This is a genomic window from Fulvivirga sp. M361, from assembly GCF_007097395.1.
In the GTDB taxonomy this organism is placed as follows: Bacteria; Bacteroidota; Bacteroidia; order Cytophagales; family Cyclobacteriaceae; genus Fulvivirga.
This window is the reverse complement of record NZ_VKDC01000006.1, coordinates 498,429-599,669: the sequence shown is the minus strand read 5'-3', so window position 1 is coordinate 599,669 and position 101,241 is coordinate 498,429. Positions and strand designations below refer to the sequence as shown.

Here is a 101,241-nt window from a genome sequence, read left to right as displayed (position 1 = left end):
CCACTTGACTCCCACTCCTTCATCAACTCAAACATCTTAGATTCCTTGCTCATCGCTCTTTTTGTGAACAAAAATCACTATTCAGAAAGCATACAGCAATACGCCCAACACCGAAGGGATACGTTGGAGTAGTGTCGCATCTGCACATGAACAGGAGTAAACACGTGATAGACAATGTAATTAGTGTTCGTATCATACTGCTATAATTAACAATCGATGAAAAGTAACCATACCGCTGAAGTAAAAGGTTGAAGGGTTCAAATTAGGCTGTTTAAATTTTTTAGCGATATGGAACGAGGAATGGGACATTTAAACCACCTTTTCAAAAAACCAACCATCATTCCTCCCCTACTCTTTGCATTTCACAAAATAAATCTTTAACGTTACACTGTATTAGTTAAGTAGTACAGTAAATCAGTAACAATGATCAACATCCAAAATCTCAATTTCAACTACTCGAAAAAGCAGCCACCGCTGTTCCGGGGTTTGAACTGCGACCTGGAAGCAGGTCGTATTGTGGGGTTGCTTGGCAAGAATGGCGCCGGAAAAACTACCCTGTTGAAAATTATGATCGGATTGCTATTTCCTACCAACGGTCAGGTAAAGGTAAACGATCATCAGCCCGCGAAAAGGCAGCCTTCCTTTCTTCAGGAGCTTTATTTTGTTTCAGAAGAATTCAGTATCCCCGGGATCTCCATCCATAATTACGTTAAAGCAAATGCCGGATTCTATCCGAGGTTTGACCGGATACTATTGCAACGTCTTTTATCTGATTTTGAATTACCGGAGACTACCAGCCTGCAACGCTTGTCTTACGGACAAAAAAAGAAATTCCTCATCTCTTTTGCACTATCCACCAAATGCAAATTATTAGTGCTGGACGAACCCACTAACGGACTGGACATTCCTTCAAAATCCATCTTTCGCAAGGTGTTAGCCGGGTCGCTGGATAATGACCAGCTGGTCATTATCTCTACGCACCAGGTGAAAGACGTAGAAAACCTGATTGACCGTATCCTTATGTTGGAAAATGGCCGGTTTATCATGCAAAAGGACCTGTTTGATATTTCCTCTAAACTTCATTTCTCTACCGCTTCTTCGGCAGAAGGCGATGAGGTTTTGTATAGTGAAATGGTCCCTGGCGGGTATAAAGTGATTACGCCACAACTCAACGGCGATTCATCCGTCGATATCGAATTATTATTTAATGCCATTACCAATGGTAGCCAAAAACTGAAAGATTATGTCCGGTAACACATTCAACGCGGAGCGCTTTTCCCTGCTGTTCAAACAGCATTTCATCCATAACAACAAACTATTACTGTATTCTACTGTGGCCTATTGTGGTGTAGTATTCCTTATTCTTTCACTGACGCAAATGGGAAATAATTTGCAACCTCACGATACGGAGAATTTCATAGGTTTCCTTTTCGGTTTTGTGGGAGTTTTTGGAATACTATATGTAGGCCATTCATTTCCGGCATTTCGCTCAAAGGAAAACAGTATCAACTATCTCATGGTGCCCGGGTCAGCATTTGAGAAATTCCTGTTTGAACTGGTTATCCGAATTGTGATCATGTTGATACTATTGCCCCTACTTTACTGGGTTACATTTCATTTGCAAGGATATTTCTTTGCATTGTTCACGGATCATACTTTTATTTCTTTGGATATTTTCAACTGGGTCAGGGCTGAAACACATGAAATAAACAACACGTTCTGGCTACCTGCATTGATCATTTCAGCCATTATCCTGGGGTTTGTATTGCCGTTTACCGGGGCCGCTATGTTTTCCAAACAACCGCTGGTTAAGACATTGTTTTCAGTGGCGGTGATCGTTCTTCTATACACATCTGTGATTTATATCGTAGTGGAGCATCTTGGATTGTCGAATTACCGACCCGGTGATGCTATGTGGCTCATACCCAATAGCGACCATTCCGCCATACGATTTTTTGCTTGTGTTTTGATGTTAGCCAACCTGGTGATGCTATTTGTTGCCTATCGAAAATTAAAAGAAAAGGAGGTATAGGGATGGAGTTTCAAAATGGCAAAAGCATCTTTTTGCAGATTGCTGATACGATTACGGATAGAGTAGTGAGCGGTGAATTTCAGGCAGGTGAAAAAATACCATCTGTCCGGGAACTGGCTTCTGAAATGGGAGTCAATCCAAATACAATTATGAGAACCTATAGTGAACTACAAGCTATGAACATTATTGAAAACCAAAGAGGTATAGGGTACTTTGTCAATACCGATGCTTCTAAGATCATTCTGAAAAACAAAAGGGAAGAATTCTTTGCAAAAGTATTGCCTGACTTTTTGCGCCAGGCATCCATGCTCGGCATCACTTCAAGTGACCTGAAAGAGCACATTGAAACACTGAACGGAAAGCTGTAAATGATCGCAAACCTGATCCATTGAGAAATACGGTTAGCAAAAGTTTATAAGTGATCATAAAAAGAAAAATGTTATACAAATGAAACTAAGTAATAAAATACTCATAGGGTTCTTTGGGTTCGTGCTCCTTTACATGTTACTGGCGTTCACCGAAGTAAGGTTCAGAGGTGACTATAAAGGGTGGAACAAATCCAATAGCAAAGTCGAGTCTACGCCTATTGATACTGTAAAATACCTCGTACTCAAGGGCCTTGATCAACAGGTCAAACTAAGTACCTCAGACCAACCTCGCATAGAGTTAAAGAGCCGCTCTGGTGCGGTACTTTCGAAACTTGAGTATGAAACCCATGGAGACACGTTGGTCCTTGAACGATTTGCCTTGGAGGAACATGAGCGCGTTCACCTGTTCGTTTATGTCACTCCGAATGATCTTGCTGAGATTAAAGTAAATAAGTCATCCGTAGTCATCAGTAATTTGGACCAGTTATCCCTGTCCATTACGCAGTCCGGCGGATCGGTGAATATGGAAGGCAATAACAAATTGGGGAATATGCGTATTGACGCTTCGGAAAAAGCTAATTTTAGGGCTGCGGGTTTTAGCCTTGACACATTGTCAGTACAACTGGACCATGCTGATATAAAATTTTGGTCAAAAGTAGAACGCCTTGAGGGGGGCATGATCAATCAATCCCATTTGCTAGTTAAGGACCCCGGAGATATTCAGTTTAAAAAAGATGAAAGCAGCAGGTTGAGGGTGGTAAATTAAGGCACATCAAAGCAGCTTCACCTATGGTTCAATATTTGCTAGGGTTGTGTAACATAGTATCGTTCAGGATCTTCTTATCTGTAAACCGGAAAATCTTAATGTTATATCCTCTTATTCAACCTCGTAACTACTTACCCGTAAGTGCCCCGTCATGAATATTGAGATCAAAGGGCTTTCCAAAATCTATCCCAACGGGCATGCTGCCATTAACAACGTTAACCTTGAGATCGGCAGCGGTATGTTCGGTCTGTTAGGGCCCAATGGGGCGGGCAAGTCAAGCTTAATGCGCATATTGGTGACCTTGCAAAAAGCAACAGAAGGCAGCGTGCTAATGGATGGAATGGATATTAACGAGCATAGGAAAAAGATCCGTCCATTCATCGGATACCTTCCGCAGGATTTTACCTACTTCTCAAAATTGAAGACCTGGGAATTCCTTGATTATACGGCCCGGTTATCCACCTCACTTAAAAGGAAAAAGCGTATGACAGAAGTGGATCGCATGCTGGATCAGGTGGGCCTCCTGGAGGTAAGAGAACGTATGGCCAACAAACTCTCCGGGGGAATGAAGCGGCGTCTGGGCATAGCCCAGGCACTTATCGGTAACCCCCGGTTATTAGTGATTGATGAACCTACTACCGGACTTGACCCGGAAGAGCGCATTCGATTCAGAAACATATTATCAGACCTGAGTCAGAAGGATGTCACCATCATCCTTTCCACGCACATTGTTGGAGACATCAGCAGCACCTGCCATAATATGGCCATGCTCAATAAAGGTGAAGTTGCATTCCATGGCTCGCCGGAAGGTATGATTGATCAAGTACGAGGCCATGTCTGGCAGGTCACTTTGGGAGATGATGAATTTAATGTGTTAAAGACAAAATTCCCTGTCGTTTCTACCATTCCTACAATTGGTCAATGGGAAGCGCAGTTCATTGCTACCGACAAACCGCATCCTGAGGCCAAAACCATTACCCCTAACCTGGAGCATGCCTACGTGTACTTTATGGAAAATCAACTTGGGATATCACTGGTATGATCTCTTTAAGCAATATACGGACCGTTGCAAAATATGAATCAAAGATTTTATGGCGTAATTGGTTCTTTCGGATTGTGTCGCTTATTGGTGTGGGTTTCCTTCTGATCTTTAACATAGCCGTATTTTCCGAAGCAAATACCCCTCGATGGTCCGTAATTTCAAGTAGTTGGGGAATGCCCTATGCCAATATGATCTTAATAAGTATCGCCCAGGCGGCATCGGTCATATTTCTGGCTACCGGATTGATAAAAAAGGACAAAAAGATCGATACGAACGAAGTGTTTTTTGTTCGTCCTGTATCTAACCTGGATTACGTAATGGGAAAAGCATTGGCCCTCTTCAAGCTTTTCTTTTGGTTGAATGTAGTTTTACTCTGTATCCCTTTGATCGTCAATATTACGAGCCCAAACACGGCATTCAATCCCTGGGCATTTATCTTATACCCTCTGTTGACAAGCTTTCCAAGTATTGTTTTCACTACAGGCCTGGCTTTTCTGTGTGTGACCCTTTTACGGAACCAACCTGTCACGATCATTTTCCTGTTGGGGCTGGCTGCGGTACAATTAATTTACTTCATGGGTGAATATTCCGATATCCTGGATTTTATGGCCTTCCGCTTTTCCATGCTGGCCTCTGATATAGCAGGCTTCATTGATGTGAAATTCATGCTATGGCAAAGGGCTTTTTATCTTGTTTCAGGAATTACATTTCTGTTTGCCACAGCTTTCTTCCTGGACCGGCTGACTAACCACAAAAGTATTCGTATAACGACAGGCCTGATCTCATTGCTATTGCTTGGAGTCTCGTCCTACATCATGTTTAGTCTGTGGAATATGAGGCAAGCCCCTTTGATCCTTCGTGAAAATATGATCACTGTTAATGGCCAGTGGGCAGATAAGCCCAACGTGGACATTGTATCAAATCATATAAGCCTTGAACACACAGGCAAAGGGATCTCGTGTACATCTGTCATACAGGTAAAAAACAATACTGTAAAACCACTTTCTACCGTGTATTTCACTTTAAACCCCGGACTGACCATTGATGCGGTGACCATGGATGACAGGCCTGTTGAGTTTGACAGGAATTTACAGATTGTGTCTATTCAACCAGTAACAGGAATCCAACCTGATCAAACGGTAAACATCATTATAAAATACCATGGGAGTATCCTGGAAGCGGTAGCGCATCTTGAGGTGGACCAGGAACGATACGAAGCGGTCAATGAGTATTTCGTCTTTGCGCCACATAAAAAATATGCCTTTGTACAGCCCGATTATTTGTTACTCACCAAAGATGTGCTCTGGTATCCTGATACTCAAATTGGTTATAGCAGGGCGTCCCCAACAAGAGAACGCACCTCATTTATAGATTTTAAACTGGATGTAAAAAAGAATGAGGTCCTGGTTCCCATATCACAAGGCGAGCTCAACGTCAAAGGCAATTTGTATCAGTTCAGGCCCGAGTATGCACTGCCGCAGATCTCACTTGCTATGGGTAATTATACAAAAAAAGAGATCACGGTGGACAGTATCACCTACTCGGTTTACCACTATCCTGAAAATGACTATTTCATGCCCTATGTAGACCAACTGTCGGATACGCTGAGTTTCCTCATTACGGATATTGTCAATGAATATGAGGATGGTCAAAAGCTTAACTACCCGTTCCGCAGGCTGCGGTTTGTGGAAACACCCCTACAGTTTAGCGCTTATAATAAGATCTATGAAAGTCAGCAGGCTTTTTTACAGCCTGAGATAGTACTTTGGCCTGAAAAAGGGGGGGATATATGGCCTTTCGACCTCAGAAGACGGCTTCGTGACATGAACCGGCAGGCACGCAAACAAAACGAGGTATTGAGTGAAAAGCAGAAGCAGGCTAATGTATTCAGTAACCTTATCAAAAAGGTATTTACGAAACAGGCGGGTGACCAATGGTTTTTTGACGGAAGGAATTCAGATGAACCGGATTATTCACTATTTGCTAATCTTTATGCTTACAATTCAGGGATATTAAGCGAAAACTGGCCCTTATTGAACAGCAGTATATCCCACTATCTTCAAAACGATAAACAACCTCAAAATGATTATTCCAGGAATATTAATGGGATCTCTTTTGCAGAAGAATGCAATAGTTTAATGCGTGAATCTTCCATAGCAGAAATACTTACCGGAAACACTGGTTTTAATAAAATCCATAAATCAGTTTCATTAAAAGCCGAATACCTGTTTTCATATTTAGGCCAGTTACTGGGTGAAGAAGAATTGAAACAATTTTTGTATGCATGGATCAGTCAGCACCCACATCAACTCACCACATATATAGACTTCAGACAGGCATTTTCAGAAAACTTCGGTCTGGACATAGACCCGATCATTCAACAGGTTTACCAAAACAAAGAACAGCCGTCATTTGAAATTGAAGATATTCAAAAATATGAGGTATTGGATGGGGACCGTAAGCGCTACCAGGTATTATTCAATGTGAAAAACAGTGGAGAAAATGACGGGGTGATCAAGGTAAGCTTTAACGCTGGAAATAACAGCGGGCAAAGGGCATTTTTCAACCTCAGAGCCGATGATGAGAATAAGACCAAAATACCCGGGTCCTTATCTTTAATTAAAAAAGGCGAAACAAAGCAAATCGGATTCGTACTTGATCAGCGGCCGGTGAAAATTACTATAAATACCCTTATATCAAGAAATATACCATCCATCATCACCATCCCGTCGGGTAAATTCGGGTTACGTGAAAATACCGGGTTGTTTGAAGGGGAAAGAGTGATTGAACAACGACCTGACTCCAGGCAATATATCGTTATTGTGGATAATGAAGATCCCGGATTCACCACCTTCAGTCCTGTTAAGGCTACTTATCTCAGGGCATTTCTCGACAGCCGAAATCCCTCCGATAAAAAATACTATGGTCATTGGCACCGCTCCTACTCCAAATGGCTTCCGACCACCGGTTCTGACTTTTATGGCAAATCTATACGATCAGCTCATTTTACCCGATCTGGCAGTGGGGATAAAATAGCTACCTGGTCACCTGCGCTACAAGAAGAAGGATTTTATGACCTCTATGTGTATATGATGGGTAAAAACCAAAACGAGCGCAGAGGTCATGGACAAGTCAGTTATCATTATACCATTCATCACGGAGATGGAAAGGATGATATCAGTTACAATATTTCAAATGCAGAACCAGGCTGGAATTACCTGGGCTCCTATTACTTCCTCCAAAGTGGCGGAAGCATTACACTAACCGATGAGTGTGAGCTCAGAACGGTCTATGCAGATGCTATTAAATGGGTCAAGCAATAATAATTATGAACAACAAAAACAACATCAAGGCAGATCGTAAGATCATTGCGTATCTCTACAAACCGATAGTCCTGCTATTGCTTATTGTTTCACAACTCTTGATCATTCCTGATGTGTCCGGGCAACGTGTATTAACACTGGACCAGTCCATTGAAATCGCCCAAACCAGCAGCCCGGATATCAAGAAATCCGTTTTAAATCTACTGAGCAACAGAAAGAGCCTGGATGCGCAAAGAGCGAGCTTGAAATCGAGGTTTACGTTAGATGTAACACCCTTTGACTATAGCCGGACCCGGATCTTTAACGACTTGTTTTCTCAATGGAATACGAACGAGGATTATAACTCCTTTGCCAACTTTTCCATCACCCAGCCCATTGCAAAGACAGATGGCACAATATCTCTCGTCAATCGCCTGGGGTATCGTGATAACTTTTCCGAGTTTCAGGATGGCAGGACCAAAACGTATAGTAATAATCTATACCTGCAGGTGGACCAGCCCATTTTCACTTATAATAGAAACAAGCTACAGTTGCAGGAACTGGAACTGAACCTTGAAAATGCACAACTCAGTAATGCTATGCAATTGCTGAGCCTGGAAAGGAATGTAACCCAGTCGTTCTATGCATTTTACCAAAGTCAGAATAGCCTGGAGATAGCTATTGACGAATACGAGAACCAGAAGGTCAGCTATGAAATCACTCAAAACAAAGTGGATGCTGATCTATTAGCCAGAGAAGAGCTTTACCAGGCTGAACTCAACCTGGCCACATCCAAATCAACGCTGGAAAACAACCAGGTGAGTGTGGACAATGCAGCGGACGATTTTAAATTACTCCTGGGCATTGATCTCAGCGAGGAAATTGCTGTGGAAGTAGATGTCAAGTTCATCACGAGCCAGGTAGATCTGAATCAAGCTATTCAATTCGGCCTTGAACATCGTATGGAACTAAGGCAAAGGGCCATCGCTATTGAACGGTCTCAATTTGAGCTGATACGAACCAATGCGTTAAATGAATTCAAAGGTTCCGTATCGCTCTCACTGGGTATATTCGGCGATAATCCCAGGGCCACGGAAGTCTATCAATCACCTACGGTAAACCCCAGATTGGCAGTTTCTTTCAGTATACCTTTATGGGACTGGGGTGAAAATAAGGCCAGGATGCAAGCCTCTAATGCTAATCTCGAAATGGACAAGGTAGACCTTGAAAACCAGAAGAATGATATCGTCATCAACATCAGGAAGACCTACAGGAACTTGCAAAACCTGGAAAACCAAATAGAGATCGCCCGGCAAAACGTAAAGAACGCAGAACTTACCTACGACATTAACCTGGAACGCTACCGAAATGGCGACCTCACCAGCATAGACCTTAACCTGTTTCAGAGCCAGCTTTCAGATAAAAAAAGCGCTTTGGCCACGGCTTTGATCAATTACAAAATTGAATTACTCAACCTGAAGATCCTGTCCCTCTATGATTTTGAGAATCAACAGCCAGTGATCCCACAACAATCTTTAGATAACGACTACTGATCCTATCCATGATGAAAAAGTTTAGAAATTGTACTGCTTTTGCCTTAATACTGGTTGTATTAATAGCTTGTGACAATAAGGAATCCAATATACAGACTGAGATAAAGATCCCTGTCTCAGTACTGAGTATTAAGCCAAAGTCGATCTCACGGTTTATTGAGACCACCGGCACGGTGTATTCTTCAAAAGAAGGAATGATGAAATCGGAGTTGTCCGGGGTATATTTCTTACAGACCAATCCTGCTACAGGAAAACCCTTTGCTTTAGGAGATGCCGTAAAAAAGGGACAGGTAGTGATCAGAATAGAAGACAAAGAGTTTGAAAATAATTTACAGCTCGAAGGCAAGAAACTAAACCTGGAGGTATCCCGGAGTAAATTCAAAAAACAACAATCCTTATACGACAAAGGCGGTGTAACGCAGACCGAGTTAAAGAATGCCTCCATTGAATATGTAAATGCCAAATATTCCTATGAAAACGCAGAGATACAACAGGCTAAAATGTCCGTTAGAGCTCCATTTAACGGTGTAATTGTGGAAATACCCTATCATACGGATGGGGTGAGGATAGACCAGGGACAGGAGTTATTCAAGATCATGAAATACAACCGTTTATTGATGGACATGAAACTACCGGAAAAACACCTCGAAGAGTTGGCCATTGATCAACCGGTACATATTACCAATTATAACGCGGCCAATGACACTGTCAGAGGTAAAGTAAGCCAAATCTCACCGGTGATCAATACGGAGACCAGGACATTTCAGAGCGTATTGGAAATCAACAATGACCAAAAGGTACTTCGTCCGGGTATGTTTATCAAAGCTGCAATTCTGTCTGAAAAAAGAGACAGTACCATAGTCATTCCCAAGGAAACCATCATTGCCCGACAGGACGGGAAGGTAGTGTTTACAGTAGAAAATGGTATTGCGACGGAAAAAAAGATCATAACAGGCCTGGAAAACCAGGATGTGATCGAAGTGCTTACAGGACTTAAAATGAATGATCGCCTTGTGATCACGGGATTTGAAACTTTAAGGAACAAATCAAAGGTCAGCGTACTACAATAATTCATTTAACTAACCCAAATCAATGTGAAAAAGATAGTTTCGCTGGCGGTTTCCTACCCCATTTCGATATTGATGATGGTTCTGGCCGTCTTACTGTTAGGCTCAATTTCTTTTGACAAATTGGGGATAGAACTATTCCCTGACCTGAAGAACCCTACCCTGTTCGTAGAATTGAAAGCAGGCATCAGGCCTCCGTCTGAGGTGGAAAAACAATTCGTTGAATCAATCGAATCAGTTGCTATCCGGCAAAACGGTGCTGTAGAAGTAAGCTCCATCAGTCAGACCGGTTACGGTAGAGTTACTGTACGTTATGACTGGGGTAAGGATATGGATGAAGCATTCCTGGATTTGCAGAAGGCTTTGTCCGGGTTTTCTTTGAATGATGAGGTGGATGAGTTTGTCATTTCACAGTTCGACCCCAACGCCACTCCTATTATGATATTGGGCATCTATCACCCGGTCTCAGGTGATTTTGACGCCTTGAGAAAAGTGGCTGAGACCAATTTCAGAAATGAGCTCATTCGTTTGCCCGGAATCGCAGAAGTACGACTGTCCGGAGAACAAGAGAAAGAGGTAGTACTGGAAACCGACCCAAATGTACTGGCTTCTTATGGTCTTACAGTAAATGACCTTGTCATCAAGATTGAAAATTATAATCGAAACGTTTCCGGTGGGTTTATAGAAGAGTTGGGAAAAAAATACGTTATCAAAGGCCTGGGGATCATTGAAAACCCGGAAGACCTCGAAAACCTCGTCGTAGGCTATACTTCGCAACAAAATACTTCAACCGGCACCGATGCAAAAGGGACACCACAAGACCAGGGTCAGGCATCCGGACAGGTACCTGTATTGCTACGCGAGGTGGCCCGTGTAAAAATAACGGATAAAGAAGCCGGTAGTATTGTAAGAGTCAACCAACGAAGAAGTCTGGGATTATCCATTTATAAAGAGACTAAGTACAATACGGTCAATGCGGTCAATGAACTTACTGAAGTGCTGGAAGGACTGAAGACCTCCGTGCCCGGTTATGAATTTGTGGTCATTCAGAACCAGGGGAGGTTCATCCAGGGGGCTATAGATGAAGTGAAAGAATCAGGATTTTATGGTGCACTATTCGCCATGATGGTACTGTTCCTGTTTCTGCGAAGAATGGGATCAACACTTATCATAAGTATTGCCATACCGGTATCTATCATAGCCACCTTCAATCTTATGTACTTCAACGGCCTTACACTCAATGTCATGACGCTTGGAGGGCTGGCATTAGGGGCCGGTATGCTGGTAGACAATGCCATTGTAGTGGTAGAGAGCATTTTCAGAAAGCGGGAAGAAGGCCTTAGCGTAGTCGATGCAGCCATAAAAGGGACGAGTGAGGTAAGCGGAGCCATTACAGCTTCAACCCTAACCACGATCATCGTTTTCCTTCCTATCGTTTACCTACAAGGCCCTTCAGGGGAGCTCTTCCGTGACCAGGCCTGGACGGTGGCCTTTTCATTGATATCGTCACTTGTCGTAGCCATATTGGTCATTCCCATGCTATTTGTACGGTTCTTTAAGAAAGACACCACCCAACGAGAGGTGAAGTCACTCAAATTCAAAGGATACAGGAACTGGCTGGATCGTGCATTGAAGTATCGAATCGTCTTCATCGTCGCTTCTCTGATCATGGTCATCGGTGCATTCAGGTTGGTAGGGATCATTGGAAGTGAATATATGCCTCAGTCAGGTACCCGGGCGATTTCGGTAGACCTCAGCCTGACCAATGGTACACCACTGTCCAGGACCTCTTCCACCGTAGGTCAGATAGAAGGCCAGTTATTGGAAATGTTTTCAGAACAGCTTGAAAAAGTTTACTCACATATTGGTCCGGAGCAAAGTCAGTCAGGTATTGAAAATGAAAACATATATGAAGAAAATAAAGCCAGTCTCAAACTCATCTTCAAAGAAGGCGCAGAACTTGAGATTGCGATGATCACGGCAAAGCTCTCTGAGTATTTTGAGGATATTCCTGGCATTGAAGCAACTTTTTCCAATGATGAAAGCGCTTTGAACACAGTGTTGGGTGATGATCAAATGCCGCTGATCATTGAGGTCACCGGTTCTGAATTTAAAACATTAAGACCCATTACTGATTCCGTTATGTCCATCATGTTGGAAAACAACGATGTTTACGAACCTGTGTCAAGTTTGGAGCAAGGCGTGCCTCAGGTACAGGTGGATGTAGACAAATACAGGGCCGGGTTGTTCAACCTGTCCATTGAAAATGTCATCACCCAGATCAAAGACCAACTGGAAGGTAAGTCAGCGGGCTCGATAGAACGTGGTGGCGAGATGCAGGATATCCGGATCAGGATCCCTGAAATATCTCTTACGGGATTAGAGAATATGAAGATCAAAAGTGCGCAACAGGAACTACGACTGGGAGAAATCGCCAGCATCAGTACTCAGTACGCAGCAAATTCAATCCATCGAAAAAACCAGTCGAGAATTGTGTCCGTAGGCGCCCGGGTAAACCAGGACCGGCCCTATGACAAAATTGTAAGATCTATCCAGAGCGAATTCTCTCACTTGTCTCTGCCACCGCAATATAAAATAGCGGTAGCCGGACAAGAGTTGAAAAGAAAGGAATCAATGAAGAATCTCACCTTCTCTCTCATCCTTTCTGTTTTGCTTGTCTACATGGTATTGGCCTCCCAGTTTGAATCGTTGCTGCACCCGTTCACCATACTGTTAACCATCCCATTGGCAGGTGTAGGGGCGCTCCTCTCCTTCTTTATCCTGGGTATGCCTTTAAACATGATGGCCTTTATAGGTATCATTATGCTCACTGGAATAGCAGTCAACGACTCCATCATACTGGTGGACAGCATCAATAAAAACAAGCAGGCAGGTCTGGCATTAAGAGAAGCCATACTAGATGCAGGTCAGAGGAGATTCAGACCTATCATTATGACAAGCCTTACCACCATACTGGCACTGTTGCCTCTGACCTTTGGGTTTGGAGAAAGCGCTTCGTTACGCGCTCCTATGGCCATTGCCGTGATTGGAGGATTGATGACTTCAACCCTTTTAACCTTAATCGTTATTCCATGCTTTTATGAAACCATAGAGCACCTGTTAGAGAAGATAGTCAGCCTGAAACGTAGAATTATGAGAACCTCCCATGCATAAGAAAGGGTTGCTACATACTATCCTCCGGAGAAAAGTCCTCGTATCGATGCTCTTTATAGGTTTTTCGGTGATGGGATATATTTCCTATACCAAACTACCTGTGGAGTTATTTCCGAATGTTGAACTTCCCATCCTGATCGTACAGGTCAATGCTTCTTCAGAAGTAGATCCCAGGCATATGGAAAATCAGGCGATCATACCGCTTGAGGGTGTGATCAGTACACTGGAAGGTGTTGAGGAGATCAATGCCAATGCCAACAGCCGCCAGGGAATGATATTCATTTCTTTTGAACAAGGGACCAACATCAAATATGCTTATCTCAAGTTAGAACAAAAGGTAGGCAGCATCAAAGCGGACCTCATGCCCGAATTCATGGTAAATATTATCAAAATAGATACGGAGCAGTTCACCAATACCTTCATGGACCTGCAGGTACTGGGGGGTGGTGGTATAGACCGCGTGCGGAATGCCACCGATCAATACATTACAGACCGGTTGAGTAATTTGGATGGCATTGGTGGGGTCGAAGTTTTTGGAGGGAGGCAAAAAACCGTGGAGATCATCATGGATGAGGCCGTATGTGAAGCTCACAATATTACGCCTAACACCATCCGTAACGTGCTTTCCCAAAACTCGAATAAAAGTGCATTTGTAGGTCAGGTCAAACACAATAGTCAAAATGTATTTGTAAATGTCACCGCGGAGTTAAAAGACATTAAGAATATCCAAAGCCTGGTGGTTTCAGAAAAAGGCCCCCTCCTGCTTAGCGATGTGGCCGATGTGTTCTTTGGCGTAAAAGAACAAACCTCTTTGAGCAGAGTAAACGGAAAAGACGCTGTCTCCATCCGGTTGTCAAAAGATAATCAGGCTAATTTGATCGACTTATCAGACCGAACGTTGAAGGCCGTAAATGATATTAACAGCGACCTGGAACCTCTCGATGTACAAATAGTGGTACAAAGTAACCAGGCCGATATGATGACGAAGAATATCGATCAGATCAAAAACCTGGCTTTAACAGGTGGCCTGCTGGCCATATTTGTTTTGTGGATCTTCCTCAGGAGATTGAAATTTATACTGAGCATTGCCCTGGCTATTCCTATTTCTATCTATACGGCTTTCAATTTTTTCTATGCCTATGACATTTCGGTGAATAGCCTCACACTGATAGGCATGGCCCTTGCCCTTGGCATGTTGTTGGATAATAGTGTTGTGGTGATCGAAAACATCTATCGCCATGTAGTGAATAGAAGGCCGGCGGAAGATGCCGTGGTAGAGGGTACCCGGGAAGTAATTCGATCGGTGGTAGCCGCTACCCTTACTACGGTTACGGTATTTCTCCCGTTTATCTTTTCGTCTAATTTCCTGATTACCATGATCGGCACACATATTGGCGTGTCCATCATTTCCACACTGTTAGTTTCCCTGGTGGTAGCACTGGTATTGATCCCTATGCTGGCACACACGGCCATTGGTAAAGATGACCGGAAAAAAGGGCCATTGATCAAGAATGCTTCCATAAGACAACGCATCATCCAGGTTTATATGGTCGTACTCAAATCATGTTTTAGAAAACCTGCTTTTACCATTATCGGAGGATTGGTGTTTTTCTTTCTTACCATCGGACTGAGTTTCCTGGTGAGTGTGGCCAGTCTCAACGAAGTAGAAACTAAAGAAATAAACCTATTCGTCACAATGCCACAGGGAGCGACTTTAGCCTCCACTGACTTAAAAATGAAGAAGATCGAAGAGGAGGTAATGACCATGCCTGTTGTCGACAAAGTGATCAGTCAGGTTTCCGAAGGTGATGGAGTGATCACAGTGCAATTGATTGAAGACTTTGATGATCTTGATACCCTTTCAATAATAGAGGTAAAAAACAGTCTCAGCCGTATTGCCCGTGGTTATGAGGGCCTTGACATTTCACTTGACCCACGACAACAATCCGCCGGTAGTAGCCGGGGTAGCGGCGGTCCCTCACCATCTGATGATTTTGAACGCCTGTTGGGTATCGGAACTGCCTCTGAACGTATCGTCATCAAGGGACGTGATTTTGAACTGATGCAAACCATTGCCAATGATATCAATACCTTTGTTAACAGCCTTCAATCTATTCGTCACAGTTCCGTCAATATAAGCCCTGAAAGACCGGAAGCCCATATTTTATTCGATCAGATGCGTATGAGTGAAAACGGCATTACCCAGCAAAATGTAATGACCGGCCTCAATGATTTTCAACCTTCCTTCGCCTCCGGCGCTAATTTTCTGAGTGGTGATGAAGAATATGAAATAACCATAAGAACACAAAACCAGGAAGACCTGGTAGCCAAAGGCATGAAAGACCTGAGGGCCATGACAATTACCAGTAGCACCGGCGCCATACATGAACTTTCAGACATCGGCGCTGTAATCTATTCGACTGGTGAAAGCGCTATTACCCGGTTAAACCAGGAAAAGCGGATAGAAATTACCTACCATTTTATAGAAGAAGTAATCAATTCCGAATCCTTGCTGGAAGCTTCAAGAGTAGAGATCGATCAACTGGTAAGCAGTGTGAATATACCCTCGGGCGTCCTGGTGGATGTCATTCATGACGAAGGCCTGTTTGACGAATTCTACTTCCTGATCTTTGCTGCTGTGGTGATCATCTTTATGATTCTCGCAGCTGTATTCGAATCGCTCTATCTTCCCATTGTTATCATGTTCTCTATTCCCCTGGCCGGCATCGGTGCATTCCTCGGGCTTACGTTTACCGGTAACTCACTTATGAATGCCAATACGTTGATTGGCTTCCTGATCTTACTCGGAGTGGTGGTGAACAATGGTATTATCCTTATCGACTATTCCCGTATACTCAGAAGAAGAGGCTATGACAAATACCGTGCGTTGATCATGAGTGGTATCTCCAGGATCAGACCCATACTGATCACCTCTATTACTACGATGGTGGCCATGCTCCCTTTGGCACTGGGAGAAGCAGAATATGTTACCAGCATCGGGCAGCCTTTTGCCGTGACCGTAATGGGTGGACTGGCATTTGCCACCATACTCACCCTGGTCTATATCCCGACCATGAGTGCAGGACTGGAAAGTGTGCTGGATTGGTTCAGAAAATTAAAACCAGTCATTAAGATCATACAGATCTTACTCATGGTATCTACCGGCCTGTTTATCTATCTCGAAGTCGAAGGTATGCTTTGGCAATTGATCTGGTTCCTTGCAGCTATCATTCTCATTCCGGGCGGAACACATTTTATTATGACCTCGCTGAAACAAGCCAATGCAAAAATAATAGGTCAGGATGAAAAAATGAGCATCCGTATACAGCACCTGACCAAAGTATACGGCCGGGACCGAAGGTGGATCAGGGAGTGGAAAGGTAACAAGCACCTGTTTGAAACCCGTGGTGAGGTTACGGTATCTGTGCGATCAATACTTCAAAACCTTATCTGGCAAGGAGCGTTAATTGGCTTTCTCATTTACTTCGTTTACTTCTTTTTGGACAAAGCATTCTGGCAGTTGCTCTTTATGACCGGACTGCATGCTCTACTACTGTCCATGTATCATGAGGTAATGCATTTGGCTAATAATAGAAGATATAAACTTTTACAATTTGCCTACTCGCTCCTGTTTTGGGGATTTCCATTGATCAGCGCCACCTACCTTTACGCCGATGTCAACGCTAAAGGAATAGGCTTATTCCTGATAGTGTTATGGTTCATAGGGTTATTCCTTGTCCATGTTGCACGAAGATTGGCTGAAAAACCTGTTGATATACAACAGATACAAGGAAGGTTTAAGAAGATCAGACGGTTATACTATAAACTCTTGCTGGCCATTCCGTTTTTAAACCCTAAAAAGGGACAGTTCAAAGCGCTCAAAGGTGTGAATTTAACGATTGAACAGGGCATGTTCGGATTACTCGGACCTAACGGTGCCGGTAAAACTACGTTGATGCGAATATTGTGCGGTATTATGGACCAGAGTTATGGCAAGATATGGATCAATGGATATGACACCACATCGCATAGAGAGGAATTACAGGGATTAATCGGTTATTTGCCGCAAGCTTTTGGCACGTACGAAAACATGACCCCATATCAATTCCTGGATTACCAGGCCATTTTAAGAAAGATCACGAACAAAGAGAAAAGAGAAGCCCGGGTGCAGTATGTATTAGAGGCGGTCCATATGGATGAGCACCAGCACAAGAAGATAGGTTCGTTTTCCGGCGGTATGAAACAGCGTATTGGTATCGCACAGATCCTTCTTCACTTACCTAAAATACTCGTGGTGGATGAACCTACTGCAGGGCTTGACCCCCTGGAACGCATCAGGTTCAGAAACCTGCTGGTAGAGCTGAGCCGTGAACGTATCGTGGTATTCTCCACACATATCATAGAGGACATTGCCAGTAGTTGTAATAACCTGGCGGTATTGATCTCCGGTAGTATAGAATATATGGGAAGCCCCACCTCTATGGCTGAGCTGGCCAGGGATAAGGTGTGGGAATTTAATGTATTACAGGATGAATTTGAACACGTGAAAGACGACTATGTCATTGTTCATCATATGCGTGAAGGCCAGGAGATCAGAGTGAAGTGTTTGTCTGCCTCGAAACCGAGAGAAGATGCCGTACAGGTAAGAGCAAATCTGGAAGATGCTTATCTATGGCTGATGAAAAGTAAAAGTAAAAAAGGACATGAAAAGTTATCTGCTGCTACTGTATAGACTTATCACATACAATGTAAAGGTGATATTTGCGAATAAGTTCGTTTACTTCGTATTAGCGGCATTTCTATTCTTCGCGGTCATCATTACCATTACTATTTTCGAAGATCCCAATTTCAATGAGGCTGTGATCTATGGGTTCCTGGTCTTTCCCGGTCTCTTGTTGATTTTCTACCCAATGGCCTATGGTATTCAGAATGATGATGACTCTAAGATGCTGGAAACTATTTTTGGGATCCCTAATTACCGCTATAAAGTATGGCTCGTCCGGTTTGTATTGACCATAGGGGTAGCTTTTGTTATTCTTTATGTGTTAGGGCATGTGGCTAATCTTACCCTCTATCGCTTTAGCATCTTACCCATACTCGGTCAGGTACTCTTTCCCATCACCTTTCTTTCTGCTCTGGCCTTTATGGTCTCTACGCTGATCAGGAATGGCAATGGCACGGCTATCGTTGTCGTCATTGTAGCATTTCTCTTTTTTGTATTTGCAGAGCCTTTAGAATACAGCCAATACAATGTTTTCCTCAATCCTTTTAGCGAACCGCGGGGCATGAGTGAATTCATCTGGCTAACGGTTATCTTCAAAAATCGGGTATACCTCGTTGTAGCTACGCTGCTTTGCCTGCTGTATGGTATGTTTAATTTGCAGTTTAGGGAGAGGTTCGTTTAAACAAGGCCTTGTCATTCACCTTTCCTTCCCCTTCTTTGCGCTAGTACTACCTTGTCAGATTTAAGTGACTGATAACCAGATAATAGTATGAAGTCGTGAGTCTTAAGTCGTGAGTAGGTTACTGGCTAGCGGTGAAATTTGTTTTCTTTCCGAAGGGTATTGGGTGCTTCGCACCTACAGACAGTGTTTCCCCGCCAAACAATACGCACGACTCAATATTACCGAAAGCTGACTTTCATAGTTAAATAATTGATTAATAAAAAAATAAATGTGACAAGGTAGGACTAGTAGGTCCCAGCATCTATGTTTATTTCTTCACACGACTTCAACTTATTTCATAAACCTTTTAGCAACTCATCGATAGGGTTTTTATTTTTTTCCTCCAGTAACATTTGACCCCTTGCATAGAAATAGTTAATCTCTTGTTTAAAATCGTTCGAATTCAACAAGTCACTGGCCTGACCGTGTGAATAATGACTATGAAGGATATTCCCGATCAATTGGGACATGCGGGATGAAAAGGGCTGGGAGTTTCCGAATAACATATCAAAATGCTCTTTATTGCATGTATTTCGTCCGTGACATACGTAAATGTACAGGTTGCTGGCAATGGTGGGGTAGACTCTGCTGGTGATCAGTAACCGGTTCATAAATTCATGGTCTTCGGATATATTGAGTGACTCGTAACGCACCTGTTGATAGAGAGACCGCAGCCCGAAGACACTGTTTTCCCAAAGTCTGAAATTAGAAAAATAAGCCTGCTCTTCAGGGATATCATATATGATCAAATTGGTGAGCATGGAAGAAGGGTGGAGATTGCCTTCCGTAGCTTCAAACTGGGTCTTTAAACGATCGCGGTGATACCAGTCATCGTCGTCCCATTGGCAAAAATATTTGCCTCTGGCATTTTCAATGGATATATTCCTAAGCTCTCCCAGTGTAAAAGAATGAGTGGCTGACACTTTGACAAGCCTCAGTGTCGGGTCGTTGAAAGTCTCTATGTAGTGTATCGTGGCCTGATCATTTTCTTTGCAAATGATCACCATTTCACGATTGAGGTAGCTCTGACCGTGAAAGCAGGTCACAGCTCTTTGAAGGTAATGAACACGATGGTCCGTAACGCATAAACAAGAAATCAGGGGGTCTTTTTTATCGAACATGGTCTTACTATTTAAACGGGTGATATATTGGTTTGGGGGTTTTTAATGGCCTGTGACTCATACCCGGAGAGTTGGAACTTCAGGCTGAAAAAATTGATCAGGGCTTCAGTGTTATGGAAAATAAAGAAGTGTTTGCCTGGCATGTATTGAATGTCGAATGTGGCATTGGTTTCTATGTCCCATAACATGCCATCGGTAAAAGATACGACATCCGAACGTCCTAAAAATACTGATATCGGCAGATCCAGAGGCACTGACTCAGAGTGATGATAAGTCTCTACCGCTTTGAAATCTGCCCGGATATACGGCTCAAAAAGTGCCAGCAGCTTTGGATTGCCAATAACGGATGACGGTAACCCGCCATAATGCATCAACTGCTTTCTGAACTCATTACCGGGTAGCCTGTGTAACGTTGAATTATGGTGGGGCACAGAGGGTGCCTGCCTTCCTGAGACGAATAAATGTTGCGGAGGGGGCCATTTTTCGTCATAAATCTTTCTTGCCAGCAGATAACTCAAAAGCGCGCCCATACTATGCCCGTAGAGTGCATAGGTGGATGGAAGTACTTTTGCCATCTGGAGAAACAAGTCTTCAACCATGTCCTCCAGACAGGATAAGGGTGACTCATCGAACCGGGACTCGCGTCCTGGTAAGGTCAATGAGTGAAGTACCAGGTCAGTATGAGTTGAATATTTTTCAAAGCAATGGTATGACCGGCTACCCCCACCGGCATATGGCAGTAAAAACAAAGTGGTCTTAGACATAGTAATTTTAAGAGGTCGTCAAGTTCATTTCCTGCTCTTTAACCTCACCGATCTGTTGACGCCACATGGCAAAGTATAACCCTTTTTGACGGATCAGTTCGTGGTGATTACCAGCTTCGATTACCTCTCCTTTTTCAAGCACATAGATACGGTCGGCAAACATGACGGTGGAAAGCCGGTGCGCGATAAGCAGTGTAATGAATTCTTTACTGGCTGTAACACGACGAATAGTATGCGTTATACCCTCTTCGGTTATGGAATCAAGCGAAGAAGTCGCCTCGTCAAATATCAATAAACTGGTTTTTCGCAGTAGTGATCTGGCAATGGAAAGCCGTTGCCTTTCTCCACCTGATAATTTGAGTCCTCCCTCTCCTATTCGGGTGTCCAAACCACACTTTGCCCGCTTTAGCAATTCGTTGCAGGCTGCTTTTTCCAAAGCCTCCAGTAACATTTCGTCAGTGGCTTCCGGGCTTACAAATAACAGGTTTTCTTTGATCGTACCGGAAAAAAGTTGTGTATCCTGGGTAACCAAACCTATCTGACAACGAAGTTCATTGGTATTTATATCCACGCTATCATAGCCATTTATTAAGACCTTGCCATGGCTTGGTGTATAAAGCCCGATCAGTAGCTTTACCAGAGTGGTCTTTCCTGATCCTGAAGGCCCTACGAATGCAATCGTTTCTCCGGTGGATGCTTCAAAATCTATATTTTTGAGCGTTAGCTGTCTGGCAGACCTGTGTTGGAAATTGACGTGTTCAAACCGCAGGCCCGAAATGGAGTCTATTCTCTCAGGCTTTTCAGGCTGGATCTCTACAGGCTTATCCATCAGCTGGCTTAAATTTGAAAGGGAGGCTTGTGCTTCACGAAAGGATATAATTACCTCTCCTAACCCTTCCATGGCACCCAGGATAAAATAAAAGTACAGTTGCATCATCAGAAGCTGACCAACCGTCATCCTACCGTAAAATACGAACAGTAAGAGCAGGAAAATGATGGTTTGTTGCAGTGTATGTACAAAAGCATGATAGCCAAAGCCGATCAGTCGTATGCTTTTAAGCTTTTTGATCTCCTCTCCTAAGATATTGAATGTAATCCCTTTAAATCGATTGACTTCCTGTTGGATAAGCCCAAGCCCTTTTACCAATTCTATATTCCGGATGGACTCTGTGGCCGCCCCGGCCAGTGCCGTGGTCTTGTCTACAATGGTTTTCTGAATACCTTTTATTTTGCTGCTCACAAACCTGGTAAACAGGTACATTAACACAATCCCAAACAGGTATACAACCACCAGAAGAGGGCTGAGTTGAAAAGCAATGATACTTACAATGGTAATGCCTATCAGTATTTCAATACCAGCCGTAACGAACTTGGTGATGAACTTTTCACAGTCTACCCTCACCCGTTGTAATACAGCCAGGATCTCTCCACTTTGGTGGTCTTCAAAATCCTGGTAAGGCAATGACATGGTATGTTGCTGCACATCAACGTAAAGATTAGCGCCGAACTTCTGAACGATCACATTCAGGTAAAAATGTTGATAGCCTTTGGCAATCCAGGAAACCGTACTAACGATGGCGATCATCAACATACCTGTCAAAACACCTTTGTAAAACTCATTTTCCAGTCCATTGTCTTTAAAATAGGCTACGTTACTGGCAAACGGGTCAATCAGCTTGTTGCCCAGGATGTAGGGGTTGAGAAAATTGAAGGCATTATTCACCACAGCAAAAAAGAGGGCCAGGAAGATCAACCCGGTGTAAGGCTTAAGGTACTGAAATAGCAACTTCATGACGCCTACCCAAAGTAATATTCATGATCCGAGGGTGACCAGTTGACTTCCACACCCCAATTCATTTCTTCTTCCAATCTTATTAATCCGTCGTTGATGATCTGCCAGTCGCTATCGGGAATTTGCATGTCCAAAGCTCCCATATCGTGTTTGACCTGCTCCGGCGTAATAGCTCCCAGCAAGGCAACGGTAATGCCAGGTTGGTCTATGGCCCATTTTATACTGAGCTGAGATAATGTTGCTTTCCGGTCGTGGGCAATCGGTTTAATTGTGTCAAAAAAGTGTTTTATTCTTTCTTCATTTTCAGGTTCGTACAGCGCAGCTTCTCTCGGGTTCTCCCCGATTCTCCACAACCACTTACGGACCTTTTCACCTGACAGTATCCCTCTTTGCAGAATACAATAGGCCAGGATGCCCTTATTTTCTTTGAGTGCATAAGGGATGAAGGTTTTCTCAATTTCCCGGTTCAGCATGCTATACCGTATTTTATTGGATATCACCGATATTATTCCGGTGTCTGCTTTGGCTTGCATTTCTTCATAGGTATGATTACATACTCCGGCATTTAATATTTTACCTTGCTCTTTGAGCAACCCAAAGGCTTCCATGGTTTCTTCCAAAGGGGTGGTACTATCAGGCCAGTGCAGAGAATAATGGTCAATGTAATCGGTCTTTAGCCTCTTTAAACTGTTCTCACACTCACGAATGATGCTTTCCTTACCTGCATACTTGAAAAAATTATAGCATTTCCCTTCAATTTCTTCGTTTTGTAGATAAGGTACACCCTGGTTCCCTTCCCATACCATTCCACATTTGGTTAACAGTTTAATTTGGTCACGTGGCATGTCCTGAATAGCTTTAGCCACTACTTCTTCGCTAAATCCCAACCCATATTGGGCTGCTGTATCAACGGCCGTACTTCCCAGATCAAAAGCTGTTTTCAAAGCTAATATGGCCGTATCAGGATCGCAGCCCCCCATCATTCTGGGCCCTATGGACCAGGCCCCGAATGTAATGGCAGGCAATTTCAACGGGCTATCACCCACTTGTCTGTATTCCATAATAAAGTATTTCTATGGTAAATAATTGATTTAGAATGTGTCAGGTATCTATTGAGACTGATAACTGACAATGTTTTCAGCAAGAGATTCGGAATGAGGCGGAAGTACCATAGACTCATGGTCCCCAAGGCTGACAGTACTTGATACTTTGCGATGACAGAATAGCTCCCAGCCCAGGCATTCACCATAAACCGGCCTGTTCTTTTGATTTGCTGCTTTTATTACTAACAAATCACTATTGATCTTACCTGAAGGTTTACCGACCATTTGGATTTGATAGAGATAAGCATGTAGCACATTTAACAAATAAGTTTGTTTTGTCCCTGCAATCACATGATCAATAAAAAAACGGCAAAGGTTGTCAATATCATCTTTTAATGGAACGCTGCCAAAATGACCTTTAAGTGTATTTTTCCAGTCTTTTTCAATGAACCCGGACAATTGGTAACGCTCTGTAAAAAACGAGATTGCATCTATAACCTTTTCATCACTGATGGTCCCGAAGTTTTGCATATTGACAGCTGCGTCCAATACGATCAATTGTTCCACCTGTTTTCCCCGGCCTTCCAACGCCCGGACCGTTTCAAATGCCACCAAAGCCCCGAAACTATGCCCGATAAATACTACCTGACCATCTTTCCATATTTTGGATACTTCATCTAACGCTTGAGCTACAATTTCACCCAGGTTCTTGTGAGGCTGCACCGGACTATCTCCCGCAATATATGAAATGCCATAAGGCTGATATTTTGTACTTAGTGCATGGCCCAGTGGTTCATAATGATGGACTAACCCCGGCATTCCCGGGAAAAGGAAGCAAGGTATCCCGTGCTCGTTATGTCCTAATTTTATCAGGCCCGGCTGCCGTTTGTCCGAGTCTGATTGTTCTCTTTCCCTTATGAGGTCAGAGATCTCTTTTTTGTACGCTTTGATCTCGCCGATTAACTCACCGGGAAGTGACGCCCCATTATATACCCTTACTGATAGGTTATCTCCCTCCAAAACAAATGAGGCATCATGTTTTTCAACTTCCCGAATGATGTTTAGCGCCTTCTGTACAGGGGCATTGGATGTTAATGGTTTACGCATTCGCTTTTCAAAACCGGATCACTTCATAATCCGGTGTGTCATTCACACGTACTTCATGGGAACGTATCACCTGAATATATTCTGATAATGCTGCGATGTTGGCCATTTGAAATAACACTTTTAAAGGAATGGCCACCTCAAAAGCATCTTTTAGCCGGGTTACCAGTTGAACAGAGAGTATTGAATTACCTCCCAGCAGAAAGAAGTCATCGTATATCCCTATTTTTTCAACTTCAAGCAGCTCCTTCCAAATGGTCGTCATCCTTTCTTGTGTCCTATTCATGGCAGGGACGTAATCATAGGTTGTACTATGGACCTTTTCACGAGACAGTAACCGTTTATCAATTTTACCATTCGGTGTGACAGGCATTTCCTGTAAAAATACCCATTGTTTCGGCACCATGTATTCGGGAAGGCATGATCTTAAGTACCGAACCAGTTTTCGCTGATCCTGATCATTATCTTCAGATACCACATAGCCCGTAAGCCTTTTTGGGGTGTCACTCGTTGCTAATACAATGGCTTTCTTCACCCAGCCACTTTGAAGTAATTTTGATTCAATTTCTCCTGGCTCGATCCTGTACCCTCCTATTTTCAATTGATCATCAAGTCGCCCTATATACTCCAGGTTCCCGTCCTCCTTCCAGCGTGCCAGATCGCCTGTTTTGTACATTAATGAACGTGTTTGGTCAAAAGGACAGGCTTTAAACTTTTGACGTGTCATGACGGGGTTATTCCAATATCCCCGACTCACGCCATCTCCTGTGATACAGAGTTCGCCGTAAGCGCCAAAAGGTACAAGCTGATCGTTTGAGTCCAGTAAAAAAATGCGGTTGTTTCCCACAGCTTTTCCGATCGGCGTAGCGCTCTCCAATTCAGTGGCGGCTGTAAATGGATAAAAAGTAGCACATATGGTAGATTCGGTCGGTCCGTAGCCATTAATGATATGCAGTTCAGGGTGAAGGTCTTTATACGCCTGAAGTGTTTTTTGTGGTATGGACATTACTCCTACCAGCAGGCGTGTAAGCATCGAAGGTTTTTCTCGGGAAGTCATATGGTCAATGATGTCCTGAAGCAGGGTGGGTGGTAAATAAGCTGTAGTAATGCCATGGTCCAGTACATATTCCGAAATGGCCACCGGATCAACTGTTTCGGCCCCTTCCGGTAAATGTAGCGTGTGACCAAAACACAAATTGATGAAGAACTCCCAGACGGAAACATCAAAAACATAGGGGCACAATGACAACCCTACACCTCTCTCAGGTTCACCAGCCACATGTTGAAAGCCAAAAAGCAGTAAAACCACATTTCTGTGTTCTACCATTACTCCCTTGGGATCGCCAGTGGAACCGGAAGTATATAACACATAAGCAAGTTGAGAGGGCTTTATCTCAGGGTCATGTACTGGTTCCATTTCTTTGATCCGCTCTAATAATACCAGCTTACCACGATCAGGTTCCTGGATAGATGCCTGGGTATGTTGATTGACCAGCACCATTTTGGCCCCTGTATCAGCCAGGATGAATGAGATCCTTTGTATCGGATATTCAGGATCAATGGGGACATATGCTGCTCCGGACCTTAAGATACCCAATATTCCAATTAACATATCCAATGATCGGTCAACGCATAAAGCTACCAGGTCGGGCTCACCTGTTCCCTCATGGATGAGATGAGCACTGACCTGACCTGATCTGGCCCATAGCTGCTTATACGTCATCTTATCACTTCCACATACCAAGGCGATTTGATCAGGTGTTCTGAGTACGTGTTGATAGATCAGGTCTACAATGGTTTTATCTTTCGGGTAGTCAAAAGGACCTGATGCGGCAGCATGTAGAAGAACATCTTTCTCTTTCCCGGAGATCATATTTAATCGACCGATCGTCTGTACGGCGGCAGAATGGGTAGTGATCGATGCCAGTAACCGGATATAGGCATTGGCCATTCGATTTACCGTAGATTCAAAAAACAGGTCTTTACAATACTCTATATTGATCCCAATGGAACGTCCATCATCTATCATTGAAATATTGAGATCAAATTTGGACGTGGAGACATCTGTGTCAATTTTGGTCAGCGCGGCATCGCCTAGTTTTAGTTCATCGGATAATGCAGTATGCTGCAGGTTTAGCATCACCTGAAACAGAGGGTTATGACTTATGTCCCGTTGATCACTCACTGCCTCTACTACTTTCTCAAAAGGCGCATCTTGATGTGCGTAAGCCTCCGTTAACTCATTTTTGATGTAATGAAGGAACTTTGAAAAGGTAAGTGTTTCATCTACGACGATCCGTGTAACAATGGTATTCGAGAAAAACCCAATGAGTTGTTCGAGGTTTTGATCATGGTGTCTGCCTGTTACGGGCATTCCAATACAGAAATCTTCCTGTCCGGAATACCTGTAGAGTAAAACGGAAAGGCTGGCGAGAAAAGTGGTGTACAACGTCACTCCGTGGTGGTGGGTAAAATGACGTATGTCATCTGATAATGCCTTATCCAGATCAAAATACACTGTGGCACCACGAGTGCTTTGAACGGAAGGACGTGAATGGTCTGTCGGCAAATTCAAGGGTTGTGAACCAGCCAGTTTTCTCTTCCAATACACCAGTTTGTCCTTCAAGACTGTTTTTAGCTGCTCTCTTTGCCAGAGCACATAATCCGTGTACTTAATGGGTAATGCTGCCAATTCATAGCTAATTGGAGGAGACAGTTGTTGCTCATAAAGCACCTGAAGCTCTTCCGTAAATATTTTCCAGGACCACCCATCAAATGCAATGTGATGAATTGATATGACCAAAAACTGTTCCGTAGAGCATTGTAAAACGCTTACTTTCAATAGTGGATCTTCCTCCAACTTGAATGGGGCCACACAGAGCTCGGATATGAACTCACGTATCTCATTATCGGAAAGGTCATGACAAGAGTGCAGTGTTACAGACCAGTCATCCATATCTCTGACCTCTTGATAACAGACCCCTTCTTTTTCCCGGCAAACTGTTCTTAAAGGCTCATGCCGCTGCATCAATGCTTTACATGCCCTGGAAAGAGCATCTGTATTCAAATGCCCATTTACCTTATACATACCGGGAATATGATAATGAGCACTTCCTCCCAATTGATCTAAAAACCACAGCGCTTCCTGCTGGTATGATAAGGGCACAGGTACATCCATAGTGGAACGTTTGACCACATCCGTTTTTGAAACCTTTTCCCTCGCATCGATCAAATCTGACAATGTTTGGATGGATGAATGGTTAAATATTTCTTCTATCGAAACTTCACAATGCCATGTATTCCGGATAGCAGACATCATTTTCATTACAAGCAGTGAATGCCCCCCTATTTTAAAGAAATCATCCGTAATACTGATTTGTGAAAGACCGGTAAGCTCTTTCCACAAAGCCGCCAAAAAATGGTCGGTCCTGTTTCTGGGAGGCATATATTCTTCAGAGTTGACGACCTTTGTTTCCAGGGTCAGGAGCTTTTTCTTATCTATTTTTCCACTGGTTGTCAGTGGGAATACATCTAGCACAACCCATGCTGAAGGCATCAGATGCCGCGGCAGTTCATTATTTAAGTAATAGATTAAATTATTTAATTTAAAATCCTCATTATCAATAGTAATACATCCTAAAATATGTTTTTCTTCTTGATGTGTATTTTTTAACAAGGCCGTGAAATCATTCACCAATCCCGAGTTTCTGACAGCATTTTCAATTTCGCCAAGATCTATCCTGAATCCACGAAGTTTCACCTGATCATCTTTTCGGTGAAGATAATCTATGGTTCCGTCCGGCAGCCATCTTCCTATGTCACCTGTTTTATAGACTTTGACTCCCGGATCATTCTTTGTTCTCACAAACCGCTCCACTGTGAGCGCCGGATCTTTCCAATAACCTCTGGCAACGCCTTTCCCTCCGATGACGATCTCTCCGATAGCGCCGATCGGTAACTGGTTATCATACTGATCCAATATCCTGATAAATGTATTTCGAATAGGTTTTCCTATGGGTAATCTTTTTCCGTTTATATCCTGTGGGCTTATGGCATGCATACTTGCACAAACGGAGCATTCTGTTGGTCCATAGCCGTTATAGCAAGTCAACCTTTCACTCAGACGTGCCAGTTGTTCCACGTTGGCCACTTCCCCCGCTGTGGTAAGTACACGCAGTTTTTCAACAGATTCACGCGTTAGCATTTTAAGGTATGCAGGAGTCAATATGGCTAGTGTAACGCTCTGTTTATGAATCTCATCGATGAATTTTTCCCGATCTAGAATGGTTGACTTATCCATTAATACCAATGGAATGCCACTACATAGCGCGATGAATATTTCATTGACAGAGGCATCAAAAGAAAGTGATGCAAACTGCAGCATACGGTCAGTATTTTTAACCTGCCATTCTTCAATATGCGACAAAATGGTGTTTGTAACACTTCGATGCTCGACCATCACTCCCTTAGGTTTGCCTGTTGAACCGGAGGTATAAATAACATATGCCAGATGATAGGGTGTTATGCCACGCACGGAACATATTACTGACTCCTTATTTATGACAGGCCAGTCATTGTCCAGACAAATAGTGGTAATGTTAAGGTCTAAACCTGTTTTGGACCAGGTACGGCTATGGGTGATGACCATTTTTGTCCCGGTGTCCGTTAACATATGTCTGATTCTTGAGCCTGGATAATCAGGATCTATTGGCACATAAGCTGCTCCAGCCTTTAGAATCCCGAGAATGCTTATAATCAAGTCTATCGAACGGTCCATGCATAGGGCTACAAGCCGTTCTTTACCAACATCCTGATTTTTAAGATAATTAGCCAACCGGCTTGAGCGTAGATGTAACTCCTGGTAAGTGATGGTTTGCCCATTAAATAGTAAGGCTTTTTTCGAAGAATTGATCAATGCCTTTTGTACAAAAAGGTGCGCAAGTGTAGTCTCTTCAAAAGGTATTCCTGTTGATTCATTGAAAGTGTCTATGATACTACTTTCTTTAGCACCTAATGCATGAATAGCGCTAACGTTTTTGTCTGGATGAAATACACATTGTTCTAAAATAATGAGGTAATTATCTAATATTAGTGAAACCATCGGTCGAAAGAACGTATCACATTTCAGATCCAGCCTGATACGGGTCACCCCCAGCCCCTCTAATATGGTCAGGCCAACATCCATACCTATGTCACCCACATTATTGTTTTTATGGGTTTTTGGTAATACGGTCATTCCTTCCAATGAATCCAGGGAAGCACCGGACTTGATCATGTTGAAAACAGCCAAAGATAAGGGATGAGTGATGGTACGTTTCTTCTGTTTATTGACTTCACGGGTCACTTCTTCCAGTGCCATATCAGCGTGTTGAAAATCAGACACTAATTCCTGATGTACCTTTTGGACCAGGTTGGAAATGCTGTCTGTGGGAAGTAAATGCAAAGTGTTGATCACGCGGTTTGCGAATAGTCCCAGGGTGTTGTTGTGTTTCTGTTTTCCGAAACCACGGCCACTCAGGCTATTGGCAATGGCCATCTCATTCAGTCCGGTATATTTGTGAAGGAGAATGAAGTAAGCCAATTGAAATATGGAAGAATACACCACTCTTTTTCTTAGAGATAATGTCCTGATAGCGCTCACCAATGACGGAGGCACTTCTACTTCAGCATGGTGTATAGAGATTTCCGAGCGATTGCGGTAGAAAGAAAGCCTTAGGTCAAGGGGATGGTTTGATAGTTTTTGGAGCCAATAATCTTTTTGTATCCCGAATGCCTTTGAGTCTCTGAATTCAGCTTGCGAACAGGCATAAGAACTATATTGATCTACGGGTAAGACGTTGAATTTTTGATACTTTTTGTGGTATGTGTTGTAAAACCCAATTACTTCTTTCCAAAAGATCTGCATAGAAACAGAATCAGTAATAATGTGATTTACATTAAGAATAAAGCAGTAACGACGATCAAAATCGAGTATACGAAACCGAAACAATCTATCTTTTTCCAGGTTGAACTCATAGCTCTCTTCTTCCTGAATGATCCGTTCAACACTTAGATCTGCCTCCCTGGCTTCTGACTTTTCGTACCGGTTGAAAATAACAGATCCTGATATGTCTACCTGCCCATGTACAAGCTGATGTAACTGATCATTTTTGATCATGAAGTTGGTTCTTAAAGCGGAATGCCGCTTCACGACCTGCTCAATAGCTCGTATCAGTAAGGGTGAGTCCAATTCCCCTTCATAAAATTGTATTTCAATAAAGTTCCAATAGGCAGTTCCGGCTTTAAAGGCATGATACCATACCCCCTCCTGCTGAGAAGAAGCCGGATATAATTTTTGACCTTTAATGGATATCGGTTCCATATGCTATCAGTAATTTATGGGTAACAGATGATTCTAAAGCGCTTAATAGGTGTAACCTATTTTGTCTTTTGCGAATACATTTTTGACGCTGTCAGCAATGACTTTGGAAACAAAATCGCCAAAGAGTATGCCCTGCTTTGTAAGTACCAATTCATCAGTCCTGTCTTCAATGTATCCTTTCAGCGTCAGTTGAGAGATGGCTTCCGGAATAAGATCGAAGTAGTCAAATCCGAACTTATGGATAAACTCCTGCTTTGTATAGGAGAAAAGCCTGGCAGCGCACAAAAGCAGTTCTTTAACGATCAAGTCTTTAAAGGATAAATCAAAAGACCTGAAAATGGGAAGTTGATCGTTTTTGATCCTTTCATAGTACAGGTGTGTGGTATTGAGATTCTGGTAGTTGATATTGCCTAATTTACCAAATGAAGATACTCCATAGGCCACCATGTCCTGGCCACGCCATGTGTGCTCGATGTACCCGCTTTTTGAATGGTCTTTACTGAAAGCAAATGTGCTCCACATCTGGTAATCCTCTGCCAGCAACTTGTCCAATGCAAAGGTCATGAACTCCACTTCCCTGGACTCTGAAGGCAACTCTATTTCTTTCGTATGAACACCTTTCATAAAGAAATTAGTGTTGGCATAGGTCTTCATTTTATAAATGGTAAGTAGGTTTATACTTTGACCCAATGCAGTATCAAGGGATTTTTCCCAGGTTTCCATGGTTTCTCCAGCCAGTCCGCTTAGCAGATCAATATTGATGTTGAACCCTCCTATCTCATGAACACTCTGTATGGACTGGATCGCTTTAGCTGCTGTATGTTTTCTGCTACTTAGCTTAATGATCTCATCATCAAAGGATTGAACCCCCATACTTATCCTGTTCACGCCATTGGCCTTGTACTGTTCTAATTTGGACTTGCTAAAGGTACCCGGTTCTGCCTCAACGGTAAATTCCAGGTTGTCCGGATCCACATTGTGGTGCTCATACAATGTAGCTGTGAGTTGTTCAAATTGTTTTTCTGTCAGAACGGAAGGTGTTCCTCCCCCCATGTATATGGCATTGACCTTGCGGGTTTTTAACCCGTATTTTTCACTCACCATTTTTATTTCACGGCACAGGAAATCAACATACTCGTTTACCTGTTCCTTAGATTTGATAAGCTCTTTATTATAAAAACAATAATCACATATTTGAATGCAGAATGGAATATGGATATAGATGCTTAACCCTTCGGGGTTCAGTAATTTTTCATTGCTGTCACTGTTCCAGTATTTGTAAAACGGGTAATTCGTATAGAACTCTTCCCTTGTGGGTTGTTCACTGGAATCATTAATGAATAACGTCAGGTCTTCAAGACTTTTAACAGATGGTTGTACTACATTATTTATTGCTTTGTCCATGGTCTTATATTTCGGGTGTTCAAATGGGTAATTTTGAAAGGGGGTTGACATCCATTGAAAGAGGTCATTTTTCGCTGATCATGATCATTGATTTGGCTGTATCGTCATAAGGAGCTCCGGCAAAGTTTCCATATACCTTTATATTCCTGAATCCGATACCTTCAAGATAACCTTTCAATTCTGAGGCAGAGTACAATCGGTGGTAGGCCACGATCTCTTCTTCCATACCATCTTTTGTAATGTGCCTTTTACATTCCAGACGGCTCCAGTCTTCCAATATTCTACTGGTAGCTACTACTTTATACCCCTCATACTCTAATTCTTCTACCTTTTTGAGTGTTGAAGCGATCACTTCTTTTCCTAATAACTCAATCACAAATTTGCCATTAGGGGCTAATGAGGAATAGATATTCCTCAACACTTGTATATCATCATTAATATCATCAAAGTATCCAAACGAAGTACATAAATTGGCAATAAGGTCGAACGACCCGGGTTCGCAGAACTCTTTCATGTCACTATGAATGAACTGAATATCCAACCCTTCTTTATCTGCTTTTTCTTTGGCAATGTCCAGATAAGGTTGTGTGATATCAACTCCGGTAACCTCAAACCCATGACGTGCAAACTCAATAGAGTGCCTGCCTATTCCACAACACAGGTCCAATACCATTTTCGTAGATGACAGATCTCCCATTAGTTTCAACAAACGATCAATTTCTATGAACGTAAGCCGTACCAGGTTTTTATTAAAAATGATCGAACGTTTCAATAGCCAGTCCTCTTCTCTTTCGTACCATGATGTGGTTTCCATAATGTGCTTGTTTTTAAATTTTAATAAGTATTTAGGTGAATGCAGTTCTCAACTCCGGCACAACTAATGTCTCAAGGTTCTTTTGATGGTCATTGTCCTGTAATTGATGTAAAATTGCCGTGTATACCGTTGACCACTCTCTCAATTCCTCATAAGTGTAATAACATTTATTAGAAGAGAGCCTCAGGACCAGGTTCGAATCAGTTTCAGTGATGGCCATAGATAATGGCAAGTCTTCATGGGACCTTAAAGGGTGAACAAGTCTCAATAACGTACTACACAGACGATACGCTTCCCGCTGACGATGATACCCGAAGAAAAAACCCTGAAGCTCTTTAATACTCCTGTTATGGTGCATCCAGATTTCCAGGTTATTTTCAAATGGAAATTGCTGATGCTTTAAAGCCTGCGTAATGCTGCTTATACATTGTGCTTTCCATGCATCAAGGGACGTGGCAGTGTCAATCGTGAATCTTACAGGCAATACGTTAGAAATGAGCCCGACGATCTTTTCGGTATGCCGGTCAAGTCTGTTGTGGACCGGTAACAGGATAATGATATCTTCCGCACCAGTGAGTCTATGGATCAGCAAGCTAAAAGCCATAAGGCAATACTGAAATAATGTAATCCCCTTTCCATCAGCCACTTCAGACACTTTCAAACGAATAGCATCAGAAAGCTCCATAACAAAATGAGCGCCTTCAAACCTGGAGTGACTACTCACTGAATCATTTTTCCGTAACGGAGCAACCAGACTTTCAGCAAGAACTTTTTCCCAGTACTTTTTATCCAGCATATACTGGGGTGAATTAAAATAATACTGTCTGGCTTTTTTAAAGTCGGCAAACTGGTAATCAGCAAATGGAAGTGAGCCATTATTGAAGTGCAATTCAAGCTGTTCCATGATAACTTTCATAGATTCTCCATCAGAGTTGATATGAGGCATTTCAAAATGGAGATAACTGCGCCCATTCGAAAGTGAGAGTATGGTAACCCTCAGAAGTGGAGGTTCGTCCAGCCGGAAAGCCTTTGAGATCTTTGAAAGCTCATGATCCGGATCATCTGTTTCCGCCTCAATGGTTTGAACCTGTATCAAAACATCCGTATGCAGTTTCCGACACACCTCTTTCTTCTCCAGGTAATAGGAAGACCGTAAACTTTCATGATGATGTATGATTTTATTCAAACTTCGGGTCAATATCATCAAGTCCAGGTCACCTATAATCTCATAGGTCAGAAATGCGTGGGGAAAAGGGACCGAGGGATTTAATTTGCTTTGTATAAACAGATTCTTTTGAGCGTTAGTAACCCTTCTTTCATCCAATTTAAACTGGTCTTTTTTTTGACAGGTCTCCTCCCCTTTATTCAACCGTTCTGTTATAGTGCCTTTAAGTTTTGTGAATGTCAAACCTTCAAAAAGATCAGCCGGTGACAGTTCTACATTGAGCGCTTCATGCACACGATACTTCAACTTCATTAATGCGATGGAATCGCCTCCTAATGCAAAAAAACTCCTCTCCATGTCATCAGAAGGTGCTGGTAAGGCATGACACCAGATTTCAAAAAGTTCTTTATCCTGTTCGGTTACCGGCAAAGGGATCTTTTCATTGCTTGCGGCTGGTAATGGAAGGGACTTCTTGTCTATTTTATTGTTAAATGTCAATGGCCAGTCCTCTATCTCTACCCATTGTGTTGGAACCATATAGTTGGGGAACAGGCCTTTTAATTGACTTAAGAGCCTTTCTTTGTCAAACCCTTTTTGGGGTTGAACATATCCTACCAGATGTTTAACCCCTTTCTTCACTTCTTTAAGCATGACAATGCTCTGACAGACGAACGGGTCCCGGTTAATTTCATGTTCTATTTCCTTAAGTTCTATCCTTCTTCCGTTGATCTTAACCTGGTCATCTGTACGCCCGAGATACTCTATGGTATCATCTGCCCAACGTCTCACGATGTCGCCTGTTCGGTAGAGTCGCCTGCTTTTACCTTTCAGGGTGAGATTAACAAATTTTTCATGTGTTAAGGCTTTTTTATTCCAATAACCCAGGGCCACCAGCGCTCCTTCAATGTATAGCTCTCCCTCCTGATCACTCTCACAAACATTAAGGTCCTGATCAAGTATCCAACAGGAAACACAGGATAAAGGTCTTCCCAGGGGAACAACCTCTGGGTATTGTGAAACGGTTGGAGGGAATTCATATACAATTACCCCTACCGTTGTTTCTGTAGGGCCATAATGATTATAGAATTTACAACTTTGGGGAAGTAAACCCCTCACCTGTCTGGCCAGGGCCATCGGACATGCTTCACCTCCAACGATCAGCCTGAGCCTGGGCAGTATAGCACGATGACCATTATTTTGAATGAAAAAATGTAACAAAGAAGGTGTGATCTTGTAGCAGTCGATGGTATGGCAGTTGAAATAATCTATCAGTACCTGGAAAGACCGGATATTTTTGACGCCTAAGACATGTAGCGCCTTACCAAAACATAAGGCACAAAACACGGCGGTGTACGCAGCATCGGCAGAAAATGAACCTAATAATGCATAACTGTTACAGTGCTCCAGCGCCATACGTTCATACACTGCGAAGGTATAAGCACATATTTGGGCATGACCGACCATTACTCCTTTGGGTTGGCCGGTTGAACCGGAGGTATAGATCACATAGGCTAAAGAGCCGTGGTCAGAACAGTTGATCGAAATCAATGCTTCTTCATCTGTTTCTGTTTTCAGTGAATTAATATTCACTATCAGGTAATGACCCGGCATTTTTACAGCAAGATCACTTTCAGATGCTATGATCCATCGGGGTGAGCAGTCTTCAATGATGTGTTTTATTCTGCCAGGAGGGTATTCCATATCTACCGGTGCAAAAGCAGCTCCTGATTTCAGTATCCCAATTATAGCGATCAATATGTTTATGCCTGAGCTTTCCAAAACGGGCACCACTTCGCCAGGCAAAACACCTTGACTTAAAAGTATATACGCCAGATTGTTAGATAATTTATTTAATTCCCCATAGGTCATTTGATCGCCATCATCATGAATGGCTATTGCATGAGGCGCATGCCTGGCTTGCTCAACAAACAGGTCTACAAGTGTTTGGTTCTTTTTCACTTTGTTTCATGTGGCTTGTTAAAAAATTTGCATGAACGTATCTTTTCAAGCAAGGTATACCCATGGGTCACTGAAGTACCTCTGGTGCCCGGGTCTTATTTTTTTCAAGGTAATGGGTGATCTCCTGGCAAGCCTTCACAGTAGCCTGGGTTTCAGGAATTGTGCTAAAAAGCTGTGAAAGATTATCCGTAAACCGCTCGTAGTTATTGAGAATATGATCAACAGCCCTTTGCAGTTCGGAAGTAGTTGCTTTTCGTTCTTCTATACACACTCCTATACCCAATTCACCTATGTTCCTGGCAGTCATTTTCTGTTCCGGGATGACCGGGATCACGACCATAGGCGTCAACGTATAAACAGCTTCATGAACACTAGCCATTCCTCCCCGGGTAATAAACAGTTTAGCTTCTTTCAGGACCTTTTGCTGTTCAACAAATGGTACAAGTTGAATATGATCCGGAACATCACCAAAGTATGACAGTAATGCCCGGGACCCAACGGAGATAATTACTCTGACATCCTTGTTGCTAAAAAGATCAATACAACTTCGAAAAAACTGTAACTCTTGGCTGACGATAGTACCCATTGAAATATAGACCAACTCTTTTTTGCCAATGGATTTCATTTTTTGAGTCGGATAACCCAGGAAGTGGAATTCCGGGCCGAAAAGTGTTCTTTCCGGTTGGAAAGCTTCCAGGATAAACGACAGGTTCAATTCCCCTTTGTTAATATAAACGTCCCACATGTCAGGCCTTAGTCTTAGTCCCAATGCTTTATATAATGACTTACTCTTTTTCAAAAATCCAATGGCCTCTTTGACATGTTTACCTTCCTGCAGGTTACCGTCGTAGATCTCCCTGAAAAAAGGCAGCATAATGCGCTGGTCCAGGATGAATGTGGTGTATAACGTAATGTTTGGGACCTGGCAGTGCCTGGCAAGTAGTTTACCCCAAACCGCTAAATGTGAATGAATGATTACATCAGGTTCTTCTTGTTCAACCTCGTGTACCAAATAAGGCATTATACTGGCTGCCGCATTGATCAATATCTCTCCGAAGTCAAAATACGATGTTTGTTCATTGATCTTATCAGAATAATGACCGGTAAAAACGGTAGGATAAGATTTAAACTTAAAATAATGACTTGTATTCGGGGCAAAGTCTTCCGTATTATAATGTACGACATCATACCCTTTTAAGGCCAATTGGTCTATAACAGGCGTCAGGGTTTTGTCTACACTAACAGAAGGTAAACTAAAAAATAGAATTTTTTTTGGCATCATCAGGGGGGCTGGTGACCATTAAATCGGGTTTATTTAAGTACGTCTGAATTGGTTTTAGTCTGGATGAATTCCGCTAATGTGTTAATGTTGCTGAACAACTTCGCGTTGATCTCCGCTTCGTCAAAGCTTATTCCAAACTGGTTTTCAAGTTCTACGATCAGGTTAATGATGGCAATTGAATCAAGGCCTATACCACCATCATACAGTGACACTTCATCATTAATATCAGATTCCCTGATGCTTAGCTCCAAATCCTTTACAATGATGTCTTTGATCTTCTTTTTAGTCTCTTCCATAACGTAATAATTTATAAGGTTTAATTTTGTAATTGGTCAACTCACGCAGGTATGCCGTTATCCGGCAAGCTCAGTTATGTGCTGTTTCATGTAGTTGCGGTCAGGTTTACCGCTTGACAGTTTTTTTATCTCCGGCACCAGGTATACTGCATCGGGCACCAGGTGCTTATTCAGGTTTTTTCCTGAACGCAACTTTATTTCTTCTTCCGACGGACCACCGGCATCGCTCTTTTCGTAAACAGCTATTATTTCGGCGCCTGAATTTTGATCACCGGGTCTCTCGAATACAATCAGACCGGAGATCTCGGGAAAAAGCCCTTTTAATTTCGATTCGATCTCATCAAGCGATATCAAAAATCCCGATCGATTGACGCAATGATCGATCCGGCCTGAAACTTTGAAGGCATTGGCTTCACAGTCTTTGCCAACGTCTTTGGTAAGATGCCATTCTGACCTTTCCATCCGGCAACCCTCTTCATCGAGGTAAGCAGTGAAGGATGCCGGATGATGGCAAAGTATTTCTCCATAACGTTTATCCAATTGGATATCAATACCTTGCAATGGTGTTAAGGCACCCTCCCATCGTTCTTTTTTATTGTTATCTCCTTCCGGCGAAGTAGCTATCGCTCCTAGCTCACTGCTGCCGTATAAATTGACCAATTCCCCAAACTGGTCTTCAAAGGCTTCATAAGATCTTGTATCCAATCGTTCACCTGCGCTGATGTAAAGGCTTCGGGAATGAACCTTCTTTTTAAGTGTTATGGCCATACGACACAAGGCCGGGGAGACCAGGGTGAAATGAGGAGTAAAAACACTGTGGCCTTCCAGAAATTTGATAATGTTGGCTTTGCCTGTTAAAAATATATTGGCACTGGCCAGAACAGCCGGAAGTACTCCTACCCCAAGTCCAAACATGTGAGTAACAGGCACTGTAATAAATAGTCGCTGACCTCGACTGAATCCGAACCTGTCCACCACATTCAACGCATTTCTGAGAAGGTCTTCATGTTTGAAGTAAATATATTTAGCTTTTCCGGTAGTGCCTGACGATGATAAGATCATTCCTGAAAACTCTTTTATCGCCCTTCCTGGTTTCAAAGTTTTCCAACCCGGATTGTCATGCAACTGAAGCTGTAACTGATCCGGGCGCCATTCTTTGAGGTGATCAGGTAGGGTTAAGATCTGGTCACAGAAAGCAGGAAACTTATCTGCCAGTATCTCAGAAGAGATATAACCATTGATCTTTTTATATATGAAATAAATCAGGACCACAACGGAAAGAGGATCATTCCCCAGCGATAATCCAATACACCGTTTGGTATTAAATACATATGTATTGTCCCAATACCTGAAAATAGCAGGAAGGTCTTCGTAACGGACCATAAAATGTCCATTCCCGATGATTCCATCCGATTTAACCAACCTGGCAAACCAATCTTTCACAGGCTTCATATTCTTCCCAGAGATTCCTCGTTAAAATATTCGTGGATCACCCCTATCTTTCTGTTATCCACCCAATAGTCATATTGCTTATCATATATCTTATTACTACTGACATTCAACTCTTTCGCAATACTATTGCTACTATATTTTTCAGTGCGAAAATGTTGTTTCATTATGGATTCCGTAGGGTTATAAGCATGGAATATCCTCCCTATGGGTAATTCATCGAAAGCAATCGCATTGTATTCCTGCGGGGTCATTTTTTCTTTCACCAGGAAGCTTTTGCAAAACAAAATAGGCATTGCCGGAGAGTTAAAATAAAGTTTTACGGCCCGGTTGATCAAAGTACTTCCTGATTGCTGTGTTTCATACTGCAACTGTATGGATGAATGTATCTTCCCTCCGCACGTTTCTTCTAAAAAGAAAGTGGTAGAACTTTGCAGTTCCAGAAATTTGTCAATCAGAACCGTGAGGTCATTATTCAGCATAGCCTTATATTTTCAAAGTGGTGTATAATATCTTTTGTCTTTAACCGGATCGAACGAGACGTCATTTTAACCGTCCTGGACCAGCATGGAATACTGGCCGGATCCAATCCATTGATCTTAAATAAGCGCTGACAGGTCCTCGGCGTTTACTCAGCTGACAACCTGTATACTTGGGCAGTATTGAAATTAAACTTTCAGGAAAACCATTTAGGAGAAATAATCTCCTGAAATGTATGGCTCAAGATTTAGTGTTTTGATCTATTCAGACCTCAAGGACTTTATCGGGTTTAGTAATGCAGCCTTTGTACAATGATAGCTGATGGTCAGCAACGTAATGGTCATAGCCCCTATTGCCGCAACCAGGAAAACCCAAAAGGGCAAGCCAGATCTGTAATGATAGTTTTGAAGCCACGAGCTCATTAAAAAATAAGCCAGTGGCAATGCGATGATAAGCGCCATAATAACCAGCAAAGCAAAATCTTTTGATAGCAGCATCCAAAGATTGAAAACGGAGGACCCTAGTACTTTCCTGATACCTATTTCTTTCACCCGCTGTTCTGCCATAAATGCCGCCAGTCCGAAGATCCCCAGTGACGATATCAAAATAGCCAGGACAGCAAAAAATGAAGCTAGTTTTCCTACACGTTCTTCGTATTTGAATTTTTCATTGAATTCCTGGTTGACAAACTGAAAATCGAAAGGGACAGCAGGGTCATACTTTTGAAAAACCGATTTTATCCTTGCCAACGCCTCTGTATTACCGTATTCAGGATTGATCCTCGCTGTGATCAGATACGACCTGTCGCCAGTCATTTGAAAGATAGAAGGCCTGACCGGCTGATAAGGAGATTCAAAAACGATGTCCTCAATCACTCCTATCACATGAAAAGGCCTGCCCCTCCATTCGACAATTGAACCGATGGGTTCTTTCAATCCCATGAATTTAACGGCAGTCTCATTGAGAATAAATGCCATTTTATCTGACGGAAATTCTCGCGAAAAATCTCGCCCTTCTATGATTTTCCAACCTATGGTTTTACCGTATTCGGGAGTGACATTATTGATGGGAAATTCCAAGGCCATATCAGGGTCTTTGCCTTCCCAGTCGATCGCACCATCAGAGACATAATAATCGGTGGTGGAATTAGCGGATTCGGTTACTTCTTCTACCACCTGTGTCCGGATCAATTCATTTCTGAAAGCGTCAAACGTTTGGTGTATTTGATTCGTGGTATTAAAGGTGATCAGATAATCCATGGTATACCCCACAGGTTTACTCTTTGCAAAGTGTATTTGCCTGAATACTACAATCGTTCCTATGATCAACACCAATGATATGGTGAATTGGAGTACTACAAGTACTTTCCTGGGTAAAGACGTTCGTTTGCCTGCCTTAAAAGCCCCCTTTAGCACACTGGCCGGTTGAAAAGATGATAAATAGAACGCAGGATAACTTCCTGCCACAATCCCGGTGGCTAAACTGAATACAACTCCAATTACCCAAAAATAAAGGTCAGACCATGGTAATTCCATGCTCTTCTCGGATATCTCATTAAAGAAAGGCAGAATAAAATATACAATGGGTAAAGCAAGTAAAAAAGCTATAAAAGAAATGAAAAAGGCTTCAAGGAAAAACTGAAATACCAATTGGAACTTTACTGACCCCATGGCTTTTCGTATCCCCACTTCTTTTGCTCGTTTTTCTGATCGGGCTGTACTTAAATTCATGAAATTGATGCATGCCATCAAAAGAACGAATAAACCAATTGTACTAAACAACTTTATATATTGGATCCTACCTCCTGTATTCAAACCATTTTTAAACTCTGAGTAAAGGTGCCATTTGCTCATCGGGTGGATAAATACTTGTTTTTGATATAAGTCAGCTTCGTCGGGTGAAAGTTTTTCATTGATCAACCCTCCGATCTTCTCTGATACTATTCCAAAGTCTGAATTCTCCGACACCTGGATAAAGGTTTGGAAATTGTTGTACTGCCAGGGATTGGAATGGCTTTTTGTTGTAGCATCATTGTTAAGAAAAAGCTGCCAGGGCGCGATGAATTTCAATCGTTCAAAATCAGAATTATCATCAAAGTCCTTATATACACCGGTAACCTGCACTTTCAATTGACTGTTTATCTGTAGAAATTTACCCATCGGGTCAGTGTCACCAAAAATAGAATGAGCTACAGATCCGGCCAGAAAGACAGATGAAATATCCTGTAAACCTTCTTTGCTTCCCTTGATCATTTTAAGACTAAGTAAGTCGGGTGCATCTGCGTCCATGAAACTTCCCACTATCTTGAATTTTCGGTCGTCTGTATGGGTAAGTACATGTTCAGACTCCAGGGTGGACATCACAATACGGTCGAAATCCTTACCATATTTGTTTTCGAGCTCCTCCCCGATCTGATAAGGCATATAGATCAGTGATACTCTTTCCCCATTAAAATTGACATGATGCATTAATCTGCCTACCCGATCATAATGGGTATGCACCTTGTTAAAAGACAGTTCATTCAATATCCAAATACCCATCAAGATCGTTACCGACATACCTATTGCAAACCCTCCGATATTAATGAAGGTATAAGCCTTGTTTTTATTCAGGTTTCTTAATGTGATCTTTAAATAGTTACTTAACATATACTGATACTCGAATCATAATTTGCCACAATCAACGGTCTAAAACAAATCGTTGGTTTATATACCTTTCAAAGCGAAGACAACGTTTAGAGTTACGGGATTTTTGCAAGCATGTTAGCTGAGACATCCACTAAAAGCGTTTTGTCAACCACATCAATCCTTACTACCAGTCTGCATTGGCCTCTTTTTTCCAGCAGCACTCCACTGAGTCCCTTTAGATGGCCACTTACCACAGTTACATTTTCCTTAAGATTAAAGTACTTATTACTGACTTCCGGGTTTCCTAATAAAGTCAATCGCAGGTCATTAATTTGCTGCTCCGGAATGACGGCCATCTCATTATTGTATTCCAGAAATTTCACCACACCCTGTGTATTGAGTATATCGTACTTAAAGTGCTTCGTCGTTTTTACGAAAAGGTAATTTGGAAACAATGGGACCTCTATTTTCTTCTTACGGTCACTCCACTGGCGAACGATTTTTCTTGTCGGAAGAAAAGCAGTGATGTTCTTTTTGCTGAAATCACTTACCAGCCGTTTTTCGAAATTGGTACGCGTATATATAGCGTACCAAGATCTCTGGGGGATTTGATCCATGATACTCGGGTTTCACGTTGGTTATTAAAAAGTTATACTAAGTTTATCCTTATCTCAATCTAACGAAGGAATCAAATCCTGACCGCAAAATGTCGAGATATGTCAAACACCGGGGCAACTTATATATTAGGAGGTTTGGGGGTTTTCTTTAATTGAATCAGTTGACTTAAAATGCCTTGGTTTATAGTCTCTTACAAAAAGAATTGTATCAAGAAAGTTACAGCTTCGCTCTTCAAATCACACTTTATACCGTGCGATATGTTTCATTAAGTCAAAATGAAATAAGTATAATTATAGATGTTTCATTTTTAAAAGTCAAATCAACATTTAAGTTTTCTTAAGTTATTCGTCGAATTGACATAATGGTCATAGTTTCTACAGCCTATCTACGATGAGACATGAAATTTATCGGAAAATTATCAACCCAATATTATTGACGAACCGTTCTCAGGTTATACGAGTGTCGTGTCAATGCTCAAATGGAGGTTAAACTATCTTTTCGGTCTCGTTCCCAAAGTCGGCAGTCGACAATAAACCATCGGCAACCTGTACTTCCCTAAATAGCATTGACCGTTTTGGAGATGAAAAAGCCAACTCAAGACTAATGACTCACGACTCAAGACTATGGACTAAATAAGTACCACAAGCTTACTTTATAGCTAAAAAAACTGATTACTAAAACATTGAGTCTAACAAAGTAGTACTAGTCTAAGAGAAATTATCTGTCTATCACATGGTTTCATTGAATCCGTGTTTAACCTATCACCCTCCCTGTTTCAAGGCATCTATCGGGTTAGACCTGGCAGCTTTTAAGCTTTGCCCAATAACGGTTGCCATAGAAATAACCGTTAACACTACAATGGAAAGACCATAAATGTACCATTCAATTTTAGTCCGGAATGGATAATCATTTAACCAATTATCCATGGTAAACAGTGAAACAGGAACGGCAATAATAATTGCTATAACGATCAGGTAAACTGTTTCCTTAGAAAATATCATGATAATACTACCTATACTGGCTCCCAGCACCTTTCTTATTCCAATTTCTTTGACTCTCCTGTCTGCGGCATGAGAAGTCAATGCAAACAAACCCAGGCATGAGACAAACAAGGCCAGTATAGTAAAAAGTGTTAATATGGCGCCATGGCTTTCCTCACTTTTGTATTGACGATCAAAAAAATCATCCGCATAAAAATAATCGAAGCTGGAGTTTTCGAAATACTTTCCCCAATCCTGTTCCAGGCCTGAGACCAACTCTTTAAAAGAGTTTCCTTTAAAATCAACTGTAATATAGGCGGGCCTTATCCATGAGATAGCACTATTCATAATAAACATAATAGGTGTATAATCATTGCTCAGGCTTTTCTGATGCCAGTTCTTAGTCACACCAATAATTTTAAAAGGTTCCGGTTGGCCTTCGAGCATCACCTCTTTACCGATGGCCTCTTCAGGATCGGCTATTTCAAGTAATTCTAATGATGACTCATTGACGATGAGTTTATCCGATTCATTCCCAAATTTTTTATCAAATTTCCTCCCTGCAATCATGGGTATTTGATAGGTATTTAAATAATCAAAATCTACTGTTAACATCTCATACAACCGATTTTGATCTGAAGAACGACCTGATCTCAGCTTATTTGACAAAAATTTGGCTACTTCCATGCCAGGCACTGAACCTGACAATGTTACATTTTTTACCTCGTGCCTGCTTTTGAGGTCTTCTGAAAAACTCCTGACCCTTTCCTCAAAGTTTTCGGTAGCAGCGGGGAATTTCAGCACAACCTTTTCATTCACATTTACGCCTAAAGACTGGTTTTGCATAAATTGTATTTGCCGGTATACTATTACTGTCCCTGTAATCAGGAATAATGACATAGCAAACTGGATGACCATTAAAACTTTCGCCGGTGAAAATGTATGCTTATGGCTTGTAACATGACCTTTGATCGAATTGATCGGCTTGAAAGAAGAGAGCACCACGGCGGGATAAAAACCGGACGTGAAAGCGCCAAAGATGAAAACGGATAGACAAGTCACCCAAAATAGTTTTTCGTCCAGCAGAGATAAGGTCAATTGTGAATCTGTAAACAAACGAAAATAAGGCAATGCTACTATAACTAACCCGAATGACAGGATTAGCGCCAATACATTGACAACTGCCGACTCCAGGATAAATTGCTGAAAAAGCATTTTTCGACCTGCGCCATTGAACTTCCTGATGGCAATTTCCTTTGTTCGTTCATAAGACCTTGCTATCGATATATTGATATAATTACCCCATGCAATAATCAGAATAATAGCGGCAACTGCCAACAATGAATACAGAGACGTCTTGTTGCCTTTAACTTCTCTTTCATATTGCTTCCATGGACTAAGGTGAATATCCGTTAATGGAACCAATGAAATACCCCAGGTCTTGGATTTTAAAGCTTCATGTGTTTTGAATTTTTCTGCCAATGCAGGGAAGGCGGTCTCTATTCCTTTGGGAGACTGATTTTTTTCAAGCAGCACATAGGTATAGACTTCATGTAAATACCAAAAGTTATTTTTCCATTCCGGCAGGCTGTTGAAAGATATGAAATAATCAAACTTAATATGAGAATTTTCAGGCAGATCCTCGATAACCGCAGTTATTTCACACTCCCTTTTGGCACGGGATGTACTAAATGATATTACCTCCCCTATGGCAGACCTGTCATGAAAGAGTTTTTCTGCTGCGCTTTTAGTGACTACCACGGTATTAGGTGATTTGAGCATAGAAGACCTGTCGCCTTCAATGAGATTAAAATCAAACATTGTAAAGTACTCGGGGTCAGCGTATGTGATGGTATTTTCCCGGAAGAATTCATCTTTATAACCAACAACCTGTTCGGTTTGGTCTAATGCTACTCTTGCGAAATTTTTGATACCCGGTATATTGTCTTTCATGGCTTTGCCATATCCAAAGGAGCTGGTTGCCCATTGGTCGGTGAGTACGTCTCCTTCATAGAAATTACTTTCCACCCGGTATATTTGATCAATATTACTATGGAATTTGTCAAAGCTGAGTTCAAAACTCACATACATTGCAATTAAAATGGATGCTGCAAGACCCAAAGCCAGGCCGGTAAGGTTAATGGTGGAAACGAGCTTGTTCCTGGATAATACTCGGAACGTTGTAAGGAAGTATTGTTTTAACATAACTGACAGAAAAAGAATAGTGAACGTTGGACAAACCAGGTCTGCCCAGGCAATTTCTAAGAAATCATTAGAAAAATAGGGCTAAATTTTCATCCAAAACAGGTTATAGATCATATTTAAATTTTCCTGTATTATTTGACAAGGTGATCACTCAAATCAGGGCTATCGCACTTTGAGTGTTCTAAGCCCTGTGAATAAACTGATGGATACTATTACAGTCAGCGGCAGAATCTTTACCCATTCCAATAAGCAGCGTGTACTAACGTAACGTCAGGTAAATGGCAATCGTAGCAGGGTCAGGTACCTCAGAACATTGTATTGAACCAAAAACTGAACATATGGGAGTCTATGATGAGATTGTAGAAGCTAAAGCGAGTATTTACCTGGATCAAAAATGGCCTCTATTGCATGTGTGCATCGTTATTTCATGATCCGCAAAATCCGGTCATATTGATCACTTTTGATGGTGTCGAGGTACTGTAATCCAAAAGATCAGGACAATTCCAGATAATAGTGATCTACATATCCGTCAGGATAAACTCCCTGCAGCATAACACCGGATTTATTTTCAATGGCTTCGGCAAAGTCCTCCAGGGTATATATTTCTATATGATCTACCACCGTAATAACAAAACCCGGACACATATTAGTACGTTCCGCCAGTTTTCCGGACAGGCGAGCAGTCACTTTCACTCCCCCAACTATACCCAACCTTCTCTTATCAAACTCTGTTACCTCTCTCAAGCGTGAATGCATCAACTCAAACAGGTTGATGTTAGCGGTTTCTCTTATTTTTCTTCGTTGTACTGAATTCTCCTCGTCCAACATAGTAACTTACTTTAGATAATGACCACAGAATTGTTATCCCCGGAATATCCGTTGGAGACGTACTTATCTGCCTCCAATTCATTTTCCCACCGGTTGCTATCCAATAAATACCTGAACTGATATTCGTTACCTTTGGTCAGGCTCAGGTTAGTTTTAAAGGACCCGTTTTTCAACTTTTGCATGGGAGTAGCTTCGACATCCCAACCGTTAAAATCTCCTACTAACATCACCTTTTTCGCAGTTTTTGCCTGCTCTTTAGGCAAGGTCAGTGTCACTTTACATATATCACGACTTTTTAAGTATTGTTTTTTTATTCCCATAATTTCTTTGGCTTTGCGAATTATCAATGTTTGATAGAAAAAGCTATCCTACAGAGTTCAATGGGAAAACCCGGGCATAGTCTCAATGATGCTCTTATCAAAGTAGGTTAATGGTAGAGATCAATAGACCAAACAAACTTAACATGAAGGTATTCATGTTAATTATGCACTGATTCATTTTCGTACACACAATATACAAAAAATATCGCTGGAAGAAAAAGCGAAAAGTATTTTAATGGCATTCTAACCGGATAAATGCTATGGGTAGTCTTGCCCTATGGTCCTGTGTCATTCGGGAGGCCAGTCAATGACTTCTCAAATATTCTTCCACCCTAAGTCTAAAATCTGATAGTACATTCATATAATTGATACAAGCTTCATAAGGTAAAGCGTATGGGCTAAACTGAGTATGCTGATCATCAGCATTAGTACCCATATAATAAAAGTGATCACTTGACTGAAGATAATACCAGTCCCTTAGAATAGCCTGATCAGTTACCATTGCTATTTTTGGATAAAGGGAATATAATGTTTCAAAGGCTTCTTTCTGCATGTCATTCTCCCGCCATGAAGACATCGTAAGGTCACCCGTACAGGACAAAGGAGCATCAATAGACAAGGGTTTGGGCCGTTTCCTTAAAGCAAGCAGCTCAGTAGCTTTACTTAAGTTAATTTTTTTGTCTGCAGCCATGTTGGAGAAGAGTTTTTCCATAAACCCGAATATCCCGGTATCCTCTTTTTGATGCTCCCCGATGGCCCCATAATCCATCCAGAGATTTAGTACTCTATCGGTTTTATTTAGTTTTTTTATCCAATCCATGTACTTTTCCGCCGAAAGTGGCCATTGGTCCCAGGATTGATTTGAAAAACGCAGGCTTATGTCATCACTTAAATGGCGATGTCTGAATAAAAGCTTTACTGCCGGTGACCGGGCCGAGCGATAGACCTGGTTGATCGTGGCACCATTCAGGACGGCATCTGCACTATCGGTCAATACACCGAGATAACCTACTGCATCGAGAATACCTGCTATGTTATCGGAATAGGTGAGGCAACCATTGGAAAACACTTTTGGTTTTATTCCAAAAAGTTCTTTTACCTTTATTTCATAGCTTTCAAGTTCAGTCAGGAAGACTTCCTCGTTCTGCAAAAAGGACAGTGAATGGGAATAGGTAGTGCCAAGCAGCTCTACTTGTCCGGTTTTAATCAGACGTTGAAAGGAATCGATGGTCTTCGGGGCATGGACCTCCAACTGGTCCAGAAGTGTACCTGATAAGATGAGGTTTATTTTGACCTTATCTCCATACTGTTTTATCAGCTTTTGGAACATCCTGTTGGCAGGCATGTAACTATTAGTCACTACCCGCTGAATTATGTCGCGATTGAGGGACTTGTCATAATAGTTGTGTTTTTTACCTATATCAAAGAAGAGGTAATTCCTAAGCCTGAATGGCTGATGGGCCTGAAAATAAAAAGCTATATTCAGCATATGTTATAGGGTTTGGTTGCAGTCTGATATGCCGAATTCACCACAGCCGCTGTTTTTGACCAGGTCAGATCTGACAAGTCGCTCTCTCCATTCCTTTTTATTTCATCTGATAACGAGGCATATTCCAGTACCCCGTTAATCGCATTGGCCAGTGCATCGGTGTCCCAAAAATTGACCTTAATGGCTGAAGGCAGCACTTCCGATACACCCGACTGACGTGATATGATAACAGGAACACCCGACTTCATGGCCTCTAACGGTGCAATACCAAAGGGCTCTGACACCGAGGGCATAACATATACATCAGACATACTTAGCATCTGATCCACCTGACTGCCCTTGAGAAATCCGGTAAAATGAAACTTTGATAACATCTTGTAGCCCGCCACTTTTAGAATCATTTTGCCTAATAAGTCACCGTTACCTGCTATCACAAAGCGTACATTCTGATTTACATTCAACACTTTTCTGGCAGCTTCAATGAAATATTCAGGTCCCTTTTGGTAGGTGACACGTCCGAGAAAGGTAACTATCTTTTCTTTCAGGTACCTGGGTGACGGAGATTTGATTTTTCTTTTGGCTGTGGCCACACCGTTATAAGATACCAGTACTTTATTGGCGGGTATTCCGTATCTGCCAAGTATGGTTTTGCGTGTAAGTTCACTTACTGCCAGCACCATATTAGCGGCTTGCATCCCCCTCTTCTCCAGGTGATACACCGTAGGATTAATTTTGGGCGATCGATCATACTCTGTTGCATGGACATGAACAAACAAAGGCTTTCCACTTATCATCTTTGCAGCTATCCCAGCTGGATAAGTGAGCCAGTCATGTGCGTGGACTACATCAAAGTCATTAGTCCTGGCTATGGCCTCCAGAGCAAGTGCATACCAATATACTTCTTCATAAAGACCGTCTCCATATCCACCTGAAAATGGATAAAGTGAGCGGCCTGACAAATTGTGTCTTTGTAAAAAATCTTTTTGAAGTCTGTCCAGGCCGGTTATGGTGTTATTGACTTGACGCTTACCAATAGATACTGAACTGGCGCTGATAATCCTGAACGATTTCCTCGACTTTCTCATCTGTGCATGCGGGAGCACAAAATCGATCTCTACACCTTTTTTTAGTAGTGCTTGCGTCAGGCCATGGCATGCTGTGCCAAGGCCTCCTGATATGTAGGGCGGAAATTCCCACCCGAGCATCAAAACGCGCATTTAAGTACCTGTTTGGTTGGTTTATTATAAAAGTATGACCTTGAGACTAAGTTTGAAATGATAAATGTTCAGGAGTGCGCTGATCTATGTCAAGAATCAGACAGAACGCTGAATTATCATAAAACCAGAACGGCTTCGGGTAGGCAAGTTGTTTTAATCTCCACTCAAACATTCCGTTTTTATTAGACAAAAAACTCTTGTCCCGGTTAGTCTAGTCTGTACATGATATTACCTTAAATCAGGCTGTATCATGTCTTGTTGTTTTTATGCTGATATTTTAAAGTTTCAAACATTTCTGAAATTTCAGTGTTCATAAAAAGAAACAAACAATAACATTCATGAAAACTATACTTCTAGCAGATCTAGTTGCTATCCCAAAAGATGATCCGGTTGCCTTCACTTTCTTCACAGGTTATATGGCAATGCTTGCAGCTTCCGTTTTCTTCTTTTTTGAACGTGGACAGGTGTCAGGCAAATGGAAAACCTCTTTGCTGGTATCCGGTCTTATTACTGGCATCGCAGCCGTGCACTATTACTACATGCGAGACTACTATGCTGCCACTGGAACAAACCCTACCGCATTACGGTATATTGACTGGACGTTGACCGTACCATTAATGTGCGTTGAGTTCTATTTGTTAACCAAGCCTGCTGGTGCAAAAATTGGTTTGATGTGGAAATTGATCATTGCCTCTGCTTTTATGCTGGTGATGGGCTATATAGGCGAAGCTTTTGTACCCATGAATACGGATGGTACAGCTGCCGCTGGAGCGACAAGTCACAGTGTAATGTATGGCATACTTTCGACCCTTGGATACATATACATTTTGTATACTGCATGGGTGGGTGAAGTCAAGAAATTAGGAGATGCTTCAGGTAATCCCATCGTTGTAAAGGGAATCAGAACACTTGCATGGTTTGTACTTGTTGGATGGGCAATATATCCAATCGGTTACATGTGTATGCCTGGAGGGTGGTTAAATACCGGCTTAGGCTGGACATCTCAAAACGTAGACCTCTTCTACAATATCGCAGACGCCATAAATAAAATTGGATTCGGTTTGGTAGTATATGCTATCGCCAAGTCGGACACTAAGGAGGCAGCAGTTGCCTGATTCAGTTTTAAGTTCAAGTTTAGTAAGGGGTGGTTGAAAAGCCATTCCTTAAATTTCTTTGCAATGACACAGTTTCTGGTTCTTCTTTTGGCGATAATAATCCTATCCCTGTCTGTTTTGGGAGTCTGGCTCGAAAGCGTTCAAGGGTATATTTTCATATTAATACTTGTAACGGTAGGTATACCTCATGGCTCCTTAGATCACAAGATATTATTCTCAAATAGATCACCCACCAAAAGTCAAAAACTAAAATTCTATATTACCTACGTCAGCTTGATGCTTATCACAGGTGTATGCTGGTACCTGGAGCCTAAATGGTCTTTTATATGCTTTTTGATCTTATCGGCATATCATTTCGGCCAGTCTCAGTTATATTATGTAGCCTATGGGAAAACCTTTTCATTGCTTTTATATTTGTCCTGGGGTGTATTCTTACTATCATCTATTGTTTACTTTAATCTGGCCGAGTGCCTCGATTTCTTTCTAAGTGTAAAACAGCTCGAAGCAGCATCCTATGTAACCTCAGGAACAATCAGAGGGATAATGACATTGTCCGGGGGCCTTTTAGCAGTACTTTTGACCAACGCCTGTGTTTCGGGTAGAATTTCTTCCAGGGCCCTGGCTTACGAAGTAATATCTCTGGTGATTATCATTGCACTCGCTGTGAAATCCACTGCAGTAATGGCTTTTGTTGTTTATTTTGGTTTATGGCATTCTCTGGTGTCGTTGAGCCTGGAATACCAACATTTGAAAGGTGGACCAGGAAAGATCAATTTGCCCCTATTCATCAATGAATTGTTGCCACACAGTATTGTAGCTGTCTTTTTCATGGCGTTCTTTTACTGGTATAGTTTTACTTATGACTGGAGTATATCTCCATACATGCTGTTTATTGTTTTGATTTCCATTATTACCGTCCCTCATTTGTTTGTAATGAGTAGGTTATACAATCTTTTTAACCGTAGATTCGTATAACTTTCAGAACTCCTTAAAACATCTGAAATATATGGAATATCAAGACGCTAAAGCTGATCTTATTAACTTCTGGGGTGCTATAGGTACAAGTTGGGGAGTTAACAAAACCATGGCGCAGATATATGCTGTTTTACTGATTAGTGACAGGTCATTATCCATAGAGGAAATAATGTCAGAGCTAAATATTTCCAGAGGTAATGCCAGTATGAATGTGAGGAGTTTGATCAGTTGGGGGCTTATTCAAAAAGAAGTCCGGCCGGGAGAAAGAAAGGAATATTTTTACGGTGAAAAAGATGTTTGGCAAATGTCCCGTAAAATAGCCGGCGAACGTAAAAAACGTGAGATTGAACCCCTATTGCTTAAATTGAAACAAGTGAAGGACATTGATGACAGTAGTCCTGAAGCTAAAGAGTTCAAAAAAGTAGCCACAGAGCTTCATGACCTTATTACCACCTTTGATTTAGTATTAAAGAAATTTATTAATACCGATAATAAGTTGGCCATAAAATCACTCCGGACCCTTCTATCAATTTCCTGATCATTACCCTTTATAAGCTTAAAAGAGTTTGCTTCGGGTTGACCTTAAGTTATTCAGGTGATGTGGCATACATTTCCCTGTAACATTCACCTTTTCCTCTTGATCGTCTTATAGAATACCCCTCTTTTAAAGCCTTCAAGCACTTTTCTGTACGATTGCACCCCCATTTTTGAATTTGGGCAAATCATAATCTCCTTAAAATTGAAAGACAAGTTTAATTCAAAAATAAACGTTAAATATTCCAGTATTATGAACAAAAATTTTATTAAACGATTAAGACTTAATCCATTGATCCTCCTGGGCTCGTTAGCCGTCATTTCAATGATGGTTTCTTGTGGGGATGATGATGGCGACGACCCCGGTGCAGCCATCCCTGCGGTGATCTCAATTAGCCCTGAAAGCGGTGAAGCCGGCGATAATGTGACCATCACCGGTACAGATCTTGGCAATGCCACGCTCGTCTCTTTCGGTACGGTACCAGCAACAATTGTGTCCAATACCGCCACTGAAATTGTTGCTACAGTACCTGAAAGTGCCACCACAGGAAAAGTATCCGTAACCACGGCAGGAGGTGTGGGTATAAGTCCGGGTGATTTTACAGTGGTGATCATAGGAGCGGTCACCATAACCGAAGTAAGCCCGGTGTCCGCTGAAATTGGCGGAACTGTAATGATCACAGGAACAGATATGGCAACGGTAAGTTCTGTCAAAATTGGCACAACTGATGCCACTATAGTAGGTACAACCGATACTTCTGTGGAGATTATGGTAGGAACAGGTACACCACTAGGGTTAAGTACTATTACGGTAGTAAATGATGGAGGAACAAACACTACATCAACCGAGTCATTAAAATTCTATGTGATCAAATTAGTGGATCAAAACATGATAGGTGATTTTGAAGATTCAGCAGATCCTGACAAAAAAACCTTCACCGGATCTGCAGATGCCGAAGAATCAACGATCCATGGCAAGAGCAATGATCCTGTGGTATTAGAAAACGCCACAGCACTTCCGCCTGCAATCGACGGAGTGTTCTTTCAGATGGAGGGGTTCAGTAGCACAGATTTCTCGGGAAGTTATGCAGCAGGTTTGAATCTATCCACACAGGCGGCAGGTACATTTACCGATTTTTTCGGAGATGCCACAGCGGAAGAGATCTATTTTAATATATTGATAAACTTTGGAACATTGCCTGACGGATATGCTGAATCTGAAAACGAAGAAGATTATGTAGCGGGTTTCAGGTTCAGGTTCGACGGTGACGATTATGAATACAGAGTCACCATTAAAGAGCTAACGGACATGGGTTTTATGCCTGATGAGAATGGCTGGTATGATCTCTCGGTGCCTGCCACACTTTTCACCGACGATGCCGCACTGGGAACTTTTGCTTTTGGAGATTTACTCAGGTTTGGTCTTGCCTCACGCAGGAATTATGGAAGTGGTACTACGCTGCCATTGTCCGCGGATAACGGAGGTGTATTCTGGTCCATGAGTTTTGATAATGTAAGTATCTCTGTCGGAGGGCCACATTCTTCCTTGTAAATTTTGGTCAAATAGTCTGACAAAAAGGCCGTTGCATGTGAATTGTAACGGCCTTTTTAAAAGAAAGTGTTTTGGCTTAATTCTTTTTGATCAATGACAGCAACCTTTGCTCTAATTGATACTGGAAAAGAGACTTGATATCAGGTGACTTTCCTGTGGCAATGATAAAAGCTTCAGGGCCATATTCTACGCCAACGGGACTATTGGCATGTACACCGACCAATGTTGCCTCAGGGCCATCTTTCATACCCTTTAATATTATCTTTTCTGACCGGTCAAACCCATCTTGAAACCTTGCCTCAATATTCCAGAACGTATTGTAAGCTCCATGGCTGGGTTTCCAATAACCGGCTCCCCCACCGGCAAACAGCGGATAACTTCTTTCCCCGTTGAGTGTGACCTCTACTTTAATATTATCAAAAAGATTTTGATGGTTACAGCCGGAGTGCTGGTCTAAAACAGGGTCCGTGAGTACCTCACAATTGGTATACACACTTTTGGTTGCGTAAGTGTTAAAGGATAACGGATGACGAACACTGTTTTTTACTTTAAGCTGTTTTACCAATACGTTGTGTACTCCGCTCATTGCTACACTGTAATGCGCTTTTTTAGCGCCCAGGGTTTCTATGTTTGATACGGTAATGTTGGCTGCTTCTTCCGTAAGTACGCCTGCATCGGCATTCTTTATTTTAACGTCCTGTATCCAGCTGTTAAAGACCCGGGTAAGAAAAAATGCATTAAATCCCGCTTCCACATGATGCGGGTAGTCGATGGACAGTGGGAATTCTACACGAAAATGGGCAAACCCTACTTCCTTCAAATGCTTCCATTCCACCAACTGCGGTGTCCATTCCGGCCGAATGTCCATCATCAACTCATCTGCCAAAGTCACTTTATTCCCTTTAATATTCCGTATGCTGCTTTGCTGACGGACCAGTGCGGTTTCAGGGTTTCTCCAATGATGAGAACCTATCCTGATGTCTGTGCTACCGTAAAGTTCTTTTAAAATAGACCCCAACTCCCCTTCTTTGTTAAACCATTGTAACTCTACTACGTCACCCTCTTTGAGTTGACTTGCATCAGAAACCTCTATTAGTGTGGTTCCACGCCTTCCATTGGTAAGCTTTGAAAGGACGTTAGAAGGCTGATCATACTCTTTAAGATAAGATTTGACCCGCACGCCGGGTACTTTCGTCCAGAAAAAGCCTCCGGACCAGGCATACTGTGAAAAAGGAGCGTAAACATTATTTTCCGGCTCTTTTTGAATTTTTTCATACTTTACCAGATATTCCCTTAGTTCTTTAAGTGATTCAGGGTCAGCCAACATACTTAGTGGGAAGGGGAAATAAAGAACAGTCCCCAGGGCACCGCTGCCGGCCCCTCTCAATAAAATATTACTTCGTTCTATATAAAAAATCTCACTTAGTATTAATCGACCGGCAGGAAACCGGATCGTTACCGGTTGGACCATTTCATGTGCCGCTTTCAGCGCTGCCTGCAATGCTTTACTATCATCAATTTCGTCATTCGCCATAGCGCCATAGTCCGTTAAAAGTAATGTAACCCCTAATTGCCCGGGCAACGCTTTTTCACTATTGTGATACCCTGCATAGGAAAAATCAGGGACATATATTCCTTTTTTTTGTAGTAGAGCAAGTTCAGGATTGGCTTGAGCATAAAGTAGGTTGACGTTCATCCACAGGCCAATCGATAAATAGAATAATCGTCTGGTTTTGTTTTTTAATGGATTGGTAAATGCCATGAATTATCCGGTGGGTTAAGGTGAAATTGATTTCATTGGTTCAAAATATGTTCTGCTCCATCCAAACTTTGCATAAGTCTTTCCACAACGCCCAAGGCTGTCCTTTCTTACCGAGCCCGGACCCATGACGACCATTTTGAAAGATGTGCATCTCTACAGCCACATTATGTTTAAGCAGTGCTTCATAGTATCGAATACTGTTTAAAACAGATACCGAAGCATCATCTGTACCATGTATTATAAAAGTTGCAGGTGTATCCGAAGTCACATTTAATTCACTGGAATTGGTTTTAACCAGCTGCGAGACGGGATTTTCCCCCAATAGATTTCTCCTGCTCCCCATATGGGTTATAGAAGTATCCATAGAAATAACGGGATAAATTAATATGGAAAAATCCGGTCGACTACTTAATTTATCAATCTCATTATCAGTATTTTCAATTCCATCATTATAATTATTACTTAAAGCACTTGCCAAATGTCCACCGGCAGACCCGCCCATTATCCCTACTTTTCCCGGATCAATATCAAGGTCATCAGCCATATGCCTAACAAGTCGAATGGCTTGAAGGGCGTCAGTAAGAGGTACTTCATGAGGTTCAGTGATGTTCTCCGATATAGGAAGCCTGTATTTTAGAATAATAGCCGTAACACCCATTTCGTTGAAATAGTCCCCATACCCCTTTCCATAACCTGGCATTGCCAACCTTCCGTAGCCTCCTCCCGGGCAATATATCACAGCCACTCCCCTGTTATTCTCTTTTTCCGGCTTATAGATATAAAGCTGTGGGATTTGCACATTGGAAACCCTTCCGTTCTCCCAGGATTCTTCCCCGATTATCCCGGTGGAGTAAGGCGGGATTCCTTCATACAAATCAATAATTCGCTCCTGCCCGAATACGAATATCGGGACCAGGAAAATAGTGAGGATAGTAAGAAATCTCAACATCATTTATTCTTTCATTAGTTTAAGCAGATGTGTTTTGCCATCTAGTTCAAAGCTCAGGAAATACAGGCCTTCACCTAATGAGGGGAAAAAGAGGACTGTTGAGTCATCATGTAACTCCATTGTAAAAGGTAACTTCAGATTTCTACCTTCTATGGTCAGTAGCTGTATATTCGACAGGAGTGAAAGTGGTCTGTTGATACTGAAGCCATTTTCGAAAGGATTTGGATATCCTGTGACCTTCTCATTCCCATTGATGTCGTCGTTAATGCTGAGGATAACTTCTTCGGGCGCCACTGTAATGCGAATCGTTTCCTCCTGACTACTTTGCCGGTTGTCATAGGCTACAGCTTTCAATTCATAAGTACCTTCCGGCATGTCGAATAAAACAGCATCTGCATCACTTCTTACCCCCCACTCATAGGGCGGGTTTAACTCTTCCCTGTGAAATTTATCATTGACATACAAGTCTACCCTCGCAATGCTTCCATCGGTATCTGAGGCGGCCACTTTCACCAGTACATTAGCCTCAAAATCAAAGCCTTGCTCATTGGCAGGAGTCAAAAAAGACACCTCGGGAAATTGATTAGCCAGAATGTCCCGGGTATCGTATGCTTTGAGACCGTCATTATCGATTGCCTCCAGTCTCAAGGTGTGCATACCACTCTCCAAATTAAATAAATGTGGGTCCTGATTCGGGTCAGTGCCCCAAATGTATGGGGGAGCCGCGATCATTCTTACCAGTTCATCATCTAAATAAAGTGATACGGCACTCACTGTGCCATCATTATCTGTGGCATCGGCCTCCACCTTAAATTTTTTTCCTCTTTCAATGATTTCATTTCGTCCTGGACTAACAAAAGAGACACCTGGAACACTCCCTATGATCACTTTTATGCTATCCGAGACCTGATTGGCATCATCGTCGGTAGCCAACACTTTCAGTAAGTACACCCCGGCAGACATATTGAACAGTAAGGGGTCCGCCATAGCATCTTCCCCCCAGAGATAAGGGGCTTCTGTGTCTTCCCGCACTAATTCATCATTGATATATAGTTTTACACCAGTGATCATTCCGTCCGGGTCTGAGGCCGATGCCGCTACCTGAAGATCACTTCCTATTTCAAACTCATTTCCACTGCCAGGAGTAGAAAATAAAATGGACGGAAGGGTATTTGCTTCTGATAAACGCAGTTCCAGTTGTGCTTCAAACAACGACCTTGGCTCTACTATCTGCCCTTCCATTTCATTCATCCCTTCGTTGATAAAGTTCACTTCCGTATCGGGTTGAAAACCAATGAAGAGAGGGTTAGCATATGTATTTCCGTTCCTGTTATCAACGGACCAAAAGTTATAGGTTTTGGATGAGGTGGAGCTATGTCTGAAGTTCCAAAAGGTAAAGTGCTGACCATGATGCGGATAACTTTCATGAGGCCCTCCATTCTGATCAAAATCACCGCCTTGTACATCATCAATGAGCGTAACATAGGGCTGACCGCTGTGGCTGTCTACAGACTGGTCTTTTTGCATTAAATGTCTTAGATAAACCGTATTTACCCCCTGGTACCCGGTTCCCGGACCATGATGTTGACCCGCCAGATCTTCACAATCTTTTACCAACAGGCCAAACCCCCTCCTTGTGGTAACAGAAGCATGTCCTTTCTTACCTGTAAGCATTACGTTTTGAATAGTAATACCTATGCACTGAACTACATTTATGGATTGGCTCCAACTGCGGAACTCACAGTTTTGAATCCATCCATTCCTGATATTCTCAAATTCCAGGGCATTCCAGCCATAGTCATGGATAGCGTCCTTATGATGCACAAAGTCTTCCGGGTAAGTTTCCCAGTTACTGGTAAATAAGATATTTTCCACTCCTACTTCTCGTATAGTGGTGAGCTCACGGATGACATATGTACCGGACAGTTCCGGTAAATCGGTTTGTACCGGGTTTTTGAATGTCACCCTGTTACCACTTATCGCAGTAATAATATGAGGCTCATATACAGTCATTCCTCCACCGGACCCAAATAATCGTGACCAATTATCAGAGAGCTGCAAGGCGCCAAAGTGGGCTCTGGCAAACTCTTCGCTTTTATGATAAATGTGTATGGTTTGACCTGCTTCCAGTTGATCACTGGCATCTACGGTTACTGAAAAATCGCCCCGTACAACAGGGGCAGTAATCCGGGCCCTGGTTACGATACTGGTAGTAGAGGGTGAAAACCTAAACTGCCAATGACCGTTTTGCACCCTCCTTTGATCCATGAAGATCTCAGTACCCCCTGCCCCACTACCACTGCCTTTCAGCACTATACTGTCTCTTGATATTTGTATCCATTTAGACACATTGTTGTCGGCACTTACCATAAACCTGCCTGGCGGAAAAAAAACAACTGCCGGCCCGGCATTTGCCTCAGCTGCATCTATAGCAGCTTGAATACCTACATCATCATATAAACCATCATCCGTTACGGCGCCATAGTCGGTGACGTTAAATAAAGTCCATGCCGAAATATCAGGTATGGGTTTTTCCGAAAAGTGATACCCGGCGTATGAATAATCAGGAAGAACAGAAGCTTTTCCCTGTGCACGGTCTTCCTGAAACCGGACCCATGACGGCGCCACCTGTGCCAGTACCTTTTGCTGGAACAGCACTATCGAAATGATCATCACTAGCAGTCTCATACTTTTATTTGTTGATTTTCAATATTTCACCTCTCATCTATTTGGTTTAAGCTGAGTATGTTCATTCCAGCCGTTTTCCTACCTGGTTTTCAATAACCAGAAAAGACCCTTTAAAATCCTGGTTCAACACACTCATTTTCAGTCCACCCGAATAATCATTGGGTATTACTTCTATGGAAGCTTTACCATTCGACATGCGTATGGCCTCAGTACCCGTAGGTGTTCCCTGGTTTCGGTGTAATTCACCTCCGCTCATACATTGGAAATAGACACGCTCTTCATAGTCCAAACATCTTCTTCCGACGTTATCGACCATAGTCGCTGTTACCAGGTAGTTGCCATTCTTCTGCAACTCGTAGGATAAAAGGATCTCTTCGGGTGCTGTTGATTTTTCATAGGAATAGGTTACCAAGATAGTGTCTTCGATCTTTTCTCCTTCCTGATCATATCCAACAGCACGAAATTCATTTTCTCCCTTTTCAAAATCGATATCCCAATTGAGTCCGCATGCGGGAAATTTAGTGATGTCCTTTGTTTTTTTTCCCAGGCTAACACTGTTATGGAATAACTCCACCTGTTTTAAATTACTGAATACGCTAAGGTTACGTGACTTACCTTTTGGCCCCGAACGATCCGTCCAGGTGTGTGACTCAATGTAAATAAACGGGTCATCCGACCAGTAGCTTTTGAAGACGTAATAAGCATCTTTTGGATTACCGGCCCTGTCTGTCAATCCTTTCTGATTCATATAAGGGATATCATTTTCAGGGCGGAGTGGTGTACCAAAGTCCTTAAAGGCCCATTGGGCGTTTCCAATGAATTGATCTTGTGTTTCAGATACCATAAGATGCCAATCGAACAGATCAACAATATAGTTTTCACTCCAATCTCCATTTTTGGCAATATTTTGTACGGCCACCTGGTTGATTGGCTCTTCCCACTCATCGGCATTGATAATACCGTCCCCGGTGATCGGTTGCTCGGTGTGCCTGCCTACCATACTGGACCCACCGTATTCCATGTGTATAAAGTGAGGATATTTCGCATGGGATTTTCTGATCGCATTTTCATAGTTTTTGTAAGACCCCGAATACCAGCCAGACCATATGGAAGGGCTAAAAACATCCACAATATCTGCTCCTTCGTAATATTTTCGTATTGCTGTTTTGCGGCCGGCATCCAGCTCATGGGCCAGGTCATTCAGTTCTCTTAAAAAAGTGTTCATGTTTTCCCGGTTATCACCGTTTTCAAAATCCGGCAACCAATATATTTCATTGCCTAATGACCAGATAATTACACTGGGATGGTTGTAATTTTGGAGGATCATTTCTTTCAACATGTGCTTCGTATTGGTTTTCCAGGTATCATCGCCAACACCTCCCCTGCACCAAGGCAGCTCATCCCAAACCAGGATACCCAGTTCATCACATGCTTTGTACACTTCGGGGTCCTGCGGGTAATGCCCTAACCTGACGAAGTTGGCCCCCATCTCTTTGATCATCTCTATATCCTTTCTGTGAAGCTGGTTAGACATAGCCGCTCCCACACCGGCATGTTCTTCATGCCGGTGAGTTCCCCTTAGTAAGAGGCGTTCTCCGTTGAGGTAAAAAGGACCATGGTCTTTAAATTCAAACCACCTGTAGCCATAAGTCTCCGTTATGAAGTCCATTGCCTTTCCCTTTTTGAGCAGTTCAATCTCTACTTTATACAGGTTGGGATCATCAATTTCCCATAGTTCGGGATTGGCCAATTCAAAAGATAACTCCATACTATTCCCTACCTTTGAAGATTGGCGAAAGACGACCTTTCCTGAAGGATCTTTAATGCTTACCTGAACACTTTTATCGGCGTCTATATTTCCTTTAATAGTCAGTTTCAGGTCAACTTTAGCTTTTGTCTGACTGACCTGAGGCGTAGAAATTTTCAGGTCAGATAGATATGTTTCGGACACTTCTCTCAACCAAACATCTCTTGTAATTCCTCCATAAATGAAAAAGTCTGATTTTTGCGAGGGAATCACCTGTCTGTTGTAGCCATTGTCCACGCGAACCATAAGGGTATTCATACCGTCCACAAGGTGATCAGAAATGTCCGCTTCAAATCCAAGGTATCCTCCAATATGCTTTGTAACCAGTTGGTTATTTACATATACCTCGGAGGTAATGTTGACTCCTTCAAAATAGATGAGGTATCTTTTATTTTTTTTAACTTCCTTAAATTTCAGCATTTTTTTGTACCAACTGGCATCTCGTCGATAACCTGGTATCATGTCCACAACATCTTCATTATTCCAACTATGAGGTAAGCTGACCATGGTCCACATCGGGTCAAGATTGGCTTCATGACAACTTAAATAAGCCTTTTCCAAATATTGCCAGTTGTCATTTAAGTTGGTCTGCTCTCTTTCCAGCGCCATGGAAACGGCGCCGTGTAAGATCAGTATGAAAATTAAGAGTTGTCTATACATGAAGTAAGTTGCTTTGGGTTAGATCTGTTCTTTTTTTTTTCGGGTTATTGCCTCCAGGAAGTAGTAATCTGCATAGCTTATAGGCAGATCGATCTCGTCGTTCCTGGGCATATTCCCGGTACTATGGTCCAGCAAAAAGGGAGCTTCAGTGGCTTTTGGCAACACGTATTTAGAAGTAGATAAAGTGGTTAATATCGCATTGGCCCACTTATGGTGCTGCTTATCCCCCGTGTACTGACCAAGTTCTATTAAAGCTGATGCAATAATGGCTGAAGCGGAAGCATCCCTAACGGCATTAGGTATGGCCGGGTCTTTCATGTCCCAATAGACTATGTTATCCGACGGCATATCCGGATGCTCCATAATGAACGCTGCGATCTTGCCGGCCTGGTCCAGGAATACTGTGTTGGAAGTATACCTGTAAGCCATAGTAAATCCATACAATCCCCAGGCCTGCCCTCTTGACCACACCGATTCACTGTCATATCCCTGATGGGTAAGTCGCTGCACTACTTCTCCCGTTTGCGTATTATAATCAATGACATGATAGCTGCTATTGTCAGACCGGTAATGATTTTCCAGTGTTTTATTTGCATGAGCAACAGCTGTATGATAAAAACTGCTGTCACCTGATAGCCTGGTCGCCTCAAATAACAATTCGAGGTTCATCATATTATCTATAATAACAGGAAACTGCCATTTATCTTTGCCAAAATCCCAGGATTTGATGCACCCTACCCTTGCGTTAAAACGTGTAGTGAGTGTTTGTGCACTTTGTATAATTATTTTTTTATACGCCTCTTTTTGTGCTGTCTTGAGGGCATTTCCAAAGCTACAATTGATCTTAAACCCCATATCATGCGTTCTATCATTGTACTTTTCCTTTTCAAGGTAGCCCAGCCATTGTTCTGCACGCTTTAACCACCGCTCGTCTTCGGTGAGGTGGTACAGGTACAATAAGCTTCCCGGGAAAAAACCACTTGTCCAGTCCCCGGAAGCTACTCCCCTTGTTTTTCCATCACTTTCCATACTCCGCGGAAAACCCGTGGAATCTACAGGGTAGTTTAACAGGAAATCCATTCGGTAACGAATGTCCGGATTGAAAAACGTCTCTATTGAAACCGATTCATTTCCTTTTTCCTGTAATACAGTGGGTTTACTATCTCTACATGAAATGACGAGCTGAACACCTATGAACAGAAGGGTAATCCTAAGCATTCTATCTAATAATTAGCGTTTTGATCAAGGTTCGGGTTTCTATCCACATCTTCCTGAAGCTTTGGGAATAAATAGTCCCTGGCCGGATTGAACGCATGTTGTTCAAGCCCCCCGGCACCAAATGCTTCCTGCCCCATCCTTTTCCTTTGTATATCGTACCACCGTCCACATTCAAACGCTAGTTCCAGTCTCCTTTCTTCCAGTACTAATTCTCTGAACCCATTGACATCCAGTCCTGAGGGAACATTTTCAGGGAAAGTTCTATCATTTCCGACATCTGAGTCAAGTTCTCTTCTGGCCCTGCTCCGTACCTGGTTGACATAGTCTTCCGCCTCCGCATTCGGACCTTGTTCCATTTCATTCATTGCCTCGGCAGCAATAAGTAAAATTTCAGCATACCGCATCAGGATATAGTCATTTTCCGAATCACGACCGTTGGAACCTGCTATGGTACCCGCCTGCCCCTGGGCCCTGAAATACTTGGCAATGTGCGGGCGTGGTATGGCAGATGGTATGGACCCCCAATCCGTATACAGCACTTCTGCACCACCATTCACCATAACCGTATCAAAGCTCACCGCCTTGCGATAATCCCTCGCATCCCAATCGTTAAAAACGGCTATACTCGGTACTGCTACACTCCACCCTGCGCCAAAATCAAATCTTTCGTCTCCAATGATCCCAGTAACAGGCGCCATGTAATCAATAGCAGCATTCGTTCCGCCCAACGCTCCCGGGTTGGTAGAGGCATCTCCTCCTATAAAATTTATTTCCCAGATCACTTCATTGGACGAAGCGGGGAGAGATGCGTCAAATAAGTCTGCAAATTCACCCTCCAGGTTATATTGAAAAGCGCCACTATTATCGATGACATATTTAGCCTCCTGGTACGCCAGATCCCAATTTTCCCGTGTTAAGTGTACAGAGGCTAAAAAACTTGCAGCAGTACCCTTACCAGGCCTGTCACGCGAAACGGGAACGTCTGGCAGCCATTGTTTCGCATACTGCAGGTCTTCAATAATACCTGCATAAACATCCTCTACGGAAGATTGCGGTAATGTGTAGGCAAGGTCCGGATCTGAAAAGGCAAAATCAATGTATGGAATTTCACCAAACAAACGAACAAAGTGATAGTGAATAAAGGCCCTTAAAAATCGTCCTTCTGCTATAATGGGATTAATCTCTTCCTCAGCGATGTCTAATGTCTCACCCCCCTCTATAGCATAATTCAGTGCCGCAATGGCTTCGTAGCCTTTGGGCCAGAAGGCACGAACCATTCCATTACTGACGCCCATGTTCATTTCATCTACTTCAATGCGTCTGGACGGTGTTCCCATATCTCCAATAGTAGCCATATCGCCTCTCAGTAATATGGACAGGGGTAGTTTTCTTCCCCATAGGGCTTCATGCCCCATGATGGAATAGCCCCCATTGATCCCAACCTGTACATCCCCTGGAGTCTCATAAAAACCTTCCGGTGCCAGCAGACCTATTGGATTTTCATCCAGATCTTCGCATGAAAGCACTAAAAACATGCTTATTAAGAGTAGTATCGATTTGATATAAGTTAATTTCATCGTTCCAGTTGTTTTAAAATCCAAGGTTAATTCCGAACGTATATGACTTCACATTGGGATAACTTGCATAATCAAGTCCGAGGTTTCTGTTGCCGTCCTGGGAATTTCCGGCGTTTTCATACCCTACTTCCGGGTCAAGTCCCGGATAATCTGTGAGCGTATAAATGTTTTGCGCACTGGCATAAACGCGTAATTTTCTGATATTGATCTTATCCAGTATAGCCTTAGGCAAAGTGTAGCCTATCACCAGGTTTTTCAATCGTATATAACTCGCATCGTAAATAAATCGGTCTGAAACGCGGAAAGAGCGGGAACTATTCGCTTTAGGCACGTCGGTGTTGGGATTTTCCGGCCTCCATCTGTTTAATGCCTTAGCTGTAACATTACTATTGCCTGAAAAAGTCTCTAATTCCATCAGTGTATAACTTAGCATGTCATTACCATGAACCCCCTGGATAAAAATATTTAGATCAAAATTTTTGTATTGGAATGTATTATTTAGAGACCAGGTAAAATCAGGGTTAGGATCACCTATTATAGTCCTGTCATTTGCATCCAGTACTCCATCCGGGACACCGTTTGGTCCGGAAATATCTTTAAACCGTTCTCCTCCTGCTTCTTGTTCAAATCCTGTCCCGGGAATGAACGTATCACCGTTTTGATAAATACCGTCATAAACATATCCGTAAAATACGCCTATGGGCTGGCCTTCCAACAGGAGCTGAGAGTTGTCATCCAGCGTTAAATGTCCCGGGTTTTCTCCATAAAACTCTACGGAATCAGGTAGCGACAGTACTTTGTTTCTATTGGAAGAAAAGATGAAGTCTGTTGACCAACTAAAGTCTCCGACCATATTTTTTGAATTAATGGTGAACTCAAAGCCTCTATTCTGATTTGTTCCAATGTTTTGTACCTGATTGGCTACGCCTACATAGCCGGGCAATTGCCTTTCAAATAGAAGGTCGGAAGTTTCTTTATCGTAATAATCCGCAGACAGGAAAAGGCGTCCATCCAGCAATCCTATATCTAACCCTATGTCCAACTGGGACGTTGTTTCCCAGGTAAGTTGGGAATTTTCCAGCTCCCCTACCCTCAGAGCGTTTTGTCCTGGCACAATAGAATAGGTGGGATCCAGGGTGGCCAAAGACCCGTAAGCAGGTATGGCCTGATTACCCACCAAACCATAGCTGGTCCTGAGTTTTAATTCAGACAGGAAGTCCAATGACTCCATGAATGGTTCTTCGACGATGTTCCATGCTACAGCAGCTGACGGAAAGAATGCCCACTTATTGTTTTCAGAGAAATTGGATGCACCATCAAAACGTGTGGTGAAGGTCAGTTTATACTTTCCGAAAGCGGAATAGTTAACTCTTGAATAATACGACTTAATGATAGTTTCCGAATAATTCGAAACAGGTGTGCCAGGGTTACTTCCCTGATCCAGCGCCCAGAAAGATCCGGAATTAGATACAAACCCGGAGTTGGACGTTTCAATATCTTCCCGGGTGTCTTTCTGGAAAGAATAGCCGGTTATCCAAGTGATCTCATGTGAGTCGTAATTTTTATTGATCGTGAAGTAGTTTTCACTTAGAAACGATGATAATTTCCTTGTTTCGAGATCCACTGTTCCCTGTGCATCTTCACCAAATACCAAAGTAGTAGGCCAAAACTCTCCTTCTCTCCAGTTTGTTGTGCCTATCCCCAATGTGCTTTTAAAGGATAGCCATTCTAAGATCTTCATCTCTCCATAGACATTGGCCTGAAACCGGTCTGTAATCCTTTCTCGTTGGTATTCTGTTGCCAAAGCATAAGGGTTATCTATCTCACCTCCCAAAAAAGACCGGGTAAGCGTACCATCATCATTGAAAACACCCAGGTCAGGATTAAATCTAAAAGAAGACCCGATAACCCCTGCCTGCCCGGACCCACCTGAACCTTCCTGTGTTCTTACACCATTTGTCTCGCTCCTTCGGGCATAAAGGCTCACTCCAACTTTAAGTTTTTCCGTAGCTTCTATGTCCACATTACTATTAAAAGAATAGCGGTTGTAATCAGACCCCACGACGATACCTTCCTGATCATAATAAGTACCTCCCACATAAAACTTTATATCTTCCGACCCACCCCGCAAGGAGAGTTGATTGTTAGCTATAAACCCTTGTTGGAATATTATGTCCTGCCAATCCGTATTTGACCCCTGAAAGGCATAATCACCAAATTCCTGCTGATAGTTGGCAAAATCTTCTCCGCCAAGCAGGTCCAGGCTATTGGTGGTTTGTTGTATAGAATAGGAGCTGTTAAAATCAATGGTTACAGGGCCGTTTTGTCCTCTCTTTGTAGTGACCATAATTACACCGTTGGCCCCCCGAGAACCATAAATGGCGGTTGCCGAAGCGTCTTTCAAAACTTCTATCGAAGCAATATCTTCAGGTGGCGGGAGTTCAGCGCCAACGAATCCATCTACTACGAATATCGGATCGCTGGTGGCATTGATGGAAGTACCTCCTCTAATGCGTACACTTAAGTCACTACCTGGTTGCCCTCCGTTGTTCGATTGTATTTGTACTCCTGCTGCTCTGCCTTGCAATGCCTGCGTGGCGGACAGTATAGGATATGCCGTTATGTCCTGACTTTTCACCGTTGAAACAGAGCCTGTCAAGTCGCTTTTTTTAACAGATCCATACCCTACTACCACTATCTCTTCCAATGTTTTCAAATCCAGGTTTAGTGATACGTTAAGCACACTCCTGCTCCCAACAGTTATCTTCTGAGTCTCATACCCTAAATAGGATATGATCAATACATCCTCTTCCATTACTTCAAGCGAGAATGCACCGTTAATATCCGTAATGGTACCTTTAGCATTTCCTTCTATTAAAATAGCAACGCCAGGTAATACGGCATCGTCTTCAGCAGACCTTACTGTGCCCGTAAGCTGTTTACTTTGGGCTGCTGCCTGATGACACAGTAATGTGGATAGCAATAACAAACCATATTGCATTTTTAGTAAGGTTGTTTTCATATATTTTGTCGTTTGGTTCAACTTAAGTAGATCATCAATAAAGACATTAAGACAATAAAGATCCCTAACATGAATTCCGGTAACCTTTTTTTGATTTGAATGCGCATCATGATGATGGGTAATTAACTTTGTATTCTTTTCATACAATATTAAGTTTACCAGGGGTCACAGAAATCCGAAAATGGGGATACATCTGTACTTAAAATGCAGCTTAACGGCTTCAAGCCCTCTTTTCAGTCTTCCAAATGGCTGATCTGAAATTTCCGGGCATATTGAGTCGGGGTCATGAGATGATGCCTTTGAAAAATTTTACTGAAGTATTTCGGGTTTTTGTACCCGACTTTGTAGCAAACCTGAGACACATTCATCTTTCCTTGTTCCAATAACTGTGCTGCTCTTTTCATGCGCATAGATTGAATGAATTCATTAGGAGTCATATTCACCCATGCCTTAATTTTAGTAAAAAGCATAGTGCGGCTTACCCCCAGTTCTTCACAGAAAAACAGTACGTCCAAAAACTCATTGGATATGTTTTTATCTACTATATCAATCGCTTTTCTGAAGAGTTCTTCATCTACGGATGAAATGGTTATCTCGCTTGGAACAATGGCTTCATTAGCTTTGAATTTCTCCTTCAATTTATCCATCACCGCCAACAGGTTCCGTACCTTGAGTTGAAGTTCCCGCACATTAAATGGCTTATTTATATAATCGTCGGCGCCAGACTCTAAACCTTCATATTTAAAAATAAGAGAGGTACGTGCAGTCAAAAGAATAATAGGGATGTGACTGGTCTTGATATCCGATTTAATGTGTGAGCAGAGTTCTATTCCATCCATCTCCGGCATCATCACATCACTAATGATCAAGTCCGGAGCTTCTGTTCTGGCTTTTTGCCATCCCTCTTTACCATTGGCAGCTTCTTTCAGGTCATAGTCAGGATTGTCCAAAATGCTAATTACGAATTTTCTTACCTGCTCATTATCTTCGACTACAAGGATAGTTTTCTTTATGTGCGACCCACTCGTGACATTCTCTTTCTCCGGTGGATTGGATTCAGATGTCACCGATACCTGTTGTGTATAAACACTCAAATCCTCGCTGTCCCTGAAGTTTTTGATAATTTGATCCTGGTCCAGGTGAGCACAGCCCAGGTGTAAGGATATGGTAAAGGAGCTGCCTTGCCCATACTGACTTTCCGCGGTGATAGTCCCTTTATGCAGGTCTATTATTCCTTTAGTTAATGCCAGGCCTATACCAGTCCCTTTAGCAGTTTCCTGGTTGGGACTTTCTTCGTTGATTTGATAGAACCTGTCAAAAATACGATCGACCTGATCAGCCTTCATTCCAATGCCTTTATCAGATACCTTAATTTTAACGGTATCCGATTCTTGCCATACGTCCAGGGTGATATTCCTTTTTTTGGGGGTATATTTAAATGCATTGGAAATCAGATTGTAAATGACCCGCTCCATTTTGTCACGATCATAAAAAACCATTATCCTGTTTTGCCGGGCATTGAATTGATAGTCATAGTCTCCGGATTGGGCATAGGGTTTAAAAGAAAGAAAAATTTCTTTGACAAACTTGACGATATTGCCTTCAGCAGCTTTTAGCCGGGATTGATTATTTTCAATCTTTCTGAACTCCATTAACTGGTTGATCAATTTAAGCAGTTGATGGGCATTCTGATGTATAACCGTTAGCTGTTTGAATAACCTGCTACTGCCCCTATACTCATCAATAATTTGCTGCAAAGGGCCTAATATCAATGTGAGTGGTGTTCTGAATTCATGCGATATATTCGTAAAGAATTGAAGTTTCATTTGATTCAGCCTCTTTTCCTGTTCATTCTCTTTATGCTCCAGTGCCAGGTCATGCTTTAACTCTGCACGTGATTGGATAATTTGAAATAAAAAGTACAAAGCCACGGCTATTGCAAGGCTATATAAAAGAAAGGCCCACCATGTTCTCCAGGGAGCGGGATGTACGATTACCCTGAGTACTGTGGCATTATCGTTCCAGGCCCCGTCACTATTGCACCCTTTTACCTCAAATAGATAGCTACCTGCCTGTTGTATAGTATAAGAGGCCTCATTGGTAGAGGTAAATTTCCACTTTTCATCCAGTCCTATTAATCTATAACTGTACCGATTCTTATCCGGATTGATGTAACTGGGGAGTGCAAATTCAATGGTAAAAATAGCTTCATCGTATTCAAGCTCTATTTCTGCCGTTTGTGATATATTTTCATCCAGTATTTTTGTTGAGTCGCCTGGAAATATATAGTTATTAAATACTTTTAATCCTGTCAAAATTACTGACGGCGTATACTGGCTGCTTTTTATCTCAGAAGGCACAAAAGAGGTAACTCCATCCGGGCCGCCAAAGTAAATAATGCCATTTCTTGATTTAAGTGATGAATTGTTATTGTATTCATTGGAAACCAGCCCATCAGATTGTTCAAAGATCTTTATATCCTCCAGCAAAGGATTATACCTTATGATGCCGCTATTTGATGAGATCCATAGTATACCTGTATCGTCTTCGAGAATGGAGTGTATGGTATTACTGGTGTTCTTATAGGGGCCCGATAAGTCTTCATGAATAAAGGCACCTTCTTTAAAATAGTGTAATCCCGTTTCTTTCGTGCCTACCCAAATCACTCCCCTGCTATCTTCAAAAATTGCCAGTACATCTTCTCCTGACCTGCTTTGATGATCGTAGAAGAAATTACGCATCACATATTCCTTTTTTTTATATGTATCGAATGAAAGAAGGCTCAGTCCATTTTGCGTACCTACCCAAAGGTTTTTTTCTGAATCTATCAAAATTGTTCTTACCTGATCATCGCATAAAGACATAGGGTTGTTGGGCTCATGCCTTAAGGTGGCTATCACACTTTTCTGTCTGTTATAGAGGCTGAGGCCTCCGCCAAATGTCCCTATCCAAAAAAGATCGTTGTCAAATGGCTGAATGTCATAAATACTATTATTACTTAAACCTGCTTCAGTGGTTAATGTAAGATTGAATTTTTGGTGATCCAGGTCCCAAATAAACACCCCTGAATTAAATGTACCTATCCATAATTCTCTTTTATCAGGATCAATATGAAGTGATTTGATATTATTCCCCGGAAACGGACCGTGTTCAATAGGAAACTCTGAAAAAAGGGCATTTTTTGTATCATATACACTAACTCCACCTCCCTCCGTTCCAAAGTAGATCTTATCCCTATCTTCGACTATGGAACTGACCACATTATAACTAAGCCCTTTTCCATTTGCTAACTCTTTATAATTTCTAAAATTATTGTTAGCCTCATTCCAGCTATTTATTCCTCCGTAGTAAGCTCCGATCCATATAGATCCGTTCCTATCCTTATAGATAGATTTGATGGTATTTTTGCTCAGACTACGCGGCTTTAACGGATCATGTTGCAGGTTCAAAATACCGCCGAAAGGATCTATTACACTTACTCCCTCATACGTCCCCACCCATAAAGAACCTTTATCATCTGATGCCAGGGCGCGAACATCATTGTCTAAAATCCTTCTATTTCCTGACTTCGAAAAGTTCAATATTTTATCATCCGCATCTATTCTAAATAACCCGTTTTTTTTAGTTCCGAACCATAGACTACCAAATGAATCCTCCGTAATGACCTGTACCTGTCCTTTGCGTTTATACCTTTTAAAAGTGTAAGACCCATCCTCCGATACGTTTATTACCTTGTTTAACCCTTGTGCGGTCCCAACCCAAATCGTTCCGTGACTATCCTGGAAAACTTCGGTTACATGATTGTCAGATAAACTGGTGTGATCGGTTAAATCACTGAAAACCTGAATGATCTTACCGGTAGATTTTTCTATAATATTGAGTCCGTTGGAAGATCCTGCAAGTATTCTATTGTTATTTAAATGTACTACAGACCAAACCGTATTATTGGATAAGGTGGCAGAATCCCCTGGAATATTCTTGAATCTCCGGAATTTCATCCGTTTTGAATCATATAGATTCAATCCGTTATAGGTTGCAACCCATAAGTCTCCGTCAGCATCTACCTCAAGATCCAGAATGTCGTTATTGCTTATACTTTCACCATCACTAATATCATTCCTGAAAACTTTAAATCCAGTACCATCGTATTGGTTGAGGCCATCTCTGGTCCCAAACCAGAGGATACCATCCTGATCCTGAATTATAGTGATAACAGAACTTTGCGACAGTCCCTGCATCGTGGTAAGATGGTTGAATTGGATCGAAGTGGTTTGAGCTGACAACAACGATACGGAAACCATGAATAACAGGATAATCAATGTATACTTGATTTCCATGGTTAAAGGGCCTGTCATTGTTACAATTTTATTCAACCGTTCGTTTTGGTTAAGCAGCTAACCTACCTCTTTCCAGATCTATCCCATTTACATGAACATAGTGAAGAGGCTGTTGTCGATTTTGTATATGACCTATTTGATAGGATAAGCCAGTTGGACAGATTTAAATCAGCCTATTCACAAAATCGCAGTATAAAAACCTCTATCAAGGTTTTACATTTACCACGAATTTATAATATAAAGACAATCAGATGTTTAAAAAACGTTAACTCTCAAAAATATTAGATTAGAGTATATTAAAAGTACAAGTTTTGGTATTCAAACGTACTTTAATGGATTGAGGTGAGAAGTAAATTGATCCTAATAATAGACAGACGTAAGCTTACTATCATATCTAAGCTCATCACTATTTGTGATTAATTCCATAGACATATGGAACGTAAAAGACGGCTCACGTAATGGGAATGGCTAACCTGGATGCTATAGTAATATAATTCAAACCAGGCAAAAGCCCTTATACCATAAAACTTTTGCTCATTGATCAAGGCAGTTGTTCCTAAGATCAGGTGGTAAGGGTGTATTTCTCTCTCTCATTATTAGGTTTGGGTCTTACAGGACAGACCGAGCCAGGACGCTCTTACCGGGTTTGGGTAGTAGGACCGCTGCGCTTAACCTAACGATCAGTTGGTGGTTATCGCTTAGCGGAAGATTCAGTCGATTATGTAGCACAAGTAGGTGTTTGTCAGTTGGGATTATTGTTCTTCAGCCCCAATCAATTTGTCATCGTATTTTTTTAGTTTTTTAAACAATGTATCTCGCGAAAAATCCGATTTAGATGTATCAAGATGTTGGATTGCATAAACAACAGGATAAGGATAACAGATATAAAAAATACTATCATATAAAAATGGATAAAAATCCTCAACGTTCTGCAACATTGGGGTTTCTCCTGTAAAATATCTTCTATGAATAAGAATTGAATCTTTTTTATTTATCAGTTCGAATGCTACAGGGGTTAGATGCTCAAATTGATCCTTTTGATAAATCTTCACATACAGATTTGTACTTCCTTCTACTTTCTTCTTACCTATCTCTTCGTATTGATTAGAGAAGCAAGAAGTAAGACTACAGGCCAGCATTATGAACACCGACCTTACGAAACTCACTTTTCCCATTATCTCCTTTTTCTCCTTTTAATCATGTCTTGGTCGAAAAGAATTAAGTTAGCGGTTCCAAAATCTCTTACAGAGCTTATTGATGCAGGTTTTATAGTATTCAATTTATCTGGCACTCCAAAATTACTGGATGTATAAGGTGTGTCAAAATATCGTGGTTCAAAACTTCTATTTTTGTATTGGCTATCTGTAAAAGTGCCAGGATAACTTCTGTAAACTTCAAGAGATTGCTTAGGTGATAACGGTTGTATCATCTCTTTAATCTCATCCTTACTTAGACCTTCTACGTTTCGGTAAAAACTCAGCATGTTTGATGGTAGGTCGGCAGGCTCGAATGATGAACCTGAAGTGGGGTGAATACCTTGCAATTGTTCAAAAGCCATTGAAACATCTTGAAAAATGGCGAGAGCTATCGATTTCCTTTCTTCAATGCTGAGATTAGGCTTGACGAGGTATTGTCTCTCTATTCCAACAGAAAAATTTCCAATTACAATGTCTTGCTTATAATTTACTGAGTAGTATCCTCTGAAAATTTGATCCGAAGATGGTTCATTTTCTAACTGTCTCCAAAGTTCTCCAACTCCGATATAAGGTTCATTTCTTTTGGTATCAGTAAATGCATGGGTATCATCAACCCAACCATAATTAGCAGTAAAATATATATCTCCTTCTAAAATTGCTTTTTCATATTCATCTCTGGGACCTAAAAGATAATCTTTTTTTCTCCTTAATTCTTCATTTATCCGAAGAGCATTCGAATTGTCAATAGGGTGAATTAATTGCTGCTCCGCTTGCTGTCCTATCTCTTTACCCTCAATTTGATTAGCAGCTTCAAGTCCATCAATATCAACACTATTAATCGGCTTATTCCCCGCATACTGGTAGGGGGTATAATAAGGATAATCATCCTTCAATGGATCCACAGAAACAAATCTAACCAACCAAGCGGCATAATACCTAGCCCCATAATAGTACAACCCCGTCTCCTCATCACGCTCTTTACCAACATACCGATATCTTTTCAGAGAAGTTTCAGTAGCGTTCCTTCCACTTCGGTAACTGGTTGTTCCAAACGGGTAATACTCTTCATAACTGATCACGGCTGCAGAATCATCCAGCTCCAGGGAAGCGGAACCTAAATGATTGTCCAATTGATAGCGAATCGTTTGTGTTGGGCTGGCTAAGGGACTTCCATTATCAATCGTCAATGTATCTACTAATGCCACTCTTTTTTGGTCATCCAGTAGATGCAGGCTCTCCCGTTCTATATCCACAGTCCCATTTACAGTCTTTCGGAACACCTCCCAATTTCCTAAATAAAACCGTTCCTCCTTTAATCCCCCATTTCGTTCAACGACTTTTCTTACCCGTTCACCACCGCCATCATATACGTAGTAGGCGGTTCCGCCGCCACCCAGTTCCACCTGTTGTAATCGATCTGCAAAATCCCAGGATAAGGAGCTTAAATGTGACATGGATAGCATACTACCGTGAACATCGTAACTATACTCTGGTGTAGTAGGTGCCACATTATCGTTGCTGGTGCCCAGTAGATAATTTTCATGTGTCACATCATAGTGATAGTATCTGGTCCAACTGCCACCGATGGCCTGATGGATCATCTTTAAAATATTCCCTAATTCATCGTATTCATACTGTTGTACATAGCGGCGCATCGCCTGCGTATTTTCCGGCAGTGGGTTAATGCCAATATCTCCTGGTCCGGGTGCTGCATTTAGCCCTACTAATTCCCTGCCCTCAGATTGTAGAAGTCGATATAAAGCGTCATATGTATATTTTCCATGAGGTTCTACCTGGGCATTATTGAAAAATGTGGTTTGTTGTGCATTGTCCAGTTGCACGGTAATGTTGCCTACAGCATCGAAAACATAATTTAAGTCTTGTAAAGTACTCGCTCCATTGTTTCGGGTAGTGAGTAATCTGGTAAGCCGGAATGTGTTCGGATTGTACGTGTATCTTGTCTGACTTCCATTGCCATAAACAATTTTCTCTCGCTGACCACGAGCATTATAGTCAATATTCGTAACAAAAGAAGTGGGTGTGGTAGCACCACGTAAGTTAGCTTCTACTGTCTCCAATAGATTAGCTTCGTTAAAGGTAGGTTTGATGACCGAACTATCAGGCATAGTCATCGCCACCGGCCGGTTCAGGGCATCATACGCTACCTGTTGTGTAAAGGATTCATTTTCCAGTAACGCTGTTGCCGCAGTGTTTATATCAGGAGCAGTTGGTAAAGTAGACCAGTCCGGGGTAGTGGCGTACTCTTTGGCATATTGTCGGAAGCTCTGCAAAAGATTTCCCTTAAAATCAAATGCCTGGGACTGGACCAATCCGGCCGCATCGTACATCTGGTAAACCTGCCCTCGTAGGTTGCTGACTTCCGGATTACCGGTCCCCTCTCCATAAACCACAAACGTAATTAGTTTTTCGGGGTCACTCCCTTGCTTCACATAGTTTTCCCTGGGCCGCTGTACTACATCATATACATTTCGAAAAGCCTGCCCCCTGCTGTCCCACATTCGAATGGGATTGTTCAGCACATTGCTAAATATCCAACGCTCACCGGCATCCATACTGTTCGTATAGATAAGTTCATCCAGCAAGTTGTACCGGTTCGTGGTAATCAAGTGGTTTTTAGCATCGGTTACCGTAGTAACGTTTCCTTTAATATCGTAGCCGTTTCTGGTCTCATAATGCCCCAAAGCCCCGTTATTATCTATTGTCAGAAAAGGGCGTGCTAACGTATCCAAATGTACTCGTTGAGGGGTATCAGCATGTTGTGCAGCAAGCCAGGCCGCCCGTTGTTCCGCATCGGCAGGTTCCGGCCCTGCCGGATCGGGGCTGTTACGATCGCTATACCAGGTACTTTCCAACACCGTATCGTTACGATCATAATTCGCCTGTTGCCAGGGATCGAACACTACCTTTTCCAGGCTGCCATCCGGATGCATTGTTTTGATCACACGACCTACCGGGTCGTAAAACAACTCAATGGTAACACCATGTTGCCGCAATTCATCTTCGTCTTCATAAGCGAACGTACTGCTAAAATAAGGCTCGTATTGCCGCACTACTTCGCCTTTATTGTTCAGCACTGTGCGGCCGTTTCCTATCCAACGATCGTTTGTCTCAGCCAATAGTGGAATCCCTTCGGCATCCAACATCAATGCCCCCTGAGCATCCCGTGTAAAGGCCGGGCCGGGCTCTGCCTGTGCTTTGGTCAATACTTCCTGCCCAAGCCCACCGGTATACAAATAGCTTTCCTGAAAACGGGGGTTGACAGCGCCATGCTGCTCCCGGGCGTAAGTATGTACAAAGTTTGGCTGCTGATGAGTACTCCAGTTAAATAACTCGTACTCCATTCGCATAGTAGGGTCAGCCAGGGTATCTCCCATTTTATCCGGATCGGTCTCTCCTTCCTTTCCCATTATTGCTGTAGCTACTACCATGCCCCTTACATCAAAACCTACTTGTCGACGGTTTTGGTTTGGATCTTTCACCTCCCGGGGTTGTAGCACACGATAATCATTTTGGGATTCGGTGCGGTTGCCCAACGCATCTTCTATAGCCACCGGCAACAGAAAATGACTGTCGTAGGTGATGGTCAATGCATTTCCCAAAGGATCAATGTTTTGTACAGGAAGGTAAAAATGTAAGGCATCAAACGCCTGTCTCGGAGAAAGTTGCCAATACCCCTCTACTTCTGCCGAATACCCTGCTTCGGCACTGATAAGCAAGGTATTGTCCACTTTTGTCCCATAAGCCTCAGTAATCAATCCCGAAGTAAGTGCCAGTACATATTGTTGATACGGCAGTGCATGAAAGGCTACTTCTCCTAGGGGTAACTCCGCAGAAAGGTCAGCACTGTAGTAAGTGACCTTATTTTGAGTCAACAGGCACTTTTCAGGTATATTGTTTGCTGGCAATACCTCAAAAGGGATTTCAGCGGCAGTGGCAATGAGCGTCCGGATTTCTTCCAGGCCATAAATAATCTCCGTTGGAGCAGTCAGTCCGGTGAGTTCGTAGCTTTTGCCGGTCTCAGGCAGTCCCAATCTATAGAAATCTGCAGTTTCTTCCAGGATGTTAATAAAGGTATTTTCCGAAAAGGTAGTGTGTGTGATTCCTTGCTCACCATAGGCTGGGTTACGCCGGGGGTAGCCAATCGCAGCAGCCTCTTCCACATTACCATAATCGTCTACTTTCAGCGTGAGACTATGTGCCATTCGTGGATCGGCAGGATTACGTTCATAGTCCATTGTTAGCGTTTCCCGCTCATAGGTAAAAAAAACGGCATAGCGGTTGTCTACCCGGGGTTGCAGGCATTTTATCGTATAACCAGCCTCTACCACCTGGTAAGGATGTACCGAGGGTTCCTCCTGATCATTGGCATACAATTCCTGACGTAGCATGGTACCCCTCAATGCCCGCAGGGCTTCCCGTTCTTCATTCACAGACAATTCTGCATGCATAAGATTTCCTGAAAACTGTACTTTCTTTACCTCGGGGGATAGCGCATCACCTTGATAATACTCTTTGCTATAGGCATCTAAAACAGGCTCTCTTTGGGTATAATGCCCCACATGAAACCAGGTTTTGGTCAAGGTGGGTGCCACATAATCGCTGGCATTCTCATTTAGATTAGCACCTCCAAACAGGGTATCTGCTATTAAGACGTCGAATTCCTCCGTATCCCATTGATCTACCCGTCCAAAGCCACGGAACTCGCGCTCTACTCCATCGTAATAGCCGTGATGATAAGCATAACGTGTGGTAAGGCGCTGGCCTGTAACCTGATCGTACACTTCGACACGTTCCAGCACCTGTACAGGGAAAGGAAGTTTTGTCGCCCAGGGGGTGCCGGCACGTTCGTCTCGCAGGTAAAACTGTGTAGAAGGAGCATATTGCAACCGGGTTAATGCCCCCATATTGTTATCCACCTCTTGTAGCAGAAATGGTTTTTTACTACTCATCAGATCAATGTAACGCAATCGTTGTGCGGCATCGCCGGGAAGTGGTGACGAGCTCACCAGGCAGGCAGTACCATTTCCAAAAAGATCGGTAACGCTCAAAGTGCTCAGGTCATCCACCGGAAAATGGTGATTGATGCTAATCCCATTCCCCCAGCTATTACCACTCTCATTGGGCCAGTATTCGACCTTATCATCATAGAAATAGACAAAATCAACCGTCCCTGTGCCGTCAATATCTGCCAAACGTACTCTTCGGCGATCAAATAGGTCCGGATGGTCAACATAAGGTGCATTATCCATTCGTACCAGTTTGCCAAAGTGTCCGTAGCCCAGGTTAGGCCAGTAGCCTATGGAGCCGTTGCGTACCCTGACAATATCCGTCAATCCATCACCCGACATATCCGCCAGGTAAATCACCTGCTCCCGGTCTTCAAAGACTACAGCCGGGCCATTGTTTTCATCCAGGGCTTTAGCTACTTGCTTTGCCTTGGTATACCCTTCCTTTACTCCTTCTTTCACTAACGAAGCATACCAGGTCAGGCAATATTCTTCCGTGAACAGAATATCAGCATAACCATCTCCTGTAAGGTCAATCAGTCGAAGATTAGGATCGTTCCAGTCGATGGTTGGATAGGACTTAAAAGTCTTGAAATGCTTCCAGCCGTCCCGGGTATCCTGTTCATAATAGCCCGCCATATCCTGATCCTGCACTTGAAGTTCAGGCAGTCCATCACTGTTAAGATCAGTCAGTAGGGTACGCAGATTTGTGCCTACAGCAGCAGGTTTAGGAGCAACCTGGGTGTAGGTATCCATCATCAATTCAGGAGTATCGCTCGTTGCCGTTGGATCATACTGGTAATAGCCTTTGTCTCCTTTGTTACGCCGATACCACCAGGCGCCTGAGTCCTCATACAGTATTCCTTGTACACCTTCACCGTACAAATCCACCCATTGCGGGTTCACGCTATCAACCCCCGCAGGTAATGACCGTGTAATTTGTTCATCTACTTCATAGATGTCTGGGTCAATAGTTGCCTGTGTATAGGAAAACGCAACGGGGGGCATAGTCTCAGGGCTTTTTCCAGCTTCAAAGTAACGGTATTGCACCGATTGTAGTAACGTATAAGTGGCTTTCAGATCATAATTAAGTTCTGTAGCACAAACCAGGTAAGGCTCAGGTGTAGGACCTGTGCTCAACTCAGCAAAATGATGGTACATCAGTATGCGCTGGCACAGCCGGTAGGTGCGTACTTCAAAACCTGCAGTGTAAGTGGAAAAGGCATCGGGGCGCCCATTCCATAGTTGAGTTTCAGTATAACCGGGAAGGTTTCCTTCATCATGCTCCCCGTAATCCAAGATTACTTCAAAATGCCATTTGGTCGTGTCAAAGAATGTAGCATCCTCAGGGCTAAAAGGAACTGTATTACCGTATTTAATACGTTTGGGATAGCGGTTAGCCATGGGCATACTTTGCCGATGTTCTTCATATAAGGCATTTGGAACATTGACCTGATCTTCGGCCTTGTATTCGTAGATAATTATGTTTCCTTTATCGTCGTAGGTCTTTTCCAGCAGCCACTGGAATACTCTTTTAGGATCCTCAGGGTCTGCTACACGGCCCAGGGCGGATTCTCCGTAGATAGAAGTCGTGTTGTCTTTAGTGGTCACACGCCAATGAGAGATGAGACCGGTAGCATCTAACCAACGTTCGATACGGGCAAAAAGCCCTTCCGTCCGAGGGCGGTAACGGGTAATGGTATATCCATTCTTCTGAAACTGCACTTTCTGCCAGTTGCCGTTGCTTTCATCCATAAACGGAACCAGGTCTTCAGCGCCACTTAACAGGAACGTATCACTTTCTGCCTGATCATTGTACTGGGGTAATCCCCTGGAAGTTCTTCTGGAAATAGAAGGTATTCCCACGTTCCACCCTAACCCAAAAACATCATTACCATTGCCCGAATCATAGCTTAATGCCAGTTGCGGTGTAAATCCCGACCTTCCGGGGCTTACTTTTACTGGCACAGAGAATGAAGCTGTACCGGTCACGGGATTAGACTGAAAGGTTTCCCCCATACTGCGGATAGCACCTCCTCCACTCGGAAGGCTGATGGGAGCTTGTTGCGATACCTCAGAGACGGGTGAGCTCTGACTATCTTGTACCTGGGCATTATCTGAAGATTGTTTATCGTTAGGTTTGGGGGCTCCGTTCATGATAAATCTGTATTTTCTGGTTTGGAAGTATTAAGTCTTAATGTAATTAATATGTTTTTTGATCCGGATAGTGATCTGTAATATGTCAGATATGTCTTTTATCTATCCATCTTAATGACCTAAAGTTGAATTCTTTACAGGCATTCCGTTAGCGTTTCCTGATCATTGAAACTATATCCACACCAAACCACCTGGTAGTAAGCCCTTCCATAAAAATAGATGTGGAAGAAATCAATACCAGGTTCGGTTCGTGTGTCTAAGCTATTAGATCAAACCAATGTAAAGCCCAGTAATACGTACCAATCGTCTACTACATCAGGGTCGAGCGCATTGGTAGCGACACCTTCTACATCCTTTTTTCGTAAAGCCTCAGGCAAACTGGCTACTGACGTTGGGTCCAGTTCTATGATCCATTTGCCTTGCGGTACACCGTTTAAGGAAAATGTAGCATAAGGTAGCTTACCGTAATCCTCATTTCCTGTCGTTAATAAAGGAGTGTAAGCCACGGCAGTATCACCTTCTCTATACAACCTCGCCTGTAGGCTGCTTACATCCTGATCCTGATACGCCGCTTTTAATCGCAACATGACCACTGCTTCATTTGCCATTAACGCTTTTTGATACAAATATCGTGGCAAATGCCTGTCCATGATTTCGAAATTTGTTGCATACGTATCACCGGTCAGGAGGCCATGCAATTGATTTGGAAACTCTCTTTCAAAGCTGAAGAGACGCTGTAGGCCTGTATCAGTGTTTGAGAGTTCATCCAGGATCAGATTGAGCCCTTGCTGCAAGTTTTGAGAAGCTGCCGTTTTCAACGGCTCTCCACCATCACGTGCGGTGTAGTTCAGGTGCAAAATGACATCGGAAATTGTGTCATAATCAAATTGACGGTAATCATCCGGAAGTGTAATGCGCCATCGGCTGACTGCCCCCATTCGTTCGAAGGGCAGGTACCGTTCATCGCGGAAATTGAATTCGAATAGCCCTGAATCACGTTGCGCACTACTAGTGGCAATGCCCTGGGTACTACTAAGGTAGTGGATAAAACGATCATCTTCCACACCGGTATAAGCATATCCTTCACTAGTCTGCTGGCTCTTCCGCACACGGCTGCTGAGCAAGGTCAACTGACAACTCACATTCGTATAGGGAGCTGTCACACAGGGAATTGATATACTTACTCCTTTCAAGCGACGCATATATTGACCTGGATAATCCATATCAAACAGCACCTCGGGCAACATTACCTCACATGTGCCAGTCTCCCTCAGGTTAGCCAGAGCCTGGGCATTTACCATGCTGATCGCTACATGCTTAGTGAGTTCGTATTCCCGACGATTCTGCTCCAGGTAGGCCATTTCCAGGCGACGTAAATCTTTTTGAAGCTGCTCTCCTGCCAGCAGACCTTTTTTCAGACTGTCCCAGTAGCCGAAACGGATATAGTTCGTGTTTTCAACAGCCAATTCAAATTGCAAATTTCGCTCAGCCTTCTTAGCCATGTCATAGGCCATCTGGAAGGTCTGGAAATAAACACTACCCAATTGAGTCACCATCCAGCTGTACAATTGCCAGTTGGTATATTTATCTTCCATAAAATCTGCTTCTTCCTGGGCCTGCCGGGTCTGTAATTCATGATTTTCCAGTTCGCGCTCAGCCATGGCAAGGCGTATCTCTGCCGCCAGTATTTGCTTATCGATCTGTTCTATTTCTGTTTCCGCCAGGTCAGTTTGCAACTCCCAATCGTCACGACGGCGGTCATAGCCTCCAAGGATTCCCGCTTTGGAAGCACCGAAAGATTCAATGGCTGAAAGCGCATGAAGTACACGTGCAGCAAAACCGACTGCAGTACTTGCCTTTTCACCACCGAATTTAGCTGTGATAAAAGGGCTGCCAAAAGCACCGGCTACTCCTACTTCTGCATCAGGAATTAACGCCAAACCTCCAGCCAAAGCTTCTATTCCCGAACCTATAGTTTGCAATACAACTGCGGCTTCCATCTTTTTCAATTGCTGCTGCTCTTTGTTGTTCATATACTCCCTACCTGCATAGTACGCTTCCCGAATCTGAGCCAACTCTTTTGCTTTCTTCAAGCTATCTAATGACTCTTTGGCTTCATCAATTGCCTTTTCACGTACATTACGTATGGCTTTCAATAATTGTACCTGATGTCCGGCTCGCAATAAAGAGAGTTCTTCCGCATCTTTTTTCTCCAAAGAGGACAAAAGGGACGTCCCTAATGATTTTACCTCGTTACAGAAATCATACGCTCGTTGCAGCATATAGTCAAAGCGATAGAGCGGTAAAGGTGCATTCAGGTCCTGTAGTGCCGTACCCAAATCGACCCCTGCTGCTGCTGCACGAACCAATAATGCCGGATCAATCGGAGGGGCAAACAGGCTTAGTTGTCGGGTAACTCCTTCTATGTTCTGGCAGTTACGTATCTTAAAAAGCCGATCCCCCACTGTGTCCCAATAGTGCAGCATCTTGTCATTGTTAGGGACACAGAAAAACAACATAGAGTTCAGTACATTGACTTGTTCATCTTCTTCGTTCTCATTACCTTCATCCTCCAATCGAAGTTCACTCTCCAGATCAACCAAGCCATTAGAGAAGTCATCAAGGTTATTTTCAAGCTCATCGTAAGAGCGGATGGTAGCATCTCCTTTTTCCACTTCCACAGGTCGCCTACCCAATATTTGCGCCGCCAGTAAGTAAACTTGGGATGCTTCATTAATTGACTCTATCGTATCGCGACGGAAGAGGTTATCACCCCATGCAATCAGGTTGTCCAGGTATTTCATCACCGTGGTCTTCATGTATGCTACCACTCTCATTCGTGCAATTAAATGTGGTTTGAAAGGAAATTTTTCCCATTGTTCCACTTGCTTTTCCAATAGGATGTCACCCTCATTCAGCAGCTTGAGTAACTCAGCCGATTGTTTGGCACCGGCAAACTCATGGAACGGTTTGACACGCCAATACCTCTGTGGAGCAGGTCCTTCCGTCTGAGTGGGGTCAAAGATGTAGTGAAACCAGGTTTGCGCTTCTTCAAATTGCTGGTTTTTGCTAAGTTCAGTGGCCAGCATTAACGGCGCATGGAAAAACAACTCCCAATTGTACAGGCCATAAGGTCCGTCGTAAGCAAAATCTATATTTTCCTTTGGATAGTTGCTGTCTACCACTTTTCTATCCGGGAGATAAGTGGACGAAAAGTCATTTTTTTGCCGCTGTTGAACACGCAGATCAGCGGCATCTCCATCCGGTACCGGGTCTAACAAGCCTGCAGCTCCAAATTTATTCACCTGCTTCAGGAAGCTAAGAGTATAAGGATGATAGAAAGAATAAAACCTGAATTTTTGCCCCTTTAATGTGATGCGTTTTGGAGGAACTTTAATGGTGACTGTTCTTCTCTCCCGTCTCCATATCTTTTCCTGGATATATCGATCAACATAGCGCGTTCTTGGAGGGTTAATTCGCCTTACATCGTCAAAGAGGAAGTCATCGTAATTAGGCAACACCCGAAGTGAACGACTGCTAAAGCTAGTGAGAGCAGCAGTGCTTGATATCAGGCCGGCAGCAGCATTACTGGCAAACAGTTCATTTGATGGTTGAGCCAGCTGAAAATTCAAACGTCTGATGGTGCTGCTGCCATTCCTGCCCTGGTAAAAATTATTGATCCCTCTGGGTCGGATAGGAGAAGGCGGGATATACGACCTGCGAGGCTGGATAATTTGGGGGGTAGGTCGATACTTATAGATAGGCACAAGTTTGATCTTTGGTACGGGAACATATTCGATCTTCGTAATAGAAGGCTGTGGTTCCGATACAAAATCCTCTGTATCTTCGGTAGGATTAACAAAGAATGTTCTTGAACCGTCCGAATAAAAGAATGGAGATTCTACCAAGCGTGAATCATATTGATGGCTCAACGTTACCTGGAAGGTGCCTGGTGTTTTGCGCAATATCGTCTGTGCATATTTTTCCAGGTTGGATGAATTCCCGGAACGAGGTAACTCCAGGCGATCCGTATTACCGGCTTCACGGAATTTGGTGAATGCAATTTCTCCATTTCGCGGGATTGGTAATTCTAACCCTATGCGCTGCGGGCTTCTCACTCCATCATATTCCAATGAATTCGTACTGTCGTTGAGCACCCACCCCTGCAGATCATAAAAATCGATGGAAGAATTAGCAGAAGAACGACTATTTACTGAAGACCCTGTTCCGTACCGGGTGCTGAAGGTGTTACGGGAATTGACCTGTCTGGCATATACTACATCCACCCGCAATGTACCTCCGGAGTTATCAGACATTAAGAAGTGCTTTTCGATATCAGGGTAAGCACTCTCCATAGACTCTTTGGTAGATTGAGGACTTAACCACTGTCCATTACGTTGCTCACTCCATCCCAAGCGAATATTGTAACGGAAGTCAGGGTTTCTACTGGTCTTTTGATCTGTAGAAGTGGTTACTTTTAAATCAGCACTGTCCGGTTCCTCAGCTGACAGATCCATCGTTGCCCAAAAGAAGTAAAGCCGTCGATTGTGACGTACCAGCACAAAATGGTCACTTTCTATTTCCAGCCCTACCCTTTCCCAGGCTGTCCATTCGCCGGCTTGGATCTGCTTTCGATAATAGTAAACATGAGGTACTGCATAGGTACGGGCCATCACGTGAAATTCCTGATTCTCTTCATCCTGGAAGGTAGAGACTACTTCCAGGTGCGCCACTTCATGCAGTTTATCCAGGTATTCCAGGTAGGCTCCCTCTATTAATTCTGATGTGACCTCGGATTGTTGAAGAAAATTTTCCAGTTCTGTAAAGAAAACCGACTTATCATCGCGTAACTCAGGTTCTATCCAGTTTTCAGGAAATAGGAATACTTTACGATTGGCTTCCCATACACGATAGTTTTTACGCCACTTCCATTGCCTGGAAGTCTCTGCATCATAGGATAGCCCCGGCTCCAGGTTCATTTGGATACGTTGCACCCATAATTGTACGCTGCTAATGGCCAGTTTGACCCTGGAAGTGATCATACAAGGAGCCATCTCCGTATCCATCAGGTAATAAGCAAAAAGGTCATTGGTATCCTTAAATCTATCATCTGCTGCCAGGATATAATCACGCAAAGCATCCCTTTGCTGTATTCTGAGTGGGTCGCGTACTCCCGGCGCCACTTGCAACCACCGCTCATTGGTATCATAACGTGCCTTGGCCAGATTGCGAATAACGTTGGCCTGTCCCTGGGCCAGGTCAATACCGGTCAACCCCCAGGCCTGTGCGGCAGAAGCTCCTGTTTTACGTAGTAAGGCAAAAGCTTTTTCCAACTGAGCCATCCACACCGTATTGGCAAAATCTGAGGGGAGATTATACCCGTATCCACCACTGTCCAGCAGAAACGTTACGTCTTCTACTTCCCATTCCGTAGCTTTGGATACTTCACGAGCAAGTTCAGGAAGAGTTGTACCTGTTTTTTGAGCAAAGGCCAGTAAGTCAGTTAACTGAAAGCCTGGCTTAATTACCGTTCGCTGTAACCGAACGACTTCCAGCAATGACAACCATGCCTGTGCCTGCACAGGAGTTAACTTTTGTGCTGTTTCTACAGATAAATTGGCAAAATCGGTCCACCCGGCAGTACCACTATTAGCCAATAAGTAAGCGGCTTCATCTTCACCCAGTCGTAATCTTTTTACTATAAAACCAGCTTTGATCAGTCGCTCATAGGTTTTAAATGCTGCTGCCTGGGTTACAATAGACGTCTCTCCCGCTCCCAATACAAAGGCATCGTCCAGGAATACTGCAACGGCTTTTCGACTGCTATCCAAAGGATCAGTAGTATAGTTCTCCAAAAGGGAGATAACCATGGCTTCCGAGATATCTAGTACATTGGTTAAACGTTGATAAAGTGTTGTTCTGGACAGGTAAGCCAGCAATGGAGCAGTAACCAACCTGGCCCGCTGGTCCTGATCCGTCAATGCACCCGTACCTACTAATTGCCCTTTCACACTAGTCGTATCGGCAAAGTCGGCAAAATAGGTATCGATAAACGCTTGCTGATCAACTTCAGACAGACCAGAGGCACCTTCTACAATGGCCTGTGCTTCCAGGCCTGTTGCTTCATCATAAAGTTTGGTGATACCTATCCTCAATTGGAGCAATACATCACTTCCGTTGGTGTCTGCAGGCAGGCTGTATTTCCGGAGTTCGTTTTGCAACGTATGTAACGTTTCAGCAATAGCCGTCTCAGAAGTACCGGCAATATTGGCCTGGTTTTGATGCAAATGAAGATATGCTTGTTCTCCCCAGCTTAGCTTAGCATCCCGTAATGCCTGTACCTGGTTTATAAAAGACAATATCAGAGCGGGAGTGCTATCTGAGCCTGGAACCGCCAGCCCTGTCTCTCCTAATACCGCAGTAACAACAAGGTAATCCTGTACTGTAAGTCTATTGGCGCGGCAAAATCTGGCTATTCGGTACAGGTATGAAAGATGAGCTAAACTCAATTGATTATTCGGGAGTACCTGATTGACTAATACAGTCAATTCATCACTTTTAAGTGATGTTGCAGCTGAAGTTACTGCCGCGATGGATTCTTCAAAAAATGAACGCGTCGTCCCCTGTACTTCGGTACCGGTTGGGTTAAGTGCAAATGCCTCCAAAGTATCAACATCGCCATTATGCAGGGCTGGATTCAGGAACAGAGTGGCATAGAAACTGTCCTTATCACCATAACGGTAAGTATCGATAGTACCGTGCCATACCAACAGTTCAGCAGCCTTAAGCTTGAAAGCCTTTTGTAGCCGTATTAATCCGGACAGATGTATCAACAGGTCGGCACGGTCCTGCTCTCCAAACAACGCTACTGCCATATCAAGCTCTGCAGAAGACCAGCCACTCTTACGTGCTACCCTCTCATAACGATTCAAAGCACCGTACTCGTCATTATCCAGCGTTAAGGTAGCTTCCTGCAAGGCGCAATTATCACCACTAAAACTTATGGTTTTTTGATCAGGGTTGACCAGGCGGGTCTTCATCCATTCCACCAATTCCGGATAGGTTATCTGTAACTTATCCAGAAGGTTTTCCACCGACTGCAATTGAGGCAAGTCGCCAACAACGCTCAATCCGTACAATTGAAAAGCGTTCGCAGCAGGAGTTTCGAACACCTGAAAATCCAGACCGCTCATGCCTAAATGCACTAAAGCAATATCCCTGGCACGGTTGGCTGTCTGTAGGGGGGTGAATACTTCTGTTAACAGGAAGCGTTCAACGCTAAGATGTTTTAGATAAGTAGCCCCTTCTGCATTCCAAAGGTTAAAGGGTAAGGAAATGGGGAACACCACATTGGCAGTGGCATCATATGCAGCAACATTAAGATGTTCAGGTTGCGCCCTCAAGGTAGAGGTGTCCCAGGTAGTCTGCCTGGCTACTCCTGTTGGACTCACTAATTCCTCCAGTAACTCATTCACTAAGTCAATATATGGAAGCTCAGTGTTTGTATTTTCACAACCCAGTAAAATTCCTGTTAGATCCGGGCGACGTATCTTAAGCTTATCTAACGCCGTACTACCATCGGTATGATCACCTTCTTTAAGGTATTGGAATAAGTCTACCAGAAATGCCGCCGGACTTAGTACGGAACGGCAGTGCTTACAGGCACAGAAATCCTGTGAATCAAAGAGTGTGGTTAAGTTAGGGATCTGTAATAATTCATCATTCTCAGACCCCGTTTCACTTGTGATATCAGCATTAAAAACCGCTGTTGGAAGACGATTGAACCGTGAGGCAAAACGGCTATACAGGACAATTGATTTTGAAGATACACCAGCTGCCCTGCGATAGGTTTGTTTAGCTACATCTTCACCTCCCAAAGGGCCTGAAAACTGTTTGATAAATCGATTCTTTCCTAATCTCTTGACATCCCAGGCACTACGAACATTATTGTTGTATAATGTTTTGAAACTGTCGTATCGAGCTGTTGGTGGTGATATCCTAAAGGTGCGCTGGTAGCCTTCCAGCTTTTTACGGAAAGCAACAGGTTCTGTAATTCCGTCTAAGGCAGTGGGCTTTTTCTTCAGGAAATCAGTTACCGTGTTTTTACGAAATTCAAACTCAGGGTTGTTTGTAAAAAACGTATCTGTATCGGTGTCATTAATGTCAGTACCCACTCTTATTTTACGGGCCAGTACCCGTGTAGGAAAGGCATTTTCCACTACCCTTTTAACCAGCGTAGCATAATTAAAGCGTCGTTCTTCTGGAGTATCACCGGCAATACTCTCGGGTATTTCTGTTTGGTTATTGGTTGTCAAATCATCCCAGTCACTGTCGGAAAGTTCCGCCAGGTCACCAGCATCATTAACATCAGGACGAGATTGCAGGGCGCTAGTCAAAGCCATATTGTTCAGGCTTACAGCGCTCAACTTCAGGTTTAGCTGTATTTTTTCGATATCAGTCTCAGCCAGCAGCGCGTTATCCCTCACATGCTGCCAGAATTCACTGGAGGGTAGATTGCTATTCGCCGCAGCGGCGTCCAGAAAGGCCCTGGTGACGGTGGCATTTAGCCCTGCTGCATTTGCCACTTTAGCCAGCGACCCCTCTCCCGCTGGCAACTGGGTTTCGTTAAGCGCCTGCTCTACTACCTGGGCTTCTAATTCATCCAGTAGTATTTCTATACCATTGATACTGTTAGCGTTGATCACATTATCCTCTGCAGCAGCTTCCAGCTCTACCCTCAGTGTCTCCCGTTCCTGTGAAAGTAGCCCCTGGAGGTTGTCCGGTTGTTCCCGTCGCATTAACCCGTAAAATACCTCGGCATCAATACTAGTGAGGCTTGAAAAGTAACGTGCCTTCAGGTAAAAATCGACCCATTCTACCGTGATATCATTTTTCCCTGCCATTAAAGTGACTTCTTTTTCCGGAATATTGGCGAGGTCAAGGCTGGCCGTCTGTGTTGCCAGTGTATTATCGAGTGACTGGTATTCGCTCGGACCTTTATACTCACCCTCTCCCACCACCAGATTTATGCTTTCTTCGTTTAATGCATTGGATATCACAGGTGATTCCGCTAGAGGTTCAGTGGGATCGGTGGCGTCCAGGTCTACGACATTGATCAGGAGGTCCGGGGCATCTTTGGTTGGGTCACTAAGATCATTGATAGTATATTCGATGGTGTAGCTCCCATCTACAGCCGGTGTTACCTGTCCTAAAAGCTTCTCCTGTCCCAGACTACGGTCATAGGCTCTAACCTCCAGGTTGCCTGTGGCCGGACTACCGTCTACCTCTACAATGGCGCCGGAGACGGTGTAATCCGTGAGAGGAGGATCTACAGGGTCAATTGGATCAAAGCTTACTGGCGTAACGTTGATATTGGCACCAGGGATTTGCGTGGAACTGTCTTTCGTATTCTCGACCAGGACTCCTCCAGAAAAAATCTTAAAATAAGGTGAAAAAGAACTTATTATCTTATCATATGTAGCTCCTGTAACCTCAATTTCGAAAGTTCCGGTTGCATCGGTATCATCAATTCCCAGGTATAAGTCAATATCCGGTTCTCTATCCCATAACTCAACCTGATAACTCGCAAGTGGTTCTTGCGTGACACTGTTTTTCAGATTACCAACAAAAATATAATTAGGCATATTTATAATGTATTTATATAAATAATTGATTTCACTTTATAACTTTTAAAGTTATAAATACAACAGCAGGGCTTTTATTTAAGAAGAGCTAGAACAATTAAAATATCGATGTCCTATTCTGTGATCAGCGGCTTTCCTTGTATAAAATTTTATTTAACAATGCTAACATTGCCTGTTAGCTTTTGGCGGGTTCCTTCTATCACCAGCTCGTAGAAATACACTCCGGCTTGAAGGCTAGTGCCATCGAAATCATCCTTATAATTCTCAGCGTAATAAACCTCTTGTCCCCAACGGTTTATCACTCGCAAACTAGCCGGATACAAAAAAGGCTCAACATACAGTCGGTCGTTATCTCCATCACCGTTAGGTGTAATGGCATTAGTGACAAATAACTCCTGGATCTGTACTTCCTGTTGATACACAACGTCGCATCCCTTGTCATCCTGTGCACTAAGACCAACGACGTATCTTCCCGGAAGTTGAAAACTGTGTATTGGGTTTGCTTGCTCGGAGCTTCCTCCATCACCAAAATCCCAACGAAAGTCGTTACCTGCTTGTGAGGTGTTTCTAAATTGCACAGGCCCTCCCACCAATAATGCCTGTTCTGGAGCCAGGTCCTGCTCATTGACACGTACCTGAAAGATTACATCTACTCCCGGGACTATATCGGCAAGTGCTAATTCGGCAACATATTGCTCTTCAACGACAGAACTGGCTGTTTCAATAGTGACACTGTATGTTCCAGGTTCCGTTATTTCGATCAACGGTATTGTTGCACCTGTGCTCCATGTGTAGGTGGCATTGGGATCCTCTACGGTTGCATCAAGCGTTGTTCGTTCGCAAAAAGCAGTCACTGGACGATCCAAAACATTGACCTTTATTGGATACCGCTCGAGGGTGAGATCAGTTACAATATCACTGGTAATGACTGTGGTATACCTACCTGCATCCGCGGAGGATATGTTATTTAACGTTAATGTTGAGCTTGTCGCTCCTAAAATCATTTCACCGTCTTTATACCATTGATAACGGTTTGCACTGCCTCCTACCAGGGCATTCAGCACTAAACGAGCGTTTGTCCCTACCGAAACATCAATAGAATCATGAACGGGCTTTTGCGGAGTATAAGTGAAGACCTGGCCCCGATCCCTTATGATAAGATTAGGCTCTATATGTTCAAATGTGAGAAAATTATTTTCAGCAAAAACATTTAAACTTTCTATCATTGATAAATTCGGCAGACTGGTTAATGAATTATCAGAAAGTGATAATATACGGTCTCCGCCAATAAATGGAGGTTCCGATAACAGGTTGGACGGTAGTTCCCCTTTCAGTTTGTTTTGACCTAAAGCTAGTAAGGTTAACTTTGAGAGGCTCTCTAATGCTTTGGGTACCTCGCCTTGTAATTCATTGTTGAAAAAGTTCAAGACTTCCAATACCGATAAATCAGCTAGCTCAATAGGGATTTCACCACTTAATGCATTGATATTTAGCTCCAAATCTTTAAGAGAATCAAGTTCACCCAATCTGGAAGGTATTCTTCCCTGTAAATTGTTAGATGGCAACGAGATTTCTGTAACCCGGTCATTCACTGTGGTGATTCCATTCCATGTATTCACCGGACCTTGTTTCCAATTGGTATTAGCCACCCAACTTTCCCCTCCAGTTGAATCATACAGAGCTACGAGAGCCAATGAGTCTTTTTCCAGAACTTGCCCGTAGTTATTAGGACAATTGATTATGGTTATAGATAAAACAAGAAAAAAAAGTTTGATATTAAGATTCATGTTTATTGGGGGTTGAATAATCCATTAATTCCTGTCAATTTTAACAGGAATTAATGGAATTATTTATATCATTTAACGAATATCCTTTTATGCATCATTCCTTTGGAAGAGTTTATGATTGCATGATAAGTACCACTTGTATATCCTGACATATCTAAAGTCGCCTGACTCGCTTTAAAATCATTAATCACAGTTAGCAACTTACCCTGGGGGCTATATATTTGAAAAGACACATTTTCCCAATCAAAAGGCATGGTAATGTTGAGTATTCCATCTTCAACAGGGTTTGGAAATATCATTAAACTGTTTTGATCGGATGAAGAACCTGATAAATTATTTTCAAAGGAAGTTCCCCTGGCATTAATTGGTGCTGGTACTGGTGGTAGTGAACACACCCCAGGAGCAGTTTCGGTAGATGGTGCGGTTACCGGTATATCCAGTGAAGTAATGCAACCCGCTAAATCCGTAATACTGACTTTTATAGATGAAATCCCCTGAGTATTAGTGGCCACCATGTTTGTGGTAACTCCGTCTGCAATATATTCACCATTTTCATTTTCCCAGTAATAAAAGGTAGCGTCCTCAGAAAGGTTTTTCACTTCATATGCATAAAAAGTACCAAAAAGTAAACTCGAGGTTACACAAAAATCCAATCCGGATCGGATGACGTCCAAAGTAGCAGGCATGCTTGAACAAGAGGCTACTCCATTGGCTACAACAGAAACCGAACCCGCGGAAGAATTATCTGAGGTTACATTTGCCTCAAGTATTGTACCATCAACTGTAGTAAGTGATTGAGGATTCCAACCGGATGGAAAGGACCAGATGTAACTTGTAGCTCCTGACACCGCTGAAGGGATGGTAAATGTAACGTTTTGTGGAGAACCTTTTACAATACAGTCATTGGCAGGATCTCCATTCACATAAAAATCTATCGCTCCCGGCGCAGCTGGCGCGACATTAACGGTCAAAGATGTGGTATCACTGACTATATCAGGTGCACAACCTAAAGCATTCACTTTGATGATTCCGGAATGTCCATTCGTATTTATTTCGGCCTGTGTTCCACTCACATTGACCCTGGACCAAGAAGCTGGAGTTTCCCAGGTATAACCTGTAGCCCTATCTACAGGGTTTATAGAAAATATAACATTTGGCATTGGGTCTACAACACATTCATCCCCTATAATCATCGGGGGTGCATCAGGGCCAATGCTCACAACTAGCTCACTTAATATACTGCTACCTCCGCAATTCCCATCTATGGTAGCGCGAATAGTCACGTGTCCGTCAGCTGGGATGCTCGCAAACGATGGAACAATTTTGATCGTAGGTCCATTTTGAGTGAGCTGATTGTCAGAAAGAACCCATCCTGCACTTGCCGGGAGTATTTCCCAGGTATAGGTATTATCGCCCCCCTGTACATTATAGGTAAGTTCCTGGGTATCTTCAAATGTCACACAGGTTGGTCCAACAATATTGGGTGCAGCAATAGGGAACCTATTCACCTGTATAGGTTTGAATTCAGAGCCACACCCCTGGTTAGATGACACTACAGTGATATTTCCTGTACTGCTGTTATTGAATTGGACAGTCACCTGTGTAGAATCTACGCTGGGAGAAGAAATGATCACCCAATTTTGGGGTAATATCCAGTTATAAGCAAACCCGGGAGCGCTATTAGCCACTGTAAATACCTCTTGTGTTCCTGGTGCCTCACTGACACAAAAGGTACTGGAGGCAAATTGAGGCACTGGTGCAGGCGCTCTAAGTACTTTAGTATAGGTAAGACCCGGATTGCAGGCAGAGCCCAGGTTCAAAGATACCGTGATATTTGCCGAATTATCCAATACTTTAAAAGCGATGGCACTACCATCACCACTGCGGAACTCCTGTTGTAATTTGTCTTGCGGGAAGATCCACTGATATTGTCCGGGATCCCAACGTCCTAATACAGGGGGAACCGATAGCACAATTAAATTATCTTCGCCGAGAACATCATCGCTGGTACATTCTGCGCCTGTTATGGCGATCGCATTACGCTCATCAACTGAAAGGGTCTTGCGCACTGTAAAAAAGCGAGCAGGAGATGCGCAAAACTCACCCGAACAATCATTCGTCACTGTAACACGAATCAATGAGGTACCGGCGTTCAAAGAATTGAGTGTGACCGTTTGGCTGTTGCGGGTTGTGGCATCGATGCTGGTATGTTCCCTTCCACGCACTACCGCCCAGCTATATTCTACATCTCCAATTGCTCTTGGATCCACTGGAACAGTCAGGCTAAATTCACCAGTAGAGGACACACAATTACCACCGCCTGCAAGTGTAATGCTTCCAACCAGTGTGTTGAGATCTACCACATTCACCTGTACTGAATCGATGATCATGCTATTTCCCGGGTCTGAAACAAATATTTTCCCTGAGCCAAAGGACGTTTTTACATCCAGAGAAGCGGCGTTGGTAACGAGAATAGGGACTTCATCCCCGGTAGATGGATCAATGATTAACGTTCCTCCAAAGGCCGAGGCCACGTAATTACCCGTGTAGGTCACATCAACTGTTGCTGTACTTTTACAATCAAGGGTTGTTTGTTTCATCCCTTGTATGGATGCACTAATTTGTGCGTTAAGAGGAGCCACTACCAATAAGAATACTGGCAGCAAAAGGAATAGGGGTAGCCGTGTTTTCATGACAATTAGTTATTCGGTTGATAATCAATTATTTACATAATAAAATTAATATTTTATATTAAAATTATGATAATTAAACATTACAAGGGTAATGTTTTTAAAAAAACTTTTTTTTCTTGCTAAATATTACCAGATATAGAATTTACTTTTCACTATAAAAACATGGATTCTTAGATCTATTAAAATACTTAAAAACCTTATTACCTGATTCTTACTATTTTCAGTAGGTAAAAAAGCTGTTTTATTATTAACATTTCCAAATGTAAGTTCTCTTACTTTTTTAAAATCTTTTCAAGTAGACTCAAAAAAGGATTGATTTTTTTATAAATAAATCCTTTATCTTTCAGTCCAAAATTATTCGTAAAGCCATGAAATTTTATGCTTTATTTATAGTCTGGTTACTTTTTTTTGCGGGTATTTCTAGTTGCTATTCCCAACAGTACCCGGTGATCAGCTCTTACATGCAACAACCCTTATTGATAAGCCCTGGAGCGGCAACTGGTTATGGATCAGAAACCTATGTACAGGCCATGCATCGTTCTCAGTGGGCGGGATATGACAACTTCAATGAGACAAACAATCGACCGGCAAGCCAGTTGCAATTGATTACAGCTGCGCTACAACTTAAAGACAGTGCAGGTGGGCTGGGTCTGGTAGCCTCTGCCGATAAGACTGCTTCACTTCGGACCATCGATGTAAGGATCAATTATGCTTATCACATTTACTTTAGTAAAAAAGGGTCCTTTGGATTGGGTATAGGAGCCGGAATGCGTTCTAAACAAATGGATTTTAATGATTTTATAGTGAAACATCCTGATGATGTGCAACTATCTGAAGGTAGAGTCACCGAAATACAACCGAATTTGTCCATTGGGTTTTGGATCAACCACGAGCAGTATTATTTGGGAGGTAGTTATGCTAACTTTTTGGATCAGGACTTTGAGGAAGTGAATGTACACGACAAACCCGTAACAATGATCACCGGCGGATATCATATTGTTCTGGCCAGTGATTGGACACTTACGCCCGGGTTCTTATGGCTGAATGAGGCTTCAGAAAATGTATTTGCCTTTCATACCATGGGTAATTATCGAAAACTTGTTGAAGTCGGACTATCGTATAGGCATGAAGAAGCTCTCTCTTTTATTACAGGGGCCTGGTTATTGAACGACCAATCACTGAGACTGGGACTGGCAGCTGACTTAATAACCCAAAATAGTAGCGTAAAAAGCAGTGCTTCATTTGAAGTAATGCTCGGTTACCGATTCAGGTAATTGAACAAAACAATGTAAGGAAACCTCTAATCACGCCATGTTGTACATTTTCAGGTCGATTTAAATCTCCCTTACCAATGCATTTAGATAATAATCCTTACACGTTTTAAGCAGTTATTATCCTATTACTTTTTCTTAATAATTAGTGCCTTCATCGGGTTCATCTTATTGGCTTTTTCTAGTTCTTCCGGCTTAAAGGTACTACGCGCAGCGGCGGCTTCATCGGTCTTACCTGCTTTGACAAGTAAGTCTGCCTGTAAGTTATAGTACCTGGCAACGTAATCTTTGTTGGGTTCTACATCTCCACCAAGCTTAGCCCAATGAGCTGCTTTTGACAGGATCTCCGGGCTCTCTTCTACCCTTTTAATTGTTAATGCATAATTGTATAAGATCAGCGGTGATTTTTCAATGTTCCCGTTAGCCAGTCCTTTATCAATTTCTTCTGCATATCTCGCCCATTCTCGCCTGCTTGCTAAATTATTAACGGTTGAATAAGCAATAATCCTTTCTTTTCTATCGACTCCTGACTTGTTGACGGACTTGAGGTACTTATTGAAGCCATCTTCATCAAAATTGACGGTTTTATCATCGTTATAAGTCACATATTTATGTACTGTATTTAGATATGTATTGTATATCTTATCATCTACTTCCTTTTTGTCATATAGCTGGTAAAATTTCTTTCTGTTATTTACCAGATAAGCGAACGATTTGGATTCAGCATCACTGAGATAATCTTTTATGATTAACCAATTTCCCTCTGTTAGAAGTTGTTTGCCTTTTAAGCCATCTAAAAACTCTACCGCAACATTACTCACCTCTTTTCTATTATAAGCTACTTTCAAAGCACTGAGGTAAGCCGTGACAAGTGCCGCTTCACGATTCCCACTTTCATATTGTTTTTTCAGGTAAGAAAGTGTTCGGTCCTCACTTAAGGCATCCTCTCCGTATTTTGCAAACTGCTCAACACTCGTAGATCCTACCGTACGATGTATTTCGTTACCATTGCCATCAATATATATATAAGTAGGATATGCAGCGACCTTATAGTGCTTTTTAAGGTCGATACCCTCTCCTTTTTCCATATCAAATTTCACATTAATGAAATTTTCATTGAAAAAGTCAGCGATAGTATCATTGGTAAAAACGTCTTTGGCCATGGTTTTACATGGGCCACACCAGGTAGTGTAGCCATCAAAAAAAATGAGTTTATTTTCTACACGGGACTTCTTCAATATATCTTTCCAGGTTCCCTGTTGGAATTGGATGCCTTTACCCTCGGCATTCTTATTGGTAAAAGCTTTAAGTGCATTTTTTCCATAGTCAATAAATTCTTTGGCCTCAGTATAGCCTGAGGTTCTACTGACCAACTCACCATTCGTATCCAAGTATAGATAGGTCGGATATGCCTTAATTTCAAACTTTTTCCGGATATCAATGCCTTCACCCTTTTCAGCATTAAGCTTTACGTTAATAAAGTTCTCGTTGTAAAAATCGGCAACATTATCAAGGGTAAAAACATTCCGATCCATTTGGATACAGGGACGACACCATGTAGTATAAGCATCTATGAAAATGGGTTTATTCTCTTTTTTGGATTTGGCCAATACCGCTTCCCAGGAGATCTCTTCAAAGAGAATAGACCTGGAATTATTGAGTCTGTTATTCCCTTGAGTTATTGCTAAATGGGCTTGATACATTGCCTGTCCATGGTCTTGTACGAAATTATGTGAATTGGAAGACCCCAGTTGCTCACCATCGGCAGAGAAAAATATGTAAGCAGGGTACATCAGCATCTGAAGTTTTGGTGCAAATGCTTTGCCTGCTTCTGTGTGCATGTTTATTCTGATGCTGACAAAGTGTTTGTTGTATAGCGTTGCAATGCTATCAACAGTAAACACCTCAGTGATCGCCTTGTCGCAGGACTCACAAGACGGCCTGTAAGCATCCACAAATATGAATTTCTTTTCTTTCTCAGCCTTTTTCATCGCCTCTTCCCAGGTGAGTTTCTGGAATTTGATCTTCGTTTTTTGAGCTTCGAGGTTTACGGCATATGCCAAACACAAAATCAATACTATTACCAGTTTGCCGTTCATTATTTTATTCATGATTATTTCTTTATTTACGAGTTGGTTTGTTGTTTCACTTTAATAGCCAGGGTTTTGCTTAATCACTCCTTTACTAATATCAATGTCCAGTTGTGGTATTGGTAAAATTTTATGATCCTGAGATACATTAGGGTTTCTCAAGGGTTGATCGGTTCTCATCAAATCATAGCGCGCATGACCTTCGAAGGCCAGTTCCAGTTTTCTTTCTCTCAATATTTCGTCAATGAGCTGTTGACTATCTGCAAAATCTCCCATTACAAGGTCATCAGCCGTTGGGTTAGATCGTTGATGTACAGTATTTAACAGATGTATGGATTCCTGATTAACACCACCTGTTCGAGCAAGCGCTTCGGCACGTGTCAGCATTACTTCCGCCAGCCGTATCATCGGCACATTGTCTCTTCCAAACGGATGGGAATATTTTGCTGTTGTTCTGCGGCCCTCCACAATGTGCTGGTTATTCTCAGTATCGCCTTCAAAGATCAATGTGGCTATTCTTAAATCTTCGGGAGGGTAAGCGTTTACAAAGTTTTCATCCACCCAAAGCGAAAGCTTGAAGTAATAGGAAAAAGAGACGTTATTGCTACCCATTTGATTGAAGCTAAAGGGATAACCCAAAATGTATTCCTTTGTCATATTTGTTTCTATCACTTCTGTATTATCCGGAAATAGTTCAGTTATGTCCTGTGTAAGCTCATAGGTATCGACTTGATCGATCACCAGTTGAGCATAGTCAGCGGCCTCTTCAAAATCGCCCATGTAAAGGTAGGTTCTGGATAAAAGTGCATGAGCTCCACCTTTGGTGACTCTTGTCCTGTTATCGAGGTTAGCCGAGGAAGAGGTACCATACGATTGCGGAACAGCTTCAGCGGCTTCTTTCAGATCTTTTATAATCTGGTCATACACCTGCTGTACGGTAGATCGTGGCAATAGCTCGTCGTCTTCATTATATCCTGCAAATGGTGTGAGCTGTAAAGGAAGCCCCATCCCAGCCATGTTTTTTGTTAGTGCACCTTCTCCGTACAAACAAAGTAATTTTAAATAGGCAAACGCACGAACAAATTTAGCTTCACCTACATGCTGACTTTGTATCTCCTGATCATAGGTGCCAAAACGTGGGATATTTGTAATAAGACCATTTGCTGAATTAATTGCTGAGTAATAGGAAAGCCAAAAGTCTGCTATCGTCTCATCCTGGGGCCTGAGGTTCCCGTCTATAAACTTGTTGAAAAACTCATTGTCATTAGATTCAGTAATATCAGTAGTGAAATCAGCCAGGGTAAATGTTGTGTTGACCGATGCCCGGGCCAATTGTAAATAGGCCTCCCCCAGCGCCCGCTCGGCAAGTGCTTCTTCAGCAAAAACATCTGTTTCCACCAATGTGTCTTCCGGTTTGATATCAAGCTTATTATCACAACCCAACATCACAACCCAACTCGTAAATATTAAAAATTTGAATGCCTTAATCATAGCTTATAAACCCAGGTTTATACCTACCTGCATAATCCTGCTTTGAGGCATTGTTAATTCATCTATTCCCCCACTTAACGCATTAGAACCAAATGCACTAACTTCGGGATCCAGCCCCGTATATTTGGTAAAAGTCAACAGGTTAGTGCCTCGCACATATATTTTCAGGTTTCTTACGGCATTTTTCATTTTAGACAACAGTGCCGGTGGAAAATTATAGGACAACTGTACTGTCTTGAGCCGCACGAATGATCCGTCTTCAAGGAACCTGGATGATTCCCGACTCACTGTGTAATCATAGGTCGCATCATTAGATGTTGCAGATTCCGGTAATCTGATTGAATTATTTCTTAATGCAGGTATTTCGGTTTGATGTCCGGCAATCTTCCAATAATCAAGAATATCCGTAGAAAGATTACTGCCATCTCCGGTAGAATAGGTCAGCAAGGTAGCCCTGGAGCCATTAAACATTTTATTTCCATACGAATACGTAAAGGACATGTCCAGTTGAAGCGCCTTATAAATGAATGAATTGTTAAATCCACCAAAGAAATCAGGCTGATTCGAGCCATACACTTTCCTATGCCTGTCCAGGCTATCATCGACTCTCCAGCGGTTTTCCGGCGGGCTGTCTGAAAGGTTGCCATCTCCGTCTAACCAAAGGGGATTTCCCGTCAATGGGTCTACCCCTTCCCATTGATAGAGAAAAAACAATCCTGCTGCCTCTCCCTCTTTTAGGTATTTCCCTCCGGTAGGTGTCCGTCCTACGAATTGTCCTTGTTGATTTAATTTTAAAATTTTGTTTCTATTGGCGGCCAAATTAAAATTGGAGACCCATTGAACTGGCCCAATACTGACCTCCGCATTTATTGTAACTTCTATTCCTTCGTTTTTCATGTCTCCTAGATTTTGCTCCTGTGAACTGTAACCCAGGTAGTTAGGAACTGAAGAACTAAAAAGCAGGTTATTTACCCTTTTGTGATAATAATCCAATATAAAATTGAGCTTACTATCCCAAAGCGATACATCAAGGCCAACATCTATTGATTGGGTTCTTTGCCATTCCACATCAGGGTTAGGAGGTTGTTGTGCCTCCAATACTCCAAGATTACCGTATTGCGTATTTGAAAATACATATTGACCCTGGAAACCGTAATACGAGGAGAAACCACTACCCTGGATACCGGAAAACCCAAGACTGCTTCTTAGTTTCAGGTCGTTTATAAGGCTTCTGTTTTTCATAAATTTTTCTTCGGATATTCTCCATCCTAAAGAAAATGCCGGAAAGCCTACGTAGCGATTGTTTTTTGCAAACCTTGAAGATCCGTCGAGGCGATAGGTAATGCCACCTAAATATTTGTTTTTATAGTGATAATTGACTCTGGCAAAATAAGAAGTCAGTGCCCACTCTCTGGAAATGGCTCCTCGCACAAGCCTGTCGGCGGAATTTGTAGCGCCAATGCTTAAAATGTTGTCATTGGGAAAGTTATCACTCGAAATACTTGTGACCTGTTCATTAGACGTTTCAAAACTTTGTCCAAGCACGGCGCTGAGATAGTGAAACTCCTTAAACAGGCGATCAATTGTAACGGTATTGTTTATCACCAGTTTGCGATTTTGTGA

General features: G+C 42.6%; 52 protein-coding genes (1 of these 52 cut by a window edge). 16 read left to right on the top strand and 36 right to left on the bottom strand.

The annotated features are described in order from the left end of the window. The first annotated feature begins 423 nt into the window (after positions 1-423). From FNH22_RS09290 to FNH22_RS09240, 11 genes are all read left to right on the top strand, one after another. Positions 424-1,254 carry an ATP-binding cassette domain-containing protein gene (locus FNH22_RS09290; RefSeq protein ID WP_143398080.1) on the top strand — a complete coding sequence of 277 codons (831 nt, stop codon included), beginning with the start codon at positions 424-426 and terminating at the stop codon, positions 1,252-1,254. Next, a complete protein-coding gene (locus FNH22_RS09285) occupies positions 1,244-2,032 on the top strand; it encodes a hypothetical protein (protein WP_143398079.1) in 789 nt (262 codons plus the stop codon). The genes FNH22_RS09290 and FNH22_RS09285 overlap by 11 nt, the downstream gene beginning before the upstream one ends. Before the next feature lie 2 nt (positions 2,033-2,034). After that, positions 2,035-2,400, top strand: coding sequence for a GntR family transcriptional regulator (locus FNH22_RS09280; protein ID WP_143398078.1), 366 nt, complete (start codon positions 2,035-2,037; stop codon positions 2,398-2,400). A gap of 79 nt (positions 2,401-2,479) precedes the next feature. Beyond that, a complete protein-coding gene (locus FNH22_RS09275; protein ID WP_143398077.1) occupies positions 2,480-3,166 on the top strand; it encodes a GIN domain-containing protein in 687 nt (228 codons plus the stop codon). A gap of 151 nt (positions 3,167-3,317) precedes the next feature. Then, positions 3,318-4,208 (top strand): ABC transporter ATP-binding protein, encoded by an 891-nt coding sequence (locus tag FNH22_RS09270; RefSeq protein ID WP_143398076.1) that lies wholly within the window; start codon positions 3,318-3,320, stop codon positions 4,206-4,208. Next, the gene (locus FNH22_RS09265) at positions 4,205-7,531 is read left to right on the top strand and encodes a hypothetical protein (RefSeq protein ID WP_185154146.1); all 3,327 of its coding nucleotides are present in this window, start codon (positions 4,205-4,207) and stop codon (positions 7,529-7,531) included. The genes FNH22_RS09270 and FNH22_RS09265 overlap by 4 nt, the downstream gene beginning before the upstream one ends. Before the next feature lie 5 nt (positions 7,532-7,536). Next, the gene (locus FNH22_RS09260; RefSeq protein WP_143398074.1) at positions 7,537-9,063 is read left to right on the top strand and encodes a TolC family protein; all 1,527 of its coding nucleotides are present in this window, start codon (positions 7,537-7,539) and stop codon (positions 9,061-9,063) included. An 11-nt stretch (positions 9,064-9,074) separates the two neighbouring features. Beyond that, positions 9,075-10,133 (top strand): efflux RND transporter periplasmic adaptor subunit, encoded by a 1,059-nt coding sequence (locus FNH22_RS09255; protein WP_143398073.1) that lies wholly within the window; start codon positions 9,075-9,077, stop codon positions 10,131-10,133. 24 nt (positions 10,134-10,157) lie between these two features. Continuing rightward, positions 10,158-13,304 carry an efflux RND transporter permease subunit gene (locus tag FNH22_RS09250; RefSeq protein ID WP_143398072.1) on the top strand — a complete coding sequence of 1,049 codons (3,147 nt, stop codon included), beginning with the start codon at positions 10,158-10,160 and terminating at the stop codon, positions 13,302-13,304. Continuing rightward, complete coding sequence (locus FNH22_RS09245; protein ID WP_143398071.1) at positions 13,297-18,036, top strand: efflux RND transporter permease subunit; 4,740 nt, start codon at positions 13,297-13,299, stop codon at positions 18,034-18,036. Before FNH22_RS09250 ends, FNH22_RS09245 begins: the two co-directional genes overlap by 8 nt. Next, a complete protein-coding gene (locus FNH22_RS09240; RefSeq protein ID WP_143398070.1) occupies positions 18,008-18,709 on the top strand; it encodes a hypothetical protein in 702 nt (233 codons plus the stop codon). Before FNH22_RS09245 ends, FNH22_RS09240 begins: the two co-directional genes overlap by 29 nt. 335 nt (positions 18,710-19,044) lie before the next feature. On the opposite strand, the gene FNH22_RS09235 is transcribed toward FNH22_RS09240, so the two are convergent. From FNH22_RS09235 to FNH22_RS09140, 20 genes are all read right to left on the bottom strand, one after another. After that, on the bottom strand, positions 19,045-19,869 hold the full coding sequence (locus tag FNH22_RS09235) for a glycosyltransferase family 2 protein (protein WP_143398069.1): 825 nt from the start codon (positions 19,867-19,869) through the stop codon (positions 19,045-19,047). A gap of 11 nt (positions 19,870-19,880) precedes the next feature. Continuing rightward, a complete protein-coding gene (locus FNH22_RS09230) occupies positions 19,881-20,633 on the bottom strand; it encodes a thioesterase II family protein (protein ID WP_143398068.1) in 753 nt (250 codons plus the stop codon). Between the two features lie 7 nt (positions 20,634-20,640). Continuing rightward, positions 20,641-22,425 (bottom strand): ABC transporter ATP-binding protein, encoded by a 1,785-nt coding sequence (locus FNH22_RS09225; protein WP_143398067.1) that lies wholly within the window; start codon positions 22,423-22,425, stop codon positions 20,641-20,643. Between the two features lie 5 nt (positions 22,426-22,430). Further along, on the bottom strand, positions 22,431-23,486 hold the full coding sequence (locus tag FNH22_RS09220) for an aldo/keto reductase (RefSeq protein WP_143398066.1): 1,056 nt from the start codon (positions 23,484-23,486) through the stop codon (positions 22,431-22,433). A 48-nt stretch (positions 23,487-23,534) separates the two neighbouring features. Then, on the bottom strand, positions 23,535-24,575 hold the full coding sequence (locus tag FNH22_RS09215; RefSeq protein WP_143398065.1) for a thioesterase domain-containing protein: 1,041 nt from the start codon (positions 24,573-24,575) through the stop codon (positions 23,535-23,537). Positions 24,576-24,582: 7 nt separating this feature from the next. Beyond that, positions 24,583-30,933: a non-ribosomal peptide synthetase gene (locus tag FNH22_RS09210; protein WP_143398064.1), complete on the bottom strand. Its 6,351-nt coding sequence runs from the start codon at positions 30,931-30,933 to the stop codon at positions 24,583-24,585. A gap of 42 nt (positions 30,934-30,975) precedes the next feature. Continuing rightward, positions 30,976-32,337 carry a radical SAM family heme chaperone HemW gene (gene hemW, locus FNH22_RS09205; RefSeq protein WP_185154145.1) on the bottom strand — a complete coding sequence of 454 codons (1,362 nt, stop codon included), beginning with the start codon at positions 32,335-32,337 and terminating at the stop codon, positions 30,976-30,978. Between the two features lie 64 nt (positions 32,338-32,401). Beyond that, positions 32,402-33,151, bottom strand: a complete 750-nt coding sequence (locus FNH22_RS09200) for a bifunctional 2-polyprenyl-6-hydroxyphenol methylase/3-demethylubiquinol 3-O-methyltransferase UbiG (RefSeq protein WP_143398062.1) — start codon at positions 33,149-33,151, stop codon at positions 32,402-32,404. Positions 33,152-33,182: 31 nt separating this feature from the next. Then, positions 33,183-36,275, bottom strand: coding sequence for a non-ribosomal peptide synthetase (locus FNH22_RS09195; RefSeq protein WP_143398061.1), 3,093 nt, complete (start codon positions 36,273-36,275; stop codon positions 33,183-33,185). Between the two features lie 67 nt (positions 36,276-36,342). Continuing rightward, the gene (locus FNH22_RS09190) at positions 36,343-37,554 is read right to left on the bottom strand and encodes a glycosyltransferase (protein WP_185154144.1); all 1,212 of its coding nucleotides are present in this window, start codon (positions 37,552-37,554) and stop codon (positions 36,343-36,345) included. Between the two features lie 32 nt (positions 37,555-37,586). Continuing rightward, the gene (locus FNH22_RS09185; RefSeq protein ID WP_143398059.1) at positions 37,587-37,853 is read right to left on the bottom strand and encodes an acyl carrier protein; all 267 of its coding nucleotides are present in this window, start codon (positions 37,851-37,853) and stop codon (positions 37,587-37,589) included. Positions 37,854-37,910: 57 nt separating this feature from the next. Further along, positions 37,911-39,305 (bottom strand): AMP-binding protein, encoded by a 1,395-nt coding sequence (locus tag FNH22_RS09180; RefSeq protein WP_143398058.1) that lies wholly within the window; start codon positions 39,303-39,305, stop codon positions 37,911-37,913. Further along, entirely contained in the window at positions 39,302-39,784 is a 483-nt protein-coding gene (locus tag FNH22_RS09175; protein WP_143398057.1) for a hypothetical protein, read from the bottom strand. The genes FNH22_RS09180 and FNH22_RS09175 overlap by 4 nt, the downstream gene beginning before the upstream one ends. Before the next feature lie 258 nt (positions 39,785-40,042). Next, positions 40,043-42,430, bottom strand: coding sequence for an ABC transporter permease (locus FNH22_RS09170; RefSeq protein ID WP_143398056.1), 2,388 nt, complete (start codon positions 42,428-42,430; stop codon positions 40,043-40,045). Positions 42,431-42,522: 92 nt separating this feature from the next. After that, positions 42,523-43,026 carry a UpxY family transcription antiterminator gene (locus FNH22_RS09165; protein ID WP_143398055.1) on the bottom strand — a complete coding sequence of 168 codons (504 nt, stop codon included), beginning with the start codon at positions 43,024-43,026 and terminating at the stop codon, positions 42,523-42,525. A 762-nt stretch (positions 43,027-43,788) separates the two neighbouring features. After that, complete coding sequence (locus FNH22_RS09160) at positions 43,789-46,212, bottom strand: ABC transporter permease (protein ID WP_143398054.1); 2,424 nt, start codon at positions 46,210-46,212, stop codon at positions 43,789-43,791. A 492-nt stretch (positions 46,213-46,704) separates the two neighbouring features. Continuing rightward, positions 46,705-47,040, bottom strand: a complete 336-nt coding sequence (locus tag FNH22_RS09155) for a hypothetical protein (protein ID WP_143398053.1) — start codon at positions 47,038-47,040, stop codon at positions 46,705-46,707. An 11-nt stretch (positions 47,041-47,051) separates the two neighbouring features. Next, positions 47,052-47,360 carry an isoamylase early set domain-containing protein gene (locus FNH22_RS09150; RefSeq protein WP_143398052.1) on the bottom strand — a complete coding sequence of 103 codons (309 nt, stop codon included), beginning with the start codon at positions 47,358-47,360 and terminating at the stop codon, positions 47,052-47,054. 304 nt (positions 47,361-47,664) lie between these two features. Beyond that, on the bottom strand, positions 47,665-48,849 hold the full coding sequence (locus tag FNH22_RS09145; RefSeq protein WP_143398051.1) for a glycoside hydrolase family 57 protein: 1,185 nt from the start codon (positions 48,847-48,849) through the stop codon (positions 47,665-47,667). Further along, on the bottom strand, positions 48,843-50,066 hold the full coding sequence (locus tag FNH22_RS09140) for a glycosyltransferase family 4 protein (protein WP_143398050.1): 1,224 nt from the start codon (positions 50,064-50,066) through the stop codon (positions 48,843-48,845). Before FNH22_RS09140 ends, FNH22_RS09145 begins: the two co-directional genes overlap by 7 nt. 338 nt (positions 50,067-50,404) lie before the next feature. Between FNH22_RS09140 and FNH22_RS09135 the strand changes: the two genes are divergently transcribed. From FNH22_RS09135 to FNH22_RS09120, 4 genes are all read left to right on the top strand, one after another. Beyond that, complete coding sequence (locus FNH22_RS09135) at positions 50,405-51,181, top strand: bacteriorhodopsin-like (RefSeq protein ID WP_143398049.1); 777 nt, start codon at positions 50,405-50,407, stop codon at positions 51,179-51,181. A gap of 63 nt (positions 51,182-51,244) precedes the next feature. Then, positions 51,245-52,156, top strand: a complete 912-nt coding sequence (locus tag FNH22_RS09130) for a Brp/Blh family beta-carotene 15,15'-dioxygenase (RefSeq protein ID WP_143398048.1) — start codon at positions 51,245-51,247, stop codon at positions 52,154-52,156. Between the two features lie 31 nt (positions 52,157-52,187). Then, positions 52,188-52,694: a GbsR/MarR family transcriptional regulator gene (locus FNH22_RS09125; protein ID WP_143398047.1), complete on the top strand. Its 507-nt coding sequence runs from the start codon at positions 52,188-52,190 to the stop codon at positions 52,692-52,694. A gap of 249 nt (positions 52,695-52,943) precedes the next feature. After that, entirely contained in the window at positions 52,944-54,242 is a 1,299-nt protein-coding gene (locus FNH22_RS09120) for an IPT/TIG domain-containing protein (protein WP_143398046.1), read from the top strand. A gap of 76 nt (positions 54,243-54,318) precedes the next feature. Here FNH22_RS09120 and FNH22_RS09115 read toward each other — a convergent pair whose 3' ends face one another. The 13 genes from FNH22_RS09115 to FNH22_RS09055 all read right to left on the bottom strand — a co-directional run bounded on the left by FNH22_RS09115 (position 54,319) and on the right by FNH22_RS09055 (position 94,766). Then, positions 54,319-56,004, bottom strand: a complete 1,686-nt coding sequence (locus FNH22_RS09115) for a hypothetical protein (protein WP_143398045.1) — start codon at positions 56,002-56,004, stop codon at positions 54,319-54,321. 40 nt (positions 56,005-56,044) lie between these two features. Further along, a complete protein-coding gene (locus FNH22_RS09110; RefSeq protein ID WP_143398044.1) occupies positions 56,045-56,956 on the bottom strand; it encodes an alpha/beta hydrolase in 912 nt (303 codons plus the stop codon). Next, the gene (locus FNH22_RS09105; RefSeq protein ID WP_143398043.1) at positions 56,957-59,641 is read right to left on the bottom strand and encodes a DUF4955 domain-containing protein; all 2,685 of its coding nucleotides are present in this window, start codon (positions 59,639-59,641) and stop codon (positions 56,957-56,959) included. A gap of 61 nt (positions 59,642-59,702) precedes the next feature. Beyond that, positions 59,703-62,108 carry a glycoside hydrolase family 2 TIM barrel-domain containing protein gene (locus FNH22_RS09100; protein ID WP_143398042.1) on the bottom strand — a complete coding sequence of 802 codons (2,406 nt, stop codon included), beginning with the start codon at positions 62,106-62,108 and terminating at the stop codon, positions 59,703-59,705. 18 nt (positions 62,109-62,126) lie between these two features. Beyond that, positions 62,127-63,326 (bottom strand): glycoside hydrolase family 88 protein, encoded by a 1,200-nt coding sequence (locus FNH22_RS09095; protein WP_143398041.1) that lies wholly within the window; start codon positions 63,324-63,326, stop codon positions 62,127-62,129. A gap of 5 nt (positions 63,327-63,331) precedes the next feature. Continuing rightward, positions 63,332-64,903 (bottom strand): RagB/SusD family nutrient uptake outer membrane protein, encoded by a 1,572-nt coding sequence (locus FNH22_RS09090; RefSeq protein WP_143398040.1) that lies wholly within the window; start codon positions 64,901-64,903, stop codon positions 63,332-63,334. A gap of 13 nt (positions 64,904-64,916) precedes the next feature. Beyond that, positions 64,917-67,925: a TonB-dependent receptor gene (locus FNH22_RS09085; RefSeq protein WP_143398039.1), complete on the bottom strand. Its 3,009-nt coding sequence runs from the start codon at positions 67,923-67,925 to the stop codon at positions 64,917-64,919. Positions 67,926-68,158: 233 nt separating this feature from the next. Continuing rightward, positions 68,159-72,262 (bottom strand): two-component regulator propeller domain-containing protein, encoded by a 4,104-nt coding sequence (locus FNH22_RS09080; RefSeq protein ID WP_185154143.1) that lies wholly within the window; start codon positions 72,260-72,262, stop codon positions 68,159-68,161. 752 nt (positions 72,263-73,014) lie between these two features. Beyond that, positions 73,015-73,437: a hypothetical protein gene (locus FNH22_RS09075; RefSeq protein WP_143398037.1), complete on the bottom strand. Its 423-nt coding sequence runs from the start codon at positions 73,435-73,437 to the stop codon at positions 73,015-73,017. Continuing rightward, positions 73,437-80,642 carry a SpvB/TcaC N-terminal domain-containing protein gene (locus tag FNH22_RS09070; RefSeq protein ID WP_143398036.1) on the bottom strand — a complete coding sequence of 2,402 codons (7,206 nt, stop codon included), beginning with the start codon at positions 80,640-80,642 and terminating at the stop codon, positions 73,437-73,439. The genes FNH22_RS09075 and FNH22_RS09070 overlap by 1 nt, the downstream gene beginning before the upstream one ends. Positions 80,643-80,911: 269 nt before the next feature. After that, positions 80,912-90,286 carry a neuraminidase-like domain-containing protein gene (locus FNH22_RS09065; RefSeq protein ID WP_143398035.1) on the bottom strand — a complete coding sequence of 3,125 codons (9,375 nt, stop codon included), beginning with the start codon at positions 90,284-90,286 and terminating at the stop codon, positions 80,912-80,914. Between the two features lie 149 nt (positions 90,287-90,435). Then, the gene (locus FNH22_RS09060; protein WP_143398034.1) at positions 90,436-92,073 is read right to left on the bottom strand and encodes a gliding motility-associated C-terminal domain-containing protein; all 1,638 of its coding nucleotides are present in this window, start codon (positions 92,071-92,073) and stop codon (positions 90,436-90,438) included. Positions 92,074-92,141: 68 nt separating this feature from the next. Further along, positions 92,142-94,766, bottom strand: a complete 2,625-nt coding sequence (locus FNH22_RS09055) for a T9SS type A sorting domain-containing protein (RefSeq protein ID WP_143398033.1) — start codon at positions 94,764-94,766, stop codon at positions 92,142-92,144. 368 nt (positions 94,767-95,134) lie between these two features. Here FNH22_RS09055 and FNH22_RS09050 point away from each other — a divergent pair, with 368 nt between their 5' ends. After that, positions 95,135-96,040, top strand: coding sequence for a PorP/SprF family type IX secretion system membrane protein (locus tag FNH22_RS09050; RefSeq protein WP_143398032.1), 906 nt, complete (start codon positions 95,135-95,137; stop codon positions 96,038-96,040). A gap of 125 nt (positions 96,041-96,165) precedes the next feature. Here FNH22_RS09050 and FNH22_RS09045 read toward each other — a convergent pair whose 3' ends face one another. The 3 genes in view from FNH22_RS09045 to FNH22_RS09035 are tightly spaced (at most 39 nt apart) and all read right to left on the bottom strand, a layout consistent with a single transcriptional unit that may run on beyond the window. After that, entirely contained in the window at positions 96,166-98,148 is a 1,983-nt protein-coding gene (locus tag FNH22_RS09045; protein WP_143398031.1) for a thioredoxin family protein, read from the bottom strand. A 39-nt stretch (positions 98,149-98,187) separates the two neighbouring features. Next, the gene (locus FNH22_RS09040) at positions 98,188-99,618 is read right to left on the bottom strand and encodes a RagB/SusD family nutrient uptake outer membrane protein (protein WP_143398030.1); all 1,431 of its coding nucleotides are present in this window, start codon (positions 99,616-99,618) and stop codon (positions 98,188-98,190) included. Positions 99,619-99,621: 3 nt separating this feature from the next. Then, a protein-coding gene (locus FNH22_RS09035; RefSeq protein ID WP_143398029.1) for a TonB-dependent receptor crosses the window boundary here: on the bottom strand, positions 99,622-101,241 show its 3' portion. 1,557 nt of this gene lie beyond the right edge of the window; only the last 1,620 of its 3,177 coding nucleotides appear in the window; its start codon lies beyond the right edge, outside the window — the gene reads right to left on this strand; its stop codon occupies positions 99,622-99,624.

Excerpts from the sequence above, each read along its gene's own strand:
- FNH22_RS09290 (WP_143398080.1), top strand. The coding sequence starts at position 424 with ATGATCAACATCCAAAATCTCAATTTCAACTACTCGAAAAAGCAGCCA.
- FNH22_RS09285 (WP_143398079.1), top strand. The coding sequence starts at position 1,244 with ATGTCCGGTAACACATTCAACGCGGAGCGCTTTTCCCTGCTGTTCAAA.
- FNH22_RS09280 (WP_143398078.1), top strand. The coding sequence starts at position 2,035 with ATGGAGTTTCAAAATGGCAAAAGCATCTTTTTGCAGATTGCTGATACG.
- FNH22_RS09275 (WP_143398077.1), top strand. The coding sequence starts at position 2,480 with ATGAAACTAAGTAATAAAATACTCATAGGGTTCTTTGGGTTCGTGCTC.
- FNH22_RS09270 (WP_143398076.1), top strand. The coding sequence starts at position 3,318 with ATGAATATTGAGATCAAAGGGCTTTCCAAAATCTATCCCAACGGGCAT.
- FNH22_RS09265 (WP_185154146.1), top strand. The coding sequence starts at position 4,205 with ATGATCTCTTTAAGCAATATACGGACCGTTGCAAAATATGAATCAAAG.
- FNH22_RS09260 (WP_143398074.1), top strand. The coding sequence starts at position 7,537 with ATGAACAACAAAAACAACATCAAGGCAGATCGTAAGATCATTGCGTAT.
- FNH22_RS09255 (WP_143398073.1), top strand. The coding sequence starts at position 9,075 with ATGAAAAAGTTTAGAAATTGTACTGCTTTTGCCTTAATACTGGTTGTA.
- FNH22_RS09245 (WP_143398071.1), top strand. The coding sequence starts at position 13,297 with ATGCATAAGAAAGGGTTGCTACATACTATCCTCCGGAGAAAAGTCCTC.
- FNH22_RS09240 (WP_143398070.1), top strand. The coding sequence starts at position 18,008 with ATGAAAAGTTATCTGCTGCTACTGTATAGACTTATCACATACAATGTA.
- FNH22_RS09235 (WP_143398069.1), bottom strand. The coding sequence starts at position 19,869 with ATGTTCGATAAAAAAGACCCCCTGATTTCTTGTTTATGCGTTACGGAC.
- FNH22_RS09230 (WP_143398068.1), bottom strand. The coding sequence starts at position 20,633 with ATGTCTAAGACCACTTTGTTTTTACTGCCATATGCCGGTGGGGGTAGC.
- FNH22_RS09225 (WP_143398067.1), bottom strand. The coding sequence starts at position 22,425 with ATGAAGTTGCTATTTCAGTACCTTAAGCCTTACACCGGGTTGATCTTC.
- FNH22_RS09220 (WP_143398066.1), bottom strand. The coding sequence starts at position 23,486 with ATGGAATACAGACAAGTGGGTGATAGCCCGTTGAAATTGCCTGCCATT.
- FNH22_RS09215 (WP_143398065.1), bottom strand. The coding sequence starts at position 24,575 with ATGCGTAAACCATTAACATCCAATGCCCCTGTACAGAAGGCGCTAAAC.
- FNH22_RS09210 (WP_143398064.1), bottom strand. The coding sequence starts at position 30,933 with ATGGAACCGATATCCATTAAAGGTCAAAAATTATATCCGGCTTCTTCT.
- hemW (WP_185154145.1), bottom strand. The coding sequence starts at position 32,337 with ATGGACAAAGCAATAAATAATGTAGTACAACCATCTGTTAAAAGTCTT.
- FNH22_RS09200 (WP_143398062.1), bottom strand. The coding sequence starts at position 33,151 with ATGGAAACCACATCATGGTACGAAAGAGAAGAGGACTGGCTATTGAAA.
- FNH22_RS09190 (WP_185154144.1), bottom strand. The coding sequence starts at position 37,554 with ATGCCAAAAAAAATTCTATTTTTTAGTTTACCTTCTGTTAGTGTAGAC.
- FNH22_RS09185 (WP_143398059.1), bottom strand. The coding sequence starts at position 37,853 with ATGGAAGAGACTAAAAAGAAGATCAAAGACATCATTGTAAAGGATTTG.
- FNH22_RS09180 (WP_143398058.1), bottom strand. The coding sequence starts at position 39,305 with ATGAAGCCTGTGAAAGATTGGTTTGCCAGGTTGGTTAAATCGGATGGA.
- FNH22_RS09175 (WP_143398057.1), bottom strand. The coding sequence starts at position 39,784 with ATGCTGAATAATGACCTCACGGTTCTGATTGACAAATTTCTGGAACTG.
- FNH22_RS09170 (WP_143398056.1), bottom strand. The coding sequence starts at position 42,430 with ATGTTAAGTAACTATTTAAAGATCACATTAAGAAACCTGAATAAAAAC.
- FNH22_RS09165 (WP_143398055.1), bottom strand. The coding sequence starts at position 43,026 with ATGGATCAAATCCCCCAGAGATCTTGGTACGCTATATATACGCGTACC.
- FNH22_RS09160 (WP_143398054.1), bottom strand. The coding sequence starts at position 46,212 with ATGTTAAAACAATACTTCCTTACAACGTTCCGAGTATTATCCAGGAAC.
- FNH22_RS09155 (WP_143398053.1), bottom strand. The coding sequence starts at position 47,040 with ATGTTGGACGAGGAGAATTCAGTACAACGAAGAAAAATAAGAGAAACC.
- FNH22_RS09150 (WP_143398052.1), bottom strand. The coding sequence starts at position 47,360 with ATGGGAATAAAAAAACAATACTTAAAAAGTCGTGATATATGTAAAGTG.
- FNH22_RS09145 (WP_143398051.1), bottom strand. The coding sequence starts at position 48,849 with ATGCTGAATATAGCTTTTTATTTTCAGGCCCATCAGCCATTCAGGCTT.
- FNH22_RS09140 (WP_143398050.1), bottom strand. The coding sequence starts at position 50,066 with ATGCGCGTTTTGATGCTCGGGTGGGAATTTCCGCCCTACATATCAGGA.
- FNH22_RS09135 (WP_143398049.1), top strand. The coding sequence starts at position 50,405 with ATGAAAACTATACTTCTAGCAGATCTAGTTGCTATCCCAAAAGATGAT.
- FNH22_RS09130 (WP_143398048.1), top strand. The coding sequence starts at position 51,245 with ATGACACAGTTTCTGGTTCTTCTTTTGGCGATAATAATCCTATCCCTG.
- FNH22_RS09125 (WP_143398047.1), top strand. The coding sequence starts at position 52,188 with ATGGAATATCAAGACGCTAAAGCTGATCTTATTAACTTCTGGGGTGCT.
- FNH22_RS09120 (WP_143398046.1), top strand. The coding sequence starts at position 52,944 with ATGAACAAAAATTTTATTAAACGATTAAGACTTAATCCATTGATCCTC.
- FNH22_RS09115 (WP_143398045.1), bottom strand. The coding sequence starts at position 56,004 with ATGGCATTTACCAATCCATTAAAAAACAAAACCAGACGATTATTCTAT.
- FNH22_RS09110 (WP_143398044.1), bottom strand. The coding sequence starts at position 56,956 with ATGATGTTGAGATTTCTTACTATCCTCACTATTTTCCTGGTCCCGATA.
- FNH22_RS09105 (WP_143398043.1), bottom strand. The coding sequence starts at position 59,641 with ATGAGACTGCTAGTGATGATCATTTCGATAGTGCTGTTCCAGCAAAAG.
- FNH22_RS09100 (WP_143398042.1), bottom strand. The coding sequence starts at position 62,108 with ATGTATAGACAACTCTTAATTTTCATACTGATCTTACACGGCGCCGTT.
- FNH22_RS09095 (WP_143398041.1), bottom strand. The coding sequence starts at position 63,326 with ATGCTTAGGATTACCCTTCTGTTCATAGGTGTTCAGCTCGTCATTTCA.
- FNH22_RS09090 (WP_143398040.1), bottom strand. The coding sequence starts at position 64,903 with ATGAAATTAACTTATATCAAATCGATACTACTCTTAATAAGCATGTTT.
- FNH22_RS09085 (WP_143398039.1), bottom strand. The coding sequence starts at position 67,925 with ATGAAAACAACCTTACTAAAAATGCAATATGGTTTGTTATTGCTATCC.
- FNH22_RS09080 (WP_185154143.1), bottom strand. The coding sequence starts at position 72,262 with ATGGAAATCAAGTATACATTGATTATCCTGTTATTCATGGTTTCCGTA.
- FNH22_RS09075 (WP_143398037.1), bottom strand. The coding sequence starts at position 73,437 with ATGGGAAAAGTGAGTTTCGTAAGGTCGGTGTTCATAATGCTGGCCTGT.
- FNH22_RS09070 (WP_143398036.1), bottom strand. The coding sequence starts at position 80,642 with ATGAACGGAGCCCCCAAACCTAACGATAAACAATCTTCAGATAATGCC.
- FNH22_RS09065 (WP_143398035.1), bottom strand. The coding sequence starts at position 90,286 with ATGCCTAATTATATTTTTGTTGGTAATCTGAAAAACAGTGTCACGCAA.
- FNH22_RS09060 (WP_143398034.1), bottom strand. The coding sequence starts at position 92,073 with ATGAATCTTAATATCAAACTTTTTTTTCTTGTTTTATCTATAACCATA.
- FNH22_RS09055 (WP_143398033.1), bottom strand. The coding sequence starts at position 94,766 with ATGAAAACACGGCTACCCCTATTCCTTTTGCTGCCAGTATTCTTATTG.
- FNH22_RS09050 (WP_143398032.1), top strand. The coding sequence starts at position 95,135 with ATGAAATTTTATGCTTTATTTATAGTCTGGTTACTTTTTTTTGCGGGT.
- FNH22_RS09045 (WP_143398031.1), bottom strand. The coding sequence starts at position 98,148 with ATGAATAAAATAATGAACGGCAAACTGGTAATAGTATTGATTTTGTGT.
- FNH22_RS09040 (WP_143398030.1), bottom strand. The coding sequence starts at position 99,618 with ATGATTAAGGCATTCAAATTTTTAATATTTACGAGTTGGGTTGTGATG.